The organism is Sphingomonas pruni NBRC 15498, assembly GCF_001598455.1.
Taxonomy (GTDB): Bacteria; Pseudomonadota; Alphaproteobacteria; order Sphingomonadales; family Sphingomonadaceae; genus Sphingomonas; species Sphingomonas pruni.
In genome coordinates this window covers 1-113435 of the sequence record NZ_BCYZ01000002.1, presented here as the reverse complement: position 1 = coordinate 113435, position 113435 = coordinate 1, and the positions used below count along the sequence as shown (strand labels likewise).

Genomic DNA, 113435 nt, shown 5'->3' with positions numbered 1-113435 from the left:
AGCCTTCCGAATAGACCTACTGGTCGATGATCGACTGATCGTGGAGGTCAAGTCGGTCGATAAGCTCGCACCGGTTCACGCCAAGCAGCTTCTGACCTATTTGCGATTGACCAAGCAGCCCGTTGGGCTGCTTATAAATTTTGGTGGCGAGACGCTGAAAGAGGGAGTGCGTCGCCTCGTCAACAACTACAACCCCTCTGCGCCCTCCGCGCCTCTGCGCGAATAAATTCTTGGAGAAAAAAATGTTCGACCTCACAGGCATGACCGCATTGGTCACCGGAGCGTCCGGCGGGATCGGGTCGGCGATCGCGCGGGCTCTGGCCGGGCAGGGGGCTCGGCTCGCGGTGTCGGGATCGAATGCCGACAAGCTGGAGGCGTTTCGCGCTTCGCTCGGCGACGATCATGTCGCGCTGCAATGCGATCTGTCGGACGGCGCCGCGGTCGACGCCTTGGTCCCACAGGCGGTCGAGGCGCTGGGCGGCAAGCTCGATATCCTGGTCAACAATGCCGGCGTCACGCGCGATAACCTCGCCATGCGGATGAAGGACGAAGAGTGGGAACAGGTCATCAAGGTCAACCTTGAGGCCGCGTTCCGTCTCGTCCGCGCCGCCGCCAGGCCGATGATGAAGGCGCGTTATGGCCGCGTCATCTCGATCACCTCGGTGGTCGGCGCGACCGGCAATCCCGGCCAGGCCAATTACGCCGCGTCCAAGGCCGGGCTGGTCGGCATGTCCAAAGCGCTGGCGCAGGAACTGGCCAGCCGCAACATTACCGTTAACTGCGTCGCACCGGGCTTCATCCGCTCGGCGATGACCGACGTCCTGCCCGAAGCACAGAAGACTGCGTTGCTCGGCCGAATTCCGGCGGGCGATCTCGGCACGGGCGAGGATATCGGCGCAGCCGTCGTCTATCTCGCATCGAAGGAAGCCGGCTATGTCACCGGCCAGACGCTCCACGTTAATGGCGGGATGGCGATGCTGTGAGGACCATCCTGATCGCCGCCGCCCTCTTCGCTCCCGGCACCGCTTGGGCGGCTCCGGGCGATATCGGCTGTATCGAGGCGAAATTGGGCGCGGCCGCGATGCAGCGGATCGGTGACGGCGTCGTCGCCGCGGCCGACAAGGGCGGCAATCCGGCAAGCGCGCTCGATGCCGACCGCGACGCGTTGATCGCGGCGCGGGCCGCCTGCCGCACAGCGGGAAATTGGTCGCCTACTGCCGTCCAGGCTGCCGTTTCCTACACCCAAGGCAGGGCGACGAAATTGGGCGCCGAAGCCGCCCTGAGAAACGACGGCCTCGACGCTGCGAAACTCGCGGCAACCTATGCCGCCTTGCCGATCCAGGACCGCAAGAGCCTGATCGAAAAGGCGTCTCCCGGCGCGCTGACGGCCATAACGGCGGTAACGAGCAACGCGCGGATGCGACGGCACCTCCTGTTGTTCTACTCGGCCCTTGCAGCGATCGAATTTTATCCGGCAGAGTTTGCCGGCCTATGATCGGATGGACGGGGCAGCTAAGATGGAGCGGTAATGCTGATTTTACTTGCACTCGCGTTTCAGGCCGCAGGGCCCATTGCGGCCGGTAAAGAGATCAACTGCCCGGCCGTCGAATATGACCTGGCGCCTGAGAAACTGTCCGCGCTCAACGACGAATCGAGTAGCCAGGCCGACAAGGATCTGGCGAAGACCTCTTTAAGGGACGCGCTGGTGAAATGTGCGGCCAACCATAAATGGTCGGAAAACCGAACCAACGCCGCGGTCATGCATGTCATCACGGACGTCCAGGTCCTCGACGCCAGAAGGAAATATTCGTCGTTAGGGTCGCGCGCCATCTCCTACGACAAACTGTACGGATATTTTCGGTCGCTGGGGTTTGAGGAGCGTGTCGCAACGGCGAAGGGTGAATCGCCGGCCGCCGAAAAGCTCAAGGCGTTCCTGGAGAGTAACGGGTTCCGTTTCGACGGGAATGGGACTGAGGACGATGGCGTTATGAGCGGAACGACCGGAGACGTGTTCGCCGGTTGGATCCTGCGGGATGAAGCCGAGGCGGCCTTTGCCGAGGATCGTCCAATGCGAGAGCTGGACCTTGGCGAGCGGTAGAGCCTCTTGCGCGGGCACCCCTCGCGTTCTACGTGCGTTCAGGAAACTCCCCGGGGTGGACTCCGGAAACAATAGAGGGAAGCTGACGAATGAGCGATACTGCCGACCGGGTGAAGAAGATCGTGGTCGAGCACCTGGGCGTCGAAGCCGGTTCGGTGACGCCTGAGGCTAGCTTCATCGACGATCTCGGTGCCGACAGCCTCGACATCGTCGAGCTAGTCATGGCGTTCGAGGAAGAGTTCGGGGTCGAAATCCCGGACGATGCCGCCGAGAAGATCACGACTGTCAACGACGCGATCACCTATATCGACGCACATCAGGGCTGAGCCCTCTTTTCCGTGGCTGACGGTCGCGGGCGTATAGAGTAACGAGCGGCTCCCCGTCCCAGGGTTACCCAGGGCCGGGGGGCCGTTTCGCTGTAAGAGACTTGGATTGGAGAAGACCATGCGGCGCGTAGTCGTGACCGGCCTGGGCCTGGTAACCCCCTTGGGGGCGGACGTCGAAACGGCCTGGAAGAACATCATCGCGGCCAAATCGGGTGCGGGGACGATCACCAAGTTCGATGCAACCGACTTTCACAGCAATTATGCCTGCGAAGTGAAGCCGGCTGATCACGAATATGGCTTCGATCCTGACAAGCGTGTCGACCACAAGGTCCAGCGTCAGGTCGATCCGTTCATCGTCTATGGCATCGATGCCGCCGGCCAGGCGCTCGAGGATGCCGGGCTGACCGAAATGAGCGAAGAAGAGCGCTTTCGCGCCGGCTGCTCGATCGGATCGGGCATCGGCGGCCTGCCGGGCATCGAAAGCGAATCGCTGGTGCTCGCCGCAAAGGGACCCAAGCGCGTTTCGCCGCACTTCGTCCATGGCCGCCTGATCAACCTGATCACCGGCCAGGTGCAGATCAAATACGGGCTGATGGGCCCCAACCATGCCGTCGTCACGGCGTGTTCGACCGGCGCGCATTCGATCGGCGACGCCGCGCGGATGATCGCGATGGACGATGCGGACGTGATGCTCGCCGGCGGCTCGGAAGGCGCGATCTGCCCGATCGGCATCGCCGGTTTCGGCCAGGCGCGCGCTTTGTCGACCGGTTTCCGCGACGAGCCGTGGCGCGCCAGCCGTCCATACGACAAGGATCGCGACGGCTTCGTCATGGGCGAAGGCGCCGGTGTCGTGTGTCTCGAGGAATATGAGCACGCCAAGAAGCGCGGTGCCAAAATCTATGCCGAAGTGATCGGCTATGGCCTGTCGGGCGATGCCTATCACGTCACCGCGCCGCATCCGGAAGGGTCGGGCGCATTCCGCTCTATGGAAATGGCGATGCGCAAGTCCGGCCTGGAGTTGGGCGATATCGACTATATCAATGCCCACGGCACTTCGACCCCGCTTGGCGACGAGCTCGAGCTCAACGCGGTGCGTAGGCTGTTCGGTAACAGCATCGCCAACCTGTCGATGTCGTCGACCAAGTCGGCGATCGGCCATCTGCTTGGCGGTGCCGGCGCGGTCGAATCGATCTTCTGCATCCTGGCGCTGCGCGATCAGATCGTGCCGCCGACGCTCAACCTCGACAATCCGAGCGACAATTGCGCCGGCGTCGACCTCGTCCCGCACGTCGCCAAGGAACGCCAGGTCAAGGCGGTGCTCAACAACTCGTTCGGTTTCGGCGGCACCAATGCCAGCCTGGTGATGAAGGCGATCTGATCCGGTCATGGCCAGGAAGAAGCGTGGCGGCAGCCGGTTCGGATGCCTTGGTCTTGTTGCCGCCTTGCTACTCGTCCTGGGCGGCGTCTGGCTGGTCCATAGCTGGGGCGGCCGCGGCCCGCTGGAAAAGAACGTCACCGTCTCGATCGCGCCCGGCACCAGCCTCAACAAGGCTGCCGAGCAGTTGGAGCAGGCCGGTGCGATCTCTTCCGCCAGCCGCTTCACCCTGCTCGCCAAGGTCTTGGGCGGTGGCGCCGGGATCAAGGCGGGCGAGTATCGCATCCCCGCGCATCTCAGCCAGTCCGACATCCTGAAGCTGTTGCAAGGCGGCAAGACGCTCCAGCGCTTCATCACCATTCCGGAGGGCTGGCCGTCGATCATGGCGCAAGAGCGGCTGATGGCGATGTCCGAGCTGACCGGGAAGATCGACGTACCAGCCGAGGGCTCGTTGATGCCCGACAGCTATAGTTTCGAACGCGGTGACAGCCGCGCGGTGATCGTCGGGCGGATGCAGCGCGCGATGTCGGCCTATCTCGACCAGGCCTGGGCGAAGCGCTCGCCGACGACCGTCGCCAAAACGCCGCGCGAGGCGCTGATTCTCGCCTCGATCGTCGAGAAGGAAACCGGCAAGCCGTCGGAACGGCGAATGGTGGCGGCGGTGTACTCGAACCGGTTGAAGCGCGGCATGCCGCTGCAGGCTGATCCGACGGTGATTTATCCGGTTACGAAGGGCAAACCGCTTGGCCGCCGCATCCTGCGGTCTGAGCTCGAGGCCAATAACGGCTACAACACCTATGCGATGACCGGCTTGCCCAAGGGCCCGATCGCCAATCCTGGCCGGGCTTCGATCGATGCAGTGCTCAACCCGGCGGATTCGCAGGCGCTGTATTTTGTCGCCGACGGAACCGGCGGGCACGTGTTCGCCGATACGCTCGAACAGCATAACGCTAACGTGCAGAAATGGTACGCGATCCGGAGAGCGCGCGGGGAGATGTAAATTCCCTCTCCCATCGGGAGAGGGAAGGGGCCCGCGCCGAAGGCGTGGGAAGGGTGAGGGCAGCTTGCGCCAACTAACCCGAGCTGCCCTCACCCTTCCGCCGCTTCGCGGCTCCCTCCCTCTCCCAAGGGGAGAGGGATTTCAGCGCAACGCCGCCGCCGCTCGCGCCTTCGTCTCGACCTCTTCGGGGGTGCCGGAACACACCCAGCTTCCCCCAACGCACAGCACTGGCTCGAACGCCAGCCATTCGCTCGCATTCGCCTCGGTAATCCCGCCGGTCGGGCAGAATTTGCACTGATAGAACGGTGCCGCCAGGCTCTTGAGGGCCTTCAGCCCGCCATTGGCCTCAGCCGGGAAGAACTTGAAATGCGTCAGCCCGAGGTCGAGCCCGCGCATCAGATCTGCCGAATTGGCGATGCCGGGCAGATAGGGGACGCCGCTGGCGATGATCGGCTCGGCCAGGCGCTCGGTCAGGCCGGGCGACACGATGAACTCGGCCCCCGCGTCCACCGCCTGTGCGAACTGCTGCGCGTTGATCACGGTACCCGCGCCGACGATCGCGCCCGGGACCTTCTTCATCTCGCGGATTGCATCGAGCGCTACGGGCGTGCGCATCGTCACTTCGAGCGCGGGCAGTCCGCCTTTGACCAAGGCTTCGGCCAGCGGCCGCGCCGTCGCCAGGTCCTCGATCACGATCACCGGGATGACCGGCGCCGCGAGCATGATGCGTTCGATAGGGTTGGCGAAAGGGTTGGCGGCGTCGCTCATTTGGCATGCTCCTGGGCAAAGGCGGCCGCGGCGCCGTAGAGGCCGGGCTGGGGATGGGTGATCAGCTTGACCGGCGTGCCGGCCATCATCTGCTGGAAACGGCCTTTGGCGGTGAAGCGTTCGGAAAATCCGGAGCGCGCGAAATGCTCCTTGAGCTTAAGCCCCAGCCCCCCGGCGATGACGACATCCTTCGCGCCCTGCATCAGCGCGAGGTCGCCGGCGAACGCGCCGAGCGCGAGCACGAAGCGGTCGAGCGCGGCGATCGCCAGGCTGTCCGATCCTTCGAACGCCATCGTCCAGATCGTCTTGTCGTCGAGATGACGGATCGCCTTGCCCTCGATCTCGGCCAGCGTCTCGTAGATCGCGACGATCGCCGGTCCGGCGCAGATTCGCTCTGCCGAGACGCGAGTGAACGTCTTGCGCAGCCGCTTGAGAATCGCGTCCTCGAATCCATCGAGCGGCGCGAAATCGACATGGCCGCCTTCAGTCGACAGGACGTGATAGGTGCCGCCGGCGTGCAGTACCCCCGCGACGCCCAGACCCGTGCCCGGCCCGCAGATCGAGGTCACGCCGGCACGCGCCAATGGCCGCTTGGGCCCGCAGATATGCTGGAAATCTTCCTCTGGAAGCTGCGCCACTGCATGCGCGATCGCGCCGAAATCGTTGACGATGACATAGGTGTCGGCGCCGAGCCGCTCGGGGATCAGCGCGGGGCGGATGATCCAGGGGTTGTTCGTCAGCTTGATGACGTCGCCGCCGACCGGCGATGCGACCGCGATCGCCGCCGCCTTGGGTAGATCGCGGCCGAGCTGGCGGCCGAAATCCTGCCACGCTGTCTGGAGCGAGGCGTGCTCGGCGGTCTTTTGCGTCACTTCCGGCCCGAGCGAGACGACCTTGCCCTCCGCGACTTCGGCAATGGCGAAGCGGGCATGAGTGCCCCCGATATCGACTGCGACGACTTCCATTACCTAAACTCCCTCTCCCCATTGGGGAGAGGGCAGGGGAGAGGGGCCGTCACAAATACTGCCGCCTCGATCCTGCCCCTCTCCCAACCCTCTCCCCGATGGGGGAGAGGGCGAGTATTCATAACCCAGCGCCCGCGAAAATCGCCGAGGCACCCAATTCCGCTTCGTCAGCCGCGCCGCGGAACAGCCCGAACAACTCGCGACCCATACCTTCGGCAGCCGGCGGGCATTCCGCCAGATCGCGCGCATCCCATTCGACCGCGTCGACCAGTGCGTCGAGCGTGCCGTTCACCGCGTCGAGCCGAATGACATCGCCATCGCGCACGCGGCCGAGCGGACCGCCGCCCAGGGCCTCGGGCGAGCAATGGATCGCCGCGGGTACCTTGCCTGACGCGCCCGACATGCGGCCGTCGGTGACGAGCGCCACGCGATAGCCTTTGTTCTGGAGCACGCCCAAAGGCGGCGTCAGCTTGTGCAACTCGGGCATGCCGTTCGCACGCGGCCCCTGGAAGCGCATCACGACGACGACGTCGCGGTCGAGTTCGCCGGCCTTGAACGCCGCCTGCACATCGGCCTGGTCGTGGAACACGCGGGCAGGCGCCTCGACGACCCAGCGATCCTCGTCGACCGCCGATACCTTGATGCAGGCGCGGCCGAGATTGCCGGTCAGGATCCGGAAGCCGCCCTCGGCGGAGAAGGGATTGGCGGCAGGGCGCAGGATCGTCTCGTCGCTGCTCGCGCCGGGATCTTCCCAGCGCAGGCCATCGCCTTCGACTACCGGGCGCTTGCCGTAATCGGCAAAATCGCCTGCCACGGTCAGGATATCGCCGTGTAGCAAACCGGCGCCGAGCAATTCGCGGATCACGAACGGCATACCCCCGGCATCCTCGAACCCGTTCACGTCGGCCGATCCGTTGGGATAGACGCGCGCGACCAGGGGAACGGCGCGGCTCAACTGATCGAAATCTTCCCAATCGATCACGATTCCCGCCGCGCGTGCGATCGCGGGCAAGTGGATCAGATGGTTGGTCGATCCGCCCGTCGCGAGCAGCCCGACCGCCGCGTTGACGATCGCGCGTTCATCGAGGCAATGGCCGAGCGGACGATAATCGTCGCCGTCCCAGCCAATCTCGGCCAGACGATGCACCGCCGCGCGGCTCAATTCCTGGCGTAACTTGGTGCCGGGATTGGCGAAAGCGGCGCCGGGCATGTGGAGGCCCATCACCTCCATCATCATCTGGTTGGTATTGGCGGTGCCGTAAAAGGTGCAGGTGCCTTTCGAATGATAGGCGCCGATCTCCGCTTCGAGCAGTTCCTCGCGGCCGACCTTTCCTTCGGCGAATTGCTCGCGCACCGCCGCCTTGGCCTTGTTGGGAATGCCGGTGCGCATCGGTCCGCCGGGGATCAAAATCGTCGGCAAATGGCCGAAACGCAGTGAACCCATCAGCAAGCCGGGCACGATCTTGTCGCAAATGCCGAGCAGAGCGGCGCCCTCGAACAGCCCGTGGGTCAGCGCGATCGCGGTCGACAGCGCGATCGTGTCGCGGCTGAACAGCGACAATTCCATCCCTGGATAACCCTGCGTCACGCCGTCGCACATCGCCGGCACACCGCCGGCGACCTGCGCGGTCGCGCCGACTTCGCGCGCCCAGACCTTCATCTGCTCAGGATAGCGATAATAGACCGCATGCGCCGACAGCATGTCGTTATACGATGTGACGATGCCGATGTTCATCGCGGCATTGGTCTTCATGGCGTCGCGATCTTCCTCGGTCCCGGCATAGCCGTGCGCGAGGTTCGCGCAGCCGAGCGTCGCGCGCGAACGGGACCCGCGGTCGCGCTCACGTTCGATCAGATCGAGATAGGCCCGGCGGGTCGGACGCGAGCGTTCGATGATGCGAGCCGTGACGGCGGAAATTGCCGGGTTCATGAGCGGTGTCCGTTTGCCGGTAGCCGGCCGAGCCGGCTCCTTCTCGCCTCCGTCCTAGACCTGCCCGACGTTCGAGCAACCCCGCGCACCTCGCGCAAGGGTGTAAATTCGTATGCGCTGGGGGTGCGTTACTCGTCCTAGGCTCAGGGTGCCCAATGGATGTCGACCGGCAATTCCGTGTCAGCGAGCACGCGTCCGATCGGATAGGACGAGCTCGGTCCTTGGCTGATTGCGTCTTCCAGCACCTTCTTCTTGTCGGCACCGGTGATCGCGATGATCACGGCCGCGGACGAGACGATCGCCGCGCGGCTGAGCGTCACGCGCGCGACTGGCGCTTCCGGGGGCAGCGGATCGGGCATGACGCCTAGCATCCGACGTTCCTTGGGGCCGTTCAGGGCTTCGTCGAAATCCGGGCCCGGGAAAATGGATGCCGTGTGGCCGTCGGCACCGATGCCGAGCAGGCAGAGGTCGAGTGGCCAGTGCAGGTCCTGCATCAGCGCATCGGCCGAACGGCCCGCGGCCTTATAGTCGTCGGTCGCCTGCGGGACGATCGGCATGACGCGCGCGCCGAGCGGCAGGAACGTCTTGGCGATCATCGTCACGTTGGACAGCGGATCGCCCAGCGGAACGATACGCTCGTCGCCGGGGATGATCGTCACGCGCTTCCATTCAAGCTTGGCCTTGGCGAGCTTGGCATAGATGGGCACCGGCGTCTTGCCGCCGGCCAGCGCGATGACCGCGCCGCCGCGCGCTTCGATCGCGCTTTCGATGATGAAGGCAATATCGCCGGCGACGGCGTCCGCCATCTCGTCGGTATCGTCATATTCCCACCATTCGATTTCTTCGTTCGCTGCCATGTCGCTCTCTTTTTTTGCGCTAGCCCTCCGCCGCTTGCGGGAGGGTAATTAGAAACTCAATCGTCCTGCCAAGTCACGCCATCGCGCTCGGTCAGCGCGATCGAGGTCGACGGGCCCCAGCTGCCCGAGGCGTAGCTCTTGGGCTTCATGTCGTTGGCGGTCCAGCCGGCGCGGATCGCATCGGTCCAGGTCCATTGCGCTTCGACCTCGTCACGGCGGACGAACAAGGTCTGGTCGCCTTCGATCAGGTCGAGCAGCAGCCGCTCATAAGCGATGCGGCGGCGCGCGCCGGCAAATTCGGCGTCGAGGCTGAGGTTGAGCGGCACCTCGCGCAGATGGATGCCTTCGCGGTCGAGCCCCGGCTCCTTGGCCATGACAAGCATCTGGATATATTCTTCCGGCTGCAGGCGAATGATCAGCTTGTTGGGCTGTAGCAGCCCTCCGCGGCCGGCGAACATCGAGTGCGGCACGGGCTTGAACTGGATCGCGATCTCGCTGCGGCGGACCGCCATGCGCTTGCCGGTGCGGAGATAGAACGGCACGCCCTGCCAACGCCAATTGTCGATCCGCGTCTTGATCGCGACGAACGTCTCGGTGGTCGACGGTTTGCCGAGCTCGTCGAGATAGCCCTTGACGATTTCCCCGCCGACCGCGCCCGGACCGTACTGGCCGGTCACCGTGTTCTGCGGGACTTCCTCGGGCGTCATGACATGCAGGCTGCGGAACACCTTGGCCTTTTCGTCGCGGATCGAATCCTTGTCGTAGCGGGCAGGGGGCTCCATCGCGATCAATGCGACGAGCTGGAGGATATGGTTGGTAACCATATCGCGGAGCGCGCCCGCGCCGTCATAATAGCCGGCGCGCTCCTCGAGCCCGACGGTCTCGGCGACGGTAATCTGGACGTTGTCGATCCCTTGTGCGTTCCAAACCGGCTCGAAGAACGAATTGCCGAAGCGCAGCGCCAGGATGTTCTGGACGGTTTCCTTGCCGAGATAATGGTCGATCCGGAAAATCCGATCCTCGGGAAAGACCGCGGCGACCGCGTCGTTGATCTCCCGGCTCGAGGCGAGGTCGTAACCGAGCGGCTTTTCGAGTCCGATGCGGACGTTGCCATGCGCAAGGCCGGCGCCGTGGAGCCCTTTGATCGTCGGCTCGAACAGGCTCGGCGCGGTCGACAGGAAGATCGCCAGGCCTTTTGACGTGTCGCCCAGCTCGTCGGACAGATCCTTGAAATGATCGGCTTCGGTCGCGTCGAGCGCCTGATAGTTCAATCGCTTGAGGAAGGAGTTGATCTTGTCCTTGTCCTTGCGATCGTCCGGCAGATACTTTTCGAGCGCTTCCTTGGCGAATTTGCGGAAGGCGCCATCCTCGAACACGGTACGCGCCGTGCCGGTGATCGTCATGCCGGCCGGCAGCAACCCGTCTTCGTCGAGGCCATAGAGCGACGGCAGCAGCATGCGCTGCGACAGATCCCCGGTCGCGCCGAACAGCAGCAATTTGTCGAGCGGCTGGCGCGTTCCGGGCATCTGGTTTTCCTCGTTTAGACCGTTGGTCCTGCGCAACTCGCAGGGGGTATGTGGAGACGGCGGGAATTTAGGGGCAGGCGCTCATAATGTCAGGCCCGCGACCGGATCGAACCCGGCCATAATGTTGAGATTCTGTACCGCGGCCCCCGCCGCGCCCTTGCCGAGATTGTCGAGCGTCGCGATCAACCGCGCCTGTCCAGTCTCGGCATTGCCGCAGACGCGAACGGTCAGGCGATCGCTGCCGGCATCGTCCTCGATCGTCACGAATTGCGCGTCGGCGGCGCCGATCCGGATCAGCGGACTGTCCTTATACGCCTCTGCCAAGGTCGCTTCGAGCTGTGCCAACGACGGTTTGCGGGGCAGCGCATGGAGGGGTACCGGGACCTCGACGATCATGCCGCGATAGGTGTCGGCTACCGCCGGCGCGAAGATCGGGGGATGCGCGATGCGGGCATGCTTCTGCATTTCGGCGACATGCTTGTGCGCGAGGCCCAGAGCGTAGAGGCGAGCGCGGGTTTTCGCCTTTCCCTCTTCGAATTCGGCGATCATCGATTTGCCGCCGCCCGAATAGCCGGAAATCGCGTTGATGCTGAGCGGCCAATCGTGCGGTATCAGGCCGGCGCGGACCAGCGGCCGGACCAACGCCAGAAATCCGGTCGGGTAGCAACCGGGATTGCTGACGAAGCGCGCCTCGGCGATCGCCGCCTGCTGGGCCGGCTCGAGCTCGGCGAAACCATAGGCCCAGCCCTCGGCGACGCGATGCGCGGTGGAGGCGTCGATCACCCGCGTCTTTTCAGAGGTGATCATCTCCACGGCTTCGCGCGCGGCGTCGTCGGGCAGGCACAGGATGACGAAATCGGCATCGTTCAGCGCTTGCTTGCGCGCCGTCGAATTCTTGCGCACCGCGTCGTCCAGCGTGACCAGCGTCACATCGCTCCGCCCGCTCAGCCGCTCGCGGATTTCGAGCCCGGTGGTACCGGCGGCTCCATCGATGAAGACGTTGACGTTCATGCTCCGAGATCCAGCGCCGTGCGGTCGACATAGCCGGCGAGGCGGCGTTCGGGCGAAACGCCCCAGGCGACGTCGCGCAATACTTCCAGCACTTCGAAGCTCTCACCGGCGGCGAGCTCGGCGAGCGGTTCGGACTTGGGAGATGATTCGGCGTGCAAGGTCACGGCGCGGGTTACTACACAGGGCAGGGGCGCGGCGTAATGCGGCGCGAATACGTATTCCGCGAGCCGGACGTCGGCGAGATCCCGACGAATCGCATTGTGGCGCGGATCGATGGGTACCGACGGACCGGTCAGCGCAAATGTTCTACGCGGTGGCTCTGCGGGCGCGGGGCGGGTCGCTTTCTCCCACAAATTGTCCGAATTCTTCAAGAAAACCTGCCCCCTCGGTGGTGCGCGCGATGAAGATGTTGCGCTTGTCGGTATCGTCGCGCTGGCGGCGCAGATAGCCGAGCGCCCCCAACCTATTCAAGGCGCGTGTCACGACCGGCTTGGAAACGTTCAACGCGCGGGCCAGCCCGCGTACCGTGTGCGGGCCCGGGCTGAGGTAGACGACGAGCAGCAAGGCCATCTGGCGGTTGGTCAGGTCTGGCTCGCCGGATCGCACATAGTCGACCAGCGTGTTCATCCATCGCGTTAGCGGGGAGCTGTCGAAAGTGCTGGCAATGTTCATGTCGGTGCTCACTGATTGTCCACACGGCTTAAGAGGCGGTCGCTATCGCAGGCGTAACAACGTGCGCCGGGGCGATTGGGTTTCAGTGCGGACACGAAATGTCATGGAAACGCCACGTGTCGTCCGGCCGATGAGCGGTTGATCGTGAGGATGCGGTCGCCTATGTGCCCGCTTTCTCCAGTTTCGCGGGTCACAGTCGTTCGATGCTCTTTACCTTCGTCCTTGTCGTTCAGTTGCTCGTCGGCGCTGCGCTCGTCACCATTATCCTGATGCAGCGTTCGGAAGGCGGCGGCCTGACCGGTGGCGGTAGCCCGGCGGGATTGATGTCGGCGCGCGGCGCGGCCGATTTCCTGACGCGGTCGACCGCGATCCTGGCCACGGTCTTCGTCTCGCTGACCATCCTTCTGGCAGTGATGGCGGCGACCCGCCACGCGACCACGATCGACACGTCGCTCAACCGCGCGGCGCCCATCAACGCGCCGGCGGGCAGCGCTCCGCAGCCGGCGGGCGGCGCCTTTGGCGGCGCTGCGGCAAATGCGGCGGCCGGTGCGGGTGGCAATCTGACTTTCCCGGGTGCGCTGGCGCCCGGCGAAAACAAGGTAGCTCCGGCCAGCAACGGCGCGGTCCCCGTCCGCTAAATCCACTTCGTTCTGATCGCCCGCGCGGACTTTTTGTTCGCGCGGGCGGAGTCGCGTGCTTGCGGCACGCCCCCATTCCAAGCTAGGCGGTGATTCCCATGGCGCGGTTTATTTTCATTACCGGCGGCGTGGTCTCCTCGCTCGGCAAAGGTTTGATGGCGGCTTCCCTGGCTGCCCTCCTCCAGGCACGCGGTTATCGCGTCCGCATCCGCAAGTTCGATCCCTATCTCAACGTCGATCCGGGCACGATGAGCCCGTATCAGCACGGCGAGGTCTATGTGACCGACGACGGGGCCGAAACCGACCTCGACCTCGGCCATTACGAACGCTTCACTGGCGTCGCGGCCCGGCAGTCGGACAACGTCACCTCGGGCCGCATCTATCAGCAGATCATCCAGCGCGAACGCCGCGGCGATTATCTCGGCGCCACGGTCCAGGTCATCCCGCACGTCACCGACGCAATCAAGGCATTCGCCTTGGCCGAAACCGACGATCTCGACTTCGTGCTGTGCGAGATCGGCGGCACTGTCGGCGATATCGAGTCCTTGCCATTCATCGAAGCGATCCGCCAGCTCCGTAACGATCTGGGGCGGGGCAATTCGGTCAGCATCCACGTCACGTTGGTGCCCTATATCGCCGCAGCTGGTGAGCTTAAGACCAAGCCAACCCAGCATTCGGTGCGCGAGCTGGCTGCGTTGGGCGTGCAGCCCGACGTGTTGGTGTGCCGCTGCGAGCAGCCGCTGCCGGCGAGCGAGCGCGCGAAGATCGCGTTGTTCTGCAACGTGCCCAAGGAAGCGGTCATTCCGGCACTCGACGCCAAGAGCATCTACGCCGTGCCGGTCCAATATCATGAAGAGGGGCTCGACGAGGCGGTCCTGAATGCGTTCGGGATCGAGCCCGCGGGCGAACCGAACCTCGCGCGCTGGACCGATATCATGGACCGGCTGACCAACCCGGAAGGCGAAGTGACGGTCGGCGTGGTCGGCAAATATGTCGGCCTGCAGGATGCGTACAAGTCGCTGAACGAAGCGCTCGTCCATGGCGGCATCGCCAACAAGGTGAAGGTCAACATCCGCTGGATCGATGCCGAAGTGTTCGAGCATGGCGATAGCGACATCGCCGCCAGCCTGGAGCCGTGCCACGCAATCCTGGTGCCTGGTGCGTTCGGCGAGCGCGGCGCGGAAGGTAAGATCGCCTCGGTCAAGTTCGCGCGCGAACGCAACGTGCCCTATTTCGGTATCTGTTTCGGGATGCAGATGGCCTGTGTCGAGGGCGCGCGTAACCTGGCCGGAATCGAAAAGGCCTCGTCGACCGAATTCGGGCCGACCGACGAGCCGATCGTCGGCATCATCACCGAATGGATGTCGGCCGAAGGCGTGCAGAAGCGCGAGGCGGGCGGCGACCTTGGCGGCACGATGCGCCTGGGCGCGTATCCGGCGAAGCTCGACGGGAATAGCGTTGTCTCGTCAATCTATGGCGCCACCGAGATCAGCGAACGCCACCGTCATCGCTACGAGGTCAATACCGGCTATCGCGAATCGCTCGAAAAGGGCGGGCTGGTGTTCAGCGGCATGTCGCCCGACGGCATGCTCCCCGAAATCGTCGAGCGCCCCGATCACCCATGGTTCGTCGGCGTGCAGTTCCACCCGGAACTGAAATCCAAGCCGTTCGACCCGCATCCGTTGTTCGCGAGCTTCATCGCCGCGGCGGTTCGGCAGAGCCGGCTGGTCTGAGTAACTCCCCGCTGTTGAAAAGTTGACCGGCGTCAAGGTTGGCGACGCTGGACTGCTCCATTCTGCGCCGGCAATATCGTGCGCTGAAGGAGAGGCACCATGGCAAATGCGATCGCGGCCGAGGTCGGCGTGGCGCCGGCGGAGCATGTCGATGTCCTGATCGTCGGCGCGGGTATTTCGGGGATCGGGTCGGCCTGGCATCTGCAGCACCAATGCCCCGACAAGAGCTACCTGATCCTGGAGATGAAGGACACGTTCGGGGGCACTTGGGAAACGCACAAATATCCCGGCGTACGATCGGATTCCGACCTCTACACGTTCGGCTATCGCTTCAAGCCGTGGGTCGGCGCTCCCGTCGCGAGCGGCGAGGAGATCCTGCGTTATGTCGGCGAGGTGATCGAGGAAAACGGTATCGGTCCGCATATCCGGTACGGCCACCGCATCACCGCCTGCAGCTGGTCGAGCGCAGACAATCGTTGGACGGTGGAAGCGGTTCGCGCCTCGGACGGCGACACGGTGCGCGTGACCTGTGAATTCCTGTGGATGTGCCAGGGCTATTACGACCACGAGCGCCCCTATGTCCCCGCCTGGCCTGGGCTGGACGATTATAAGGGGCAGTTCATTCATGCCCAATTGTGGGACCCGGCGACCGATTATGCGGGCAAGCGGATCCTGGTGATCGGCTCGGGCGCGACCGCCGCTACGGTCATTCCGGCTTTCGCCGAAAAGGCGGCGCACGTCACGATGCTGCAGCGCTCGCCGACCTATTTCTTCTGTAGCCCCAATCGCAACGAGCTGGCCGATCGGCTGCGCCAGATCGGCATCGACGAGCCGACCATCCATCGCGTGGTGCGCGCACAGATCATGTTCGATCAGGACCAGCTGACCAAGCGCAGCCAGGCCGAGCCCGAAGCGGTGTTCGAGGAGCTCAAGGCGCTGATTCGCACTTATGCCGGCGAGGACTTCCAGTTCGAACCCGATTTCACCCCGCATTACCGGGTCTGGCAGCAACGGCTCGCTTTCTGTCCCGACGGCGACATCTTCCAGGCGGTCAAGGCGGGCAAGGTCGATGTCGTCACCGACGAGATCGACCGGTTCGTCGAAGGCGGCGTCCGGACCAAGTCGGGCAAGGTCATCGAAGCCGACATCATCGTCGCCGCGACCGGTTTCCGTTTATCGGTGATGGGCGACATTCCGTTCTTCGTCGACAGGCGCGCGGTCGATTGGGCCCAGACGGTCAACTATCGCGGGATGATGTTCACCGGTGTCCCCAACATGGCGTGGGTAATGGGGTATTTCCGCGCGAGTTGGACGTTGCGGGTCGACATGCTCGGTGATTTCGTCTGCCGGCTGCTCAAGCATATGGAGCGCAAGGGTGCGCACCGGGTGGAGGTTGCGCTGCGTCCGGAAGACGAAGGTATGAAACTGCTACCCTGGATCGACCGTGACAATTTCAATCCGGGCTATCTGATGCGCGGCCTCGATGAATTGCCCCGGCGCGGCGACAAGCCCGAATGGGCGCACAACCAGGATTACTGGCGGGAGAAGGAAGAGATTCCGCGGATCGACCTCGATGGCGCCGAATTCGTCTATTCGGGGCGCAAGGATCGCTCGTCCGAGACGAAGGCGCCGGCGGCGGAGGCGGCTTGACCCTTATGGTTGTGGCGCCTTGCCGGGCGTGATCACGGTCAAGGCGCCCGCACGGATGCGGAATTCGAGCGGGGAGTCCATGCGCCGGAGCTCTCCGTCGAGCGCGATTTCGATCGATCCGCCGCTCGATGTGACGGTCAGCGTCTCGCATTCGCCGAGCGTCTCGAAATCGAGCGAGCGTTCGGCGCGTCCGACCAGCGCGCGCATGGCAAACCAGATCAGCGCCGCACGCCGCCGACGCGCGACCGCATAGACCGACAATTTGCCGTCAGTCAGGGTGGCGCGTTTGCCGACTTCGCCGCGGTCGAGCGAATAGACGTTGTTGCCGACGAACAGCAGCGGGGTGACGATGGCGCGTTCGCCCTTTCCCCAGTCTAGCCGCAAGCGGTGATGCGGTAACCGTTCGAGCACTGCGAATGCCGCCGGCACCGTCGACAGCCATTTGGGCCAGCCCTTCGCGCGGCGCAGACCTTCGCGTTTGCGCACCATCAATGGGTAAAGCCCGATCGACGCGTTGTTGACGAAGACCTGTCCGTTGACCTCGCCGACGTCGATCGCGACAGCCTGGCCGTTCACCGCGACCCTGGCGGCCTCGCCCAGATCGGCTGGGATGCCGAGATCGCGCGCCAGATGGTTGAGCGTGCCGAGCGGCAGCAGGCCGAGTTCGGTATCACTGCCTGCTAGGATCTGCGCGGCGCCGGCGGCCGTGCCGTCACCGCCGGCGACGGTCACCCGTCCCGATGCCGCTGCCACCTCGATTGAGTCGGGGATTTGCTTGCCGTCGAGCGCTGCGACCTGGGCGGTCGCTCCCGCCTCGGCGAACGATTTTTCCAGCTCTCCGATCAGGGCATCGCCCATCTTGGCGGCAGTCCCGCCATTCTTGTTCACGATCACGTGCAGCGTCTTCATCGCCGACAGCTACCAGCGCGATCGGAATCGCCGAAACGAAAAAGGCGCCCGGACAATTGCCCGGGCGCCCGATGGCGCTTTCGAGGGAGCGAGAAAGCGCCGGTTCGTCAGGCCGCCTTGGTTTCGTCGGCCGGGCTCGTCTCGATCGCGGCGAGCGGCGCGCCCGTCTTGATCGCGATCGTCTGCGGCTTCAGCGCCTCGGGCACTTCGCGCACCAGGTCGACAGTCAGCAGGCCGTCATTGAGCCGCGCATCGTCGACTCGAATGAAATCGGCGAGCTCGAAGCGGCGCTCGAAGCTGCGCGTTGCGATGCCGAGGTGAAGATAGGCCGACTGATCGCCGTCCTTGTCCTTCTTGCCCTTGACGGTCAGCAAGTTCTGCTGCGCGACGATCTCGATCTCGTCGCGGCGGAAGCCGGCGACCGCGATCGTGATGCGGTAATGATCCTCGGCGATCCGCTCGAGGTTGAAGGGCGGGTAATTGTCCCCGCCATTTTGCCGCGCCGAGGCTTCGAGCATGTCGAACAGGCGATCGAAGCCGATCGTCGAGCGGCGGTAGGGAGTCAGGTCGAACTGTCGCATTTAATCATCCTCCATCGAGCGATGTCACACACCGACGCGACCCCGGATGGGCATCGCATCGTCGTATATCTGGGGCGTTCCGGCGCCGGTTCAAGAGCGCTAGCACGACAAAATATCGTTATCTTTCAACGGCGATAAAGTTTGGCTTGCGGCGCCGGCCAGACGATCTTGCTTTTAATCCTATCAAATCAATGGGGATTAAGGCGTTAGTCGATCGTCTAGGGGATTACCGAATCATGCTCGCAGCGTTCCCGCTCCTGCTCGCCGCCGTATCGCCGCAAAGTATCGCGATCGCCGACACCGCCGCTCGTCCGGCAACGCCGGTCGTCGCGCCCGATGATGGAGCCGCCAACCCTGCCGTACCGGCGCCCGAGCCCCAGGCCGATCCGCAAGCCGCCTCAACGCCGGGGGGCGATATCGTCGTCACCGCGCGGCGGCGGTCGGAGCGCTTGCAGACCGTGCCGCTCGCGGTGGCGGTGCTGAGCGGCGAGACACTGGCCAATGCCGGGGCATTCAACGTCAACCGGCTCCAGCAATTCCAGCCCGCGCTGCAATTCTATTCGAGCAACCCGCGCAATTCGGCGATCAACATCCGCGGCCTGGGCGCGCCGTTCGGGCTGACCAATGACGGCATCGAGCAGGGCGTCGGCCTCTATATCGACCAGGTCTATATCGGCCGCGTCGGCGCCTCGACCTTCGATTTCGTCGACATCGATCGCGTCGAGGTGCTGCGTGGGCCGCAAGGGACGCTGTACGGCAAGAACACTACGGCGGGCGCGGTCAACATCACGACCAAGAAGCCCAACCTTTCGTCGCCCGAAGCCACCTTCGAGGTCAGCACGGGCAATTACGGACTGGTCCAACTGAAGGGCTCGGCGTCGGCACCGATCGCCGACGGCAAACTGGGCGTGCGCCTGTCGACCTCGGTAACCAAGCGTGGCGGGTCGATCTACGACACTGCGATCGATAAGAATTTGCAGAAGCAGGACAATTTCAGCGTACGCGGGCAATTGCTGTGGCAGGCGACGCCCAATCTGGATCTCAATTTCTCGGCCGATTTCAGCCTGCAGAATCCCTATTGCTGCGTGCAATATTACGCGCGGCTCGGGGCGACGCAGCGTCCGCTCAACCGTCAATATGCGGCGCTGGCTGCCGCCGCTGGATATAAGCCGCCGAGCTTCGATCCGTTCGACCGCGTCACCGATCTGGATTCTTCGATCAACTCCCGTCAGGAAGTCGGCGGCCTGTCGCTGGTGGGCAATTGGGATGTCGGCGGCGCGACCATCACCTCCGTCACTGCCTGGCGCTATTGGGACTGGCAGCCGGCCAATGACCGCGATTTCGTCGGCCTGCCGATCACCACCGTCTCGCAAAATCCGTCGCAGCAGAAGCAATGGTCGCAGGAATTGCGCATCGTCTCGAACGGCGACCGCAAGCTCAACTACACGCTGGGGGCTTTCTTCTTCGATCAGACGATCGATACGCAGGGGTCGCAGGTCCAAGGTCCCGCCGCCAGTGCCTGGCTGCTCAACCCAACCAGCGCGAACGGCAAGAATCCGTTGGTGCTCGACGGGCTGACCTCGACCAACTCCATTCATTTCAGCAATCAAAGCTTTGCCATCTTCGGCAAGCTCAATTGGGAGGCGGCGCCCCGCTTTCACATCCAGCCCGGCCTGCGCGTCAATTACGACAAGAAATCGGGTTTCTACGAGTCGGTCGTCAGCATCCACAACGCGCAGTACAATTTCGTCGCGACGGCGGATAACGTCGCGGCCTTGCTGAAGAACGGCGCCGCGCTCGCCGATCAGCTCAATACATTGGCGCCGCAACGGTACAGCCCCAGGTTCAGCGCCTGGAACCTGTCCGGCGACCTGACCCTATCCTATGATTTCTCCAGGGACATCCACGGCTATGCGACGTACGCGCGCAGCTTTAAATCTGGCGGGATCAATCTCTCCGGGCTGCCGCTCAATTCGACCAATACCGGCGTCGATCTGTCGACGCAGACTGTGAAGCCGGAAAAGGAAAATCACTTCGAACTCGGTTTGAAGACGCAGTTCCTTGACCGTCGAGTAACCTTCAACCTCGCGGCGTTCTGGACCGACATCAAGGATTACCAGGCGACGGTGAATAACGGGCAGACGACCGTCATTCGTGGATATCTGGCGAACGCAGCCCGGGTCCGCGTGCGCGGCGTCGAGTTCGACTCATCGTTCCGGCCGAGCCAGCGGTTGAGCCTGTATGCCAACGGCGCCTTCACTGATGCGAAGTACGTCCGTTTCCGCAACGCGCCGTGCCCTCCCGAGCTGTCCGGCGGTACCGCGGCGCTGCCTGGCCAAACGCCGGCGGCACCCGGGACGCCGGGCCTCAGTCCCTTGGTCTGCGATATCTCGGGATCGATCCTACCGGGCATTTCGAAATGGTCGTTCTCGTTCGGCGGCGAAGTGAACGCGCCGGTCGGCGGAGGGCAGGTCTATCTGGGTTATGACGGCAGCTATCGTTCGAAATTCTCGTCCAACCCGTCGCGCTCGTTCTACACCGATATCAACGGCTATTCGCTGTCCAACTTCCGGCTCGGCTTCCGCAAGGACAAGTGGAATTTGTATGGCTGGGTGCGCAACGCGTTCGACCAGCATTATTTCGAGTTGCTGAGCACGCAATCGGGCAGCACCGGGCTGATCGTCGGCCAGCCGGGCGATCCGCGGACATATGGCGGCACGTTCCGGATTAGCTTTTGAGCACCGGGCCGTCCCGCAGGAACAGCTGTCTGGCGAGCGTGCTGGACCCATTTATCGTCATGCCGGGATTGTCCCGGCATCCAGCGCGCAACAACGGCTGTATTCCGTTTAGGAGGGTTGGACTCCGGGACAAGCCCGGGGTGACGTGTTGGGGAGGGTGGGCTTCTTCTAGCAGCGCGCCGGTCGGCGAAGCCGCCGTCGCTCGGGCCGCGGAGCGGCCCGGCGGCCGTTTGGGGCGATTTGCTGCGCAAAGCGGCACGCAGCTTTGCTGCTTGCCTTCGCCCCAAATGACAAACGCCCGGGCCGTTTCCGACCCGGGCGCCTGCGTGACGATTGCTCGTCAGCCCCCTTGTAACTTCCGCCCGCGCGCCTCTTTTAAGGCGGAGCTGGAAGCGATCCCCGAACCACGGCCATTGACCTGCGTTTCGCGAAGCAAACTGCTAAGCGGCTACCGGTGACTTGTCATTGCCAAACAACGGGTCGCCGCACGATTGCGGCAGGCATGTGTCGAATCCGCCACAGCACCGCCTTGGTTGCCTGCAATCGCGATACGCCCTAGGCACCCGACATTCCGGGGGCGGATCGCGAGGCCTGATTGATTCTCCTGTCGAGCTACGAACGCCTGATCGCCAGCCGCTATCTGTTGCCGGGCAAGGGTGAGCGCTTCATCGTCCTCGTCGCCGGATTCAGTCTTGGCGCCGTTATGCTCGGGGTCGCGGCCCTGGTCATCGTGATGAGTGTGATGAACGGCTTTCGTGCCGAATTGTTCGACAAGATTGTCGGGCTGAACGGCCATGCCGTCATCCAGGGCTATGGCGGGCGGCCGCTCAACGACTGGCGGCAATTGCTCGCGCGCGCCAAGGCGACGCCGGGCGTCACCAGCGCCGTGCCGATGATCGAACAGCCGCTGATGATGACCAATAATGGCCGCGCGGAAGCGATCATCCTGCGTGGGCTGACGGTGCCCGACATTCGCGGCAATTCGACCATCGCAGGGCATGTCGTCGCCGGCGACCTCAATTCGGTAACAGCGGGCAGCAACCGGATCGCGATCGGGTCACGCCTGGCCGAGACGCTCGGCGCCGATATCGGCAGCCAGGTAACGATCTGGAATCCGGCCGGCCAGTCGACCCCGTTCGGCACGGTGCCGCGCATGGTGTCGTACACGGTCGGCGCGATCTTCGAAATCGGCGTCTACGACTATGACAAGGCTTATGTCGTCATGCCGATGGAGGATGCGCAGACGCTGCTGCTGCTCGACCCCGACACGGTGGGGATGATCGAGGTCAACACCAGGGACGCCGATCAGGTCGGCCCGATCCTGGCGCCGCTCAGGGCGTCGCTGGGCCAGACCGCCGCGGTCAGCGACTGGCGCCAGATGAACGCGCAATTGTTCGAGGCGCTGGGAATCGAGCAGGTGTCGATGTTCGTGATCCTGTGCATCATCATCCTGGTCGCCGCGTTCAACATCGCATCGTCGCTGATCATGCTGGTCCGTGCCAAGACGCGCGACATCGCGATCCTGCGCACCATGGGGGCGCCACGCGCCGCGATGGTCAGGATCTTCATCACCGTCGGCACGACGATCGGCATCCTGGGGACGATCGCGGGGCTGATCCTGGGGTTCGTCCTCCTCTATTTCCGCCAGCCGATCGTCGACTTGGTGCAAAAGATATCGGGCCAGAATTTGTGGGATCCCTCGATCCGCTTCCTGACGGAGTTGCCGTCCAAGCCCAATCCGGTCGAGATCGCGATGGTCGTGGCGATCACCTTGCTGCTGACGTTCCTCGCCACGCTGTATCCGGCCTCGCGTGCTGCCAGTACCGATCCGGTCCAGGTGCTGCGCTATGAGTGAGCCAGTCCTCGCCACGACCGGCCTGACCCGCAGCTTCGAACAGGGCGGGGAGACGATCCACGTGCTGCGCGGCGCCGACCTGTCGATCGCGCCGGGAGAGATCGTCGCCCTGCTCGGGCCGTCGGGATCGGGCAAGTCGACCTTGCTTCAAGCGGTCGGCCTGCTCGAGGGCGGGTTCGGCGGATCGATCCGTATTACCGGCATCGAAGCGGCGCAGATGAGCAGTTCGGAGCGTACCGCGACGCGCCGCGACAAGCTCGGCTTCATCTATCAATTCCATCACTTGCTGCCCGATTTCAACGCGGTCGAGAATGTCGTCCTGCCGCAATTGGTAAAGGGAGCCTCGCGCGCCGATGCCGATGCGCGCGCGGCCGAGCTGTTGACGACGCTCGGCCTCGGGCACCGCCTGACGCACCGGCCGAGCCAATTGTCGGGCGGCGAACAGCAACGCGTCGCGGTCGCCCGCGCGCTCGCCAACCGGCCGGCCTTGATCCTTGCCGACGAACCCACCGGCAATCTCGACGAGGCGACCGCGGAGATCGTGTTCGATGAGTTCCTGCGTCTGGTGCGGCAGGAGGGATCGGCGGCTTTGGTCGCCACGCACAACGAGCGATTGGCGGCGCGGATGGACCGCGTCCTGCGCCTGCAGGAAGGGCATTTGAGTTCAGGGACGATCTCCGCCAGCAAATGAGCGAACAAGCGAATTCCGGCGACGCCTGGCGCACCCTACCGACCCTGACTGGCAGGCACGTTACGCTGTCGCCGACCATACGCGCCGACCGGGACGGCATCCTGGCCGCCTTTGCGACGGGGCTCGAAGGCGCGTTCCATACGACCGTGCCCAATCCCGAGACGATCGAGGCCTGGTACGATCGGATCGAGCGCGAGCAGGCGGCTGGGCGTTCAATGCCCTTCACCGTTCGCGATGCCGACGGGGAGGTTGCCGGCGTCACACGCTTCCTCCGTATGGCTCAGGCGCATCGCCGTCTGGAGATCGGCGGCACCGTTTATGCCACGCGCGTACAGCGCACCGGGCTCAATACCGAAGCCAAGATGCTGCTGCTGACCCATGCGTTCGAAGTGCTGGGTTGTTACTGCGTTCAGATCCGCACCGATTTCCTCAACCGCCGGTCGCGCGCAGCGATCGAGCGGCTGGGCGCGCGGATGGACGGGGTGATCCGCGGCCATGTCATCCTGAACGATGGTCATTATCGCGACAGCGTGCTCTATTCGATCCTCGAACACGAATGGCCCGGGGTGAAGCGCAACATCGCCGCCTTGATGGCTCGATATGAGGGGAAGGGCGCATGACCGCGATCACCGATTTCCACGTCAAGGCGGCTGATGGCAGCGACGCCGACCTCTCGGCTTACGCCGGCAAGGTCCTGCTGGTCGTCAACGTAGCCTCGAAATGCGGCTTCACCCCGCAATATGAAGTGCTGGAAGCGATCCATCGCAAATATGCCGATCGCGGGTTCGAGGTGCTGGGCTTCCCGTGCAACCAGTTCGGCGCGCAAGAGCCTGGGGACGCCGAGGAGATCGCGAAATTCTGCTCGCTGACTTATGACGTGACGTTCCCGGTGTTCGCCAAGATCGACGTCAATGGATCGGGCGCCGACCCGCTGTACGGCGAGCTCAAGAAACAGGCGCCCGGGTTCCTGGGCACCGAGGGCATCAAGTGGAACTTCACCAAGTTCCTGGTCGGCCGCGATGGCCAGGTGGTCGAACGCTATGCGCCGACGACCAAGCCCGAAGAGATCGCGGCGGATATCGAAAAGCTGCTCTAACCGGTCGGCCCGCCCACGAAAGTTGTGGGTAAGCGGATGGTGCAGGGTGGTCATTCGCGCGCCCGCGCCTTAGGTTTGCGGCCATGCCCCATTCCGGCTTCGTGCCCCTTCGGATCTTTTCGTCCTACACGATGCTCGACGGCGCGATCGAGCCCAAGGCGATTGCCAAGCGCGCGCGCGAATTGGGCTTCCCGGCCGCCGCGGTGACCGACCGCAACGGCTTGTTCGCGGCAATGTCGTTTTCTGGGGCGGCTGCCGATGCCGGGGTGCAGCCGATCATCGGCACGATGTTGGGCCTGGCACGGCCCGATCTGCCCGATGGCCAAGCGGTGCAGACGGACTGGATCGCGCTCTATGCCCAGGACGAGGCGGGCTATCTCAACCTCTGTCGCCTCGTCAGCGAGGCGCATCTCGGCCGACCGCTCGACCTCGATCCCCATGTCGATTTCGCGACGCTCGAAGCCAATTCGGAGGGACTGATCGCGCTGACGGCGGGCGGGGAGGGCGGTATCGCCCGCTTGTTCGCGGAGGATCAGCCCGAGGGCGCCAATGCCTATGTCGACCGGCTGCAGGCGATATTCGGCGACCGGCTCTATATCGAGATCGCCCGGCGCTTCGATCCGGTCGAGGCCAAGGCCGAAGCCGAATTGCTCGAGCTGGCTTATGCCCGCAATTTGCCGATCGTCGCGACCAATCCCTGCTGTTTCGCCGAGGAGGAATTCCGCGAGGCACATGACGCGATGCTGTGCATCGCCAATTCCTCTTATGTCGCGAGTGACGACCGGCCCAAGAGCTCGCCCGACGCGTGGATGAAGCCCGCCAAGGACATGCGCGCGCTGTTCACCGATCTGCCCGAAGCGATCGCCAATACCCTGGTCGTGGCGCAGCGTTGCGCGGTCGCGGCCCCCAAGCGCAAACCGATCCTGCCCAGTCTGGCGGGCGACCGCGACGGCGAATCCGCGATGTTGCGCGAGCGCGCGCGCGAAGGCTTGCAGAAGCGGCTCGATCGCATCGTCGAGCTCGGCAATGCGGGCGAAGGCGATTGGCAGCAGCCCTATCGCGACCGCCTCGACTTCGAACTCGACGTCATCATCCAGATGGGGTTTCCAGGCTATTTCCTGATCGTTGCCGACTTCATCCAATGGGCGAAGGCGCACGATATCCCGGTCGGCCCGGGCCGTGGTTCGGGTGCGGGCTCGGTGGTCGCCTGGGCATTGACCATTACCGACCTCGACCCGATCAAGCTCGGGCTGCTGTTCGAACGCTTCCTAAACCCGGAACGCGTGTCGATGCCCGACTTCGACATCGACTTCTGCGAAACGCGGCGTGGCGAAGTGATCCGCTACGTCCAGGCGAAATATGGCCGCGACCAGGTCGCGCAGATCATCACGTTCGGGACGATGAAGGCGCGCGCGGTGCTCAAGGACACCGGCCGCGTGCTGCAGATGAGTTACGGCCAGGTCGACCGCCTGGCCAAGCTCGTCCCGAACCTGCCGACCGATCCCTGGACGCTCGACCGTGCGCTCAACGGTGTCAGCGAGCTCGCCGCCGAATATCGCGGCGACAAGGACGTCCGCCATCTGTTCGATCTGGCGATGAAGCTCGAAGGGCTGCCGCGCCACAGCTCGACCCATGCCGCCGGCGTGGTGATCGGCGACCGCCCGCTCGCCGACCTCGTCCCGCTCTATCGCGATCCGCGATCGGACATGCCGGTTACCCAGTTCGACATGAAATATGTCGAGGGCGCGGGGCTGGTGAAGTTCGACTTCCTGGGCTTGAAGACGCTGTCGGTGCTTAAGAAGGCCGTCCAGCTGCTCGCCAAGCGCGGGATTGCCTGCGATCTCGACGCGCTGACCTGGGACGACGAGGGCGTCTACAAACTCCTCCAGAAGGGCGACACGGTCGGCGTGTTCCAGCTCGAATCGGAAGGCATGCGCCGCACGCTATCGGCGGTGCGACCGTCCAATTTCGGCGACATCATCGCACTCGTCTCGCTCTATCGCCCGGGCCCGATGGACAACATTCCGTCCTTCGGCCGACGCAAGAACGGGCAGGAGCCGATCACCTATCCGCATCCGCTGCTCGAGCCGATCCTGGCCGAAACCTACGGCATCTTCGTCTATCAGGAACAGGTGATGCAAGCCGCGCAGGTGCTGGCCGGCTATTCGCTCGGCGGCGCCGACCTGTTGCGCCGCGCGATGGGCAAGAAGAACCAGGCCGAGATGGACGCGCAGCGTGCGACCTTCGTCGAGGGCTGCGCGACACACAACAAGATCGACGCCGCCAAGGCCAACGAGCTGTTCGATTTGATCGACAAGTTCGCCGGCTATGGTTTCAACAAGTCGCACGCCGCGGCTTATGCTTTGCTCGCCTATCAGACCGCTTGGCTGAAGGCGCATCATCCGCACGAATTCTACGCAGCGTCGATGTGCTACGACATCCATCTGACCGACAAGCTGGCGATCTTCGTCGACGACATGCGGCGGCTCGACGTGGCCATCCTGCCGCCGGACGTGAACCGCAGCCTAGCGGAGTTCGACGTAGAGGTGGTCGCCTCTCCATCCGAGGGGGACAAGGAGCAACTGGCCGTCCGCTACGCGCTCGCCGGGCTCAAGTCGGTCGGCGAAGGCGCGATGGAGAAATTGGTCGAGGAACGCGATGGGTCCGGGCCGTTCGACAGCCTCGATGCATTTGCCCATCGCGTCGACCCGCGCCTGCTCAACAAGCGCCAGCTCGAAACATTGGCGGCGGCGGGAGCGTTCGACGCGATCGATCCCAATCGCGCCGGTATCCATGCCTGCGCCGAAACGATTCTGGCCACCGCGGCGCGGGTACACGACCAGAAGAATAGCGGGCAGGGCGGCCTGTTCGGCGAGAGCGAGGCGTCGGGCACCCACATCAAGCTCCCGCTTTCGGCGCGCTGGAGTCTGGCCGAGCGGATGGAGCAGGAAAAGGAAGCATTCGGCTTCTATTTCTCGGCGCATCCGGTCGACCGCTTCACCCAGCTCGCGCGGATGCATGGCGCGCGGCGCTACGCCGATCTGGGCGAGATGCAGATCCCGGAAAGCGGCCGCGCCGGCGCGGTGATGGCGGCGATGGTCGAGGATACGCGCTGGCGGACCTCGGCCAAGGGCCGGCGCTACCTGATGGCGACCTTGTCCGATCCATCGGGCCAGTTCGTCGCGACCTGTTTCGACGATGCAGTCGCTACCGACCTGGAGGAAGCGGCGCGCAACGGCGGTTGCGGGCTGATCACGGTCGAACTCGACCGGCGGCCGGGCGAGGAACAGCCGCGCGTTACGGTCAAGCGAATCCAGCCGTTCGACGAACTGGCCAGCGCGACGCGGATGAATCTGGATATCGTGGTGGACGATGGCGTCGCGATCCCGGGAATCGGTGCCTTGCTGTCCGAGGCTCGCGGCGCGCGCGGCGAAGCACGATTGGTCGTTCCGTTGCCGGCGGGCGGGACGGCAACCATCCTGATCGGCCGCGATTTCCTGCTCGACCCCGAACTTGCCGACCGTATCGCGACGCTTCCTGGGGTGCGATCCGCCGAGGTCGCAATCGCGCCGCCGCAACGGCTTGCATTGGTTGGCTAGACTCGACCGCTGCTGACGGAATAACACTCTTTCAAACATCGAGTATGGAGAGTGCGATGCAGATGGGTGCGATGCAGGATTTCGAGTTGCGCGTGATGCGGCTGCTCGACCATGTTGCTCGCGAGCATCCGGGCCGAGAGGTCGTGACGCATTGGGTCGACGGTCGCGAAACTCGCAACGATTGGGCCGGCATCCACCGCAATGCGCGCAAGCTCGCCCAGCGGCTGGAGAAATGGGGCATCGAGCCCGGCGATCGCGTCGCCACGCTGGCGATGAACCACGAACATCATTTGACTTCATGGTACGGCGCAATGGGGATGGGCGGAGTGATCCATACGATCAACCCGCGCCTGTTCGACGAGCAATTGGTCTACATTGCCAACCATGCCGAAGATCGCGTGCTGTTCTACGACAAGCAGTTCCAGCCGCTGGTCGATCGATTGAAGCCGCATTGGACGTCGATCGAGCATTATGTCGTGTTCGATGACCTCGGCCCTGAGGGCTTCCAGGCTCTGCTCGACGCCGAGGACGGCGATTATGTCTGGCATGAAGGGTCGGAGCGCGAGCCGTGCATGATCTGCTACACCAGCGGCACGACCGGCAATCCCAAGGGCGTGCTGTACGAGCACCGTTCGACCGTGCTCCATGCGATGCATGCGGCCGAGCCCTGGGTGATGGGTTTGTCGGCGTCCGACGTGATCATGCCGATCGTTCCGATGTTTCATGCCGCGGCCTGGGGGCTGCCGTTCGCCGGCGCTCTGGCGGGGACGAAGTTCGTCTATTCGCAGACCAATGATGCCGCCGTGCTGTGCTCGCTGATGAATAGCGAAAAGGTGACGATCGGCAGCGGGGTTCCGACCGTGTGGCTGGCGATGTTCCAGCATATGGACGCGACCGGTGAGGAGCCGCGCTTTCTGCGCCAGATTACGGTTGGCGGATCGGCCGCCCCGCGCGCGATGCTGGCGCGGTTCATGGATATGGGGATCAAGCCGCTTCACCTCTGGGGCATGACCGAGACGTCGCCGATCGCGACCGCGCTGGCACCGGGACCAGATTGGCACGATATGTCTCGAGACGAGCAGCTCGACGTGGTCTGCAAGCAAGGAGCAATCCCGTTCGGCGTCGAACTGCGGATCGTCGATGACGAGGGGACCGAACTGCCACGCGACGGCGAGACGTCGGGCCGGCTGCAGATCCGCGGTCCGTGGGTGGTGAAACGCTATTTCAAGGCCGAACAGGACGCGGTGGAGACTGGCGGTTGGTTCGACACGGGCGACGTCGCGGTGCTTCATCCGAACGGGACGATGCAAATCACCGACCGGTCCAAGGACGTGATCAAGTCGGGCGGCGAATGGATCAGCTCGGTCGACCTGGAAAATGCGGCGATCGGCTGTCCCGGCGTCGGCGAAGCGGCGGCGATCGGTGTCTATCACCCGAAATGGGACGAGCGCCCGATTCTGCTGGTCGTGCGCAAGCCCGGCAGTGCTGTAACCCCCCAGGAGATCAATCAGCATCTGACCCAGCATGTCGCCAAATGGTGGTTGCCGGACGAGATCCTCTTCGTCGATGAGCTGCCGCACACCGCGACCGGCAAATTGCTCAAGACCGTGCTGCGCGAGCAATATAAGGATTATAAGCTGGCCAGCGCCGCCTGAGACCCAGGGTCCGTAAACTTGCCTTTCGCCACGCGTGGCGGCAGGTTGCGCCAAATGGACATGGTGACGACCGGCTCCGCCGGCGAGAATGGCGTGACGCTGGCGGCCCGCCCCGAGGCGCTCCGGCTCGCGCCGCACGAGACCGCCGTCGTCGTGATCGACATGCAGAACGCTTATGCGAGCGAGGGCGGCTATGTCGATCTCGCCGGGTTCGACATTTCGGGCGTCGCCGGCGTGATCGACAAGATCGCGACCGTGCTCGATACCGCGCGCAAGGCGGGCGTCCAGGTCGTGTTTCTGCAGAACGGCTGGGACGCCGAGTACAAGGAGGCGGGCGGGCCGGGCTCGCCCAATTGGCACAAGTCGAACGCGCTCAAGACCATGCGTGCGCGACCCGAACTGTCGGGGCAGCTTCTTGCCCGGGGAGGCTGGGATTACGAACTGGTCGATGCGCTCAAGCCCCAGCCCGGCGACATTTCGCTCCACAAGACGCGCTATTCGGCGTTCTTCAACTCGCAGCTCGATTCAACGTTGCGAGCGCGCAGCATCCGCAACATCGTATTCGTCGGCATCGCGACCAATGTCTGCGTCGAAAGCACGCTGCGCGACGGCTTCCATCTCGAATATTTCGGCGTGATGCTGGAGGACGCAACGCACCATCTCGGCCCGCCGATGATGCAGGAAGCGACGGTCTACAATGTCGAAAAATTCTTCGGCTGGGTTTCAACTGTGGCCGATTTCTGCGGCAGCTTCGGCCAGCTTCCCCAATCAGATAGCAAGGATTGACGTCATGCCGTTCGAGCCCATCAACCCGCCACAATTCCCGACCCCGATCGCGCCCTATTCAGCCGGCACCAAAGCGGGAAACACCGTCTACGTTTCGGGCGTGCTGGCTTTGGGGGAGGGTGGCACGGTGCTCCATGTCGGCGACGCCGCCGCACAGACTCGGCACGTTCTCGACGTGATCAAGGTGACGCTCGAGGCGGCCGGCGCGACCATGGCCGACATCGCGATGAACCATATCTTCCTCAACGACCTGGGCGATTATGCCGCGTTCAATCAGGTCTATGCCGAGTATTTCCCGGGCAACAAACCTGCGCGCTATTGTATCAAGGCCGAGTTGGTGAAGCCCGATTGCCTGGTCGAGATCGCCAGCGTGGCGCATATCGGCTGATGGCGCGCCACGATCCGTCATCCCGTCGTCTTCCGTCATCCCGGCGAAAGCTGGGATCCCCAACGGCGGCGCGACCGCTTCGTGACCGCAAGACCCCAGCTTTCGCTGGAGTGACGGAGTGGCGTTTCGCGCAAGTGACCGGGAAGCTCTGATGCCCGAAGCAGCAGGCCTTTATTACGAGGAACATGGCGCACCCCACGCGCCGCCGGTGATCCTGTCCGCGGGCCTGGGCGGATCGGCGAGCTATTGGGCGTCCAATATCCCGGCGCTGGCCGAGCATTTCCGCGTGATCGCCTATGACCATCGCGGGACGGGGCGCAGCGAACGTGCCTTGCCGGCGCGGATATCGGTCGACGATTTCGCCGACGATATCCTGATGCTGATGGACGCGCTGGGTGTCGATCGCACCCATTTGATCGGCCATGCCGCGGGCGGTGTCGCCGGACTCGCCCTCGCGCTCAAGGCACCCGAACGGCTCGATCGCCTGGTCGTGGTCAATGGCTGGGCGAGCCCGGATCCGCATTTCCTGCGCTGTTTCGAAATCCGGCTCGCCTTGCTCCGGCTGGCAGGTCCCAAGGCATATCTGCGCGCGCAGCCCGTGTTTCTCTACCCGCCGAACTGGGTTTCCGGACATGGCGACGATCTCGACGCCGAATTGACGCATCAGCTCGAACGCTTTCCCGGCGCGGACACGATGGAAAAGCGCATCAAGGCGCTCGCCGCCTTCGATATCGCCCATCGGTTGGGTGAGATCACCGCCCGCACTTTGGTGATCGCCAGTCGGGACGACATGCTGGTCCCGCCGATCGCCGGTCAGTTGCTCGCGGCAGGAATCCCCAAGGCCGGGTTCGGACGGCCCGAATATGGCGGGCATGCGGTCAACGTCACCGATGCGGACAATTTCAACGGTTTCCTGGTCGACTGGATGACGGGCGTGATGCCGCAATAGGAGAATAAGGCGATGCAGGTCGGCGTTTTCGTTCCCATCAACAACAATGGCTGGCTGATCAGCGAGAATGCGCCGCAATACATGCCGTCGTTCGACCTCAACAAGACGATCGCGCAATCGGCCGAACGGCACGGTCTCGATTTCCTGCTGTCGATGATCAAGCTGCGCGGGTTCGGCGGCAAGACCGAATTCTGGGAATACGGACTGGAGAGCTTCACGCTGATGGCGGGGCTCGCCGCCGTCACCGAGAAGATCAAGATCTACGCCACTTGCCCGACGCTCGTGATCCCGCCGGCCTTTGCCGCGCGGATGTGCAACACCATCGATTCGATCAGCCATGGGAGGTTCGGCCTCAACCTGATCACCGGCTGGCAGCGGCCCGAATACAGCCAGATGGGATTGTGGCCGGGTGACGAGCATTTTCGCAATCGATACAAGATGCTCGGGGAATATGCTTATATCCTGCGCGAGCTGTGGGAGACTGGCCGGAGCGACTTCAAGGGCGACTATTACCGGATGGACGATTGCCTGGTTCGGCCAACGCCCAGCGGGGACATGAAGATCATTTGCGCCGGCTCGTCGGACGACGGCCTCGCTTTCTCCGCTCAATATGCCGATTACGCCTTTTGCCTGGGCAAGGGCGTCAACACGCCGACCGCCTTCGCCTTCAACAACGACCGCCTCGCCGCCGCGACCGCCAAGACGGGACGCGACGTGTCCGTGTTCGTGCTCGTCATGATCATCGCGGCCGATACCGACGAGGAAGCGATGGCGAAGTGGAAGAGCTATAATGACGGGCTCGACATCGATGCGGTGCGCTGGCTGATAGATCAGGGCGCGGCCGACAAGCACAACCCGACCACCAATGTCCGCCAGCTCGCTGCGCCGGAAGGGGCGGTCAACATCAACATGGGGACATTGGTCGGCGGCCATGCCAGCATCGCGCGGATGCTCGACGAGATGGCGGAGGTGCCCAATACCGGCGGTGTGCTGCTGACGTTCGACGATTTCGTCCAGGGGGTCGAGGATTTCGGGACCAAGATCCAGCCGCTGATGAAGAGCCGGTAGAAATGAGCGGCCGGGCACTTCTGTGTCTGGGGCGGACGACCAGGATCGCCGGTACCGCCCGGGACGGCGGATGCGGCGGCGCGAAGGAGTATCCCTGATCCCAAACGCCGCGCCATCGGCCCGCTCCAGCATCCCGCGCACGGTCTTCGCGCTGGGATTCGTCAGTTTGTTCATGGATACCTCGTCCGAGATCATCCACGCCCTGCTGCCGTTGTTCCTGACGACGACCCTTGGGGTAAGCGTCGCCATGGTCGGCCTCATCGACGGCATCGCCGAAGCCACCGCGGCGATCTCGAAGATCTTCTCCGGCTACGTGTCCGACCGGATCGGGCGGCGCAAGCCGCTCATCGTCCTCGGATACGGCATGGCCGCGCTGACCAAACCGCTATTCGCGATCGCCCAGGGAGCAGGACTCGTGCTCGGTGCCCGCTTCGCCGACCGGATCGGCAAGGGCCTGCGCGGCGCGCCACGCGATGCGTTGGTCGCGGATATCACACCGGAGGCGGTCCGCGGCCGCGCCTTTGGCCTGCGCCAGTCAATGGATACGGTCGGCGCGTTCGTCGGCCCGTTGCTCGCCATCGGCCTGATGATGGCGCTGGCGAACAACATGCGCACGGTCTTCTGGATCGCAGTGATTCCGGCGCTGCTTTCGGCGGCGATCGCCATTGTCTGGGTCAGGGAACCACCTGCTCGCCCGCGGGCAACTCCGGGCGCGCCGATCCAATTGCGCGGGATCGGTGGGCTCGGTTCCGGTTTCTGGAAAGTCGTCATCGTCGGCTTCGTCTTCACCCTGGCCCGGTTCAGCGAAGCATTTCTGGTGCTGATCGCCAGCCGAAGAGGATTGCCATTGGCGCTCGCGCCGCTCGTTCTGGTGACGATGAACGCGGTCTATGCGCTGGGTGCGTATCCGGCCGGCATTTTGGCGGATCGGGTTCCGGCGAGAACCCTGCTGCGATGGGGATTGGTGAGCTTGACTCTCGCCGATGCATTGCTGGCGCTCGCTTCGCAATTGCCGCTCGTCTTCGTCGGGATCGCTCTATGGGGTGCCCATATGGCGCTGACCCAGGGGCTGTTGAGCAAGCTCGTCGCGGACCATTCCCCCGTCACGCTGCGCGGCACCGCGTTCGGCCTGTTCAATCTGGTGACGGGCGTCGCGATGCTCGCCGCCAGCGTCCTGGCGGGCGTATTGTGGGATATCGCAGGACCGGTCGCGACCTTCGCGACCGGCGGCGCGTTGGCCTTGCTGGCGCTCGGGCTCGCGCTTCCCTTACTGGGCAGCGCGCCTCCGCGCGTCCGACCCGCAAAGCCCACCCCTTGAAGCAGCTTCCGCCTCCGCCCGCCGGAGCCGAGACGCCATTTTGTTGCGCGCGATCAAGGTAACGATCGCGCAATTCCATCAGTATCGGGTGCAGTCCGCTGGAGATCGGTTATGCAGAGACTGCTGATGTTTGGCCTCCATTTTATGATCAGCACGACGATCATGGGAATATTCGTGACCGCCACGCTGAGCTCGGGCCATGGCACCGCGCGGCCAATCCTGATCGCCGCCTTGGCCGGGTTCGTCCTGTCCTTGCCGGTTAGCTGGTTCGTGACGCGCAAGATCACGCATCTCGTCAAGGCGTGAACAAGCACGGATAGCGTTCCCCGGGGCACCAATTACCGGGTGCCGATCGGCCCTAGAACAACTCTCCCTGCGGCCCGCGTGGGGCGTGGAACAGATCGGTACGAACGCTCAGCCGCTCGCGGTTCAGGCCGTGCTTCTTCATCGCGATCTGAAAGCGCGTTCGGAGCAGCTCGGCCCAAGGCCCGGAGCCGCGCATCCTCGTGAAGAAATTGGGATCGTTGTCGCGGCCGTCGCGGATCGAATTGATGATCGCCATGACCTTGCCGGCGCGGTCGGGGAAATGCGCGTCGAGCCAGGCACGGAACAACGGCGCGACCTCGAATGGCAGGCGCACCGGCAGATAGTTGATCGTCCGCGCGCCGCTTTCGGCTGCGCGTTCGACGATATGCTCGATTTCGTGGTCGGTGATCGCCGGTATGACCGGCGCGATCGACACGATCGTCGGAATGCCGGCATCGGCGAGCCGTCGCACGGCGGTCAGCCGGCGTTCGGGATGCGGCGCGCGCGGCTCGACCGTCCTCGCGACCTTCGCATCGAGCGACGTCACCGACAGCGCGACCGCCGCGAGTCCCTTCGCCGCCATTGGAGCGAGCAGGTCGATATCCCGAACGACGCGATCGGACTTGGTGGTGATGGTGAGCGGATGATCGGTCTCTGCCAGTACCTCGATACAGCCGCGGGTGATCCGCCACTCCGCCTCGATCGGCTGATAGGGATCGGTGTTGGTGCCGAACGCGATCGGCCGGCAGGCATAACCGGGCTTCATCAGCTCCGCGCGGAGCAGTTCGGGCGCGGTCGGCTTGGCGAACAGCCTGGATTCGAAATCGAGCCCCGGCGAGAGATCGTGATAGGCATGGGTCGGCCGCGCGAAACAATAGATGCAGCCATGCTCGCACCCGCGATACGGGTTGATGGAGCGGTCGAAGCCGATGTCCGGCGACTGGTTACGGGTGATGATGGTGCGCGGAGCCTCGACCGTGACGCTCGTCCTAAGCGGGGGTAGGGCGCCGTCCACATCCTCAAGCGCGTCCAGCCAATCGCCATCGGCGAGACGCTCCGGCAGGCTGAAGCGGGTGCTTTCGCGATTGACCGTCGCGCCGCGGACGGGACGAGCTTTTGCCATTGCCCGATCCTACGCCCCACTTTAGAACATATCAAGAACAATGGAGAGATGAGATGGCGAAGCTGAATTATGTCGAATTGCCGGTACAGGACGTTGCGAGCAGCAAGGCGTTCTTCGCCGCGGCGTTCGGCTGGGATTTCACCGATTTCGGCCCGACCTATGCGGCGACGATGAACGGCGAGACCGACCTGGGACTGCAGGGCGATCGCGCCGACTGGACGGCAGCGCCGCTCGCCGTGATCCAGGTCGACGATCTCGAAGCGACTGAAGGAGCCGTGAAAGCTGCCGGCGGAACGATCACGCAGCCGATCTTCGCCTTTCCGGGCGGACGCCGGTTCCATTTCCGCGATCCTAACGGCAACGAACTGGCGGCGATGCAAGCGGCACACGATTGACGGTGAGCGGCACCTACCGCTCCAGCAATCGCGGCATGAGTTCGACGAAATTGCAGGGGCGGAAGCGGCTGTCGAGTTGGTCCCGGAGGATCAGATCCCAGCCGTCCTTCACCGCGCCCGTCGATCCCGGCAACGCGAAGATGTACGTGCCGCCTGCGACGCAGGCGCACGCGCGCGACTGGATCGTCGAGGTGCTGATCGTCTGATAGCTCAACCAGCGGAACAGTTCGCCGAAGCCGGGGATCATCTTTTCGGCGACGGCTTCGACCGCTTCCGGCGTGACGTCGCGGCCGGTCACGCCGGTGCCACCGGTGGTGAGGATGACGTCGATCTCCGGATGCTCGATCCACGCCGCGAGCCGTTCTATGATCGTGTCGAGCTCGTCGCGCTCGATCGCGCGATCGGCGAGGACATGGCCGGCACCGGTCAGCCGTTCGACCAGTGTGTCGCCCGACCGGTCCTCGGCTAGCCCACGCGTATCGGAGACGGTCAGAACCGCGATCCTGACCGGTACGAAGGCCCGGCTTTCGTCAATCGGCATTCACCGCTCCCGTTCCGTGTTGATTCGGTGATGTCTAACCGCAAACCGTCATCCCAGCGAAAGCTGGAATTTCATGCGACTGCACGATCGCTTCGTAACCACGAGACCCCAGCTTTCGCTGGGGTGACGGGGAGGATTTATACCCGAAGCTCAAGATTGCCATGGCCGACGCGCGGTACTCCTTCGCCAAGGAGCGGCCCTGACCGATCCCGCAGCGCTTGGAACGAGGCAATTACCGGCTGGGCGTCAGCCTGACCGCGCTCGGCCCGGGCAGGCCCGGAAATTTCGGCCACATGCCCTGCGCCAGCGCAGCGCGGCTCGGCGACTTCAACCGGCCGTCCTTGCCTTCGTACATCCAGTAATTGCGCAGCACCGTGGTGACGTAGCCCCGCGTTTCCCAATAGGGGATCGACTCGATGTAGAGCAGCGGATCGCCACCGTCCTTGACGATGCCGTTCCACTCCATGACCGGCACCGGCCCGGCATTATAGGCGGCGATCACCTTGGGCAGGTAACCGCCGGTAAAGCCCTGGCTGCTCAGCCGCTCGAGCGTGCGCTGTCCGACCGCCATGTTGACCGACGGCAGCGACAGCGCGCCGCGATCGACGGTGATGCCGCGTTCGCGGGCATAATCGACCGCCGCGGCGGGCATGATCTGCATCAGGCCATAGGCGCCCGCCGGGCTGATCACGTCCTTGCGGAAGCGCGATTCCTGGAGCGCGTGGGCGTAGACCAAAGCCTTGTCGACCGTCCACCCGCCGGCCGGCGCCCATTTCGGCGCGGGGAAACGGGCGATCGTCGGCGCCTTGGTGCCTTCCGGACAATTGTTGCCCAGCCACATCACCGTCTCGGGCAGGTTGAGTGTCTCGGTCAGCCGAACCAGCGATGCATATTCGGTCTTGGGACCGATCTTCGCCTGCTGCTTGAGCACGTCGTCGGCCAGATCGGTCTCGCCGATCTCGACCAGCGCGGCGGCGACACGGACATTCGGCCGATTCTGGAGCTTGTCCCAATCGGCGAGCATCAGCTCGTCGGGAACAGGGGGCTTGTCCTTGATGCCCAGCTGCTGGCGGGCGAGCATGCCATAAAAGGTTTCGTCGAGTTGGGCCGCGTTCTTGAGCCGCGCTTCGACCAATTGCGGCCGGCCGCATTTCATGTCGGCGCGCGCCGCCCAATAAAGGCCCGCCGCGCGCAATTCGATGTCGCTGGCGCGCGCCGCGACGTTGACGAAGGCGCGCGCCGCCTCGGTGCAATCGCCCTGGCGCCAGGCGGCAAGGCCGCCGACCCACTCGCCCTGCACAGCCCAGTCGGTCGAACCGACCCGGGCCTTGGCGGCCATCAGGCGCGCATTGGCGTCGTCACCCTGCAGATAATAGATCCACGCCACCCGCTGCTGCCATTCGATCTGGGCCTCGGGAGTCAGGTTTGTGGTGCCTTCGAGCAGCGCCTGGGCGGCAGGCCCGTCATCGTTCTTGATGAACGGCTGCATCTTGAGCGCCAGTTCGGCGGCGGCGAGGTCGTATTTGGTCGCCTTGGCGCGCCCGCGGGTCGAGGCGCCGTTATTCCAGACCAGCCGCTGCTGGTAGGGGAGCGGCGGCGCGGTCACGCCGCGCGAGGCCAGGATTCGCGCGATGCTCGGCGCCTCGGGCAGTTCGGGCGCGGCGGTGACGACCGCGAGCAACGGGTCGTTCTCGACCTTGGGCGAGCCCTTGGCGGTATAGAGTTCGGCGAGTGCGATCGAGTGGAGCGGGCCCGGCTTCATCGCTGTCAGCTGCAACTGGGCGTCATTCCAGCGCTTTTCATGGATCGCCTTGAACACCGCAGCGTAACCGGTGCGCTGATCCGAATCGAGCTGGGCGGGAATGCCGCGCGCCATCACCGCGGATGGGGGTGGGTCGCCGGCGGCAAAGGCTGGAAGAGCAGGGGCAAATACCAGCGCCGAGGCGACGAGAAAACGCGCGACTTTCACTCAATTCCCCCCATCAACACTCTGAGGTCTTTCCAGGCATCGGCTTTGGCGACGGGCTTCTCCAGCAGGAAACGAGGATGGAAGCTTGCCACCACCTCACTTGTCCCGCCGTCATGGTTAACCTGACGTAAACTTCCACGGGCATGGGCGACATCCGGCCCCGTGATGGCACGGCTCGCCGCATTTCCCAGCGCGAGCACCCGTTTCGGCCGCGCGAGCGAGAGATGGTGGCGGAGCAGCGCCTCAAGCTTTTGACCCACGTCTTCGCCCACTCGGCCGGCCGGGGGACGCTTCACAGCCAGCGCCACGAGATAGATCGACTGCCGGTCGCGGCCGATCGCGGCGAGCATGCGGTCGAACAGGGCGCCGGCACTTCCCGACAGCAATTGGCCGGCGGGGTCGTCCTCGCGGTCGGGCATGTCGACGACGATCATCAACCCGCTCGCGACCTCGCCTTGCGTCCCGAGCGCTTGGCCCGGCCAGCCCGCTTCGGGTGCCGCTGGGCCAAGCCGCCATGCGGCGAACTCCTCCAACGTCGCCGGCAGCGACGGCGCCGCGACGGGGGCCTCGGCAACTTGCGCGGGCAGCCGCTCGGCGACGGACGGCGCGGCGGCGCGCGCAAGCCAGTCGCGCGGCAAATCGTCGATCTCGCAATCGACTCCCGCGTCGCGCCACCATTCGAGCGCACTGGCGATACTTGCCCGCCAATCGTGATTCTGGTCAGCCCCCATAGCTGTCGACATAGAGTCCCAGCTTGACCGCGGGGTCAATTCATTGGCACCGCATTCGCCGACAGACCGTTGTCGTCTTACGATGACTGGTCCGAAAAAGGTCCCAAGGGAGGAAAAGGGATGAGCGAACGCGAGTCGATGCCGTACGACGTGGTGATCGTCGGTGCCGGGCCGGCAGGCCTGTCGGCGGCGATCCGCCTGAAACAGCTCGCGGCTGAAAAGGGCGCCGAGATTTCGGTCTGCGTACTCGAAAAGGGCTCGGAGGTCGGCGCGCACATTCTGTCGGGTGCTGTGGTCGACCCGCGCAGCCTGGATGAGCTGATCCCCGATTGGCGGGACAAGGGCTGTCCGATGGCCGAGACCCCGGTCACCGACAACCAGCATTGGATCCTGACCAAGAAAAAGCGGTTCGGGATGCCGCATCTGTTCACGCCCGGCTTCATGCACAACAAGGGCACCTATACCGGCAGCTTGGGCAATTTGTGCCGCTGGCTGGCGGGGCAGGCCGAAGAGCTGGGAGTCGAAATCTTCCCCGGCTTCGCCGCGGCCGAGATTCTCTATGGCGACGACGGCAAGGTTAAGGGCGTCGCAACCGGCGACATGGGCGTCGCCCGCGACGGATCACACAAGCCCGATTATCAGCCCGGACTGGAGCTCCACGCCAAATACACCTTCTTCTCCGAAGGCGCGCGCGGACATCTGACGCGCCAATTGGTCGACCGGTTCGATTTGCGCGCCGATTGCGAGCCGCAGGTCTATGGTCTCGGCATCAAGGAATTGTGGGACATCAATCCCGAACTGCATCAGCCGGGCCGCGTCATCCACACCCAGGGATGGCCGCTAAGCGAAACCGGCTCGGACGGAGGCGGGTTCCTCTATCACCAGGCGAACGGCCAGGTCGCGCTCGGTTTCGTCACCTGGCTTAACTACTCCAATCCTTATCTGTCGCCGTTCCAGGAAATGCAGCGCTGGAAGACGCATCCTGCGATTGCCGAGATCCTGAAGGGCGCGAAGCGGGTCTCTTATGGCGCGCGGGCGATTTCGGATGGCGGCTATCAGGCAGTGCCGAAGCTGGTGATGCCCGGCGCGGCGCTGATCGGCGACAGCGCGGGATTTCTCAACGTGCCGCGGATCAAGGGTACGCACACCGCGATGAAATCGGGGATGATGGCCGCCGAGGCTGCCTTCGACGCGGTCCAGGCGGGACGCGAAGGTGACGAGCTATCCGCCTATCCGGACGCTTATGACGCGAGCTGGGTGAAGAAGGAGCTGTCGGTCGTCCGCAACGTTCTGCCACTTGTCGAAAAATACGGCCAATTCCTCGGCACGATCCTGTCGGGCATCAACATGTGGCTCGAAAGCTGGGGCATCCGCATGCCCTATACGATGAAGCACCACCCCGATCATACCACCCTGTGGCGCAAGGACCTCGTCACGCCGATCGACTATCCCAAGCCCGACGGCGTGCTGACCTTCGATCGCTTGTCTTCGGTGTTCATCTCGAACACCAATCACGAGGAGGACCAGCCGGTCCACCTGACGCTGAAGGACCCCAACATCCCGGTCGAATACGACCTGCCGATGTATGACGAGCCGGCGCAGCGTTATTGCCCGGCGGGCGTTTACGAGATCGTCGGCCAGGAAGAAGGCAATCCGCGCTTCGTGATCAACGCGCAGAATTGCGTCCACTGCAAGACGTGCGACATCAAGGACCCGACCCAGAATATCGTCTGGGTGGTGCCGGAGGGCGGCGGAGGACCGAACTATCCCAATATGTAAGCCCGCCTTAGTCGCCTGCGCCGCGCTGGCGTCCGCGTTCCTTTCGACGAGCGCGCAGGCTGACGATTATGGCGCGTTCGGCCGCGCCCGGATCGCGGCGGCGAACGGCAATGTTGGCGTCGCCGCCCAGCAATATGGCATCGCGCTGACCGCTTCTCCCCGCGATCCCACCGTCGCCAACCGCGCGTTTCGCCAGGCAATGGCGGCGGGCGATCTGGCGCTCGCGCGTCGTGCCGTGGCGGCCCTGGGCAGCGACGCACCGAATGATGCCAAGCTGCTGCTTCTCGCCGATGCGGTGAAGAACGGCAGCCCGGTTACCGTCGACAAGGCATTGGCATCGCTCGACAAGACGCCGTTCGACTTCTTCGTGCCCGCAGTCCGTGCCTGGCAGGAATTCGGCCGCGGCGGCGATCCCACCGCAGGGCTCGCGGCGACCGCGCGCACCGGCGCGATCCAGCACATCCTGCTCGAACAGCGCGCGCTGATCCTTATCGCACGGAACGACATTCCTGGTGCTGCCAAGGCGCTGTCGGCGGAACTGCGCGGCAGCAGCGGAGGCCTGGATCTGCGTTATTCGGCCGCGGAATTGCTGATGGGACAGGGCAATGAAGCTCTCGCGCTCGACTTGCTGAGCGGCCCTGATCCCGAAGTGGCCACGGTGCGGAGCCGTCTTCGTGCCGTCAAGGCGACACCGATGATCGGCATCGCGCGGCTCTACACGCGCCTTGCCGCCGACCTGACCGATTCCGGTACGACTCCGATCGCGATCACGCTGGCGCGCTCGGCGCTGATCCTCGACCCCGAGGACGGCCGTGCCCGCTTGTTGCTTGCCGCGGCGCTCGAGCGCCAGGGCGCGCACGACCGCGCGCTGACAGTATTGGGGGAGATCGCGTCGGGTACGGCGTATCACACGCTTGCCCAGTCGATCCGCGTCGAGGTGCTGCGCGCCAAGGGCGATGTGCCGGCGGCGATCGCCACCGCCAAGGCGCTTGCCGACGCGCCCGACGGTGATGCCGACAGCGCCGAGCATTACGGCAATATGCTGCTGATCGCGGACCGGCCGCTCGAGGCGGCGGTAGCGTATGAAAAGGCGCGCGACCGCCTCGGCGACGATGCCGGCTGGGCGGTCTGGCTGCAGATCGGATCTGCCTATGACAAGGCCGGACGTTGGGAACTGGCGCGTGCCGCGCTCGAACGAGCGGTCGCGTTAGGTCCCGACCAGGCGGTCGCGCTCAATTATTACGGCTATTCGCTGCTCGAGCATGGCGGCGACGCGGCGCGGGCGGTGGCGATGCTCGAAAAGGCGAATGCGCTGGCACCGAACCAGCCCGCCATCGCCGACTCGCTCGGCTGGGCCTATTTCCGGCGCGGCGATGCCGAGCGCGCGCTGCCGCTACTGGAATCGGCCGGCGCCGCGGCCCCCGCCGATGCCGAAATCGCCGAGCATCTCGGCGACGTCTATTGGGCGGTCGGGCGTCGGTACGAAGCGCGTTACGCCTGGAAGGCGGCGCGGGTGGTGGCAAAGCCGGACGCGACCACTCGGCTCGACGCCAAGATCATCAACGGCCTGGCGATGACGCGCTCGTGACAATCGTCGAAGCGGCGCCAGCCAAGATCAACCTCGCGCTCCACGTCCGCGCCCGGCGCGCCGACGGCTATCATGAGATCGAGACGTTGTTCGCGTTCCTGCGCGACGGCGACACCGTGACTATCGAGGAAAGCGACCGGGATCAGTTCGCGCTGACGGGTCCGTTCGCTGGGGCGTTGAGCGGCGAGGGCAATAATCTCGTCCTGGCGGCGCGCGATGCCTTCGCCGCGGCGCATGGGCCGTTGCCGCCCCTTTCGATCACGCTCGACAAGCATCTGCCGGTTGCATCGGGAATCGGCGGCGGGTCGGCCGACGCCGCTGCGACGTTGCGCGCGCTGGCGCGATTGAAGGGGATCGATCCGGCCGGGCTGGCGGATATCGCGTTAGCGCTCGGTTCGGACGTTCCGGCCTGTCTGCTGGGCAAAAGCGCAGTGGGCGGCGGGCGCGGCGAGCGGCTTAGTGCGATCGAGGGGTTGAGCGGGATACCGGTCCTGCTCGTAAATCCTGGCGTCGCCGTTTCCACAGCCGCCGTCTTTCGCGGCTGGGATGGCGCGGATCGCGGCCCCCTATTCCACCGTCACCCCGGCCTTGTGCCGGGGTCCACTGTGCCGCAAACCCCCAATGACGGGGCTGTGTTGCACGGTGGATGCCGGGACGAGCCCGGCATGACGGAGTCCTTGGAGATCGCGATAGGAGGCCGCAACGATCTCGAGGCGCCAGCCCGCGCTATCGCTCCTACGATTGGCGCGGTGATCGACCTGCTCGCCGCCCAGCCTGGCGTCACGCTCGCGCGGATGTCCGGGTCGGGTGCCACCTGCTTCGCATTGTTTGAAAACGAAGAGACGAGAAGCGCCGCGCGCCGTGCGATCGCTGCCGCTCGACCTAGCTGGTGGTGTCTCGAATCGACACTCGCGTGACAGATTGGCGTGCCAGTGCGGGACCGCCCCGAGGGGCTTAACCATCGTCATCCGCACGAGTCCTCAACTGGCCCCCAACTTGCTGGGTGATGGCCACGCAGGTCCGTCTCCACGCCGCGCCCGCGCATGGTCTCCGGCCAAAAACCGGACGTCATCGGTCGTGGGAGCGGCTTCGGCCGCTCCCCGCCACACCAATTTCAGCAATAGTCTTGCGCAAACACGCCTTCTCGCGACATAGGCGGTCGCATCATGACCCACATATTCGACAAATCGAAGCTCCCCAGCCGCCACGTCTCGGTCGGTCCGGAGCGTGCCCCGCACCGCAGCTATTATTACGCCATGGGCCTGACCGAGGAGGAGATCGCGCGCCCGTTCGTCGCGCTCGCCTCGGCCGGTAACGATTCGGCGCCGTGCAACACCACGCTCGACGCGCAGGCCGATGCCGCGCGGCGCGGGGTCGAGCAGGGCGGCGGCATGCCGCGGCGATTCAATACCATCACTGTGACCGACGGCATCGCGATGGGGCATCAGGGGATGAAGGCCTCGCTGGTCAGTCGTGAGGTGATCGCCGATTCGGTCGAACTGTCGGTGCGCGGCCATTGCTATGACGCGCTGGTCGGCTTTGCCGGGTGCGACAAGTCGTTGCCGGGCATGATGATGGCGATGCTCCGCCTCAATATCCCGTCGATCTTCGTTTATGGCGGATCGATCCTGCCCGGCCGCTTCCACGATCGTGACGTCACGGTAAAGGACGTGTTCGAAGTGGTCGGCCGCTATGCCGCCGGCAATTGTCCTCTCTCCGAAGTGCACGAGCTCGAACGCGTGGCCTGTCCGGGGCATGGCGCGTGCGGCGGCCAGTATACCGCCAATACGATGGCATGCGTTGGCGAGGCGATCGGGTTATCCTTGCCAAACAGTAACATGGTTCCAGCTCCTTACACCACGCGTGAGCAGATTGCCGTGTCCGCCGGCGCGCAGGTGATGGAGTTGCTGGCGAAGAATACCCGCCCGCGCGACATCTGCACCCGTCAGGCCTTCGAGAATGCCGCTCGGATCGTCGCGGCAACCGGCGGCTCGACCAACGGTGCGCTCCATTTGCCGGCGATGGCGCACGAAGCGGGGATCGAGTTCGACCTGTTCGACGTCGCCGAGATCTTCAAGACCACCCCTTATTGCGCCGATCTCCAGCCCGGCGGCCAATATGTCGCCCGCGACATGTATGATGCGGGGGGGGTCTATATGCTGATGAAGACCCTGCTTGCCGAAGGGTTTCTGCATGGCGACTGCCTGACCGTCACCGGCAAGACGCTCGGCGAGAATATCGATCAGGTGACGTGGAATCCTGACCAGAAAGTCATTTACGACGCCAAGACGCCGATCACCCCGACCGGCGGCGTCGTCGGCCTGCGAGGCACGTTGGCGCCGGAAGGCGCGATCGTGAAGGTCGCCGGGCTTCACCATCTGCAATTCGCCGGCCCGGCGCGCGTGTTCGATTGCGAGGAAGAATGCTTCGCCGCGGTCGAGGCGCGCCAGATCAACGAAGGCGAGGTGATCGTCATCCGCTACGAGGGGCCGAAGGGCGGCCCGGGCATGCGCGAGATGCTATCGACTACCGCGGCGCTATACGGCCAGGGTATGGGCGAGAAGGTCGCGCTGATCACCGACGGGCGCTTTTCGGGCGCCACGCGCGGCTTCTGCATCGGCCATGTCGGACCGGAAGCCGCCGAGTGCGGCCCGATTGCGTTGGTCGAGGACGGCGACATGATTCGGATCGATGCGGAGGCGGGCACGATCGACTTCGACGTTCCCGAGGACGTCCTGGCCAAGCGCCGCAAGGCGTGGAAAGCGCGGGTGTCCGATTATGGGTCGGGCGCTCTGTGGCGCTATGCGCAGAATGTCGGCCCTGCCTATAAGGGCGCCGTGACCCATCCCGGAGCGGCGGCCGAAAAACATGTCTACGCGGATATCTAGCGCGCTCGCGGCTGTTCTGATTCTCACTGGCTGTTCGGCCGACCCGCGCTCGTCGGCCGGCAGCGGCAATAGCGCATTCGACAACGCGCTCGCGCAAGCGGGTTCGGAGGCCGATGACGATGGCCGCATCGTCTGCGCGCCTGCGGGCAACGCTGCTTTCTCGCGCCAATGCACGCTCGATCGCGTCCAATCGGCCGAGGGGCTGATCCTGACGGTGCACAAGCCCGACGGCGGATTCCATCGCCTGTTGGTGGTCAAGGACGGACGCGGTGTCATCGCCGCCGACGGTGCCGAACCTGCCAAGGTGACGATCGTCGCCGATCATCAGATCGAAGTGGCGCTCGGCGGCGACCGCTTCCGTTTGCCCGCGACGATGAAGGGCAAGGGCGCTAAAGCGGCCAAATGATTTCGAGTGAAGGCTTACCGATCGTCACCGCCGCCGCGATGCGCGCGGCGGAAGAGGCGGTGTTCGCGAGCGGGGTTCCGCAAGCCGAATTGATGGAGCGCGCCGGCGCTGCCGTGGCACGCGAGGCGGCCCGTTTCGCGATGGGGCGGCCGGTGCTGGTGCTCGCCGGTCCGGGCAATAATGGCGGCGATGCGATGGTCGCCGCGCGCCTGCTGGACGAAAGTGGGCATGACGTCATGGTCGCTGCCCTAGGCGAGCCAAAGGAAGGCGCGGCCGCCGCGATGCGCGCGAAATGGACCGGTAGGGTGGTCAACCTTGCCGATGCACCGGCGCGGCCGATCGTTGTCGACGGATTGTTCGGAACCGGCCTCACTCGCCCACTCGCGCCCGATATCGTGGGCCAATTGCAGCGGTTGGTGAGCGCGGCGCACTTCACCCTCGCCATCGATCTACCCTCGGGAATGGACACCGACTTCGGCCGCGATTTGGGGGCGGCCGGCGCCACGGTCACGCTTTCGCTCGGTGCGCTCAAGCCCGCGCATCTGCTAGGCGAAGGTCTCGACCGTTGCGGACATGTCCTGCTCGACGATATCGGCATCCCGATCGCCACGACCTGGCGGACGGTCGCGATGCCGCAGCTGAGCCCTCCCGCCCCGCACAGCCAGAAATATACGCGCGGCCTGGTGGCGGTGCTGCAAGGCGGCATGCCGGGTGCCGCCAGGCTTGCGTCGAATGCGGCGCTTCATGGCGGCGCCGGCTATGTCGTGCGCGTCGGCGGCGATGACGGCCACGGACCGAACGCGATCGTCCATCGGCCACTCGCGGAGTTCGACACTCTGCTCGACGACGAACGCACCGGCGCGGTCGTGGTCGGCCCCGGACTGGGACGTGACGAAAGCATGGGCGCAAGTCTCGACGCGGCGATTGGCTCGGCACGACCGCTGATACTCGACGGCGATGCGCTGAGCCTGATCGGGCGCGATGTCGCCCGGCTGCGCGGCCGCGCCACGCCGACCTGCCTGACCCCGCATAGCGGCGAGTTCGACCGCATGTTCGGTGAGGGGCAGGGGAGCAAGATCGATCGCACCCTGGCGGCGGCGGCGGAAACCGGGGCGGTGATCGTGCACAAGGGCGCCGACACGGTCATTGCGACGCCTCAGGGCGATGTGCGGGTCTATTCCGGCGGATCACCGTGGTTATCGACCGCCGGTACCGGCGATGTGCTCGCCGGCCTGCTCGGCGCGCGGCTGGCCGGAGGCGCCGCGCCGCTCGCGGCGGCCGTGACGGCCGTTTGGCTTCACGGTCGCGCCGCGCAGCTCGCGGGTTCGGCTTTCGCTGCCGACGATCTGATCCCGTGCCTGCCGCGTGCGATCGCGGAGTGCCTGCGATGACCGCCGATACGATCATCCGCGTCGCCGCGCGGGGCGAGGGTGTCACGGCGGATGGACGCCATGCAGCGCTGACGGCGCCCGGTGATGTACTCAACGCCGATGGAACGGTCACGCCCGGCCCGCATCACCAGCTACCGCCTTGCCGTCACTTCCCGACCTGCGGCGGGTGCCAGCTCCAGCATCTCGACGACGCGAGCTACGCGGCGTTCATCACGGACCGTATGGCGGGCGCACTCGCCGCGCACGATTTGGAAACCGATATCCGCGCACCGATCGTGTCGCCGCCTCATGCACGGCGCCGGGCCTCGCTCCATGCCGAGGCCAAGGGTGGGCGGATAAGATTGGGGTTCGCCGAGGCGGGCAGTCATGCGATCGTCGATATCCAGGAATGTCATATACTTGCGCCGGAATTACTTGCTTTGGTGGCACCGTTGCGCAAACTGTTGGCGCGCCTTGGGCTGAAACGCCGCCGGGCTGATATCCAGATGACGTCATGCGATCAGGGTGTGGAACTGCTGATCGGCGCGAGCTTCGACGGGCTCGAAGCGGCGGAGGCGATCATCGCGTTTTGCCAGCAGTACAAGGTTGCGCGCTTCGCGACCGATGACGGCATGGGACCCGAGACGCGGTGGGAGCCCGATCCGGTCACCATCACTTTAGGCGACGTGGCAGTACCGTTTCCGCCAGGCAGTTTCCTCCAAGCGACGCGCGACGGCGAGGCGGCGCTGATCGCCGCGGTGCGCGAGGCGGTGGGGCAGGCAGGCACGATCGCCGACCTGTTCGCCGGGCTCGGCACGTTCGCGCTCTCGCTGGCGCCGGCGCGCGTCTATGCGGCCGAGGCGGGGCGTGACGCCATCATGTCGTTGAAGAGCGCCGCAGCGCGCGCGGGACGCCAAGTGTTCGCAGACCATCGCGATCTCTATCGCCGCCCGCTGACGGTGGAGGAGCTAGGTCGTTTCGGCGCGGTCGTGCTCGACCCGCCGCGCGCGGGGGCACGAGACCAAGCGGCCGGCCTGGCGCGAGCGACGACACCGGTTATCGCCTATGTATCATGCAACCCCAGCAGCTTTGCGCGCGATGCTCAGATCATCTGTGAGGGTGGCTATCGCCTCGATTGGATACAGCCGGTCGGCCAGTTTCGCTGGTCGACCCATGTCGAGCTCGCGGCGCGGTTCAGTCGCTGATCTCCGGTCTAGGCATTACACGTTTACGCTTCCCCGGCGAAGGCCGGGGCCCAGTTTCGTGCCATGGAAAAAGCATCCCGCCGCCGCGGATGCGTCGCGACTGGGCCCCGGCCTTCGCCGGGGAGGCGTTGGAACTGAACGGTCAGGCTTCCGGATAGTCGGCGCGCAGGAAATAGAGGCCGTCGGGAGGGGCGTTGAACCCCAGGGCCGCGCGATCGGCGGCCTGTAGCGCCGCCTTCAGGTCGCCTATCGACCATTTGCCCTGGCCGACCAGTTCCAGACACCCGACCATCGAGCGCACCTGGTGATGGAGGAACGAGCGCGCCGAGGCGAACACACTGATTCGCGCCCCGTCGCGGACGACGTCGAGGCGGTCGAGCGTCTTGACCGGGCTGTCCGACTGGCAATGCGCGGATCGGAAGGTGGTGAAGTCATGCCGCCCGACCAGTATCTGTGCGGCATCATGCATCGCGTCGGCATCGAGTTCCTGCGGCACGCGCCACGCCAGCCCCTTTTCCCAGGTCAGCGGCGCACGGCGACAGATGATGCGATATTCGTAATGCCGGGCGAGGCACGAGAAGCGCGCGTGCCAGTCGTCCGGCACGATCTCGCAATCGAGGATCGCCACCGGATCGGGCCGCAACCGCGCGTTGAGCGCTTCCATCAGCCGAAACGGCGTGATCGCCCGCGTGACGTCAAGGTGCGCGCGCATGCCCAGCGCGTGGACGCCGGCATCGGTACGCCCGGCGGCGTGCACGGTGACATCGTCCTGCACGATCTCCTTGGCGGCACGCTCGATCGCAGCCTGCACGCTCGGTCCGTGGTCCTGCCGCTGCCAGCCCATGAACGGACGCCCGTCATATTCGACCGTCAGCGCGAAGCGCGTCACAGGCGCGCGCCTATGTCGATGGAAAAGCCGCGCAAAAGCTCGTTTGACGTCATGACGCCACGTCCCGCGCGCTGCACCGCAAGCGGACGGATCGCGCCTTTGCCGCAGGCTATGGTGAGTTGGCCGTCGAGAACCTCACCCGGCCCGCCCGACAGCTCCATTACGGCGGCGCTGAGTACTTTGATGCGCTCTCCCGCATATTCGAAATACGCGCCCGGCGCCGGGTTAAACGCTCGTATCTGACGTTCGACTTCGGCGGCGGAGCGGGCGAAGTCGATCCGCGCCTCGGCCTTGTCGATCTTCGACGCGTAGGTGACGCCATTTTCCGGCTGGACCCGGGGCGGGAACATGGCGGGATCCTCGAGCACGCGCACCATCAGCCGCGCGCCTATTGCGGCCAGTTCAGCCGACAGAATTCCCGAAGTCTTTCCGTCGATTGGCGTGCTTTCCTCAAGCAGAACGGGACCTGTATCCAGTCCAGCCTCCATCTGCATGATGCCAACGCCGGTTTCGGCATCGCCGGCCAGGATCGCCCGCTGGATCGGGGCGGCGCCACGCCATCTTGGCAGCAAGGAGCCATGCACATTGAGGCAGCCCAGTCGCGGCGCATCCAGCACCGCCTGCGGCAAGATCAGCCCATAAGCCGCCACCACCGCCACATCGGCCTCCAGCGCCGCGAACGCATCGACCGCGCCCGCCTCCTTTCGGAACGACAGGGGCGTGCGCACCTCGATCCCAAGTGTTTCGGCGCGCGCCTGGACCGGAGAGGGAGTTAGCGCCTTGCCGCGACGCCCGCCGGCGCGCGGCGGCTGGCTGTATGCCGCCACGACGTCGTGACCGGCGCCGATCAAGGCGTCGAGCACCGGAACGGCGAAATCGGGGGTTCCCATGAAGACGATCCGCATGGGGTTCGCCTTTCGCCCCTTGGCAGGGGGGCACGCAACCCCCTATTTGTTCCCGATGGCATCGCAGGAAATCGAAGCGCTCGCCCAAGCGCTGGCCCGGCTCCCCGGACTCGGGCCCCGTTCGGCGCGGCGCGCGGTGCTGCATCTGCTCAAGAAGCGCGAGGCGGCACTGGGGCCGTTGCTCTCCGCCCTCCAAGCGGTCGAGCAGAGACTGGCGACCTGTTCGGTCTGCGGCAATGTCGACACCAGCGACCCCTGCGCGGTCTGCGCCGATCCGCGCCGCGATCAGCGGTCGTTATGCGTGGTCGAGGACGTCGCCGATCTCTGGGCGCTCGAACGCTCGCGGCTGTTTCCGGGGCGCTACCATGTGCTCGGCGGGCGGCTGTCGGCGCTCGACGGTGTGCGGCCCGAGGATCTGGCGATCGCCAAACTGGTCGGCCGGGTCGAAGCAGGCGGCATCGACGAAGTGGTGCTGGCGATGAACGCCACGCTCGAAGGGCAGACCACCGCGCACTACATCGCCGAGCGGATCGAACGGTTTCCGGTGCGGCTTACGCAATTGGCGCACGGCCTGCCCGTTGGGGGCGAGCTCGATTATCTCGATGAGGGCACGCTCGCCCAGGCGATGCGCGCGCGGCGGCCCGTTGGTTGAGCGCGATCTAGGAGCTAACGCACCCGCTTGACGTAGATGCGGCCGCCGTCGCGGCGCTCCGTCTGGAAATTGGGCACCGCCTCGATAAGGTCAGAGAGACGCTTATAGCCATAGTTCCGCGCGTCGAAGCTCGAGCGGTTGCCCGCGCGCTCGCCGAGTTCGGATAGGTTGACGAACCCACGCTCGTCGCGCTTCACCGCGTCATAGGCGTCGACCAGCAACTTGAGCAGTTCGGGATCCATGGCGGTCTTGCCCGCGGCGGTGGCACTCGTGCTGCCGTTGACGGTGTCCGGGGCCGGAGCGGGGCGGAGCGCGGTGACGTCGATGAACCGCGTGCACGCCTGGCGAAACGCCTCGGACGTCTTCGACGTGCCGAACCCGTAAACGGGCAGGCCATCCTGCCGGATCCGCATCGCCAGCGGCATGAAGTCCGAATCCGACGACATGATGCCGAAGCCGTGGACGCGGCCGCGATAGAGCAGGTCCATAGCGTCGATCGTCATCTTCATGTCGGTCGCGTTCTTGCCCTTGATGAGGTCGAACTGCTGTTGCGGCTCGATGCCGTAGCGGACCGTCTGGTCGCGCCATCCCTTGAGCGCGGGCTTCGACCAATTCCCGTAGACGCGACGGATGTTGACCGTGCCGAGTTCGGCAAGGATCGTCAGCACCGGATCGAGGGTTTGAGACGAGGCATTGTCCGCGTCGATCAGTAACGCGATGTTGCGGCCATGAGACTCGTCGGTCATGCTGCCGGTGATAGCCGGCCTGACGCGGCTTGCGCAATCGCGCCCGGGCAGGGCGCTACCGAGCGGCCGACCGACTGCGCAGCGCGTCGATGCTCCACGCTCCGGCGCCCGCCGCGGCGAAGAACAGGAAGATGAAAGCATAGAGCATCGCCGGCTCGCCGCCATTGACGGCCGGGAAGAAGCTCTTCGGCGCGTGCGCCATGAAATAGGCGATCGCCATCATCCCCGACAGGACGAACGCCACCGGTCGGGTGAACAACCCAAGCAGGAACAGGCTGCCGCCGACCAGTTCGAGCGTGCCCGCAGTATAGAGGAGAGGATTAAGCGGCATGGGGAAGGGCGGGATGCCGAAGAACTTCGACACGCCATGTTGCATGAAGCCGAGCGCGGTCACGATGCGCAGCAAGGACTGAAGCTGCGACGACCAGCGGGCGGGAATGGGCACGGCAATCTCCTCTTCGTTACGACCCCGACCTAGAGCGCAACGCCAGCGGCGACCAGCCAAGTGAAGGAAACGCTCCGTTACGCTTTGGGCTCGTCGAGCGACGGATAGGCGATTTTCATTACCTCATATTCCTTCTCGCCCGCCGGCAGCGTGACCCGGCGCAAATCGCCGATCGCAGCGCCGCGAAGCGCGCGGGCGAGGGGGGCGTTCCACCCGACCAGGCCTTTGCCGGCATCGGCCTCGTCGTCGCCGACCAGGGTCAAGGTGCGGTGATTGTCGTCCTCATCGGCGATCGTGATCGTACAGCCGAACCATGCACGGTCCCGGTCGGGCTGTTGCGCCGGGTCGACCACCTTCGCCGCCTTCATCCGCTTAGACAGCCAGCCGAGCCGGCGATCGATCTCGCGCAGCCGTTTGCGGCCGTAGATATAATCGCCATTCTCCGAGCGGTCGCCATTGCCCGCCGCCCAGGCGATCGTGTCGACCAATTTCGGGCGCTCCTCGGCGAACAGCTGTTCGTATTCGGCACGAAGCGCAGCGAAGCCTGCAGGGGTGATGTAATTGGGGCGGTCGTTCACCCCTTCTCGATAGCCCCAACCGTCATCCCAGCGAAAGCTGGGATCTCATGAGATGAAGCGATACCGCCTGAGATGCCAGCTTTCGCTGGCATGACGGCGGGGGGCTTCGCCGAGACTATGGCTCAGCCCGGCCGCTTGTTGCCCAAATACCAACTCAGCCGTGCATTGCCGGTCGACAGTGCGCGCTGCGGGTTGATCAGGTCATAGACCACCGCGTTTTCGAGCACGTGCTGGACGTAGCGCTTGGTCTCGTCGAACGGAATCGCCTCGATCCAGTCGACCCAGTCGACCGTGCCGGTGCGCGGATCGCCGTTCGCGGCGAGCCATTTGTTCACGTTGCCGCCGCCGGCATTGTACGCTGCGATCGCTAGCGGGTAGCTGCCATATTGATTGTAGAGCCGCTGGAAATAGGCGGTGCCGAGCTCGATATTATAGTCCGTGCTGCTGAGCAGCATGCCCTGATCCCAGGCAAGGCCGAGCTTGCCCGCCTGCTCGCGCGCTGTGCCGTTCATCAGCTGCATCATCCCGCGCGCGCCGGCGCGGCTGATCAGCGAGCGGTCGAACTGGCTCTCCTGGCGCATGATCGCATGCGCCATCGTCCAGCTCGATGCAGAGGATGCCGGGATGTTGACCGTCGGGAATCCCGAGCGGCTATAATCGGTGACGCCGTTCAACAGCGCGCTGCGTCCGACCATCACCGAAAGATCGGGCCGGCCGAGCGTCCTTGCCAGTTCGTCTGCCAGCACATGGTCGTCGACGGTGCTCGCGAGATTGGCGATCTGACGCAGGAAAAGGCTTTGATCCTCATGCGCGCCGACCGTGCCGAGAAACTGCGCCGCGCGGACCACTTCGTTATTGTAGAAGGCGGAGCGCTCGGCAGGCGGGATCGGCGGGGGTGTCGGCTCGGCTGGAGCCAATAGCGGCTGGCCGAGGCGCTCGGCCGCCAACTGGCCATAGAATTGGTCGCCATAGCGCGCCGCCGCGGTGAGGTTGCGAGTCGCATCGTCATTCTGTCGTGCGGCCTGGGCGGCGCGCCCCGCCCAATAGAAGCCCTTCGACTTGAGCGCAGTCGACCGCGAACCGCCGGTATAGCGGACGAACATGCCGATCGCGTCGGCCGGACGCCCCAACCGCTTGAGCGCGGTCTGTCCGGCGAGCCAGACCAGGTCGGTATAGGGATCGCGCTCGGCAAGCGGACGCAACTCGATGTCGGTGCCAGTGGGATAGGCGTCGTCGACCTGGCTCGCGATATTGTACGCCGTCGTATAGTCGCCCGCGTCGACAGCGGCGCGGGCATTGCGCAGCAACAGGTCGAACCAGCGGTCGACATCGAGCGGCCGGCTGGTGAAATTGTGCGGGCGAGCAAGCAGCGCACGCGCCGATGCGGCCGCGCCGGTATTGGTCAGCCAGATCGCCTTGTCCGCCAGATAGCCGGGATCGCCAGCGCCGATCGCGTCAGCATTGCCTGCATCGGGGGCATTGGTGCGCAGCGCCAGTCGCGCGGCGAACAGCGGGCGCCGTGCCGCGCTGGTTAGCGCGAGCTGGCGCGCCGCGGCAGTGGTCTGGCCCTGCCACAGCAACTGGTCCATCCGCACATCCTGGTCCTTGGGCAACAGCGCGTCCGGCCAGGTCGTCAGCACCTTGCTCTCGTCGGTCGGCGTCAGGCTGCCTTGGGCCCAGGCATTGCGTGCGGCCGTCCGCGCGTCATCCATCGAACCGGTCGCGGTCAGCGCCTCGGCGAAGCGGACCCAGGACGTGCCGGTTTGCGGCGGATAGCGACGGAAGAAAGCGACCGCGGTCGACGGCGACCATCCGGGCTGGGAAAGCGAGCTTTCGGCGGCGCGGCGCATCGCGACATCGCCTGGCCAGCCGGGATGCTCGAGCAGGAAACGGGCATAGCTTTCGAACGGGGCGCTATTGGTCTGCCTGAGCGACCGCCATTCGGTGATCGCCGCCGACAAGGCGCTGACCGATCTGGGGTCGGCGCTGGGCGCGCCCATCAATTTGGACTTGGCCCATTCGAGCTGGTCCTGGAACGCCATACCCGTCGCCGCCATCCCCGAAAGGGCGGCGGCGGCGATCCCGCTTTTGAACAACGCAAGCATGTGGACAGGATATGCCCTCGCGGCCTATCTGTCAGGATATAAAACAACGAAAAAACGGCGGATCGCCGCCACGCGGGAGCGTTTAAGCATGTTTTCGGGATCGATCCCCGCACTGGTCACGCCGTTCGCGGCGGATGGCGCTTTCGCCGAGGACGCGTATCGCGAACTCGTCGAGTGGCAAATCACCGAGGGATCGGCCGGGTTGGTGCCGGTCGGGACCACCGGCGAAGCGGCGACGCTGACGGCCGACGAGCATTTCTATGCTGTGCGCGTCTGCGTCGAACAGACCAATCGCCGCGTGCCGGTGCTGGCTGGTGCCGGGTCGAACGACACGCGCGTCGCGATCGCCAATGTCCATGCCGCCAAGGCCGCCGGCGCCGATGCGGCGCTAATGGTGCCGCCTTATTACAACCGCCCGAGCCAGGAGGGCATCTTCCGTCATTTCGAGGCGATCGCGCGCGAAACACCGTTGCCCATCGTGCTTTACAACGTGCCGGGAAGAACCGTCACCGATATCCAGCCGACGACGATGGCGCGGATCGTCAAGGCGTTTCCCGAGGTGTTTATCGGCGTGAAGGACGCGACCGGCAGTCTCGGCAGGGTGACCGAGCAACGGCTGGGCTGCGGCACGGATTTCGTCCAATTGTCGGGCAATGACGAGACCGCGCTGGCGTTCAACGCGATGGGCGGAGTCGGCTGTATCTCGGTCACCGCGAATGTCGCGCCGCGCCTTTGCGCCGAATTCCAGGCGGCTTGGGCGGCGGATGACCATGCCGCCGCGCTGGCGCTCCACGATCGTCTTTATCCATTGCATGTCGCGATGTTCACCGACGCCTCGCCCGGCCCGGTCAAATATGCGTTGGGCAAGGTCAAGCCGGACTGGCCTCTGCATCTCCGCCTCCCGATGACGGAGCCGAGCGATGCCAGCCGTGCCGCGGTCGACGCGGCGATGGCAACGGCCGGGCTCTGACGGCGCCAGCACTTCCCTCGGCCGATATCGGGAGCTAGGTTCCTTCATAACGCGAGGGGAAAGCGCCATGAATCTGCTGGGCCGTCATTTGACCGGACTCCTGGATTTGCAGGGTAGGGAAAATCGTCAGCCCTTCTGGCTGTGGATTCTCATCGTCTACATCGTCCAGTTCGTCGCCATGGCGATCGCGATGATCCCGCTCATGACGTCCTGGTTCGACCAGATGATGCCGATGATGCAAAGCGATCCGCGCCGGTTCGACAACGATCCGCAGGCCATGATCCGGCTGATGATGCCGATGATGCAGAACATGATCGTGATGACCCTGGTGGTCGCCTTGCTGTTCTTCATTCTGACGGCGGCCGCGGTCGTGCGCCGGCTGCACGACAGCGACCGCTCCGGTTGGTGGTCAGCGCCTTATTACGTGATGCAGATCGTCTCGCCGGTTATCATGGCGTCGTTCTTTCCCCGCTATTTCACGATAATGGCATCGATGACGGCAGCGAAGCCCGGCAGCCCGCCCAATATGACTAACCCCGCATTCCAGCAGGCGATGCAATCGATGTCGATGATATCACTCGTCAACCTGCTCGGCTTCGCGATCCTGGTGATGATGATCGTCTTTCTCGTCCTGCCGGGTACGGTCGGGCCAAACCGGTTCGGCGACGACCCGCTGCAGCCGCCCTTTCACTAAAGCTTCCCTTTGGCGGCCGGCGCGCCTACATCGCCCGGCCCATGGCCCGTCCCAAACCCGCCACGTTCGACAAGCAGAAGATCGTTGCCGAGAACCGGCGCGCGCGGTTCGACTATGCCATCGAGCAGACGTTCGAGGCGGGGATCGCGCTGACCGGGACCGAAGTGAAGAGCCTGCGCTCGGGCGAAGGGTCGATCGCCGAGAGTTACGCCGAAGTGACCGCAGATGGCGGCGTATGGCTGGTCAATTCGAACATTCCCGAATTCAGCCATGGCAATCGCTTCAACCACGAGCCCAAGCGGCCGCGCAAATTGCTGCTCAATGCGCGCGAGATCAACAAGCTGCACGGCGCGGTGGCGCGCGACGGCATGACGCTGGTGCCGCTCACGGTCTATTTCAACGCGCGCGGTCGCGCCAAGGTCGAGCTGGCCCTGGCCAAGGGGCGCAAGGCGCACGACAAGCGCGAGCATATCAAGGAGCGCGAGTGGAAGCGCGACGCCGGCCGCATCATGCGGGATCACGGCTGACGCGATTGACCCTCGATTGACTGGGCGTGTCGCCGGGGTAGAACACACGCCATCAATAAGGGGGATCATGACGGCTGCGGCTTGCCTCGCGAGCGTCCGCTCCTCCACTTCGGAAAGGACCCTCCCAACATGAAACCCTTCGCGTTCGCACTTCTTGCGGCGACGGCGCTCGGCGCCGCGGCATTCGCACAGCAGACCGTGGCCGCGTCGTCGGCCAAGCCGACCTTCGGCACGTTCGGCATGGACGAAGCCGGCATGGACAAGTCGGTGGCGCCGGGGGACAGCTTCTACAATTACGCCAACGGCACTTGGGCGAAGACCACACCGATCCCGTCGGACAAATCGAATTACGGCGCGTTCAACCTGCTCGCCGATTTGTCCGAATCGCGGACCAAGGGCATCCTGGAAAAGGCCGCGGCGGACCCGAATTCGAAGATCGGCACTGCCTACGCGACCTATCTCGACACCGGCTCGATCGAGGCCAAGGGGCTGACGCCGATCAAGCCCTGGCTCGATCATATCAAGTCGACCGACAAGGCAGGCTATGCGGCGCTGCTGGCCGAAGCGTCGATGGGCGGCATCGGGGGGCCGTTCGGGGCCGGGGTAGGTCAGGACGACAAGGCGCCCGAGACCTATATCCTCGGCTTGCGCCAGGCCGGACTCGGGCTGCCTGACCGCGATTATTATAGCGACCCCAAGTTCGCCGACGCCAAGGCGGGGTATCAGACGCACATCGCCAAGATGCTGACCCTGGCGGGCGAAGCGAATGCCGATGCCCGCGCCAAGGCGATCGTCGATCTCGAGACGCAGATCGCCGCGGTCAGCTGGTCGCGGATCGATAGCCGCGACGCCAACAAGCGCTACAACAAGATGTCGGTCGCCGACCTTCAGGCGAAGGCGCCGGGCTTCGACTTCCCGACCTATTTCAAGGGGATCGGGGCGCCCGTCGATACATTGCTGGTCGCCCAGCCATCGGCGATCACCGGGATCGTCAAGCTGGTCGCCGAGGCGCCGATGACGGTGCTGCAGGATCAGCTGGTCGTGCGCAGCCTCGACAATTATGCCGACGTGCTGCCCAAGGCGTTCGACGAGGAGAATTTCAACTTCTACGGCAAGACGCTGTCGGGAACGCCCGAGCAGCAAGCACGCTGGAAGCGCGGGGTGGAGTTTACCACCAACGCACTCGAGGACGACGTCTCGAAATTGTACGTGCAGCAATATTTTCCGCCGGCGACCAAGGCGGCGGCCGATCAACTGGTCAAGAACGTCATCGCCGCGATGAACGCGCGGATCGACAAGCTCGACTGGATGTCGGCCGAGACCAAGGTCAAGGCGCACGCCAAGCTGGCGGCGTTCCGGCCCAAGATCGGCTATCCGTCGCAATGGCACGATTATGCGACGCTCAAGGTCGAAAAGGGCGACGCCTTCGGCAACGAATGGCGCGCCAACGAATGGGCCCGCCGGGACAATATCGCCCATCTCGGCAAGCCGCTACAGCGCTGGGAATGGGGCATGACCCCAATGGAAGTGAACGCTTATGCCAATTTCGGCATGGTCGAGATCGTCTTCCCGGCCGCGATCCTGCAGCCGCCCTTCTTCGATCCCAATGCCGACCCGGCGGTCAATTATGGCGGCATCGGCGCGGTGATCGGGCACGAGATGAGCCACCATTTCGACGATCAGGGCGCCAAGTACGACAAGAGCGGGCAGCTGACCGATTGGTGGACGCCCGCCGACGTCGCCGCGTTCAAGACGCGGACCGATGCATTGGTCGCGCAATATGACAAATACGAGCCGCTTCCGGGCCAGCACGTCCAGGGCAAGCTGACGCTGGGCGAGAATGTCGCCGACCTCGCCGGCCTCACTGTCGCGCACGACGCCTACATCAAATCGCTCGGCGGCAAGGCGCCGCCGGTGATCGACGGCTACACGGCCGATCAGCGGTTCTATCTCGGCTGGGCTCAAGTGTGGCGGCGCAGCTATCGCGAACCCGAATTGCTCAAGCGCCTGCGTACCGATCCGCATGCGCCGTCGGAAGCGCGCGCCAGTATCGTTCGCAACATGGACCCGTGGTACGCCGCGTTCAAAGTCCAGCCTGGGCAAAAACTGTATCTCGCTCCGGCCGATCGCGTGCGCATCTGGTAAGGTTTGAAGGTAGACGACTGAAGGCGCCGTCGGTGGACATCCACCGGCGGCGTTCGTTCATCAGCGGCGGTTCATCGTCAGGAGTACAACGATACTTTTTTGGCGCGGTTCGGCGCTTTCAACCCGCGAAACCTTGTTGTAGGCAAAATTCATGGCTCATCGGCGTACCACATTCATTCTTCTCGCTTGCGCAGCGACCTTGCTCGGCGCGCGCGTCTCGGCATTCCAGGCGGGCGGGAACGAGACGCTGAGCGTTGATGCCGACCATATCGAGATCCAGGACAAGACTCAGCGCGCCTTGTTCCAGGGCAAGGTGCGCGCGCGCCAGGGTACGATGACGGTGACGTCCGACCGCGCCGAAGTGCTCTATACGTCGAGCATCGTCGATTCGGGCGGTGCTCCCCCGGAAATTTCGCAGATCCGGGCATCGGGCAATGTCGTCGTGACACGCCCCGATGAGAATGCGTCGGGCTCGTACGCAATTTACGACCTCAACAAGCGCACGATCACGATGATCGGCAACGTCGTCCTCCATCGCGGCGCCAACGTGGTGCGCGGCGGCCGGTTGCTCATCAACCTCAACAACAACGCCGCGTCGCTCGATGCCGGCGGCAAGGTCGGCACGAGCAAATCGGGCGGCCGGGTGACCGGCGTCTTCTCGGTCCCCAAGCGGAATACCGACGCTACGACGACCACGACCACGACGACGCCGAGCACTCCTGATAAAAAATAATATCGGCTGATGCGGTGGAGAGGCGCCGGCGCAGGTCGGAGATTTCCGACGATGCTTGACCTGCCTCGTGACCGCGCCACAAGGGACTGATGGCTTCCCGACCCCTTCCGAACGACGTACGCGCGCCTGGCCAGCGCCAGGCGCTGATCGTCGCGACCGCATGCGGCGTGGGGGCAGCGCTGATCGTGCTGATGGTCCTCCACAATTTCGTCATCGCGGGAGGATTCGCCGCCGCCATGCTATTGCTGGTCGGCGCCGTCGTCGTCTGGTCGCGGTTCGCGCCCGCGGCATCGGATGCGCCCGGCGAAACCGACTGGAGCGTGGCCCGCGCGCTGGCCGCGGCGAGCGACGATGCTATCGCGGTGACCGACCGGGCAGGGCGGCTGATCTGCGCCAATGAGCGTTATCGCGCCCGCTTTGCCGGCTATCCCACGCCGCCAGGGCTGCCGCTCGACGACAATGGCGCGGGCGAACTGGCGGCGGCGGGACGCATTGCCTGGCGCGACGGATCGGCCGAACTCGATCGCGTCACGACGCGCGGCGCGCCGCTTGCGGTGGCGATCGAGCGCGCCGGAGAGAGCGAGGACATGCTGGTCTGGCGCTTCCACGAGGCGCAGGGGCTCGACCTCGCCACCAACGTTCAGTCGATCATCGCCGGGCCGACCGGCGACCGGCTGGCCGCGGCCGGTATCATGGCCGCGCTGATCGCGCCCGAAGGCCGCCTGCTCGCCGCCAATCGCGTACTGCGTGAACGGTCGATGGGGCATGAGGAAAGCGTCGTCGTCGGCCGTGACTTCGCGCGCTTCCTGATCGCCGACGACAAGGGTCAGGTACGGTTCGAGCGGGAGGGCCCGCGCGGCACGCCGCTTCGCATCCTGCAGATTCCCTTCCTGGACGGGGAGGACGCGCCGATCCTGGTCGTCCTTCTCGACGAGGAAGAACATGGCCAACCTGCGATCGGGGGATCGGCCGCCGCGCATGTCAAAAGCCTGATCTCGCTGCTCCCGGTCGGGCTCGCCTTGGTCGATCGCGATGGGCGCTTCGTCCAGATGAACGATCCGTTCGTCCGCGCGGCACAGGTCGACCAGGCGCAGCCGCCGCTTTATCCGGGCGATCTGGTGGTGCGCGAGGACAAGGCGGCAGTGGCCGACGCCATCCGCCGCTTCGCCAATGGCGCGACGCATTCGATGGACATGGCGATCCGTCTCAAGGACCATCCCGACGAACCGGTGGCGTTGACCATCGCGGGCGCGCGGGGCTTGGGCGATGCCGCGGTACTGCTGAGCCTCAAGGACAATGGCGAGGAGACTCGCCTCAAGCGCGAAGTCGCCCAGGCGACCAAGATGCAGGCGGTCGGCCAGCTCGCCGGTGGCGTCGCCCACGATTTCAACAATATCCTGACCGCGATCATCGGCCATTGCGACCTGATGCTGATGCGCCATTCACCCGGAGACAGCGATTACGACGACATCCAGCAGATCAAGGCGAACTCGAACCGCGCCGCCAGCCTGACCCGGCAGTTGCTCGCCTTTTCGCGCCAGCAGACGTTGCGGCCGCAGATCCTGCAATTGCCCGACGTGATCTCTGAAGTATCGCAATTGCTCAAGCGCCTGATGGGCGAGACGGTGAAGCTGGAAGTGCGGCACGGCCGCAACCTTGGCGCGGTGCGCGCTGATCCCGGCCAGCTCGAACAGGTGGTGGTCAATCTGGCGGTCAATGCCCGCGACGCGATGCTGGCCAAGGACCCTGCTGGCGGCGGCACGCTGACAATCACCTCCCGCGCCGTCAGCGCGGCGGAGGTGCGCAAGATGGGATCCGACATCCTGCCGGTCGCCGATTATTCGGCGCTGGAAATCAGCGACACCGGCACCGGCATCCCGCCAGAGATACTGGGCAAGATCTTCGAGCCGTTCTTCACCACCAAGGAAGTCGGCAAGGGGACGGGGCTCGGCCTGTCGACCGTCTATGGCATCGTCAAGCAATCGGGCGGCTATATCTTCGCCGATTCCAAGCCGGGGCAGGGCTCGACCTTCTCCATCTATTTCCCCGTCCACGCCGCCGAGGCGCCGAAGATCGCCAAGGTCGCCACCAAGGAAAAGCCGATCGATCTATGGGGAACCGGCCTCATCCTGCTGGTCGAGGACGAGGATATGGTCCGCGCAGTCGCCGAGCGCGCGCTGACGCGACAGGGCTATAAGGTACTGACCGCCGAAAATGGCGAAGCGGCGCTCGAATTGCTGGCGCAGGGGGAAAAGCCCGATCTGCTGATTTCGGACGTCGTGATGCCGTCGATGGACGGCCCGACCATGGTGCGCCATGCGCGCGAACGCTATCCCGACCTGCCGATCCTGTTCATGTCGGGATATGCGGAGGAACAACTGAGGAAGTCGATCGACCTCGACAATGTCGCTTTCCTGCCCAAGCCGTTTTCGGTGCAGCAGCTCGCCGAAGCTGCGCGCGACCTGCTGACCTCGGTCGTGGTCGAACGATGACACGACGACGCCTGGAGAGACAGGATTGCCGAGCGATCTCTATATCTAAGTTATTTCATCGCGCACCGGGCATGGCGTCCGGCGGCGTCGGAAGCTAAGGCAAGTCATGGCATCGCTGCAGCGCATCCTGATCGTCGAGGACGAACCCCTGATCGCCATGATGCTCGAGGATTTCCTCGAGGCGTTGAACAAGACGCACGTCGCGACATGCGACAGCGTGATGGCGGCGCTTGCGGTAATCGACGCCGAAATTCCCGATGCGGCGATCCTGGACGTCAACCTGTCGGGTGGCGAGAAGAGCTGGCCGGTCGCCGATGCGTTGGCGGCGCGCAGCATCCCCTTCATTCTGTCGACCGGCGGTGGCGAAGACACCCCGGCCCATGCCGACCGCCCGCGGCTGGTGAAACCCTATACGATGGAGAACGTCGCCAAGGCGCTCGCCGAGCTCTGACGGCAACGCTGTCGATTCGCGTCGATCACGCGATCCGGTCGGGCACTTCCGCCGCGTCGGCGTCGAGCGAGGTTTGCGGGGCGACCGCTTCCCAGGGAAACACGAACCAGTCCTTGCGCTCGTCGCGGTCGATCACTTCGGCGCGATAGTCGACCTGTTCGCGCGACCGCTTGTTATCGAGCAGGGTCGCGAAGCGGACATGGTCGCGCGCGGCGCCAGCCGTGGCCAATGCGGCGCGGAGCTTGCCGATCGTCGCTCCCGAATCGTTGATATCGTCGACGAACAGCAGCCGCTCGCCGTCGCGCGTGCGCGCCGCCAGTTTGATCAGCGGCGCGTCGGAGAAGTCCTCGACGCGCGACGAATGGTCGACCGACAGCATCGGCAGTCCGGTCGCGTGACTGAGATAGACTGCCGGGGCCAGCCCGCCACGGCCGATCCCGATGATGAAACTGGGCAGCCAGCCGCTCTCGATGATTTCAGCGGCGAGCATCTTCACTTGCGCCTCGAACGTGTCATGCGGGATCGGGGTGAAGACCGGCATCAGCGTTGCTCCGCTACATAGGCGTCGAGCGCGGCGGTGTGGCGCGCCACCTCATCGTCCGTGAGGAAAGATCCCAGGAACGAATTGCGCGCGAGTGTCGCCAACGCGTCCTTGTCCAGCCCGCGCGCGGCCGCTGCCTGTCGGTAATTTTCCCCGATATAGCCGCCGAAATAAGCGGGATCGTCCGAATTGATCGTCGCGCGCAACCCGAGATCGAGCATCCGATCGATCGGGTGGTCCTGCATCGAGGTCACGTTGCACAATTTGACGTTCGATAGCGGGCAGACCGTCAGGGTCATCGCGGTTCGCGCCAGCCGCGCCGTCAGCACCGGATCCTCCAGGCTGCGATTGCCATGATCGAGCCGGTCGATCGAGAGCAGGTCGAGCGCCTGATAGACATAGTCAGGCGGCCCTTCCTCGCCGGCATGGGCAACCAGCCGCAACCCCTTTTCGCGCGCCGCCGCAAACACGCGCGCGAACTTTTCCGGCGGGTGGCCGACTTCGGACGAATCGAGGCCGATACCGGCGATGCAATCGAGCCAGGGCTCGGCCTGGGCAAGCGTTTCGAACGCTGCTTCCTCGCTCAAATGCCGTAGGAAGCAGAGGATCAGCTTCGACGTCAGGCCATGTTTGGCCTCCGCTTCCGCCATCCCGGCGAGCAGCCCTTCGATCACGGTTCCGAAGGGAATGCCGCGATCGGTATGCGTCTGGGGATCGAAGAAGATCTCGGCATGCACCACGCCGTCCGCCGCGGCGCGATCGAAATAGGCGAGGGCGAGATCGCGAAAATCCGCCTCGTTGCGGAGTACGCTCGCGCCCGCATAATAGATGTCGAGGAAATCCTGCAGGTTGGAAAAGCTGTAGGCTGCACGCACGTCCTCGACCGACTTGAACGGTATTTCGACCTGGTTGCGCTCGGCCAGCGCGAACATCAGCTCGGGTTCCAGGCTGCCCTCAATGTGAAGGTGGAGCTCGGCTTTGGGCAGGCCGGTGATAAAGGCGTCGAGATCGCTCCGCATGAGCAGAGCATGAAGCGGGGCAGGGTCCCGGGCAAGAAATATCGGGAAAGCGCCGTTTCGGTGCGAAAAAAGTTCATGTTCCACTATTGTTCCATGAGAACAAATACGATACATGCCTTCCAACATGATTGAACGCCGGGGCTAACCCGGCTAGCGCGGAGGCCTTCTCAATGGCAGCTTCTCTGAAAGTTATCGACGGCATGGCATCGCAAAATTCCGACCGGCAAAAGGCGCTCGACGCCGCTCTGGCCCAGATCGACCGTGCCTTCGGCAAGGGCTCGGCGATGCGGCTGGGATCCAAGGAGGCGATGCAGGTCGAGGCGATCTCGACCGGCAGCCTTGGCCTCGACATCGCGCTTGGCGTCGGCGGCCTGCCGCGCGGTCGCGTGATCGAGGTTTATGGTCCGGAAAGCTCTGGCAAGACGACCCTCGCTCTCCACGTCATCGCCGAAGCGCAGCGCGGCGGCGGAACGGCGGCATTCGTTGATGCCGAGCATGCGCTCGACCCGGTTTATGCCAAGAAATTGGGCGTCAATATCGACGAACTGATCGTCTCGCAGCCCGATACCGGTGAGCAGGCGCTCGAGATAACCGATACCCTGGTTCGCTCGAACGCGATCGACGTGCTGGTAGTCGATTCGGTCGCCGCCCTGGTGCCGCGCGCCGAAATCGAGGGTGAGATGGGCGACAGCCATGTCGGCCTCCAGGCCCGCCTGATGTCGCAGTCGCTCCGCAAGCTGACCGGATCGATCAGCCGCTCGCGCTGCATGGTGATCTTCATCAACCAGCTGCGCATGAAGATCGGCGTGATGTACGGCAATCCGGAGACGACGACGGGCGGCAACGCGCTCAAATTCTACGCCTCGGTTCGCCTCGACATCCGCCGCACGGGCCAGATCAAGGATCGCGACGATATCGTCGGCAACACCACTCGGGTGAAGGTCGTCAAGAACAAGGTCGCGCCGCCGTTCAAGCAGGTCGAATTCGACATCATGTACGGTGAGGGCATTTCCAAGATCGGCGAGATCCTCGATCTCGGCGTCAAGGCCGGGCTGGTCGAAAAATCGGGTGCCTGGTTCAGCTATGACTCGATCCGCATCGGGCAGGGCCGAGAGAACGCCAAGAATTATCTTAAGGACAATCCCGACGTCGCCGAACGGCTTGAGCGCGCCATCCGCAATCGTACCGCCGAGGTCGCCGAAGAGATGATGGTTGGCGGCTTGGACGACGGCGGCGACGACGAACTCTGAGATCTTTATTCGGGGCAGCGCGGACAATTTGCTGCGATGCAACCAATCCGCGCTTGTTTCGTTACCGACACAACCCCCAGCGGCGATCCCCCTCCGCCGCAACTCCCGGAAAGGCCCGCCCGCGTCGGCGGGCCTTTCATATTTCGGGGATCCGTTTGTCGATACTGTTGGGCTCCCGGTAGCGGAGGTGCATAGAACGGAGTGGATGATCCACCGCGGCACTATGCGGGATCGAAACGGGGAGGGCCGAATGACCTTGGCATATGATTGGGCAGGGCGTGTTGGCGATACCTGGGCGGACGAATGGCGCCGTACCGATTTGAGTTTTGCCAATTTATCGCCCCATCTCAATGCAGCGATCCTCAACGCCGCGCCGGAGACCGGCATTGCCGTCGATATCGGCTGCGGCGCGGGCGGCACGGCGATCGCGCTGGCGGCCGCTCGTCCCGCTCTAACGGTGCTGGGAATCGACCTTTCCAAAAATCTGGTCGAGGCCGCGCGAAAGAGAGGCGCCGCTTATCCCAACCTCCGCTTCGAGGTCGGTGACGCAAGCGAGCTAGGCGGCATCACCGCCGGCCTTCTATTCTCCCGGCATGGCGTCATGTTCTTCGACGATCCCGTCGCTGCCTTCTCCCGGCTTCGGCAGGCGGCAACGGCCGACGCGCACCTCGTCTTCTCCTGCTTTCGCGACGTGACGCTCAACCCATGGGTGATCGAGACCGGCGCCGCGGTGACCGGTGCGACGCCGCAAAAGCCCGGAACGTCACCAGGCCCGTTTGCCTTCGCCGACGCGGAGCATGTCCGGTCCATTTTGCAGGCGAGCGGCTGGACGGGCCAGGCACAGCCGGTCGATTATACCTATCGGGCTGGGGAGGGAGAGCATGCGCTCGACGAAGCGCTTGCCTTGTTCAGCCGGATCGGGCCCGCGGCAGCACGGCTTCGCGAGCTCGATGATGCGGCTCGGGAAGTCGGTCGCCAGCGGTTGCGCGACGTTCTGGCGGCGCGCCTCTCCAACGATGCGGTGGATTTTCCGGCCTCGGCATGGATATGGTCGTGTCGGCCCGCTTGATAATCTCATAGCCTGGTCTGGGGAGGAACACCGTGACGCTGATCGTCCATCACCTCAACAATTCGAGGTCGCAGCGCATCCTGTGGATGCTCGAAGAGCTCGGCCTGCCGTACGAGATCAAATATTATCAGCGCGACCCGAAGACCATGCTGGCGCCGCCGGCGCTGCGCAAGGTGCACCCGCTCGGCAAGTCGCCGGTGCTCGAGGATGACGGTCCGATAATCGTCGAGACTGGGGCGATCTGCGAATATCTGGTCGAAAAAGGTGACGGCCGGCTGGGGCCGCCCGCGCATCGCGACGACGTGCTGCGCTATCGCCAGTTCCTGCATTATGCCGAAGGCTCGCTGATGCCGCCCTTGCTGGTGCTGCTCGTGGTCAACCGCATTCCGCTGATGGGCAAGGCCGCGGCGAAGCGCATCCAGCCGATGATCGACGTCCATCTAGATTATGTCGAAGGCGAATTGGCGCAGCGTCCCTGGTTCGCCGGCGGAGAGATGACCGCCGCCGACATCATGATGAGCTTCCCGCTCGAAGCGGCGCGAAGCCGCGCGGGACTCGGGCCATCACGCCCGGCGACGATCGCCTGGCTGGACAAGATTCATGCCCGCCCGGCCTATCAGACCGCGCTCGAAAAGGGCGGCCCTTACGCCTACGCCTGACGGCTCAATGCTTGCCGCCCAGCCCGTGGCTGGGCGCGTGCGGCGGCTCGATCTCGGGCGGCGCTTCGGCATCGAGCGTTCCTTCCCAGCGCGCGACGACGCTCGCCGCGATCGCGTTGCCGACGACGTTGGTCGCCGATCGCCCCATGTCGAGGAAGTGATCGACCGCGAGCACCAATAGCAGTCCCGCCTCGGGCAGCTTGAACTGGCTCAAAGTCGCCGCGATCACCACCAGGCTCGCGCGCGGCACGCCGGCAATGCCTTTCGACGTGATCATCAAGGTCAGCAGCATCGCGATCTGGGTGCCCAGGTCGAGATGAATGCCATAGGCTTGGGCGATGAACAGGGAGGCGAAAGTCATGTACATCATCGAGCCATCGAGATTGAACGAATAGCCCAGCGGCAGCACGAAACTGGAAATGCGCGAGGGCACCCCGAACCGGTCGAGCGCTTCCAGCGTGCGCGGAAAGGCGGCTTCGGACGATGCCGCCGAGAAGGCGACCAATACCGGTTCCCGGATATAGCGGAACAGCGACAGCGAGCGGCGCCCGACGAACAGCCAGGCGAGCAGGCCCAGCATGAGCCAGAGCAACGCCAGGCCGATATAGACGCACAGCATGAAATAGCCGAGCTTGCCGATCACTTCGGGGCCGCGTTCGACCAGCGCGTTGGCGACAGCGGCGAACACCGCGACCGGCGCGAACCGCATCACATAGTCAGTGACCTGCAGCATGACCTTGGTCAGCGCTTCCGCCGCCGTCACCAGCGGCGCGGCACGCTCGCCCACGGCGGTGATGGCGACGCCGAAGAATACCGAGAAGATCACGATCTGAAGGATGTCGTTCTGCGCCATCGAATCGATGATCGAGGTCGGGAAGATGTGACCGATGATCTGGATCGCGTCGAACTTGCTCTTGTCGATATCGGCGGCGGCGTTGACCGCCGGCAGAGGCATGTTGAGGCCGACGCCTGGCTGCAGAATATGGACGAGGATCAGGCCCAGCGTGAGCGACAACAGACTGGCGCAGACGAACCAGCCGAGCGATTTTAACCCGACGCGACCGAGCGCTCCGGTATCGCCCATATGTGCGATCCCCACCACCAGGGTACCGAACACCAAAGGTGCGATGATCATCTTGATCAGCTTCAGGAAGATCGTGGTGATCAACCCCAGCCATTTGGCGATGGTCGCCAGCGTGGCGGCCTGGTCGGGCGTCGGATGACTGCCCCCAAAGGCGGCATTCGTGACCCAGCCAACGATCAGGCCCAGCACCAAGGCGATCAGAATGTAGGTCGTCAGGCGCTTGGCCAAAATCACTCTCCCCATTTTGGTGATGCAGGGAAAGGGGATTGCGACGCCGCGGTCAAGAACCCTATCGTGACGGTCATGCCCAATTCCCGCTTTTTGCCCGGCCGCCGCGCAATACTCGCCGCGGCTGCCGCCGCTCCCTTGCTCGCCTCCGGCGCGGCCCGTGCCGCCGAACCCGATCTGGCCGATTTGCACGACATGACCACCGGCGCGGTGCCGATCGGCGCCGACGAGCGCCGCCGCCGACTCGATCGCGCGCAGGCGCTGATGAAGCAGCACGGCATCGGCGCGGTATTGATCGAGCCGGGATCGTCCTTGCTCTATTTCACCGGCATTCGCTGGGGGCGCAGCGAGCGAGCCCTGCTTGCAGTGCTGCCGGTCGAGGGCGAGCCCTGCATCGTCTCGCCCTATTTCGAGGAGCCCCGGATGCGCGAGACGCTCGCCATCCCGGCGGAGGTGCGGGTGTGGCAGGAGGACGAAGACCCTCTGGCGGTCGTCGCCGGTTTCCTCAAGGACCGCAAGCTCGCGACACGACCCGTGGGGATCGAGGAGACCGTCCGCTTCTTCATTCCGGACATGCTCGCGCATGCCATGCCCGGCGCGAAGATCGTCTCGGCCAATCCGGTCGTGCGCGGCTGCCGCATGATCAAGACGCCGGCCGAACTCGCGCTGATGCAAGTCGCCACCGACGTGACGATCGCCGCCTATCGCTGGACCTATAAGCGCGTCGAGAAGGGCATGACGGGCCGCGACATCGGCGCGATCATGGACGCCGCCACGCGCAAGCTGGGCGGCAGCCCCGAGTTCAGCCTGGTGCTGATCGGCGAGGCGGCGGCTTACCCCCATGGCACGCAAGCCGTGCACAAGGTCGATGACGGCCAGATCGTGCTGATGGATTGCGGCTGCACCGTACAGGGCTATCAGTCCGACGTCTCCCGCACCTTCGTCTACGGCGCGGCCGGTAAGGAACAGCGCATGGTCTGGGACCAGGTCCATCGGGGCCAGCAGACCGCGTTTGCTGCGGCGCGGATCGGCATGCCGGCGGGCAGCGTCGATGAGGCGATCCGCAAACTCTATGAGAACTTCGGCTACGGCCCCGGCTACAAGCTCCCCGGCTGTTCGCACCGCACCGGACACGGCATCGGGCTCGACGGGCACGAACCGGTCAATCTGGTGCGCGGCGAAACGACCAGATTGGCGCCGGGGATGTGCTTTTCGAACGAGCCCGGCATCTACATCCCGGGCAAGTTCGGCGTGCGCCTGGAGGATTGCTTCCATATGACCGACGCCGGGCCGAAATGGTTCAGCGAGCCGCCTGTCTCGATCGACATGCCGTTTCGGTAATCACGCCGGCGGCCGCTACCTCTCAGGAGATCCCTCCCCCGCGCGCGGGAGAGGGCTTTCTCAACCGCAGGTGAACCTCTTCACCCGGTTGTTCTCGTCGACATTCACGTTGATGCGGCCGTTCAGATATTCCATCGTCACGATTTGGCCCGGTCGCAGCACCCGCGCGACCGATGCGCCCGATTGCCGCTTGGCACGGTCGATCAGCGACGGCGTGGCGATCCGCCCGATCATATTGTCCAGGCCCCTGGCCGAACATTGACCAGTGGGCGCGTCCGGCAGCGGCGCGACCGGCGCACAGGCAGCGACGGAAAACATCGTGAGGCCGAGGGTGACGATCAGGACCTTCGTCATTGCGCTTCCTCCGTCCGGGTCATGCGCAGCTTGCCGTTCTTGACCGCGAAGGCCATCCGTCCCTCGACCAGGTCAAGGGCGTCGCGACCGAATTGCTCGAAGCGCCAGCCCGTCAGAATCGACAGCCCGTCGCGCTGCCCCGCGGCGAGCGCCTCGAGATCCTCCGACCGCGCCAGCAGGCGCGACGCCACGTCGATATCGCGCGAACGGATCTTGAGCAGCAATTTGAGCAGATCGGCGACCAGCGCGCCGTCCTTGCCGAGTCCGGGCTTGCGGTCGTCGCGCGCCGGCATTTCGGCGTTGCTCATCGGCTTGGCGTCTTCAAGCGCGCTCATCAGGCGCGATCCGATATCGTTTCCGGCCCAGGTCGCCGACAGACCGCGCACGCGCGCCAGGTCTGCCTGTTTGCGCGGCGGGTGGCTGGCAATGTCGGCCAGCGTCTCATCCTTGACGATGCGGCCGCGCGGCAGGTTCTTGCCTCGCGCTTCCATCTCCCGCCACCGCGCCAATGCCTTCAACCTGCCGAGCACTTCGGGCTTGCGGCCGGCGATGCGCACGCGCTTCCAGGCGAGGTCGGGATCGTTGGCATAATTGGCCGGATCGGCCAGTCGCTCCATTTCCTGGTCGAGCCAGGCGCCGCGGCCAGTCTTGCGCAATTTGTCGAGCATCCGCGGGAAAATCTCCGCGAGGTGAGTCACGTCGGCGATCGCATACACGATCTGGCGCTCCTCGAGCGGGCGGCGCGCCCAGTCGGTGAAGCGCGCGCCCTTGTCGACCTGAATGCCAAGCCAGCTGTCGACCAGGTTCGAATAGCCGATCTGTTCGCCTTGCCCGAGCGCCATTGCCGCGACCTGCGTGTCGAACAGGGGATACGGGGTCTTGGCGGTGAGATTGTAGATGATCTCGATATCCTGCCCGCCGGCATGGAACACCTTCAGCACGTCCTCATTGTCGACCAACAGATCGAGCAGGGGCTTGAGGTCGATGCCCGGCGTCATCGGATCGATCGCGGCGGCCTCGTTGTTGTCGGCGATCTGGATCAGGCAAAGCTCCGGCCAGAACGTGCTTTCGCGCATGAACTCTGTGTCGACGCAGACGAAGTTCGATTGGGAGAGCCGCGCGCAGAGATTGGCGAGGGCGGCGTTGTCCTCGATCAGGCCATGGATATGCATCTTGACCCCATAGCGAGGCGCGCGCGCTTGACAAAGGCCTGTGTGAAGGGAATGCGCGCGGCTTTCCATCAACCGTCATCCCAGCGAAAGCTGGGATCTCGTGCCGCGAGCTATTCGCCAGTGGCCTGAGACCCCAGCTTTCACTGGGGCGACGAAGTCAGAGATTACGCCATGCACGCCTATCGTACGCACACCTGCGCCGCACTGACCGCCGCCAATGTCGGCGAGGACGTCCGCCTGTCGGGCTGGGTGCACCGCAAGCGCGACCATGGCGGCGTGCTGTTCGTCGACCTGCGCGACCATTACGGCATTACCCAGGTGGTCGCCGACAGCGATTCTCCGGCACTGCCGATCCTGGAAGGACTGCGAGCCGAGTCGGTCGTGACGATCGATGGCGTGGTCAAGGCGCGCGCCGAGGGCACCGCCAACCCGAACCTGGCAACCGGGGAGATCGAGGTGTTCGCGCGATCCGTGACCGTGCAGTCCGCGGCCGCCGAACTGCCTATGCCGGTCGCCGGCGAGGCCGATTATCCCGAGGACATCCGCCTGCGCTACCGCTTCCTCGACCTGCGCCGCGAGCGGCTGCACAACAATATCGTGCTGCGCTCGAACGTGATTTCGAGCCTGCGCAAGCGGATGATCGACCAGGGCTTCACCGAGTTCCAGACGCCGATCCTGACCGCATCGAGCCCTGAGGGCGCGCGCGACTATCTGGTCCCGAGCCGCGTCCATCCGGGCAAGTTCTACGCGCTTCCGCAGGCGCCGCAGATGTTCAAGCAGTTGCTGATGGTCGCCGGCTTCGACCGCTATTTCCAGATCGCGCCGTGCTTCCGCGACGAGGATGCGCGCGCCGACCGCTCGCCGGGCGAATTCTACCAGCTCGATTTCGAGATGAGCTATGTGACGCAGGACGACGTGTTCGCCGCGATCGAGCCGGTGCTGCACGGCGTTTTCGAGGAATTCGCCGATTGGCAGGGCAAGGGCCGTACCGTCAGCCCGTTGCCGTTCAAGCGCATTCCATACAAGGAATCGATGCTGAAATACGGCAACGACAAGCCCGACCTGCGCAACCCGCTGATCATCACCGACGTGTCGTCGCATTTCGTCGGCTCGGGCTTTGGCCGCTTCGCATCGATCGTCGAGGCGGGCGACGTGGTCCGCGCGATTCCGGCGCCGGCGACCGCCGAGAAGAGCCGCAAATTCTTCGACGACATGAACGCCTGGGCGCAGAGCGAGGGCTTTGCCGGCCTCGGCTACGCTACCCGCAAAAACGGCGAATGGGGCGGCCCGATCGCCAAGAACCATGGCGAGGACAAGATGTCCGCGCTCGCCGACAGCCTGGGCCTCGGCCCGGACGACGGCCTGTTCTTCGCCGCCGGCAAGGAAGCGCAGGCGGCCAAGCTCGCCGGCCTGGCGCGCACCCGCGTCGCCGAACAGCTCGAGCTGATCGACGACAAGCGCTTCGAGTTCTGCTGGATCGTCGATTTCCCGATGTTCGAATATGACGAGGACGCGAAGAAGGTCGATTTCAGCCACAACCCGTTCTCGATGCCGCAGGGCGAGCTCGAGGCGCTGGAGACCAAGGACCCGCTCGATATCCTGGCATTCCAGTACGACATCGTCTGCAACGGCGTGGAGCTGTCGTCGGGCGCGATCCGCAACCACCGGCCGGAGATCATGTACAAGGCGTTCGAGATCGCCGGCTACAGCCAGCAGGATGTCGACACCAATTTCGCCGGCATGATCAACGCCTTCAAGTTCGGCGCGCCGCCGCACGGGGGCTCGGCGCCGGGCGTCGATCGCATCGTCATGCTGCTCGCCGACGAGCCGAACATCCGTGAGGTCATCGTCTTCCCGATGACGCAGAAGGCCGAGGACCTGATGATGGGCGCGCCGAATTTCGCCACCGCGAAGCAGCTGCGCGAGCTCAACATCCGTCTGGTCGACCAGCCCAGCGCGACCAAGGCCGCGGCGGTCACCGAGGCGGTGGATCCGGCCGCCGGCTGATGGACGCACGACCCGCTAGCGCAACGCCGCTTCGGGTCGCGGCCGGGTTTCTGCTGATGTTCGTCGTCTATCAGGCGGCGGAGGGGCTTCAGACGGTCATTGCGCCGCGCAGCCCGCTGGGGCCGCTGCTGATGGTCGCTTCGCTGCTCCTGGCCTGGCCGATCGGTCGCTGGCTCGGCTGGCGAGGCTATGATGCCTATCTGCTCGACCTGCGTCCGCGGTGGCTAGCCTTGCTGGCCGGTGGCTTGGTGCTGGCGCTCGGTGCCAAGCTGGCCACCGTGGAGATCGGGCTGCGCAGCGGCGGATATGTGTTCGACGGAACTCCATCGACCGACCTGGCCGTCCCGCTGGCCATCGGATTGCTGACGACGTTCATCCCCTCGCTCGCCGAGGATATCCTGACGAGGGGATTCCCGTTGCGGACATGGGGCGTGCGCTGGTCGGGGCCTGCCTTCGTCGCGGCAAGCGCATTGCTCTATACGCTCAATCATCTCTGGCGGTTCGACTGGGGCTGGACCGAGCAGTTACGGTTGTTCTGCCTCGGGCTTGCCTATGCGGCGGCGGCGTGGCGCTGGCGCACGCTTTGGGCTGCCGTGGCGCTCCATTGGGGCTGGAATTTCGCGAGCATCGTCGCGGACCTGATCGAACCGGTAAGGCCGGCCGACATCGACCAGACGCGGCTGCTCGGCGCAGCGGCGCATCTTGTTTTGCTCGCGATCGTGCTGGCCGTACCCGTTCCCCGCGTGAGAGCAAGAGACCAGGCTGAATGACAACTCAGCGTTTCCAGCAGGCGCCTTACGCTCTGTCATTCGCATCCTAGAATGGCGTTCTGGCAGAATGCGGAGATCAGGCGATGAAGATCGCGATACTGGGAGCGACGGGCAGGGCAGGGTCGGAGATCGTCGCGGAACTCGCACGACGTGGCCATGACGTACTGGCGATCTCCCGAAAGCCTGGCCCGTCCGCTGGCCACGTCACGCCCTTGGCGCTCGATGCCCGCGATACTGCTGCCTTGACCACGGCTTTGCGAGGCCACGATGCGGTCGTCAGTGCGATGCGTTTCGCTGATACCGATGCGCCGGCGCTGACCGCTGCCGTCAGGGCGTCGGGCGTTCCGCGTTTCCTCGTCGTCGGTGGCGCGGCCAGTCTGAAAACAGGCGACGGCAAGCGCCTGTTCGACTCACCCCATTTTCCGGACGCGTATCGTGCCGAGGCGGGTGCGGGGATCGCATTCCTCGATGCGCTCACTGCCAGCGAGGGTCTCGATTGGACGTTCCTCTCGCCCGCAATGGTGTTCGACACCGGCCCGCGGACGGGAGCGTACCGCACCGGCAAGGATGATCTGTTGACCGACAAGGACGGTAACAGCTTCATCAGTTTCGCCGATTATGCCATCGCCATGGCGGACGAAATCGAGACGCCGCGACATCATCGCGAGCGCTTCACCATCGCTTCCTGAACGCCGCTCGACGTCGGCGGTCCGGCAAGGCTAGAACGGCCGCATGACGATCGACCTCAAGGATTACGAGAAAGGCGAGAAGTATCCCGGCGACTATGCCGGAGATCTCGCCAAGGTGCAGAAGCGGCTGGCACATGTCCAGGTCGCGCACATCCTGCACAAACGGCGCGCGCTCGTGTTGTTCGAAGGCTGGGATGCGGCGGGGAAGGGCGGGATTATCCAGCGCCTGACGGCGGAATGGGACCCGCGCAATTTCCAGGTGTGGCCGATCAAGGCGCCAAGCCCGCAAGAGCTGGCCCGGCATTTCCTGTGGCGGTTCTGGAACAAGCTTCCGGCCAACGGCAACATCGCGGTGTTCGACCGTAGCTGGTATGGGCGCGTTCTGGTCGAACGCGTCGAGAATTTCGCCAGCGAGGCCGAATGGCGTCGCGGCTATGACGAGATCAACGAGTTCGAGGCGCAGCAGAGCGATTCGGGTACCACGATCGTCAAACTGTTCATCCATGTCACCCAGGAGGAACAGGACGAACGCTTGAAAGGGCGGCTCGAACATCCCTGGAAACGCTGGAAGACCGGCTTCGAGGATTACCGCAATCGCGAACGGCGCAGCGATTATCTCGACGCGATGGCGGAAATGTTTCGACGCACCGATACCCGCTGGGGACCGTGGATGGTGATCGACGGCAACAATAAGGAATCCGCACGCATCGCCGCGCTCAACGCGATCGCCGATCGGCTGGAAGCGCATGTTCCGATGGACCCGCCGCCGCTCGATCCGAAACTGGAGAAGCTCGCACGCAAGGCGCTGGGGATCTGAAATCAGCCGGTTCACGCGGCATCGCACTGGCGCTACGATGGCATCATGCTCGACCGCATCTTCCTGAGCCACCCGCGCAGCATCGGCGAATCCTATGCCGAGCACGCCGCCACCGCCTTCGGCTTCGGGATGCGCATGATCGGGGGCGGCTGCGCCTGCCTCGTCCATGGCATCGTGCCGGCGCTGTTCACCCGCACCGCGAGCAACACCGTCAAGGCGCTTTACGGCCGCATGAAGTCGCGCCAGCCCGCCTATCAACAACGGCGGCCGGCCTTCACCGAGCCCGATTGGCAGCTCGAATACGAGATCTGACATGATCCGCCACGTCGCCATTGTCGGCGCGGGCTTTTCGGGCACGTTGCAGGCGATCAACCTGCTCCGCCACGACGGTCCCAGCGCAACGCTGATCGAACGCGCGCCGGTGCCGGGCGAGGGGCTTGCCTATGGCGCGGCCTATCCCGGCCATGTGCTCAACGTCCGCGCCGCCAATATGAGCGCGCTGCCCGACGATCCCGATCATTTCGTCCGCTGGCTCGCCGAGCATGGCGAGGGCGATGCGGGCGCGACCTTCGTCCAGCGCGTCACCTACGGCGCCTATCTGCGCGACCTGCTGGCAAAGGCGCTGGCGAGTTGCGGCGGCCGGCTGAAGGTCGTGCATGGCGATGTCACCGACGTGGTGCGATCGGGCGACGGTGCGCGCGTTTCGCTGGCCGATGGCGCGACGATCGAGGCCGACACCGCAGTGCTCGCCGTCGGCAACCTGCCGCCGCACGACCCGCCGGGCTTTGCCGATGCCGGCCTGTCCGACGAGCGCTACAAGAGCGATCCGTGGGACCGCAGCGTTCCGCTCGGGCTCGGCGACGACGACACTGTACTGTTGATCGGTACCGGGCTGACGATGGTCGACATCGCTCTGCTGCTCGATTCTAGCGGGTTCAAGGGGCGGGTCGTCGCGCTCTCACGGCGCGGGCTGGTGCCCCATCGTCACGATTCGCCCGGCCCGATGGTTCCCAAGCTCGCCGAGCGTCCGATTGCGCCACCGTCCGAACTGGTCCGCATGGTTCGGCAGCGCGGCGAAACGATCGGATGGCGCAACGCGGTCGACGAGTTGCGTCCTTATACGCAGGCGATGTGGGCGAATGGCAGCGATGCCGACCGCGCGCGTTTCCTCCGCCATCTTCGCCCCTGGTGGGACGTGCATCGCCACCGCCTGGCGCCGAGCGTCGCCGATCGCCTCGCCGCGATGCAGGCGCGCGGGCAGCTGGAGATCGTCGCGGGCAAGACGATCTCGGCGGGCGAGGATAAAAGCGGCATCACCGTGACCTGGCGACGGCGCGGCAGCGACTCGCCCGAAGCGCTGTCCGCACAGCGCATCATCAACTGCACCGGTCCGCAAGGCGACCTGACGCGCACCACCGAGCCGTTGCTCGCCGCATTGTACCAGCGCGGCGTGATCCGGCCCGATCCGGCGCATCTCGGCCTCGACGTCGATTCGCGCGCGCAAACGATCGCCGCCGACGGCACCAGCAACGACTGGCTCTACGCGCTCGGTCCGATGACTCGCGGCGCTTTCTGGGAAATCGTCGCGGTGCCCGACATCAGGCAGCAAACCTGGAACCTCGCGCGACGCCTGTCCAATGCGCAATGGGTCGGTTGGGAAGGGCTTTAGGAACTACGCCGGCGCGAAATTGCCGTCGTCGTCCATGACGTGGAGCACGCCGTCGGCGATCGCGAAATAGGCTCCGCGCAGTTTGAGCGTGCCCGCTGCCTCGCGCTCGGGAATGCACGGGAACGTCCGCAGGTTGCGCAGCGATACTCGCACTGTTTCGAGTTCGAGCGCGCGGACCGCCTCCGGGCCCGTACCATATTCAGAAACGATGCGGTCGCGCGCTTCGTCGAGCATGTCGACCCAATGATCGATGAACCCGCCCTCGCCCGGAGGGGCGCCATGGAACCGCTTCGACAGCGACGCCGCAACGCCGCCGCATGAGCCATGGCCGAGCACAACCACCTCGGGCACCTCGAGCTGCGTCACCGCGAATTCCAGCGCCGCCGACACGCCGTGCCTGCCGCCGCCAAGTTCGAACGGCGGAACGAGATTGGCGATGTTGCGCACGGCGAATATCTCGCCCGGCACGGTGTCGAAAATCTGCGCCGGATCGACTCGGCTGTCCGAGCAGGCGATGACCATGACCCGCGGGCTCTGGCCTTCACTCAATTCCTCCCAGCGGTCGCGATGACGGCGATATTCGCTGGTGCGGAAGCGGCGATAGCCGTCGATCAAGTCATTGAAGTCGGTCATGCCGTCGCCTCTGCCAATCCTGCGCGATCGACGCAACTGTCAGGGGTGGCAAGCACGCCCCGGCATCGCTATCTGCGCGGTTATGAACGAGATCACCTCCGTCGCGCGCGAGCCGCGCCAGCGCAAGCCCGATTGGATCCGCGTCAAGGCGCCGACTTCGGCCGGTTTCGCCGAGACTCGTGCGCTGATGCGCGCGAAGAGCCTGACGACGGTGTGCGAGGAAGCGGCCTGTCCGAATATCGGCGAATGCTGGTCGAAGAAGCACGCCACGGTGATGATCCTGGGCGATACCTGCACGCGCGCCTGCGCCTTTTGCAACGTCAAGACCGGTATGCCGCGCGCGGTCGATCCGATGGAGCCGCAGAATGTCGCCGATGCGGCGGCGCAGATGGGGTTGCAGCATATCGTGGTGACCTCGGTCGACCGCGACGATCTTCCTGATGGCGGCGCCAGGCAGTTCGTCCGGGTGATCGAGGCGATCCGCAAGGCCAATCCGACCACCACGATCGAAATCCTGACTCCCGATTTCCGCAACAAGCACGAGGCGGCGGTCGAGGCGATCGTCGCAGCCCGTCCCGACGTCTACAACCACAATCTGGAAACCGTCCCGCGGCTCTACCCGACGATCCGTCCCGGCGCGCGTTACTATGCGTCGCTGCGGTTGCTCGAGTCGGTCAAGAAGCTCGATCCGTCGATCTTTACCAAATCGGGCGTCATGCTCGGTCTGGGCGAAGAAAGGCTCGAGGTTCATCAGGTGATGGACGACATGCGTTCGGCCGATGTCGATTTCCTGACCATGGGCCAATATCTCCAGCCGACCCCGCGTCACACCAAGGTGATGGATTTCGTCACGCCCCAGGCGTTCGACGCCTATGCCGCGATCGCGCGCGCCAAGGGGTTTCTGTTGGTCGCCTCGTCGCCACTGACGCGGTCGAGCTATCACGCCGGCGACGATTTCGCGAAGATGAAGGCGGCCCGAGACTTGAGGCTTTCCAGGGGCGCCCAATGACAATCCTCCCCATCGCAGATGGGGAGGGGGACCATTTGCGTAAGCAAATGGTGGTGGGGAATATTCCCGTCCTCGCCGCTGCGCGGCTGCGGCCCCTCCACCGCCCGCTCCGCGGTCGGTCCCCCTCCCCACGCTTCGCGTAGGGAGGATTTGATATGCCTCGCCATACCGAGACCCGCTTTCTTCCCTATACGGGCGAACAGATGTTCGACCTGGTGGCCGATGTCGGGCGCTATGCGGAATTCCTGCCCTGGGTCAGCGCGGTCAGGTTGCGTAGCGACACGCCGACCGAGATGGTCGCGGACTTGATCGTCGGGTTCAAAGGGCTGCGCGAGACCTTCACCTCCAAGGTGAAGAAGGAGCGTCCAACCATGATTCATGTCGATTATATCGACGGGCCGCTCAAATATCTCAGCAACGACTGGCATTTCCGCCCCGCTCCGGGCGGGTGTGAGGTCGATTTCGCGGTCGACTTCGCATTTCGCAATCGGGTGTTCGAAATGCTCGCAGGCCAAGTCTTCTCGACGGCGCTGACCCGAATGACCGGCGCGTTCGAGACGCGCGCGGCCCAGCTTTACGGCGCCGGGACGTCCGATCCGCGCGGCAGCAGCAATTCGAGCGCGACCAGCGCCGCCTGAAGCCTGACGCCACCGCGACCCAGATCGCCGAAATCCTTGCGGTCTGCGACGACATCCGACGGATCGGCATCGCGCTCGGCGCGTGCGAACACCACGGTTCCGACCGGCTTCTTTTCGCTTCCGCCGCCCGGGCCGGCAATTCCCGTGATCGCCACCGCTAGGTCGGCGTTGGTCGCTTCCAATGCGCCTTGCGCCATCGACCAGGCGGTCGCGATCGACACAGCGCCGAACGTGTCGAGCACATCGTGGCTGACACGCAGCAGGTCGACCTTCGACTCGTTCGAATAAGTCACGAATCCGCCGAGCAGAACTTCCGATGACCCGGGAATCTCGGTGATCGCCGCAGCGACGAGACCGCCGGTACAGCTTTCCGCCAGCGCGAATTTTCGGCCGATCGCCTTGTTGGCCTCGACGACCTTGCGCGCGAGGGTAACGAGCTCGGCGGGCAGGACGGTGTCGATGCTCACGGGCGCGCCGTTGCCGAGGCCGTAGCAGTTGGGCTCGGACAGATCTCGAACGGGCTGTCCTTCTTGTCCTTGCCTCCGGCGACCGACGCCAACAGCACGATCAAACCGGCGGTATTTGAAGGCGGCAGCGGCGACATCAGGCTGATCGCGCGGTCGATCGTCGCGCAATCCCGCGGTTTGATGTCCTGGGCGATCGCGCCGGCGATCATCGGCCCCATCATCGGACGCAGCAATCTGGGGTCGACCCCCGCCATGTCCTTGCCGCCGATCTTGCCGAACGCCGCCATCGCCTGCGGCCAGGCGAGATCAGCCGGCGCCTGGTAGCGCGCCACCAGCGGCGGCAGGCCGCCACGCAAAGTCGCGTTCTCGGGTAGGGCGTTGCTGCAGGTCCGGCCGACCTGCTGGAATACATCCGGCAGCACCGCGGTGATCAGCGACTGCGCCTCCGCCTCGGTCAGGCACGGTTGCGCCTCGGCCGCCGCCTGCGCAGTCGTCGCCGCCATACCCATCCACAGCGCGATAGCCGCGCCCGCCAACGTCTTCATTGCCTGTCCCTTAAATCCTGATGGTCACCACCGCCTGAGCGGCAATCCCCTCACCACGACCGGTAAATCCAAGCCGCTCCGTCGTCGTCGCCTTGACGCTAATCTGGTCGCGCGACACCCGCAACAGCGCCGCGACGCGATCGCGGATCGCGTCTCGATATGGGCCGATCTTGGGCGCCTCGCAAATAATCGTCAGATCGACGAAATCGATCATGCCGCCCTTAGCCACGACCAGCGAGGCGGCGTGTTCGAGAAATTGCCCCGACTCGGCGCCTTTCCATCGCGGATCGCTCGGCGGGAAATGCTGGCCGATATCGCCGGCGGCGATCGTGCCCAGCACGGCATCGGTGATCGCATGGAGCGCGACATCGGCGTCGCTATGTCCCGACAATCCCTTGTCATGCGGGATCAGCACGCCGCCCAGCCACAATTGCTCGCCGGCCACGAGGCGGTGGACATCGTATCCGGTTGCTGTCCTGACACGCATATTCGCTCCCAGCCGGGCTTCGGCGAGCGCGATGTCGCCGGGATAAGTGATCTTTTCGAGCAGAGGGTCGCCATCGACCCTCGCGACGTCATGGCCCGCGCGGCGCAGTATCTGCGCGTCGTCGGTCGCTTCTTCGCCGACTGGCCAGGCGCGATGCGCGGCCAAGATGGCGGCATAATCGAACGCTTGTGGCGTCTGCACGCGCACCAGCGCTGAACGATCGACCGTGTTACCGAGACTATCGCCCTTGCCGGCGCCCTTGCCGGCGAGCGTATCGGCGACGGGGAGGGTAGGAACTGCGCCCTTGGCGCTATCCAGTGCCGTCAGCAACCGGTCGATCACCGCCGCCGGCACGATCGGACGTGCGGCATCATGGATCAAGACGCGCCGTGCCCCGCCGATCGCCTCGAGCCCGTTCAGCACCGACTCGCGCCGCGTCGCGCCGCCGATTGCCGTCTCCCCTTGGACAAATCGCTCATTGCCGGCCGCAACCACGGTGACGACACGATCGATCCCCGGATGCGCGGCCAGCGCGCGCCGGCTATGCTCGACCAGCGATAGGCCGGCGAGGGGCAGGAATTGCTTGGGCGTATCGCCGCCGACCCGCTCGCCTTTTCCTGCGGCAACGATAAGGGCAATGGTTTCGGCGGACATGGCCGCGCGCCTAGCGCAGCGCGCCCGGCCTTGCCAGCATCATCGCGTCCGGCTATGCGCTGCCTGATTTTTAAGCACATGACCAAGCTCGCGCCCATCCAGGTCGGTCCGGTCCGGATCGAGACCCCGGTGATCCTCGCGCCCATGACGGGTGTGAGCGACCTGCCGTTTCGTCGCCTCGTGCGGCGTTTCGGCTCGGGCCTCAACGTGACCGAGATGATCGCCAGCCAGGCGGCGATCCGCGAGACGCGCCAGTCGATCCAGAAGGCGATGTGGGACCCGAGCGAGGACCCGGTGTCGATGCAGCTGGTCGGCTGTACACCCTATGAGATGGGGGAGGCCGCCAAGCTCGCCGAGGACAAGGGTGCGGCAATCATCGACATCAACATGGGCTGCCCGGTCCGCAAAGTGACCAATGGCGACGCCGGATCGGCGCTGATGCGCGACCTCAAGCTCGCCAGTGCGATCGTCGAAGCCTGCGTCAAGGCGGTAAAGGCACCGGTCACGCTCAAGATGCGGATGGGCTGGGATCATGCCAGTCTCAATGCCCCCGAGCTGGCGCGGATCGCCGAGGATCTCGGGGTGCGGATGGTCACCGTTCACGGGCGGACGCGGAACCAGATGTACAGGGGCGAGGCCGATTGGGCATTCGTCCGTTCGGTCAAAGAGGCCGTGACGGTGCCGGTCATCGTCAATGGCGACATCTGCTCGGCCGAGGACGCGGTGACGGCGCTCGACCAATCGGGCGCTGACGGCGTGATGATCGGGCGCGGTTCGTACGGCAAGCCTTGGCTTCTCGCCCAGGTGATGGCGTATCTGCAGCAAGGCCGGACCGTCGCCGACCCTTCGATCGACGAACAATACGAGGTAATCGCAGGGCATTATGAGGAAATGCTCAGCCATTATGGAGCCGAGACCGGGGTCAACATGATGCGCAAGCATGTCGGCTGGTACACCAAGGGTCTGCCAGGCTCGGCCGAGTTCCGCAACAAGGTGAACCAGGAGCCTGACGCCAATCGCGTCAAGGCGATGCTGGCCGATTTCTATGCGCCCTGGCGAGCCCGCGCAGCTGCCTGAGGCACCCAATTTCGCCGAGCTTTTCGCCGGACTGCCGATCGCCATTCTCGTGGTTGATCCGGAAGGGCTGGTGCGCAATGCCAATGGCGAATGCGAATTGCTGCTCAACCTGTCGGAGCGCGCGATGCGCGGCTTGCCGCTCGCCGACGTGCTGGCGCCGCCGCCAGGGGCAGGAGATGGACGCGCGGTGTCGGCATTCGATTTCGATATTGGTACCGAACGTACCGGCCGGCTGCGCGTCGACTATTACGAGACGCCGGTCGCCGACCATGATGGATGGCGAGCGATCGCGCTCCACGCGATCAGCGGCACGCGTAAGGTCGGCCAGTCCGCCGAACGTGGCGGCGCGCGCGCGGTGATCGGCGCGGCAGCGATGCTCGGTCACGAGATCAAGAACCCGCTTTCGGGCATACGCGGCGCGGCGCAATTGCTCGCGGCGGAAGGCGCCGGCGCCGAACTCACCACGCTGATCACCACGGAAGTCGACCGCATCGCCGCGCTGATCGACAAGATGCAGGATTTCACCGGGCGCCAGGTCAATCCGCAGCCGACCAATATCTACCCGCTGCTCGATCATGCGCGCCGCGTCGCCCAGACCGGCTTCGCGCGCGACATCACGATCGAGGAGAGTTTCGATCCGTCGCTGCCCCCGGTTCTCGCCGATAATGACGCGCTGCTGCAGATCATCATCAACTTGTTGAAAAACGCCGCCGAAGCGCTCGATGACGTCAAGAAGCCCCGCATCCTGATCTCGACCGCTTACCGCCACGGCCTGGCGGTCGATGCCGGACCCGGCCAGCCGCGACGCGGCCTGCCGATCGAGTTGTGCGTGATCGACAACGGCCCCGGAGCGCCCGCCGACATCGCCGACCACCTGTTCAGCCCGTTCGTGTCGAGCAAACCCGAAGGGCAGGGGCTTGGCCTCGCTCTGGTCGACAAATTGGTGCGCGATATGGGCGGCGTCGTGCAATATTCGCGCGAGGGAGCGCCAGAGATGACCATCTTCCGTATCCTGCTGGCGCGCGCGCAATGAGCCGATCGGGCAACATCCTGGTCCTCGACGACGATGCAGCGATCCGCACGGTGGTCGCGCACGCTTTGCGCCGCGCCGGGCATCGCGTCACGACCGCCGCCAGCCTGGCCGAGTTCAACCGCGAATTGCGTACCGCGATGCCCGACGTGGTGGTGAGCGATGTCGTCCTGCCCGACGGCAACGGCCTGGATATGGTAGCCGGCCTGGTCCAGACCTATCCGCAGCTTCCCGTGATTGTGCTGTCGGCGCAGAATACGCTGACGACCGCGGTGCGCGCGACCGAGGTCGGCGCCTATGATTACCTGCCCAAGCCGTTCGATCTCGATGATTTGACCCGCGCGGTGGACGGTGCCTTGGGGCGCCAGGGCGGGGGCGCCGCGGAAAAGCTCGAAGACGCCGATCGCGCCTTACCGCTGATCGGCCGGTCGCCGGCGATGCAGGACGTCTATCGCGTCATCGCGCGGGTGATCTCGAACGACCTCACCGTGCTGATCTCGGGCGAGTCGGGGACCGGCAAGGAACTGGTCGCCCGCGCCATCCACGATCTCGGTCGTCGCGCGCACGCGCCGTTCCTCGCGATCAATATGGCGGCGATCCCGCGCGAGCTGATCGAGGCGGAATTGTTCGGCCATGAACGCGGCGCCTTTACCGGCGCGCAGGCGCGATCGGCTGGCCGGTTCGAGCAGGCCGCCGGAGGCACGTTGTTCCTGGACGAAATCGGCGACATGCCGCTCGAGGCGCAGACGCGGCTGTTGCGCGTGCTGCAATCGGGCGAGTTCACCACGGTCGGCGGCGCCCGCACGATCAAGGCCGACGTGCGCATCGTCGCGGCCACCAACCGCGATCTCAGCGCGCTGGTCCAGTCTGGGCAGTTTCGCGAAGATCTATTCTATCGTCTCAACGTTGTACCGGTCACTCTTCCAGCATTACGCGAACGGCGTCAGGACATTGCCTTGCTCGCGCGTCACTTCCTCGACCGCGCCGCCGAGAACGGCCTGCCGCGCAAGCGTCTCGATGAGGCGGCGGTGGTCGCGCTCGAGGCGCATGACTGGCCGGGCAATGTCCGCGAGCTCGAAAACATCATGCGTCGGCTGGCCGTGCTGAGCCGCGACGAGGTGATCGGGGCGGGCGAATTGGGCAGCGTGCTCGGCATGCCGTCGGCCACGCAGCCGACCAATGCTCCGGATCTCGATTCAGCGGTGCGCGCGCGGCTCGACCGCATCGCGCGCGAAGATCCGCGCGCGCTCGACGATGGCACGCTCTACGAGCGGATCATCGCCGAGGTCGAACGGCCGCTGATCGAGGCAATGCTGGCGCGCCATGGCGGCAACCAATTGCGCGCCGCGCGTGCGATGGGGATCAACCGCAATACGCTGCGCAAACGCCTCGACACTTTGGGTATAGAACCGGGCGGCACGGCGGACGGGGGCTGATCCACGACGGTTTGACGTCAAATATGTGTTTTCCTTGCCACGTAGTCGTTGTATTCCTGCAACGATGAGTGGCGAGAGCATGTTGGCCGCGCCCCGGCGTTTCTGGGACGGGCGTCCCCGAATTACCCCAGCCTTCGAGCTGACCGTGCTCGTGCTGGCGATCGCGGTCGGCGTCGCTACCTATTTCGTCGTGCGCGCCGGCGCCGCGCCGCAGCGCTTGCTGACGCCGCCGCTCGTCGCGTTGTTGCTGGTGGTCAATCTCGGCCCCTGCGTCGCGCTGATCATGCTGCTCGGCCGCCGCCTGGCGAAGAGCCGCGTCGCTAAATCCGGAACGGGCGGGGAAGGGCGGCTCCACGTTCGGCTGGTGGCGCTGTTTTCGACCATCGCGACAGTACCCACGGTGCTCGCGGTGATCTTCGCCTCGGTCATGTTCCAATATGGCGTCGAGTTCTGGCTGTCCGACCGCGTCAGCAATGTGCTCAAGAACGCCACTACGCTGGCGCAGGAATCATACGAACAATCGCTCGCTAATTGGAATGCCAATACGGTGCAGGCGGCCGATGACATCGCGGCGCACTGGACCCCCGACTGGCTACGCAGCGCAACTCCGCAGACGATACTGAGCAAGCGCGATGCGTACGGTTATACGCTGACCAACTATCTGACGTTGCAGCTCTATAACCGCCAATTGTCTGAAGGCGCGCTCTTCCGGGTGGAGGCGAACAACCAGATCCAGTTCCTGACCAGGGTCGACGAATATGGCAGCGTCGAAAAGCAGATCGATCCCGTCGCGGTGGCATCGGTCCAGCGCGACAAGCGCAGTGTCGTCACCGTCCAGGGCGATCGTATTCGCGTGGTGGCGCCTGTGCCGGGCGTTGACGGTCTTTTGCTCTACGCTGGACGGGTGACTGAAGGAGGCGGTGCCAACCGGCAGTTGCAGCGCTTTGGTGATGTCGTCGCCGATTTCCGGGCATTGCAAGCGCGCGCCCGCGCCCTCCAGCTCCAATTCAACGCCGCCTTGTTCATCGTCGCCTTGTTGATCGTCGGGATCGCGGTGTGGATCGCGCTGGTCGTCGCAGATCGCCTAGTCCGCCCAGTCGGCGAAATGGTGTCAGCCGCACGGCGCATCGCCGATGGCGACCTCACTGTCCGCGTGCCCGACCCGCGGACGGATGACGAGGTCGGCACGCTGGCCAACGCGTTCAACCGCATGACCTTCAGGCTGCAGGAGCAGACCGGGGCGCTCGAAAGCCGGCGCGCGTTGATCGAGGCGGTGATGTCGGGAGTCTCCGCCGGTGTGATCTCGGTCGATGGCAAGGGCGCGATCCGATTGATCAACGCCTCGGCGGTCGCGCAGCTCAAGCTCGACGAAACGCAAGCGGTTGGCGCACAGCTCGCCGATGTCGCGCCCGAGCTCGCCGAGTTGCTCGAGGGCGATACCCGCGAATCGATCGTGCAATTGACGACGGGCGGCGAGCCGCGGACGCTGGCAGTGCGCATCACCGCCGATGAGGACGGCCGCGTCCTGACGTTCGACGACATCACTCAGCAATTGCTCGATCAGCGCCGCGCCGCCTGGTCGGACGTCGCGCGCCGTATTGCGCACGAAATCAAGAATCCGCTGACCCCGATCCAGCTCGCCGCCGAGCGCCTGCAGCGCCGCTATGGCAAGACGATCGACGAGAAGGATGGGGTCTTCGCCCAGTTGACCGACACGATCGTGCGCCAGGTCGGCGACCTGCGCCGGATGGTCGACGAATTCTCGTCCTTCGCACGCATGCCCAAGCCGGTTTTCCAGCCCGAATCGCTGATCGACCTCACCCGGCAAGCGGTGTTCCTGCACGAAGTGGCGCATTCCGACATCACCTTCCGGCTCGATACGCCGGAGACTGCGCCTTTGGTCTGCGATCGCCGCCAGATCGGCCAGGCGCTGACCAACATCATCAAGAACGCGGTCGAGGCGATCGAGGCGCGCGGCGAGGGTGCGCCGCCCGGCGAGATCAAGGTCACGCTCGATCATGGCGACCGTTTGATGACCGCGACGATCGCCGATAACGGCATCGGGCTGCCGCTCGAACGCGACCGGATCGTCGAACCGTATATGACGACGCGCGCCCGCGGCACCGGCCTGGGCCTGGCTATCGTCAAGAAGATCATCGAGGAACATTGCGGCACGATCGCCTTTGCCGACCGCCCGGGCGGCGGAACGGTCGTGACCATCGTATTCGACACCCTGCAACTCGACGCCCTGCTCGACGACAATCGTGACCCCGCGGAAACCAGCAAGGGCGAAGGCGCGCTGGCGATGCTTACCCGTACCGGACAAAAATCATGAGCCTGGACATCCTCGTCGTCGACGACGAGCAAGACATTCGCGAACTGGTAGCCGGCGTCCTGCAGGACGAAGGTTACGAGACGCGCGCCGCCGCCGACAGCGATTCCGCGCTGGAAGCGATCGCGACGCGCCGGCCGAGCCTCGTCCTGCTCGACGTCTGGCTGCAGGGATCGCGGCTCGACGGACTGGAATTGCTCGAGGAGATCAAGCGGCGCGACGCCTCGATCCCGGTTCTGGTCATTTCCGGCCATGGCAATATCGACACCGCCGTCGCCGCAATCCGGCGCGGCGCGGTCGATTTCATCGAGAAGCCGTTCAACGCCGATCGCCTGTTGCTGATGGTCGGCCGCGCGACCGAAACAGAGCAATTGCGTCAGGAAGTCGCGTCCTTGCGCGCCGCAACCGGGCGCGATACCGATCTGACCGGTACCTCGACCGCGATCAACGCGGTCCGCGCGACGCTCAAGCGCGTTGCGGGCACCGGCAGCCGTGTGCTGATCATGGGATCGGCGGGCGTTGGCAAGGAAGTCGCCGCGCGCTTGCTCCATAGCTGGAGCCAGCGGACCCAGGGACCGTTCATCGTCGTCAGCGCGGCGCGGATGACCCCCGAGCGGGTCGAAGAAGAATTGTTCGGGGTTGAGGAAGCGGGCGACCTGGTGCGCACCGGCTTGCTCGAACAGGCGCACGGTGGAACCTTGTTCCTGGACGAGATCGCCGACATGCCGATGGCGACGCAGGGCCGGATCCTGCGCGTGCTGACCGACCAGAGCTTCACCCGGGTCGGCGGCACCCGCACCGTCAAGGTCGACGTCCGCGTCGTTTCGGCGACCGCGCGCGACCTCCAGGCCGAAATCGGCGAAGGACGGTTCCGCGAGGATCTCTATTACCGGCTCAACGTCGTCCCGGTCGCGATCCCGCCTTTGGCCGACCGCCGGGAGGACATTCCCGCCCTCGTCGACCATTTCATCGCGCATTATGCCGCCGAACGCCGCGTCCCCACGCCCGAAGTCGCCGAAGACGCCATGGTGGCGCTGCAAAGCTACGAATGGCCGGGCAACGTTCGCCAGCTGAGGAACGTCGTCGAGCGGACGATCATCCTGGCGCCCGGCGACCGCATCGGCCGGATCGACGTCGACCTGTTACCTGCCGAAGTGCTGGGCGGAGCAGGCGAGGGGGCCGGCGCCTCGGCGATGATGGGAGCGCCGTTGCGTGAAGCGCGAGAGACGTTCGAACGCGAATATCTCAAGGTCCAGATCCGGCGTTTTTCGGGCAATATCTCGCGCACCGCGACGTTCATCGGGATGGAGCGGTCGGCGCTGCACCGCAAACTCAAGCTGCTGGGGATCACCGACAGCCGCGACGAGTAAAAGTCGGTGCCGTGACCTGTCCCACATGCGCATTGCGAGCGCGCTGGACGCAGGGGCAGGGGGTCACCTATATAACACATCGCGCGCGCCGCGTGGGCATGCGCTTCAGACGCCAGAGAACGGCGCCATGCGGGTCAAGGCCCGCCAAGACCAAGGATCGCCATATGGCCGACAAACAAACCTCGCTTCAGGACCTGTTCCTGAACGCTCTCCGCAAATCGAAGACGCCGGTGACCATGTTCCTGGTCAAGGGCGTCAAGCTCCAGGGCATCGTGACCTGGTTTGACAATTTCTCGGTGCTGTTGCGCCGCGACGGCCAGTCGCAGCTGATCTACAAGCACGCCATCTCGACGATCATGCCGTCCAACCCGATCGACATCGCGGCGATCACCGATGCGATCAGCACGGATCCGAAAAAGTCGCCGCTGCTGCAGGAGATTTTCCTGAATGCGGTGCGCAAGTCGGAAGACAGCGTGACCATGTTCCTGGTCAATGGCGTCATGCTCCAGGGCCATATCGCCGCGTTCGACTTGTTCTGCATGCTGCTTGAGCGCGAAGGCATGGCGCAATTGGTCTACAAGCATGCCGTATCGACGATTCAGCCGGCGCGACCGCTGAATCTTGCAGAAGAATCAAACGGTTCTGACGAAGATTGACCACAGGATTTGAACGCGATCGCGACGAATTCGCCCGTGGAGCACGGGCGATCGTCGTGTTGCCCGACCAGGGCAATGCCAGCCGCGATGCCGATGCCCGGCTCGCGGAGACGGCAGGGCTTGCCGCGGCCATCGGCGTCGAGGTCGCTGAAAAGATCGCCTATCGCGTCCGCCAGCCCAAACCCGCGACGCTGATCGGGTCGGGGCAGGTCGAACAGCTCGCTGCGCAAGTCCGGATGGAGGATGCTCAGCTCGTCGTGTTCGACGCGAGTCTGACCCCGGTGCAGCAGCGCAATCTGGAAACCGCGCTCGAGTGCAAGGTGATCGATCGCACCGGCCTGATCCTCGAAATCTTCGGCGAGCGGGCGGCGACCGCAGAAGGGCGATTGCAAGTCGAACTGGCGCATCTCGATTACCAGGCCGGCCGGCTGGTGCGCAGCTGGACACACCTCGAACGCCAGCGCGGTGGCTTCGGCTTCCTCGGCGGTCCGGGCGAAACCCAGATCGAGGCCGACCGCCGCCTGATCCGCGACCGCATGGCGCGGCTGCGCAAGGAGCTCGACCAGGTCAGCCGCACGCGCGGACTGCACCGCGAACGCCGCCAACGCGCACCTTGGCCGGTGATCGCGCTGGTCGGCTATACAAACGCCGGAAAATCTACACTTTTCAATCGCATGACCGGCGCTGACGTCATGGCGGAAAACCTGCTGTTCGCAACGCTGGACCCCACTTTACGCCAGATCCAATTGCCGGGAATCGACAAGGCGATCCTGTCGGACACGGTGGGCTTCGTCTCGGAGCTACCGACCCAGCTGGTCGCGGCGTTCAAGGCGACGTTGGAGGAAGTGGTTTCGGCCGACCTGCTTATCCATGTCCGCGACATCGCGCATCCCGATACCGAAGCGCAGCGCGCCGATGTCGAGGAAGTGCTCCGCGAAATCGGCGTCGCCGACACCACGCCGCGGTTCGAGGCGTGGAACAAGATCGACCTGCTCGAAGGCGACGAGCGCGAAGATGCCCTAGCCGAGGCCGCGCGCCGCGACGATGTGGTGGCGATCTCGGCGATGAGCGGGGAAGGGGTCGAAGAGCTGAAGCGCGAGGTGGCGGCAATGCTGACCGCCGGACATCGCCGCTATTCGATCACGCTCGATGCCGCCGATGGCGCCGGCGCGGCCTGGCTGCACCAGCATGGCGAAGTGCTGGGGCAGGCGGTCGAGGGCGATCGCGCGACCTATGACGTGCGCATGGCGCCGCGCGACTACGAGCGTTTCCAGCAGCGTTGAGCGCTGAGCGCCGAACCTTGATGCGATGCAACCGAGCCAACGCCTCCCCGGCGAAGGCCGGGGCCCAGTCACTATGAGATCTCAATGGCGGAATGCCGTCTCCACGTCGTCGATACTGGGCCCCGGCCTTCGCCGGGGAAGCGTAAAAGTGCCGGGGAAGCGCGGGGTTGAGAACGCTCAGGCGCGCTCGCGGGCCTTTGCTGCCAGCCACAGCGCTTCCTGTTCATCGAGGTCGCGTTCGGAGAATTTCTCGTCCGCGGCTTCCATCGCCTTGAAACGCCGCTCGAATTTTGCGTTCGCGCTACGCAATGCCGCTTCCGGGTCGACGCCGAGCTTGCGCGCCCAGTTGACCACGGCGAACAACAGGTCGCCGACTTCCTCTTCGCGCTCGGCGTCGCTGACCGCGGTTTCGACTTCGGCCAGTTCCTCGTCGATCTTGGCACGTGGCCCGCTGGCATCGGGCCAGTCGAAGCCGGTGCGCGCGGCGCGCTTCTGCAGCTTCTCGGCCCGGAGCAGGGCGGGGAGACCAGCAGCGACGCCGTCCAGCGCGCTCTCGTGCCCTTTGGCCCCCCGCTCCGCGGCCTTGATTTGTTCCCAGAGGTAATGGCCGCCTTCGGCCGCGTCCCCGAAGATATGCGGGTGCCGGCGTTCCATCTTGTCGCAGATCGCCGTGATAACGTCGTTCAGCGCGAAATCGCCGGCTTCCTCGGCCATACGCGCGTGGAACACGACCTGGAGCAGCAAATCGCCAAGCTCGTCCTTGAGGTCGGCCATGTCGGCGCGCTCGATCGCATCGGCGACTTCATAGGCTTCTTCGATCGTGTACGGCGCGATCGTCGCGAACGTCTGGACCGTGTCCCATTCGCAGCCACTGACCGGATCGCGCAGGCGCGCCATGATCGCAACCAGACGCTCGATATCGACACTGCTCATGCGAGAGGAGAGCCCCCCGCTCGGCCATCTGCAAGATTGATAATATACATTATGTAAAACTCATTTGGAATTTGGAGTGAGGATCAGCGTCCTGTCCTCCACTCGCCAGGATTTCAGTCGCGACAGGAAATTCATGCCCAGCACGTCCTGGTCGCCAAATTCGGGCGCGACGATCGTCGGCAAATCGGTTGCGGTGATCCCGCCGACCTTGAGCGTTCCGATCGTTGCCGACTTGCCGGTCACCGTACCATTGGCGGTCGACACGACTGCCGGCCGCGCCATGCCGTCGAGATCGACCTTGGCGTTCGCTGCGGTCGCCGTGGACAGCGCGGTCACGGTCGCGCCGCTGTCCACCAGCATCACGCGCTCGACGCCGTTGATCTTCGCGCGCGCCCAGAAATGGCCGTCATCGGCCATCGGGATGCGAACCTCGCTGCCGACCACCGACTGATCGGGCCCGTAGAACAAGGCGCGCGTGCCGGAGACCAGCCATTGGTTCTGGTTGACGATCCCCACCACGACCAGACCAGTGGCGAAGATGCCGATCCAGGCCAGCGCCATGACGGCAACGCGGCCCAGCGGCAGCCGGCGCGCGAACAGCGCCGACAGCGGCAGCACGAGCAGCAACACGTAGAAGATCACGTTTCCGGTCGTATCGCTCATCGCGTCACCTCGAATTCGAACCCGTCATAGGCCGGTTCGACTCCTTTCGGGAGTTCGGCAAGCAAGGTCGCATAATCCATCGACTGGTCGAGATGCGTCAGCGCGCTGCGTCGCGGGCGAAGCTCATCGATCCAGGCCAGCGCCTCGACGAGATGCGGATGGCTGGGGTGCGGATTGCGCCGCAGGACGTCCACGATCCATAGGTCCAGGCCTTGATACAGGCTCCGCATTTCATCCGTCATGATATTGAAATCGGTGGCATATCCGATCGCACCGCCATCGGCCTCGAAGCGCAGGCCGGCAGAATGGATCGTGCCATGCGGTTGGTCGGTGACGGTGATCGCCAAATCGCCGATCGTCAGGCGGTCGGGCAACGGCTCGAGCGATACGGTCGAGGGATAGCCATCGCGGCCAGCAAAGACATAGCCGAAACGCTCGGTCAGCACCGCACCCGTCGCTGGCCGCGCGAGACCGCGCACCGGCCGCCCGGCGGCATGGAACAGCTGACGCAGATCGTCGATGCCATGCGTGTGGTCGGCATGATCGTGAGTCCAGATCACCGCATCGACGCGATCGACCCCGGCCGAGAGCAATTGTTCGCGCAGATCGGGCCCGGTGTCGACCAGGATGCGCGTGGTAGCGGTCTCCACCAGGATCGACACGCGGCGGCGGCGGTTCCTGGGCTCTGTCGGATCGCACGCCCCCCAGTCATTGCCGATCCGCGGCACCCCCGACGACGTTCCGGAGCCGAGGATGCGGACTTTCATGCCAGCGTCTTGGCAAACAGACGGTGGAAATTCGCGCGCGTCGCGTCGGCCAGCTCGTCCGCATCCTCGCCGCGCAATTGCGCCAGAAACCGGCACGTATCGGCGACGAAGGCGGGCTCACCGGTCTTGCCGCGATGCGGCACGGGGGCGAGGAAGGGTGCGTCGGTTTCGATCAGCAAGCGTTCGCGCGGCAATCGCGCAGCCGTTTCCTGCAGATCCTTGGCGTTCTTGAACGTCACGATCCCCGAAATGGAGATATAAAAGCCGAGTTCCAAGGCCTTGTCGGCAAAATCGCCACTCGCGGTGAAGCAGTGGATGACGCCGGGATAGGCCCCCTGCTCCATTTCCTCGCGCAGGATCCGGGCGGTATCGTCCTCGGCGTCGCGAGTATGGACCACCAGCGGCAATTGGGTTTCTCGGCACGCGGCGATGTGTGATCGAAAGCTCGCACGCTGCCGCTCGCGATCCGAATGGTCGTAATAATAATCGAGCCCACTCTCGCCGATCCCGACGACGCGCGGATGCGCCGCGCGCTCGATCAGCTTGGCGGTATCGATGTCGGGATGCTGGTCGGCCTCGTGCGGATGGACGCCGATCGTTGCCCAGACGTCCGGTTCGCGTTCGGCGACAGCAATGACGTCATCCCATTCGCGCTCGCGAGTCGAAATGTTGAGCATGGCGACGACACCACTGTCGCGCGCGCGCCGCAGCACGTCGCCTTGCTGCTCGGCCAAACCCTTATAGTTGAGATGGCAATGGCTGTCGGCAAGCTTCATGCTGCGTCCGCCATTTCGAGCCGCGGGAACACGCCGCTCGGCGCCGGCAGCACAATGCCGGCCTCGATCGGCCGGTTGAGCGCGTCGAAATTGCGCACGTCCGCCCCCTGCCCCAGCAGATCGAGCAATTTGTCGGCGCTTGCCGGGATCGCCCAGCGCGCCATGATCGCGATCCGCCGCACGGCCTCGGCGGCGTAATAGAGGATCGTGTCGGCGCGCGCGGGATCGGTCTTGCGCACGCTCCACGGCGCCTGGTCGGCAAAATATTGGTTGGCATCTCGCGCGGCCGACCAGATCGCCTCCAGCGCGGTATGGATCGCTAGCTCACCCATTGCGGCGTGCATGCCGGCCTCGGCCGTTTTCACGCTCTCGACCAGCGCTTCCTCGACCGCGGTCGCCGTTCCGGCCTCGGGCACGCGTCCGTCGCAATTCTTGGCGATGATCGACAGACAGCGCTGGGCGAGATTGCCGAGATTGTTGGCGAGGTCGGCATTGCAGCGCGTGACGATCGCCTCTTCCGAATAGCTGCCATCCTGCCCGAAGCTGACCTCGCGCAACAGGAAATAGCGCAGCGGATCGACCCCGAATCGGTCGGCGAGTTCGATCGGGTCGGTCACATTGCCGACGCTCTTCGACATCTTCTCCCCGCGATTGAGCAGGAAGCCGTGGCCGAACACCTGCTTGGGCAGCGCGATGTTGGCGCTCATCAGGAAAGCCGGCCAGTAAATCGTATGGAATCGAACGATATCCTTGCCGATCAGGTGGAGATCGGCGGGCCAGTATTTGCCCAGCGGTCCGTCCAGATCGGGATAGCCGATGCCGGTCAGGTAATTGGTCAGCGCGTCGACCCAGACGTACATGACATGGCCGTCGCTGCCCGGCACCTTGACGCCCCAGTCGAAGCTGGTGCGCGAGACCGACAGGTCGGACAGCCCGCCCGACACGAACGCGATCATTTCGTTGCGCCGGGCATCGGGCTGGATGAAGTCGGGATTGGCGGCGTAATGATCGAGCAGAGGTTGCTGATATTTGCTCAGCCGGAAAAACCAGGTTTCCTCCGCGGTCCACTCGACCGGAGTCCCTTGGGGCGACAGCTTGCCCCCTTCCCCGTCGACCAGTTCCTTCTCGTCGTAGAAGGCCTCGTCGCGGACCGAATACCAGCCCTCATAGCGATCGAGATACAAATCGCCGGCCGCGGCCATGGCTTCCCAGATCGCCTGGCTGGCAGTGTGGTGGTCGGCTTCGACGGTGCGGATGAAGCGATCATAGGAGATATTAAGGCGATCATCCATCGCCTTGAAATATCCGGACATCTCATCGGCGAGCGCGCGCGTTTCGACGCCGCGGTCACGCGCGGTCTGGACCATCTTCAGCCCGTGTTCGTCGGTGCCGGTCTGGAAACGGACGTCGCGCCCGGCCTGACGATGATAGCGCGCGATCGCATCGGCGGCGATCGCTTCATAGGCATGGCCGATGTGCGGACGGCCATTGGGATAGCTGATTGCGGTCGTGATATAATAAGTGTCGGCCATGCCCTGCCCTCTAGTGCAGGTGCCGCGCCGATGGAACCTCCTCGCCACAAACCTTCTCCCCTTGGGGGAGAAGGATACCGCAGCTTAGCGGCAATAGCCGCCTAGCGAAGGTTGGATGAGGGGAAAGCGGCGCTTAAGCGCAGCGCGACCGCTGTGCGGTCGCTTCCCTCACCCTCCCATTGCTGACGCAATGGGGCCCACCCTCTCCCCCGAGGGGAGAGGGGTTTGTACGTTCAGCGCACTGCCAGCCGCGCCACCAGCCCGGCCATCTCGAACACCGTCCCCTGCGCGTCGAGCGACAGGCCCAACGCGCTGGCCGCCAGATTGCGCGCGGCGTCGTGCGCGTCGAGCGCAGTCCTCAGCGCCTCGCCCGATCGCGTTCGGGCAGCCGCGGCGATGAAGCTCGGCGCGCGTTCCAGGAACGCCTCATAGCGCTCCTGCGCCGCCTTGAGCGACAGCGCGCGAGCAAGTTCGGCGCGGACGGCATTGCTGGCATCACCCTGAGCCAGTGCCGCCAGAGCCTTGTCCAACCCGGGAATATCGAGCCCGGCCATCGCCAACGCGCGTGCCGGGGATCCTTGCCCGACGCGAATCAGCTCGTCGATCTCGTTCGTCGCGACGCCGGCATCGACCAGTGCAGTGCGCATTTCCGTATCGTCGAGCGGCTCGAAGCGCAGCATCCGGCAGCGCGAACGGATCGTCGGCAGCAAGCGGCCAGGCGCGTGGCTTACCAGCAGGAACACCGTGCCCGCGGGCGGTTCCTCGAGATTCTTGAGCAAGGCGTTCGACGCGCCCGGCCGTTCGAGATCGTCGGCGGTATCGATCACCACCACGCGGCGGTCGGAATAGGTCGCCTTCACGCCGAGGAAATGGTCGAGTTCGCGGACCTGGTCGACGCGGATCGACCGCGCCAGGCCCTGTTCCGGCTTCTTCTCGTCGCGGGGCAGCCGCTGCAGCACCTTGAGATCGGGATGCGATCCGGCCTCGATCAATTGCTGCGTGCGGTCGCCCGGCGGGATCGTGAAATCGTCCGGTTGCCCCGGCCCCGCGAGCAGGCGCCGGGCCGCGAGCATCGCGAACCGGGCCTTGCCCACGCCTTCCGGCCCGGCGAAAATCCAGGCGTGATGGAGCGATCCGCTGTCGATCGCGGCAGAAAAAGCCTGCCGCGCCGCGAGGTTACCATAGAGTGACGTCATGGCAGCAGGTCGGCGACCGCCTCGAACACGCCGACCGCGACCGTTTCGACATCCCCCGCGGCATCGATCAACCGTACCCGGTCCGGTTCGGCCGCCGCGAACCGCCGGAACGCCGCCGCGACGTCGTCGTGAAAAGCCCGCTCGCGCGCGGCGAAGCGATCGGCCGCCGCGCCGTCGCGTGCCGCGGCGCGCTCCGCGCCGATCTCCGGCGGAACTTCGAGCACCAGGGTGCGGTCGGGCAGCAGCCCGCGTGATCCGAAGGCGTGCAGCGCGAGCACGGCCGCATCGTCGATGCCGCCCGCTACGCCCTGATAGGCGCGCGACGAATCGATGAAGCGGTCGCTGATCACCCAGGTGCCGATGCCGAGCGCCGGCTGGATCACCTTTTCGACATGGTCGGCGCGCGCCGCGGCGAACAGCAATGCCTCGGTATGCGAGCTCCAGCGCTTGATGTCGCCCTGCATCAACAGGTTGCGGATCGCCTCCCCGCCTTCACTGCCGCCCGGCTCGCGCGTGACGATGACGTCGATTCCGCGCGCGCGCAGTTCGTCGGCGAGGCGGCGGACCTGGGTCGACTTGCCCGCGCCCTCGCCGCCCTCGACCGAGAGGAACTTGCCGCGCGCCACCTGTGCGTCAGCCGCCGAACAATTGCATCAGCCCGGTCCAGGCGCGACCGAAGAACCCTGCCTGGCCGACATCCTTGTCGGCGACCAGCGGGAAGCGCTGGTCGGGCATGCCGGGTGATGTCACGATCAGGTCGGCGACATGGTCGCCCGCCTTGATCGGCGCCTTGAGCGGGCCGTCATAGACGACCTTGGCATTGGTGTTGGGCGTGGTGCCCGACGGCACGGTCATCGCCAGATTGTCCGCTGCGACCAGCCCCACGCTGCTCGACGATCCCAGCTGGACCTCGGCGGTGGCGACCTGCTTGCCCTTGGCGACGATCGGATGCGTCTGCCAGGCGCGGAAGCCCCAGTTCATGAACTTGATCGATTCGTCCTTGCGCTGGTTGTAGCTGGTGAACCCGGCCGCAACCATGACGAGCCGCCGGCCGTTCTGGATCGCCGAGCCAACGAAGCTGTACCCGGATTCGTCGGTATGACCGGTCTTCAGCCCGTCCGCGCCTGCCACTACGCCCAGCAGCGGGTCACGGTTGGCCTGATCGATCGCGGTGCCGTTCATCTGGGTTCCCCAGGTGAAGTTGGGCAGCGAATAATAACGCTTATAGAGATCGGGGAAGTCGCGGATCGTCGCCTCGGCCAGCTTGGCGAGATCTCGCGCGGAGACGTAGGTAACGCCGTTGTCTGGCCAGCCGTTCGCCGTCCCAAAATGACTGTTGGTCAGGCCAAGCTTCTTCGCTTCCTCATTCATCCGGTCGGTGAACGCCTGCTCGGTCCCCGACACGCCTTCCGCCAGCACGACGCAGGCGTCGTTGCCCGACAGCGTGACGATGCCCTTCAGCAGATTGTCGATGCTGACGCTCTCGTTCGCCTTGAGGAACATGGTCGACCCCTGGCTGTGCCATTTGCGCCAGGTTTCGGGGCTCATCGTGAATTGCTGATCGGGCTTGAGCTGCCCCTTCTTGATCATGTCGAATACGACATAGACGGTCATCATCTTCGCCGTGGATGCCGGCGGCATGCGACGATCGGCGTCCTTCGAATACAGCACAGCGTTCGACGACATGTCGACCATATAGGCAACCGGCGCCGGCGTATCGAAGGTGGGCGCGGCGGCGGTGGCCGGCATCGCGGCCAGGACCAGAGCCGACGCAGCGCTCAGGTGGATCATCTTGGGCATATATTTCATGGTGACAACAGTCCGTACGCTAAGGCGGGGTAAGATCAGTCCTGGCGGACCACACGAGCATCGCCATAGCCGCGTGCCGCTGCCGCGTCACGTGCCTGGCTGGCTTGATTTTTCGTCGAATAGGGGCCCATCCGCACGCGCCATACTGAGCCGGCGGGTACAGCCTGTCCGCCCAGGCTCCTGGCGAGCGCAACGGCGCGCGGCTGGCTCGAAAAAGCGGCGACCTGGACGTAGAATCCATTGGCGACCAAAGCTGGCGTCGGCTTCCTGATCGGTACCTTGGCCGCCTGCGGTTCGGGTGGGATACGATCGAGCGGCAGACGCAGCTGGATCTTGGGCGGCCCAGCGACGGGCCTGGGAGTATTGGTCAGCCGCTGACGGAGGCCGGCGAGGAGCGCCGGCGGTGTATCCAGCCGCGGCACCCCCGGCTCCCCGGCGCGCAGCGCCGCGAGATCGGACGGGCTGGCAGTGACCGCGCGGATGCGCACTGCCTCGCGTCCGGTTATGCCGAGCGTCCGCGCCGCGCCTTGCGACAGGTCGATCAGCAAATTGCTCTGGTGCGGCCCGCGATCGTTGATCTGGACCAGGATCGTGCGGCCGGTGTCGAGCGCGGTCACTTCGGCATAGGAGCCGAGCGGCAGCGTGCGATGCGCCGCGGTGAAGCCCTTGGGGTCGAACGGAACGCCCGATGCCGTACGCCCGCCCGCCAGCTCGGCGCCGTACCAAGTGGCATAGCCGACTTCATCGTAGCGCGACTCGCCGCGCCCCGACGTGGCACTCGGGCCATCCGCCGACGGCGGCCCGGCATCCGCTTCATCGGCGGAGAGCGGCGCTGGCCGAGCCTTTGGCTGCGGCGACTCTTGTGGAACAGATGGTGAATAGGTCTGTGGATAACCGCCTTGCAGCGCGCCTCCAGACACCTGCGCTGGCGGACGCAGCCCACCGTCTGATCCCCCGCCTCCAACGCACCCCAACAGGACCACGCACGGTCCCAGACCGAATGCGAGGCCCCCCTTATTCCACCGCATCCGCCAGCAACCCCACGCTCAACGCATAAAAATTGGAACAATTATAATCGAGAATGACCCGGTAATTGCCGGTCAGCAGATAGGCGGTCTTGCCGGGTCCATCGGGCTCGATCAGCGTGGCCTGCACGTTGCCCGCCGGCCATGGCTTGGATTGCGGCACGATTCCCAATGCGCGCCATTCGGCTATTGACCGCCAGCCACTTTGCCGGGCGAACACCTTGGGACAACGCGGCGAGATCAACCTGTTGGTCACGCCCGAGCGATCGAAGGTCGACGGTACCGAGACGGCAAGGCCCCAGGGCTGCCCGCGCCGCCACCCGGCATTGTAGAAATAATTGCCGATCGAGGCGAGCGTGTCGGCGTCGCTGTTCCAGATGTCGGCGCGGCCATCGCCGTCGCCATCGCGCGCCATGCGCAGATAGACCGACGGCAGGAATTGCGGCCCGCCCATCGCGCCCGCCCAACTGCCGACCAGCTGGCTGCGCGGCACGCCACGATCGACCATCTTCATGACCGCGATCAATTCGCCTTCGAACAGCGAGCGGCGGCGGCCATCATAGGCGAGCGTTGCCAGCGCGCGAGGCAAGTCGAAATTGCCCATGATCCGGCCGTAATTGGTCTCATGCCCCCAGATCGCGACCATGATCGATTCGGGCACGCCGGTTTCGGCCTCGATGCGGCTGAGATGCGCGCGCTCGGCCAGATATTTCTGCCTGCCCTGCGAAATCCGAGCGGCATCGACATGGCGCCGCAAATAGGGTGCAAAGGGCGGCGCTGCGCTGTCGGTCGGGTTCGCCGGATTGCCCCCCGGCTGGGCATGGTCGAGATCGATCACGCGCTGGTTGAACGTGAGCCCACCCAGCACCGAATTCACGCTGGACGGCTTCACGCCTTGCGCTAGGGCGCGATCGCGCACGCCCTGAAGGTATGACTGAAAACCGGCTTCGTCCTGGGCATTCGCCGAACTCGCCGTAAGCCACAACCCGGCGGTCAGCGCGATCGCTGCCGCCATTCTCCCGATAAAACCCCGTCCGCGCATCGGCAGACCGTGCCACAGCGAGCGGCAAAGGTGAAACCCCATCGTCGCGCGACTTGCACAAATCGCCGTCCTTGCGCAAAGCGCAGCTCGCGCGGAGAGGTGGCCGAGTGGTTTAAGGCAGCGGTCTTGAAAACCGCCGTGGGTGGAAGCCCACCGTGGGTTCGAATCCCACCCTCTCCGCCAGCGCTGTTCTTCAATCGCAACGGGGCTGCTCTCCGCGAGCAACCCCGTCGATCGTCTTCAAGAGTATTTCAGGCCGTCGCTGTCGAGGCGGCGAGTGCCGAGGCGAAGTCGCGATAGGAACGGAGCGGGCGGCCCAGCAACCGGGTGACGCGCTCGACGTCGCCGGCCTCAGGGATCATGCCATCGCTGACAAAGCGCTCGGCCATCAGGCGCATGTCATAGGCCGTCCATTTCGGCATGAAACTCGCCAGGTTCCGCTCGAACGCGCTGGGATCGTCGCCACCATAGACGATCGGGCGGCCGAGAACATCCGACCAGATCGCCGCCACATCCGAACCCGTCAGCGTGTCGGGGCCGACCAGGTTCAGCGTCTCGACCGGCAGCATGCCCGGTGCCTGTGCGCGACGGATGAGCTCGATCGCCGCGACCTCGGCGATGTCGCGCGCATCGACCATGGCGAGACCCTTGCCACCGATCGGCATCGGATAGACGCCGTGGTCGACAATGACGTCCTTGCTCATGTGCTCATTGTCGATGAAGTAGGACGGACGCAGGATCGTGGCGCTGAACCCCATCTGTTCGATCATCCGCTCGGCACCGAACTTCACCGCGAAGTGCGGTACGTTCACGAACCTGTCGGCATGGATCACCGACAGATAGACGAGGCGATCGACGCCCATCTCGCGCGCGATGTTGAGCGTGACGAGCGCTTGGGTGAATTCATCGCCGGTTACCGCATTGAGCAGGAAAAATGCGTCGACGCCGGTGAACGCGGCGCGCAGTGCGTCGATGTCGAGCAGGTCCCCCTGGGCGACGTCAACTTCGGTGGGAAAATCGGCTTTCGAGGGATCGCGAGTAAGCACGCGCACGGTGGCGCCACGGTTCACGAGTTGGTCGACGACATGGCGCCCGACGCGGCCGGTCGCGCCGATAACGAGAATGGTCATGATGTGTCTCCTGAGGTGTCTTGATTGACGCCTCCGAATTTAGTGATCCACAGATGCACCAATAGACGCTATGTTTGGACATTGCGTCTCGCTGGTGGAACATATGGATCTTCTTGCCCTCGCCGATTTCAACCTCGTCGCCAGGCATGGCGGGTTCGGACGCGCCGCACGGGCCGCCACACGTCCCAAGGCAACTCTGTCCCGGCGTGTGGCGGATTTGGAGGCCGGGCTCGGCGTGCGCTTGTTCGAGCGCGGCGGCCGCGATCTAAAGCTCACCGAAGAAGGGCGCGCACTCCATGAACGGACCGGGCGACTGCTTAGCGAACTCAACGAGACGGCAGCGGCAATAGCCGCGGGTGGCGATGCTCTGCGCGGCCGGCTGCGGATCAGCGCCCCTTCGCTCTTTTCGCAGATCGCGATGGGCAGGCTCGCCGCCGGCTTTGCGCTCGAATATCCCGAGGTGCGGCTGGAAGTCACGACCGACGATCGCAACGTCGACATGATCGAGGAGGGCTATGATCTGGTCATTCGGGTCAACCCACGACCTGACGAGAGCCTGATCGGGCGGGCCTTCCTGCGTGACCGGCTGGTGGTCGCGGCGGCACCGGCGCTCATTCGGCCGATTGACGGTTCGGCGGTGCGAGCGGTCGTCCGCGGATCGCCCGATCTGTCGGGCGACTGGAACGTGATTACAACGAGCGGACGGTCCACTATCGCGATCAATCCGGTCCTGTCCCTTTCTTCCATGGTGATGGTCCGCGACGCGGTCCGGCAAGGCATCGGTGCTGGCCGCCTGCCGCTTTCGCTGGTCAGCCATGACCTGGCGGCCGGCCGGCTGGTGGCATGGGCCGATGTCGATGAACCAGATACCAATTTATGGGCGCTCTATCCGTCGGCCCGGCTTCTCAGCGGGCGCGTGTCTGCGTTCCTGACCTATCTGAAAAAGGCGTTCCCAACCGGCTCACCGAACGAGCTGGCTGCTTTTATCGATTAGCGCGCGTCGAACGCGGCTCGCCAGCACCGCGATCGCATTGCGGCGTCGGCCCACAACGATCGGTTGACTGCCGCCTATCGCACCGCTTTGCCTCGTCGGATCGACGCGGCTGGGCACAGCTTTTATCGGTGGTCGACGTGACGGCGGCGACTTGGCCGACCGGTATCTGGGTGAGACCAAGCCCCACCACCGCACCGACCAGCAATCCGATCCCGGCGAGCGCGCCATAGCGCCGCATCACCGTCGGTTTGCGGGCTGGCGGATGATAGAGCGAGATGCCTGGTTTGCGACGCATGGATAGGAGCGCCTTATTACCAGTATCCGGCGGTTTTTTATACGTAAGAGCGCGTAGCAGGGTTTCGGGCGTTCATTCGTCCGCTCACAGCGCGCCTACGTCGACCAGCGCCTCGTACAAATGATCCGGCAAAGGCCGATGGAACAGGCAGCCGGCCTGGAAATCGTCAGCCCAGCGGACCGTCGCCGCGATCTGCCCCGCGCCGGGCAGGGTCAGCCAGATCACGCTGTCCTTCTTGAGCGCCGAGTAGGTCGAGATCCGCGCGCCTTCGGGCGACAAATCGGTCACTCGACATAACGTCCGGTCGAGCCCGCTTCTGCCCAGCTTGGCGTCGAGCGACACGGGCGCGCGCGGCGACCGCCGGCGGTTCATCACCGCAGGTTCGAATTCCGCCGAAATGTTGATCTGCCTGGCTTCCATGACGCAAAGCCTAGCCATGCGATGCCTAAGACAGCGTTAAGGACCGCCGGGCTCGCGGATAAGCGAACGCCGCGCCCCCTCCCGGGAACGCGGCGTCGAACGTCACGCAACCGCCGAAGCGGCGCGGCTTACTTCTTGGTGAGCGACAGCCCGCCGAAACGCTTGTTGAAGCGCGCCACCTGACCGCCCGCATCGAGCATCTGGCCGCGGCCGCCGGTCCAGGCCGGATGCGACAAGGGATCGATTTCCAGGGTCATCGTGTCGCCTTCCTTGCCCCAGGTGGAGCGCGTTTCGTACACGGTGCCGTCGGTCATCTGGACCTTGATCATGTGGTAATCGGGGTGAGTGTCTTTCTTCACGTCGCGAAATCCTTTTGAAAGCCGCCGGTTTCCGACCGGGAGCGAAGCCGCGGCGCCTAGCAGAGGGTATCCGCCAGCGCAACTCTCTCGAAAAATGTCCTCAACAATGCGCGGCGCGCGGGCTCCGCCGCGTCAGGCTGCCGGCGGGTCGGCGATCATCGCCGTGAAGTTCGCCTGCGCGGCCAATTGGCCATCGATCAGCGCTCGGCCCGCGAATTTGCACACCGACGAGCGCTTCTGGACGAATTCGACTTCGAGGCGGAGCAGCACGCCCGGTTCGACCGGCTTGCGAAACTTCGCTTCGTCGATCGCCATGAAATAAACCAGCTTGCCCGATCCCGCGAGCCCCAGGCTCTCGACCGCCAGCACGCCGGCGGCTTGCGCCAACGCCTCGACGATCAGCACGCCGGGCATGATCGGACGTCCAGGAAAATGCCCCTGGAAGAAGCTTTCGTTGATCGTCACCGCCTTGATCGCCGCGATCGACCGGTCGAGGATCAATTCCTCGACACGGTCGACCAGCAGCATCGGATAGCGGTGCGGCAGCGCCGCCATCACCCGCCCGATATCGAGCGGACCGATGGAAGCGGCTGCCGTCGCCTCGTCGCTCACCGTCCGGACGGCTTCTTGCCGGTCGAAGGCGCCGGCGCCGGAGGCAGCGCGCCGCCCGGGACGCCCGCCGGCGGATTGCCGCGCGGCGCCGCCGGGGCGCCGGCAGCGTTGCCGCCCGGCTGCCAATTGGCCGGCGGAGTGATGCTGACGGTCGTCACCAGCTTGTTGAGCTCGGCGGTGATGTCGTCGGTGATGTCGGCATTGGCGTCGAAGTCCAGCGCCGCTTCCGGACGGATCACCAGGCTGACGCGCTTGGTCGTCTTGACCGTGGCATAAGCCTGCTGGAACTTCGCCGAGATCTGCTCGATCGCGTAAGCGCGGGCGCGCAGGGCCGGCATTTCCGCCGTCGAAGCCTGCTGCTCCTTCTGCTGGATCGAAGCGAAATTGGGCGACGCGCGCAGCTTGGCGAGCTCGGACTCGTCGAGCTGGCCATCCTTGTTCGCGTCGAACGCCTGCTCCAGCGGCGCGAGCTCCTTGCGGATGGCTTCGGCCTGATCGAGACCGGTCTTGTAGGTGGTCTTGATCTGGTTGATCGCGTTGGTGAATGCGGTCGTCTTCAGGATCGCGGTCTGCGGGTCGGCGACGGCGACGGACTGCGCCGAGGCGACAGGCGCCAGCGCCAGACCGGTCGTCAGCGCGACTGCGCTGATGCCGAGATATTTGATCATGCTATTCATCAGAATTGGGTCCCTACGTTGAATGTTACGAGTTTGGTATCGTCGCCGGGCGAGTGTAGCAGCGCCTTGGCGATGTCGATGCGGAGCGGCCCGAAGGGCGAATTCCAGTTGACCCCGAAGCCGATCGAGACGCGCGGCCGCGGCGTATCTCCGAGGAACTGCTCGAGGAACGGACCGGCCGACGTGGTCAGCGCGTTGTTGGCGGTGCCGCCAACGCAATTGCCGCTCGCATCGGGAATACCGGTCGCACAGGTCGTCGACACGACCGAGCCGCTTGAATCGGTATAGCTATAGAGCAATTGGCCCGAGCCGTTGCGGACCGGGGTCACGATCGGGTCGTAGATCGTCTTTCCATTGGCATCGATATGAGACGGGAATGTCGTCAGCTGCGGCTTGGTCACGCCCCAGACGGCGCCGACATCGAGGAAGATCGACGGACGTAGCCCCAGCTCGCGCGCACCGCCCGAAAGCGGCGGCTGCAGCTCGAACCGCACGAGATAATAGGCCCGGCCGCCCAAGGCGTCGTCGATATAATTCTTCTTGTCGGGATCGAGCGTCTGCGCGGTGACGACACCGTTCGAGTCGGTGGTGTTGATGTAATTGATACGCCGCACGCGCGGGCCGACGCCGCGAATGTCGAATCCGCGAATCTGCGGCTCGCCAAGATAGAAGCGATCGGTGATGCGGACCTTGTCGATGCCGGCGCCCCGGCTCTTTTCCAGGCTGGCGATGTAGCCGGCCTCGCCATTGACCGAGAAAATCCAGTTATGGCCGAGGTTGACGTATTTCGACGCTTCGATCCGCGACCGGACATAGCGCACGTCGCCGCCTAGCCCGGCAAAGTCCTGGCTCAGCACAAGGCGCTTGCCCGCGGTCGGCCTCAGACGGCTGTTGAGGCTGTCATAGACCAACGAATAGCCGAGCACGGACGACAGGCGGTTGCCGATCGCGTCGCACAGATAGCGCCCTGCCTTGAGCGGATCGCAGGTATCCAAGATGCCGTCGGCGTTGGTGTCGGAATAATAGGTGGCCTTATCCAGGCCGACTTCGTCGTAAGTCAGCCCATAGCGCGCCGACAGCGACCAATATTCGGTGATCGGCACGCCGGTGCGGACCTGGAACCCGGTCGAGACCTGCGAATAGGTCGTCTGGCGCTGGTCGCCGAGATAGTTGAACGAGTTATAGTCGCGGCGGAAGATGTCGACGCCGACGGCGACGTTCTTGTTGAACAGATACGGTTCGGTGAAGCCGAGCGAGACCGACTTCGAATAGACCGAATAGTCGACGTTCGCGCGCAGCTCCTGGCCCTTGCCGCGGAAGTTGCGCTGCGTGATGCCGGCCTGAATGATGAACCGTTCGAGGCTCGAATAGCCGGCCGACAGCGACAATTCGCCGGTCGCCTTTTCCTCGACATTCGCATTGAGCACGACGCGGTCGGGAGCGGAGCCTTGCTCCTGCTTGATCTCGAACTTGTCCTGGAAGAAGCCCAGGCTGTTGATGCGATCCTGCGAGCGCTTCACCTGGAAGCTGTTGAACGCGTCTCCTTCCGCCAGGCGGATTTCGCGACGCACCACCTTGTCCTGGGTGTTGCGGTTGCCGGTGATGTCGATCTTCTCGATATACGAGCGCTTGGCTTCCGCGATGTGGAAGTTGATCGACATCGTCAGCTTATCGGGGTCGCGATTGAATTCCGGGTTCACGTCGGTGAACGCATAGCCGAACAAACCGGCGGTTTCGTTCAGGCGGTCGACCGAATCCTCGACGCGCTTGGCGTTGTACCAGTCGCCCTTGTTGATCCCCAGGCCGGCGGCGAGTTTGGTATTGTCGAAATCGCGGATGTCGCTGTCGACAGTGACGTTGCCGAACTTATAGCGCGGACCTTCTTCCACCACATAAGTGATGATGAAGTTCTTCTTGTCCGGGGTCAGCTCGGCTACCGCCGAGGTCACGCGGAAATCGGCGTAACCCTGGGTCAAGTAGAATTGCCGCAGCTTCTGCTGGTCATAGGCCAGACGATCCTGGTCGTAGGACGTGTTGGACGACATGAAGCGAGTCAGTCGCGCCTGCTTGGTGACCATCTGCTCGCGCAGCTTGCCGTCGGAGAACACGTTGTTGCCGATGATGTTGATCGCGCGGACCTTGCTCTTGGGCCCCTCATCGATCTCGAACACGACGTCGACGCGATTCTGGTCCAGGCTGACCATCTTGGGCTCGATCCGCGCGGCGAAACGGCCCTGGCGGCGATAGAGCTCGATGATCCGCGCGACGTCCTGGCGCACCGCGGTGCGGGTGAAGATCTGACGCGGAGCGAGCTTGATTTCCTTGGTAATTTTGTCGGACTTGAGGGTCTTGTTACCCTCCAGGATCACGCGGTTGATGATCGGATTCTCGCGGATGCGGATCGCGATCTCACCGGTTTCAACGCCAGCGATCGTTACGTCAGCAAACAAGTCACTGTTCAGCAGGTCGCGCAGCGCCTGATCGAGCGTTTCGTTGGTATAGGCCTGGCCGACGCGCAGCTTGGTGTAGGACAGCACCGTTTCCGGCTCGATGCGCTGCGACCCTTCGACCCGCAGCGAGCGGATCACGCGCTGCGGCGCCACAGCCGGCGAGGTCGGCGCGGCGGGCGCGGTCTGGGGGGTGCCAGGCGCAGCCTGCGGTGCCGTGGCGGCAGGCGCGGGCGCGGCGGGCGTAGCGGCTGCGGTCTGAGCGGCGGCGGCCACCGGCACCCCCGAGAGCATTGTTCCCGCGAGCAACACCGTAACGGCGCGCGTTCCGAACTTCGACGTATTGATAACTTTCACCATTCCACCCCAGCCGGAGACATTGCCGTCGCGTGATTTACGGGCGCGCCCGCCCTGCCCTAACCGCTTCAGCCGATCAACCCGGCGAGATGCTGCCACAAGCCCACCTTGCCCAGATCGTTGAACGTCACGATCAGGAACAAGCACAGGATCGCCGCCAGCCCGCCGCGAAAGGCCCATTCCTGGATCGCCGGCGTCACCGGACGCCGCCGCACAGCCTCTATCGCGTAGAACAGCAAATGCCCTCCGTCGAGCATGGGGACTGGCAAGAGGTTGATGAACCCCAAATTAATCGAGATGATCGCGACCAACCAGATGAAGTCGGGCCAGCCCATGCTGAGCTGTTCGCCGGAGAATTTCACCATGCCGACAACACCCGACATGTCCTTTATCGGACGGCGGCCGGTAATCAATTGGCCAAGCCCCTGGCCGGTTTGCCGAACCAGCGCCCAAAGCTCCCTGGAAGCGACAGCCGGTGCCTCTAGAACGCCGATTCGCACGAAGACCGGCCGGGCGGCGTGGACCCCCAGCATTCCGATATCGCCTTCGTTGCCGAACTTGTCCTTGACGTGCCGCTTGCCGATCACCGCGTCGCTCGCCATCGCGACGCCGCTGCGATCGAAATCGATCCTGACCCGCTCGCCGGCGCGCAGCTGGACGTAATAGGCCAAATCCTCGAACGTCTCGACCGGGCGTCCACCCAGCGCGGTGATCCTGTCCCCGGTCTTCAGGCCTGCCGCAGCAGCGGCGCTGCCCCTCTCCACCCCGGCCACGGTCGTAGGCGTGCGATTGTCGCCATAGGCCAGGGCGAATCCCATCAGGATCAGCAGAGCGAGGAGGAAATTGGTCACGGGACCGGCCAGCACGACGATCGCGCGTTGCCACAATGGTTTGGCCTGGAAGGTGCGGGCGCGCTCCGCCGGCGGCAGCGCCAGCCAGGCAGGGTCGGGCTGGCTGGCCGGGTTCATGTCGCCAGCGAAGCGGACATAGCCGCCAAGCGGGATCCAGCTCAGTTTCCAGCGCGTGCCGCGTTTGTCGGTCCAGCCGGTGATTTCCGGGCCAAACCCGATCGAAAAAACTTCCGACTTGATGCCGAACAGCCGCGCGGCGAGATAATGGCCGAGCTCGTGGAAGAACACGAGCGGCCCCAGCAACAGCGCGAAGCCGACAATGTACAGGATCAGACCGGGACTCTGCATCAGGTAACGCAATCCTCTACACGCTCGCCCGCGATGGTACGCGCTTCGTCATCTATAGCCAGTACGTCGTCCAGTGTCTCGGGCGCGGGCGGGTCGTAGCCGTCGAGCGTATCGGCGACGATTGCGGCAATTTCGAGGAAACCGATTTTGCCCGCCAGAAAGGCCGCCACCGCGACCTCGTTGGCGGCGTTGAGAATCGCCGGGCGCCCGCCTCCCGCGGTCAGCGCGCGGCGCGCCAATGCCAGTGCGGGAAAACGTTGCTCATCAGGAGCTTCGAAATCGAGCCTGCCGGCGGCGATCAGGTCGAGCGGCGCCATCGGCGTCGCCATCCGTTCCGGCCAGGCGAGGCAATAAGCGATCGGCGTCCTCATGTCGGCCGGCCCCAACTGCGCGAGCACCGATCCATCGGCATATTCCACCAGCGAATGGACCAGCGACTGCCGATGCACGATGATCTCGATATTGTCGGCCTCGACCGGGAACAGCCGTGCGGCCTCGATCAATTCGAGGCCCTTGTTCATCATCGTCGCCGAATCGACAGATATCTTGGCGCCCATCGTCCAATTGGGATGCGCCACCGCCTGTTGCGGCGTGACGTCGCGCATGCGCTCTAGGCTCCAGTCGCGAAACGGTCCGCCGCTCGCGGTCAGGATGATACGGCGGACGTGCTTCGCCTGGGCAGGATCGAAACATTGAAAGATCGCATTGTGCTCGGAATCGGCGGGCAGCAGCGTCGCGCCGAATCGCCGCGCCGCGTCGACCACCAATTCCCCCGCCGAAACCAGCGGTTCCTTGTTGGCGATCACCACGGTGCCGCCCTGCTCCACCGCCGCCATCACTGGACGCAGCCCCGCGCACCCCACGATCGCCCCAACGGTGAGATCGGCTCCCGATCGCGCGGCGTCGCATATCGCTTGCACGCCGCCCGCGACATCGATGCCGGTACCGGCCAGCGCCTCGCGCAGCGCGGGTAGGCAGCTCTCGTCGGCGACCACCGCCAATTCGGCGCGCGTTCGCCGCGCCGCCGCCGCAAGGCGCTCGACGTCGCAATTGGCGGTCAACGCCCGCACCTTGAAGCGATCGGGCTCGCGCTCGATCAGGTCGAGCGTGGATGTGCCGACCGATCCGGTCGCGCCCAGAATGGTGACGGTCTTCATGGGCGCCAGACGTACAGGAGGGGAACGATGACGACCAGGAACGCGGCAACCGGAGCCACCGGCACCAGCCCGTCGAGCCGGTCGAGCGCCCCGCCGTGGCCGGGGAACAGAGTCCCGCTATCCTTGGTGCCGGCGCGGCGTTTGAGCCAGCTTTCGAACAGGTCGCCGCCTTGGGCGAGCAACGCCAGGATGGGAGTCGCCAGTGTCAGCCGCATCGCCAAACCATATTGCCAATGGAGGACCCAGCCGAAGGCGCTCGCCGCCGCGATGCCGCCGATCAGCCCGGCCCAGGTCTTGTTGGGGCTGATCATCGGCGCGAGTTTCGGGCCGCCGATAAATTTTCCGGCGAAATAGGCGCCGATGTCGCACATCCAGACCAGCGCCAGCGTCCAGAGTGTGTAGATCAGCCCGAATTCGCGGTTTTCGCGGATGACCAGCAGCGCCAGGACCGGCGCGCCGACATAGACCATGCCCAGTCCCAGCGCGCGGGGCTTGAACACCGCTGCGACGAACACCGCCGCCGCGCCAACGATTCCCAAAGCGAACCAGCCCGGCCCCCAGGCGGCGGGCGACATCACGGTCAACGGCACAACGAGAGCCAGCATCGCGCCACGTTTGTCGCGGGCCGCGGTGCCGACCAGGTCTGCCCATTCCGCGATCATGACCATCGCCATCGCCGCGACGAGCAGCCAGAATATCCATCCGCCAAGCACAACCGCGGCCAACGCCAAGGCCATCAGGCCAAGGCCCACCGTGGCGCGGACCAACAATTCGGGCGGGCGCTTCGGCGGGCGCGCGGAACGGTCGCTCACAGGCCTCCAAAACGGCGTTGCCGTCGCCCGAAGGCGGCGATCGCCTCGCTCAATGTTTCGGCATTGAAATCAGGCCACAACGTATCGACGAACAGCAATTCGGCATAGGCCGCCTGCCACAGCAGGAAGTTCGACAGCCGCTGTTCGCCCGAGGTGCGGATCAACAAATCAAGCGGCGGCAAGTCATGCGTGTCGAGCAGGTTTTCGATCGCCTGAGTATCGATATCCTCGATCGCCATGCCCTCGTCGCGCACCCGGCGCGCCAGTTCTCGAGCCACGCCGGCCAATTCGGCCTGCGACCCGTAATTGAGCGCGATCGCCAGCAACGGACCCGTGTTGGCCGACGTGCGCCCGGTCGCGTCGTCGATCATCGCGACCAGATCGGGGGAGAAGCGGCGGTAATCGCCGATCACCCGCAGCCGCACATTCTCGCGGACCAGCTCGTCGAGGTCACTGCGGATGAAATGGCGCAGCAGACCCATCAGGTCGCCAACTTCCTCCTCGGGACGCCGCCAATTCTCGGACGAAAAAGCGTAGAGCGTCATCGCCTCGATCCCCATCGCGCGACCCGCGCGGGTGACCTTGCGGACCGCCTCGACGCCCTGGCGATGCCCGGCGAGCCGCGGCAAATGACGCTTCTTCGCCCAACGGCCATTACCGTCCATGATGATGGCGACATGGCGCGGCAGCACCGCGCTTGAAGCGGCCGGCGCCATATCGGTGGCGGCGACGGGCTTCACTGGCCCAGGATTTCCTTTTCCTTGGCCGTTGCCGCGGCGTCGATATCGGCGATCGTGCTGTCGGTCACCTTCTGCACTTCGGTCTCATGGCGCTTGCGCTCATCCTCGGAGTACACGCCCTTCTTCTCGTCGGTCTTGAGCGAATCCATCCCGTCGCGACGCACGTTGCGCGCCGCGATCCGCGCCTTCTCAGCATATTGGCCCGCGAGTTTCGCGAGTTCCTTGCGGCGTTCCTCGGTCAGATCGGGGATCGGCAGCCGCAACGTATTGCCGTCGTTGATCGGGTTGAGGCCGAGACCGGCCGAGCGGATCGCCTTTTCGACCGGGCCGACATTCGACTTGTCCCACACCTGGACCGACAACATGCGCGGCTCGGGCGCAGACACCGTCGCGACCTGGTTGAGCGGCATGTGCGATCCGTACACCTCGACCGTCACCGGATCGAGCAACGCGGTCGACGCGCGACCGGTGCGCAGCCCGCCGAGATCGTGCTTCAGCGCTTCGACCGCGCCGGCCATGCGGCGCTCGAGATCGGCCTTGTCATAAGCGGCCATGTGTCATCCTTCCTTTTGCACTACCGTCGAGACGCCCTCTCCGCGCAGCACCGAGGCAAGATTGCCCGGCTCGCGGATGTTGAACACCACGATCGGAATATTGTTGTCGCGGCACAAGGCTATGGCGCTTGCATCCATCACCTTGAGATTATCTGCGAGCACCGTGTCGTAACTCACGGTCTCATAACGCTTTGCCGCAGAGTCCTTCTTGGGGTCGGCATTGTAGACGCCGTCGACCGAGGTACCCTTGAACAGCGCGTCGCAATTCATTTCGGCGGCGCGCAGCGCAGCGCCGCTGTCGGTCGTGAAGAAAGGCGAGCCGACGCCGGCGGCGAAGATCACCACGCGTCCCTTTTCGAGGTGGCGCATCGCGCGGCGTCGAATGAAAGGTTCGCATACCGACTGCATCGGAATCGCGGACTGCACCCGGGTGTCGACCCCGACCTGCTCGAGCGCGTTCTGCACCGCCAGCGCATTCATCACCGTCGCCAGCATGCCCATATAGTCGGCGGTCGCCCGCTCGATGCCCTTCGCCGCTGCCGACAGTCCGCGGAAAATGTTGCCGCCGCCGACCACGACACACAATTCGTGCCCGGCGTCCCTGGCATCCTTGATCTCGCCCGCGACGCGCGCGGTGACCGTCGGATCGATCGCCAAGCCCCCCTCACCCATCAGGACCTCGCCCGAGAGTTTCAGGAGGATGCGTTTATAAGCGGGGCTGGACATCTACACCTTCGGGTCGTGAAGTGGCGCGGACCTTAGGGGCGTCATGCCCCGAAGCCAAGCGGATAGAGTTTGTTTTGAAACGCGCCGAGGGCGCGTTTCGCGGCACCGGCCC

Annotated in this window: 111 protein-coding genes and 1 tRNA gene (1 of these 112 running past the window's edge); 60 read left to right on the top strand and 52 right to left on the bottom strand. The window is 64.8% G+C overall.

What is annotated here, in order from left to right:
• From SPR01S_RS00775 to mltG, 7 genes are all read left to right on the top strand, one after another.
• On the top strand, positions 1-226 hold the 3' portion of the coding sequence (locus SPR01S_RS00775) for a GxxExxY protein (protein ID WP_066583507.1). It extends 188 nt beyond the left edge of the window; the window shows 226 of its 414 coding nt (coding positions 189-414); the start codon falls outside the window, past its left edge; the stop codon is at positions 224-226.
• A gap of 16 nt (positions 227-242) precedes the next feature.
• Positions 243-983, top strand: coding sequence for a 3-oxoacyl-[acyl-carrier-protein] reductase (fabG, locus tag SPR01S_RS00770; RefSeq protein WP_066583505.1), 741 nt, complete (start codon positions 243-245; stop codon positions 981-983).
• The gene (locus SPR01S_RS00765; RefSeq protein ID WP_066583503.1) at positions 980-1495 is read left to right on the top strand and encodes a hypothetical protein; all 516 of its coding nucleotides are present in this window, start codon (positions 980-982) and stop codon (positions 1493-1495) included. Before fabG ends, SPR01S_RS00765 begins: the two co-directional genes overlap by 4 nt.
• A gap of 33 nt (positions 1496-1528) precedes the next feature.
• Positions 1529-2098: a hypothetical protein gene (locus SPR01S_RS00760; RefSeq protein WP_066583501.1), complete on the top strand. Its 570-nt coding sequence runs from the start codon at positions 1529-1531 to the stop codon at positions 2096-2098.
• Between the two features lie 89 nt (positions 2099-2187).
• Positions 2188-2424 carry an acyl carrier protein gene (locus SPR01S_RS00755; protein ID WP_066583498.1) on the top strand — a complete coding sequence of 79 codons (237 nt, stop codon included), beginning with the start codon at positions 2188-2190 and terminating at the stop codon, positions 2422-2424.
• 118 nt (positions 2425-2542) lie between these two features.
• Positions 2543-3802 carry a beta-ketoacyl-ACP synthase II gene (fabF, locus tag SPR01S_RS00750; RefSeq protein WP_066583496.1) on the top strand — a complete coding sequence of 420 codons (1260 nt, stop codon included), beginning with the start codon at positions 2543-2545 and terminating at the stop codon, positions 3800-3802.
• 7 nt (positions 3803-3809) lie between these two features.
• Positions 3810-4799: an endolytic transglycosylase MltG gene (gene mltG / locus SPR01S_RS00745; RefSeq protein ID WP_066583495.1), complete on the top strand. Its 990-nt coding sequence runs from the start codon at positions 3810-3812 to the stop codon at positions 4797-4799.
• 141 nt (positions 4800-4940) lie between these two features.
• Here mltG and eda read toward each other — a convergent pair whose 3' ends face one another.
• The 8 genes from eda to SPR01S_RS00705 form a co-directional block, all read right to left on the bottom strand.
• A complete protein-coding gene (gene eda, locus SPR01S_RS00740) occupies positions 4941-5567 on the bottom strand; it encodes a bifunctional 4-hydroxy-2-oxoglutarate aldolase/2-dehydro-3-deoxy-phosphogluconate aldolase (RefSeq protein WP_066583493.1) in 627 nt (208 codons plus the stop codon).
• Positions 5564-6532: a glucokinase gene (gene glk, locus SPR01S_RS00735; RefSeq protein WP_066583491.1), complete on the bottom strand. Its 969-nt coding sequence runs from the start codon at positions 6530-6532 to the stop codon at positions 5564-5566. Before glk ends, eda begins: the two co-directional genes overlap by 4 nt.
• 118 nt (positions 6533-6650) lie before the next feature.
• Positions 6651-8462: a phosphogluconate dehydratase gene (edd, locus tag SPR01S_RS00730; protein WP_066583488.1), complete on the bottom strand. Its 1812-nt coding sequence runs from the start codon at positions 8460-8462 to the stop codon at positions 6651-6653.
• A gap of 143 nt (positions 8463-8605) precedes the next feature.
• A complete protein-coding gene (pgl, locus tag SPR01S_RS00725; protein ID WP_066583486.1) occupies positions 8606-9319 on the bottom strand; it encodes a 6-phosphogluconolactonase in 714 nt (237 codons plus the stop codon).
• Between the two features lie 56 nt (positions 9320-9375).
• Positions 9376-10845 (bottom strand): glucose-6-phosphate dehydrogenase, encoded by a 1470-nt coding sequence (zwf, locus tag SPR01S_RS00720; RefSeq protein ID WP_066583485.1) that lies wholly within the window; start codon positions 10843-10845, stop codon positions 9376-9378.
• Positions 10846-10926: 81 nt separating this feature from the next.
• On the bottom strand, positions 10927-11856 hold the full coding sequence (argC, locus tag SPR01S_RS00715; RefSeq protein WP_066583481.1) for an N-acetyl-gamma-glutamyl-phosphate reductase: 930 nt from the start codon (positions 11854-11856) through the stop codon (positions 10927-10929).
• On the bottom strand, positions 11853-12020 hold the full coding sequence (locus SPR01S_RS00710; protein WP_245661815.1) for a hypothetical protein: 168 nt from the start codon (positions 12018-12020) through the stop codon (positions 11853-11855). Before SPR01S_RS00710 ends, argC begins: the two co-directional genes overlap by 4 nt.
• 142 nt (positions 12021-12162) lie before the next feature.
• On the bottom strand, positions 12163-12483 hold the full coding sequence (locus tag SPR01S_RS00705; RefSeq protein ID WP_066583478.1) for a MarR family transcriptional regulator: 321 nt from the start codon (positions 12481-12483) through the stop codon (positions 12163-12165).
• A 248-nt stretch (positions 12484-12731) separates the two neighbouring features.
• Here SPR01S_RS00705 and secG point away from each other — a divergent pair, with 248 nt between their 5' ends.
• The 3 genes from secG to SPR01S_RS00690 all read left to right on the top strand — a co-directional run bounded on the left by secG (position 12732) and on the right by SPR01S_RS00690 (position 16549).
• Positions 12732-13166, top strand: a complete 435-nt coding sequence (gene secG, locus SPR01S_RS00700) for a preprotein translocase subunit SecG (RefSeq protein WP_066583475.1) — start codon at positions 12732-12734, stop codon at positions 13164-13166.
• Between the two features lie 98 nt (positions 13167-13264).
• Positions 13265-14899, top strand: a complete 1635-nt coding sequence (gene pyrG, locus SPR01S_RS00695; protein ID WP_066583472.1) for a CTP synthase — start codon at positions 13265-13267, stop codon at positions 14897-14899.
• A gap of 99 nt (positions 14900-14998) precedes the next feature.
• Entirely contained in the window at positions 14999-16549 is a 1551-nt protein-coding gene (locus tag SPR01S_RS00690) for a flavin-containing monooxygenase (protein ID WP_066583470.1), read from the top strand.
• Between the two features lie 3 nt (positions 16550-16552).
• On the opposite strand, the gene SPR01S_RS00685 is transcribed toward SPR01S_RS00690, so the two are convergent.
• Positions 16553-17458 (bottom strand): diacylglycerol/lipid kinase family protein, encoded by a 906-nt coding sequence (locus tag SPR01S_RS00685; protein ID WP_066583468.1) that lies wholly within the window; start codon positions 17456-17458, stop codon positions 16553-16555.
• Between the two features lie 107 nt (positions 17459-17565).
• Positions 17566-18039 carry an Hsp20 family protein gene (locus SPR01S_RS00680; RefSeq protein ID WP_066583467.1) on the bottom strand — a complete coding sequence of 158 codons (474 nt, stop codon included), beginning with the start codon at positions 18037-18039 and terminating at the stop codon, positions 17566-17568.
• A gap of 236 nt (positions 18040-18275) precedes the next feature.
• Here SPR01S_RS00680 and SPR01S_RS00675 point away from each other — a divergent pair, with 236 nt between their 5' ends.
• The 13 genes from SPR01S_RS00675 to SPR01S_RS00615 all read left to right on the top strand — a co-directional run bounded on the left by SPR01S_RS00675 (position 18276) and on the right by SPR01S_RS00615 (position 34488).
• Positions 18276-20777, top strand: a complete 2502-nt coding sequence (locus SPR01S_RS00675; protein ID WP_066583464.1) for a TonB-dependent receptor — start codon at positions 18276-18278, stop codon at positions 20775-20777.
• A 598-nt stretch (positions 20778-21375) separates the two neighbouring features.
• Positions 21376-22632, top strand: coding sequence for a lipoprotein-releasing ABC transporter permease subunit (locus SPR01S_RS00670; RefSeq protein ID WP_066583729.1), 1257 nt, complete (start codon positions 21376-21378; stop codon positions 22630-22632).
• The gene (locus SPR01S_RS00665; RefSeq protein WP_066583460.1) at positions 22625-23323 is read left to right on the top strand and encodes an ABC transporter ATP-binding protein; all 699 of its coding nucleotides are present in this window, start codon (positions 22625-22627) and stop codon (positions 23321-23323) included. The genes SPR01S_RS00670 and SPR01S_RS00665 overlap by 8 nt, the downstream gene beginning before the upstream one ends.
• On the top strand, positions 23320-23943 hold the full coding sequence (locus SPR01S_RS00660; RefSeq protein WP_066583457.1) for a GNAT family N-acetyltransferase: 624 nt from the start codon (positions 23320-23322) through the stop codon (positions 23941-23943). Before SPR01S_RS00665 ends, SPR01S_RS00660 begins: the two co-directional genes overlap by 4 nt.
• Positions 23940-24419, top strand: coding sequence for a glutathione peroxidase (locus tag SPR01S_RS00655; protein WP_066583455.1), 480 nt, complete (start codon positions 23940-23942; stop codon positions 24417-24419). The genes SPR01S_RS00660 and SPR01S_RS00655 overlap by 4 nt, the downstream gene beginning before the upstream one ends.
• Before the next feature lie 83 nt (positions 24420-24502).
• Positions 24503-28018: a DNA polymerase III subunit alpha gene (gene dnaE, locus SPR01S_RS00650; protein WP_066583444.1), complete on the top strand. Its 3516-nt coding sequence runs from the start codon at positions 24503-24505 to the stop codon at positions 28016-28018.
• Positions 28019-28074: 56 nt separating this feature from the next.
• Positions 28075-29673, top strand: a complete 1599-nt coding sequence (locus SPR01S_RS00645; protein WP_439646715.1) for a long-chain fatty acid--CoA ligase — start codon at positions 28075-28077, stop codon at positions 29671-29673.
• 54 nt (positions 29674-29727) lie between these two features.
• Entirely contained in the window at positions 29728-30459 is a 732-nt protein-coding gene (gene rutB, locus SPR01S_RS00640) for a pyrimidine utilization protein B (protein WP_066583441.1), read from the top strand.
• A gap of 4 nt (positions 30460-30463) precedes the next feature.
• The gene (rutC, locus tag SPR01S_RS00635; RefSeq protein ID WP_066583438.1) at positions 30464-30847 is read left to right on the top strand and encodes a pyrimidine utilization protein C; all 384 of its coding nucleotides are present in this window, start codon (positions 30464-30466) and stop codon (positions 30845-30847) included.
• A 151-nt stretch (positions 30848-30998) separates the two neighbouring features.
• Positions 30999-31796, top strand: a complete 798-nt coding sequence (gene rutD / locus SPR01S_RS00630) for a pyrimidine utilization protein D (protein ID WP_066583435.1) — start codon at positions 30999-31001, stop codon at positions 31794-31796.
• A gap of 12 nt (positions 31797-31808) precedes the next feature.
• A complete protein-coding gene (gene rutA / locus SPR01S_RS00625) occupies positions 31809-32864 on the top strand; it encodes a pyrimidine utilization protein A (RefSeq protein ID WP_066583432.1) in 1056 nt (351 codons plus the stop codon).
• A 70-nt stretch (positions 32865-32934) separates the two neighbouring features.
• Positions 32935-34182: an MFS transporter gene (locus SPR01S_RS00620; protein ID WP_066583430.1), complete on the top strand. Its 1248-nt coding sequence runs from the start codon at positions 32935-32937 to the stop codon at positions 34180-34182.
• Positions 34183-34293: 111 nt separating this feature from the next.
• A complete protein-coding gene (locus tag SPR01S_RS00615) occupies positions 34294-34488 on the top strand; it encodes a hypothetical protein (RefSeq protein ID WP_066583427.1) in 195 nt (64 codons plus the stop codon).
• A gap of 52 nt (positions 34489-34540) precedes the next feature.
• On the opposite strand, the gene SPR01S_RS00610 is transcribed toward SPR01S_RS00615, so the two are convergent.
• Positions 34541-35611, bottom strand: coding sequence for a PA0069 family radical SAM protein (locus SPR01S_RS00610; protein ID WP_066583425.1), 1071 nt, complete (start codon positions 35609-35611; stop codon positions 34541-34543).
• A 53-nt stretch (positions 35612-35664) separates the two neighbouring features.
• On the opposite strand from SPR01S_RS00610, the gene SPR01S_RS00605 reads away from it, so the two are divergent.
• Positions 35665-36006 carry a VOC family protein gene (locus SPR01S_RS00605; protein WP_066583424.1) on the top strand — a complete coding sequence of 114 codons (342 nt, stop codon included), beginning with the start codon at positions 35665-35667 and terminating at the stop codon, positions 36004-36006.
• A 13-nt stretch (positions 36007-36019) separates the two neighbouring features.
• Here SPR01S_RS00605 and moaB read toward each other — a convergent pair whose 3' ends face one another.
• From moaB to SPR01S_RS00590, 3 genes are all read right to left on the bottom strand, one after another.
• Positions 36020-36547 (bottom strand): molybdenum cofactor biosynthesis protein B, encoded by a 528-nt coding sequence (gene moaB, locus SPR01S_RS00600; RefSeq protein WP_066583422.1) that lies wholly within the window; start codon positions 36545-36547, stop codon positions 36020-36022.
• Positions 36548-36779: 232 nt separating this feature from the next.
• On the bottom strand, positions 36780-38516 hold the full coding sequence (locus tag SPR01S_RS00595) for a lytic transglycosylase domain-containing protein (protein WP_066583419.1): 1737 nt from the start codon (positions 38514-38516) through the stop codon (positions 36780-36782).
• Positions 38513-39247 (bottom strand): uracil-DNA glycosylase, encoded by a 735-nt coding sequence (locus SPR01S_RS00590; RefSeq protein ID WP_066583727.1) that lies wholly within the window; start codon positions 39245-39247, stop codon positions 38513-38515. The genes SPR01S_RS00595 and SPR01S_RS00590 overlap by 4 nt, the downstream gene beginning before the upstream one ends.
• A gap of 120 nt (positions 39248-39367) precedes the next feature.
• Here SPR01S_RS00590 and SPR01S_RS00585 point away from each other — a divergent pair, with 120 nt between their 5' ends.
• The 7 genes from SPR01S_RS00585 to SPR01S_RS00555 all read left to right on the top strand — a co-directional run bounded on the left by SPR01S_RS00585 (position 39368) and on the right by SPR01S_RS00555 (position 48483).
• Positions 39368-41026, top strand: a complete 1659-nt coding sequence (locus SPR01S_RS00585; protein WP_066583416.1) for an electron transfer flavoprotein-ubiquinone oxidoreductase — start codon at positions 39368-39370, stop codon at positions 41024-41026.
• Positions 41027-41225: 199 nt separating this feature from the next.
• Positions 41226-42614, top strand: a complete 1389-nt coding sequence (locus tag SPR01S_RS00580; protein WP_066583415.1) for a tetratricopeptide repeat protein — start codon at positions 41226-41228, stop codon at positions 42612-42614.
• A complete protein-coding gene (locus SPR01S_RS00575; protein ID WP_174531856.1) occupies positions 42611-43531 on the top strand; it encodes a 4-(cytidine 5'-diphospho)-2-C-methyl-D-erythritol kinase in 921 nt (306 codons plus the stop codon). Before SPR01S_RS00580 ends, SPR01S_RS00575 begins: the two co-directional genes overlap by 4 nt.
• Before the next feature lie 249 nt (positions 43532-43780).
• A complete protein-coding gene (gene ilvD, locus SPR01S_RS00570; RefSeq protein WP_066583411.1) occupies positions 43781-45502 on the top strand; it encodes a dihydroxy-acid dehydratase in 1722 nt (573 codons plus the stop codon).
• Entirely contained in the window at positions 45483-45908 is a 426-nt protein-coding gene (locus SPR01S_RS00565) for a hypothetical protein (RefSeq protein ID WP_084250826.1), read from the top strand. Before ilvD ends, SPR01S_RS00565 begins: the two co-directional genes overlap by 20 nt.
• Positions 45905-47299: a bifunctional ADP-dependent NAD(P)H-hydrate dehydratase/NAD(P)H-hydrate epimerase gene (locus SPR01S_RS00560; RefSeq protein ID WP_066583404.1), complete on the top strand. Its 1395-nt coding sequence runs from the start codon at positions 45905-45907 to the stop codon at positions 47297-47299. The genes SPR01S_RS00565 and SPR01S_RS00560 overlap by 4 nt, the downstream gene beginning before the upstream one ends.
• Complete coding sequence (locus SPR01S_RS00555; RefSeq protein ID WP_066583401.1) at positions 47296-48483, top strand: class I SAM-dependent RNA methyltransferase; 1188 nt, start codon at positions 47296-47298, stop codon at positions 48481-48483. Before SPR01S_RS00560 ends, SPR01S_RS00555 begins: the two co-directional genes overlap by 4 nt.
• Positions 48484-48625: 142 nt before the next feature.
• Here SPR01S_RS00555 and truA read toward each other — a convergent pair whose 3' ends face one another.
• Together truA and fmt are read right to left on the bottom strand one after the other, a co-directional pair.
• Positions 48626-49372, bottom strand: coding sequence for a tRNA pseudouridine(38-40) synthase TruA (gene truA / locus SPR01S_RS00550; protein WP_066583399.1), 747 nt, complete (start codon positions 49370-49372; stop codon positions 48626-48628).
• A complete protein-coding gene (gene fmt, locus SPR01S_RS00545; protein ID WP_066583397.1) occupies positions 49369-50277 on the bottom strand; it encodes a methionyl-tRNA formyltransferase in 909 nt (302 codons plus the stop codon). Before fmt ends, truA begins: the two co-directional genes overlap by 4 nt.
• A 55-nt stretch (positions 50278-50332) precedes the next feature.
• Between fmt and recR the strand changes: the two genes are divergently transcribed.
• Positions 50333-50929 carry a recombination mediator RecR gene (recR, locus tag SPR01S_RS00540; RefSeq protein WP_066583395.1) on the top strand — a complete coding sequence of 199 codons (597 nt, stop codon included), beginning with the start codon at positions 50333-50335 and terminating at the stop codon, positions 50927-50929.
• Between the two features lie 14 nt (positions 50930-50943).
• Here the strand turns inward: recR and SPR01S_RS00535 are convergent, their stop codons facing one another.
• The 4 genes from SPR01S_RS00535 to SPR01S_RS00520 all read right to left on the bottom strand — a co-directional run bounded on the left by SPR01S_RS00535 (position 50944) and on the right by SPR01S_RS00520 (position 54803).
• Positions 50944-51675 carry an NYN domain-containing protein gene (locus tag SPR01S_RS00535; RefSeq protein ID WP_066583393.1) on the bottom strand — a complete coding sequence of 244 codons (732 nt, stop codon included), beginning with the start codon at positions 51673-51675 and terminating at the stop codon, positions 50944-50946.
• A gap of 55 nt (positions 51676-51730) precedes the next feature.
• Positions 51731-52120 (bottom strand): DoxX family protein, encoded by a 390-nt coding sequence (locus SPR01S_RS00530; protein WP_066583388.1) that lies wholly within the window; start codon positions 52118-52120, stop codon positions 51731-51733.
• Positions 52121-52197: 77 nt separating this feature from the next.
• Positions 52198-52698, bottom strand: coding sequence for a transcription elongation factor GreB (greB, locus tag SPR01S_RS00525; RefSeq protein WP_066583387.1), 501 nt, complete (start codon positions 52696-52698; stop codon positions 52198-52200).
• Positions 52699-52820: 122 nt separating this feature from the next.
• On the bottom strand, positions 52821-54803 hold the full coding sequence (locus SPR01S_RS00520; protein WP_066583385.1) for a lytic transglycosylase domain-containing protein: 1983 nt from the start codon (positions 54801-54803) through the stop codon (positions 52821-52823).
• A gap of 88 nt (positions 54804-54891) precedes the next feature.
• Here SPR01S_RS00520 and dapA point away from each other — a divergent pair, with 88 nt between their 5' ends.
• The 7 genes from dapA (at position 54892) to SPR01S_RS00485 (ending at position 62815) form a co-directional block, all read left to right on the top strand.
• Positions 54892-55773, top strand: a complete 882-nt coding sequence (gene dapA / locus SPR01S_RS00515; protein ID WP_066583382.1) for a 4-hydroxy-tetrahydrodipicolinate synthase — start codon at positions 54892-54894, stop codon at positions 55771-55773.
• A gap of 67 nt (positions 55774-55840) precedes the next feature.
• Positions 55841-56467 carry a DUF805 domain-containing protein gene (locus SPR01S_RS00510; RefSeq protein WP_066583381.1) on the top strand — a complete coding sequence of 209 codons (627 nt, stop codon included), beginning with the start codon at positions 55841-55843 and terminating at the stop codon, positions 56465-56467.
• Positions 56468-56508: 41 nt separating this feature from the next.
• Entirely contained in the window at positions 56509-56994 is a 486-nt protein-coding gene (smpB, locus tag SPR01S_RS00505) for an SsrA-binding protein SmpB (protein ID WP_066583372.1), read from the top strand.
• Positions 56995-57123: 129 nt separating this feature from the next.
• Entirely contained in the window at positions 57124-59139 is a 2016-nt protein-coding gene (locus tag SPR01S_RS00500) for a M13 family metallopeptidase (protein WP_066583370.1), read from the top strand.
• Positions 59140-59290: 151 nt separating this feature from the next.
• Entirely contained in the window at positions 59291-59872 is a 582-nt protein-coding gene (locus tag SPR01S_RS00495; protein ID WP_066583368.1) for an LptA/OstA family protein, read from the top strand.
• Between the two features lie 89 nt (positions 59873-59961).
• A complete protein-coding gene (locus tag SPR01S_RS00490) occupies positions 59962-62364 on the top strand; it encodes a hybrid sensor histidine kinase/response regulator (RefSeq protein WP_066583361.1) in 2403 nt (800 codons plus the stop codon).
• A 106-nt stretch (positions 62365-62470) separates the two neighbouring features.
• Positions 62471-62815, top strand: a complete 345-nt coding sequence (locus SPR01S_RS00485; protein ID WP_066583359.1) for a response regulator — start codon at positions 62471-62473, stop codon at positions 62813-62815.
• 25 nt (positions 62816-62840) lie between these two features.
• Here the strand turns inward: SPR01S_RS00485 and SPR01S_RS00480 are convergent, their stop codons facing one another.
• Together SPR01S_RS00480 and SPR01S_RS00475 are read right to left on the bottom strand one after the other, a co-directional pair.
• Positions 62841-63356 carry a phosphoribosyltransferase gene (locus SPR01S_RS00480; RefSeq protein WP_066583356.1) on the bottom strand — a complete coding sequence of 172 codons (516 nt, stop codon included), beginning with the start codon at positions 63354-63356 and terminating at the stop codon, positions 62841-62843.
• Complete coding sequence (locus SPR01S_RS00475) at positions 63356-64375, bottom strand: adenosine deaminase (protein WP_066583353.1); 1020 nt, start codon at positions 64373-64375, stop codon at positions 63356-63358. Before SPR01S_RS00475 ends, SPR01S_RS00480 begins: the two co-directional genes overlap by 1 nt.
• Before the next feature lie 170 nt (positions 64376-64545).
• Between SPR01S_RS00475 and recA the strand changes: the two genes are divergently transcribed.
• The 3 genes from recA (at position 64546) to SPR01S_RS00460 (ending at position 67353) form a co-directional block, all read left to right on the top strand.
• Positions 64546-65625 carry a recombinase RecA gene (gene recA / locus SPR01S_RS00470; RefSeq protein WP_066583350.1) on the top strand — a complete coding sequence of 360 codons (1080 nt, stop codon included), beginning with the start codon at positions 64546-64548 and terminating at the stop codon, positions 65623-65625.
• A 250-nt stretch (positions 65626-65875) separates the two neighbouring features.
• Positions 65876-66694, top strand: coding sequence for a class I SAM-dependent methyltransferase (locus SPR01S_RS00465; RefSeq protein ID WP_066583341.1), 819 nt, complete (start codon positions 65876-65878; stop codon positions 66692-66694).
• A 32-nt stretch (positions 66695-66726) separates the two neighbouring features.
• Entirely contained in the window at positions 66727-67353 is a 627-nt protein-coding gene (locus SPR01S_RS00460) for a glutathione S-transferase family protein (RefSeq protein WP_066583340.1), read from the top strand.
• A gap of 4 nt (positions 67354-67357) precedes the next feature.
• On the opposite strand, the gene SPR01S_RS00455 is transcribed toward SPR01S_RS00460, so the two are convergent.
• Positions 67358-68665, bottom strand: coding sequence for a dicarboxylate/amino acid:cation symporter (locus tag SPR01S_RS00455; RefSeq protein WP_066583721.1), 1308 nt, complete (start codon positions 68663-68665; stop codon positions 67358-67360).
• Between the two features lie 75 nt (positions 68666-68740).
• Between SPR01S_RS00455 and SPR01S_RS00450 the strand changes: the two genes are divergently transcribed.
• On the top strand, positions 68741-70006 hold the full coding sequence (locus SPR01S_RS00450) for a M24 family metallopeptidase (protein WP_066583339.1): 1266 nt from the start codon (positions 68741-68743) through the stop codon (positions 70004-70006).
• 60 nt (positions 70007-70066) lie between these two features.
• Here the strand turns inward: SPR01S_RS00450 and SPR01S_RS00445 are convergent, their stop codons facing one another.
• A complete protein-coding gene (locus tag SPR01S_RS00445; RefSeq protein ID WP_066583338.1) occupies positions 70067-70360 on the bottom strand; it encodes an I78 family peptidase inhibitor in 294 nt (97 codons plus the stop codon).
• Positions 70357-71532, bottom strand: a complete 1176-nt coding sequence (rnd, locus tag SPR01S_RS00440) for a ribonuclease D (RefSeq protein WP_066583329.1) — start codon at positions 71530-71532, stop codon at positions 70357-70359. Before rnd ends, SPR01S_RS00445 begins: the two co-directional genes overlap by 4 nt.
• Before the next feature lie 171 nt (positions 71533-71703).
• Between rnd and aspS the strand changes: the two genes are divergently transcribed.
• The 6 genes from aspS to SPR01S_RS00410 all read left to right on the top strand — a co-directional run bounded on the left by aspS (position 71704) and on the right by SPR01S_RS00410 (position 77484).
• Positions 71704-73539 (top strand): aspartate--tRNA ligase, encoded by a 1836-nt coding sequence (gene aspS / locus SPR01S_RS00435; protein ID WP_066583321.1) that lies wholly within the window; start codon positions 71704-71706, stop codon positions 73537-73539.
• Entirely contained in the window at positions 73539-74309 is a 771-nt protein-coding gene (locus SPR01S_RS00430) for a CPBP family intramembrane glutamic endopeptidase (protein ID WP_066583319.1), read from the top strand. Before aspS ends, SPR01S_RS00430 begins: the two co-directional genes overlap by 1 nt.
• An 83-nt stretch (positions 74310-74392) precedes the next feature.
• Positions 74393-74998 (top strand): NAD(P)-dependent oxidoreductase, encoded by a 606-nt coding sequence (locus SPR01S_RS00425; protein WP_066583318.1) that lies wholly within the window; start codon positions 74393-74395, stop codon positions 74996-74998.
• A gap of 43 nt (positions 74999-75041) precedes the next feature.
• Positions 75042-75815 (top strand): polyphosphate kinase 2 family protein, encoded by a 774-nt coding sequence (locus SPR01S_RS00420; RefSeq protein ID WP_066583316.1) that lies wholly within the window; start codon positions 75042-75044, stop codon positions 75813-75815.
• Between the two features lie 45 nt (positions 75816-75860).
• Positions 75861-76127 (top strand): DUF6356 family protein, encoded by a 267-nt coding sequence (locus tag SPR01S_RS00415; protein WP_066583306.1) that lies wholly within the window; start codon positions 75861-75863, stop codon positions 76125-76127.
• Between the two features lies 1 nt (position 76128).
• Positions 76129-77484 (top strand): FAD/NAD(P)-binding protein, encoded by a 1356-nt coding sequence (locus tag SPR01S_RS00410; RefSeq protein WP_066583304.1) that lies wholly within the window; start codon positions 76129-76131, stop codon positions 77482-77484.
• A 3-nt stretch (positions 77485-77487) separates the two neighbouring features.
• Here SPR01S_RS00410 and SPR01S_RS00405 read toward each other — a convergent pair whose 3' ends face one another.
• Complete coding sequence (locus SPR01S_RS00405; RefSeq protein WP_066583301.1) at positions 77488-78117, bottom strand: carbonic anhydrase; 630 nt, start codon at positions 78115-78117, stop codon at positions 77488-77490.
• 82 nt (positions 78118-78199) lie between these two features.
• Here SPR01S_RS00405 and lipA point away from each other — a divergent pair, with 82 nt between their 5' ends.
• Together lipA and SPR01S_RS00395 are read left to right on the top strand one after the other, a co-directional pair.
• Positions 78200-79126 carry a lipoyl synthase gene (gene lipA, locus SPR01S_RS00400; protein ID WP_066583298.1) on the top strand — a complete coding sequence of 309 codons (927 nt, stop codon included), beginning with the start codon at positions 78200-78202 and terminating at the stop codon, positions 79124-79126.
• A gap of 155 nt (positions 79127-79281) precedes the next feature.
• The gene (locus SPR01S_RS00395) at positions 79282-79764 is read left to right on the top strand and encodes a type II toxin-antitoxin system RatA family toxin (RefSeq protein ID WP_066583297.1); all 483 of its coding nucleotides are present in this window, start codon (positions 79282-79284) and stop codon (positions 79762-79764) included.
• On the opposite strand, the gene SPR01S_RS00390 is transcribed toward SPR01S_RS00395, so the two are convergent.
• From SPR01S_RS00390 to SPR01S_RS00380, 3 genes are read right to left on the bottom strand one after another with little or no spacing between them, the layout of a single operon-like run.
• Entirely contained in the window at positions 79701-80231 is a 531-nt protein-coding gene (locus SPR01S_RS00390; protein ID WP_066583296.1) for a CinA family protein, read from the bottom strand. The genes SPR01S_RS00395 and SPR01S_RS00390 overlap by 64 nt on opposite strands.
• Positions 80228-80776: a hypothetical protein gene (locus SPR01S_RS00385; protein WP_066583295.1), complete on the bottom strand. Its 549-nt coding sequence runs from the start codon at positions 80774-80776 to the stop codon at positions 80228-80230. The genes SPR01S_RS00390 and SPR01S_RS00385 overlap by 4 nt, the downstream gene beginning before the upstream one ends.
• 10 nt (positions 80777-80786) lie before the next feature.
• A complete protein-coding gene (locus tag SPR01S_RS00380) occupies positions 80787-81917 on the bottom strand; it encodes a bifunctional 2-C-methyl-D-erythritol 4-phosphate cytidylyltransferase/2-C-methyl-D-erythritol 2,4-cyclodiphosphate synthase (protein ID WP_066583292.1) in 1131 nt (376 codons plus the stop codon).
• A gap of 78 nt (positions 81918-81995) precedes the next feature.
• Here SPR01S_RS00380 and dusB point away from each other — a divergent pair, with 78 nt between their 5' ends.
• The 7 genes from dusB (at position 81996) to hflX (ending at position 91101) form a co-directional block, all read left to right on the top strand.
• A complete protein-coding gene (dusB, locus tag SPR01S_RS00375) occupies positions 81996-82994 on the top strand; it encodes a tRNA dihydrouridine synthase DusB (protein WP_066583289.1) in 999 nt (332 codons plus the stop codon).
• On the top strand, positions 82963-84027 hold the full coding sequence (locus SPR01S_RS00370; protein ID WP_066583287.1) for a two-component system sensor histidine kinase NtrB: 1065 nt from the start codon (positions 82963-82965) through the stop codon (positions 84025-84027). The genes dusB and SPR01S_RS00370 overlap by 32 nt, the downstream gene beginning before the upstream one ends.
• Complete coding sequence (gene ntrC, locus SPR01S_RS00365) at positions 84024-85460, top strand: nitrogen regulation protein NR(I) (protein WP_066583284.1); 1437 nt, start codon at positions 84024-84026, stop codon at positions 85458-85460. The genes SPR01S_RS00370 and ntrC overlap by 4 nt, the downstream gene beginning before the upstream one ends.
• Positions 85461-85539: 79 nt before the next feature.
• Positions 85540-87795, top strand: a complete 2256-nt coding sequence (locus SPR01S_RS00360) for a sensor histidine kinase NtrY-like (protein WP_066583719.1) — start codon at positions 85540-85542, stop codon at positions 87793-87795.
• Positions 87792-89162, top strand: coding sequence for a nitrogen assimilation response regulator NtrX (gene ntrX, locus SPR01S_RS00355; protein ID WP_066583279.1), 1371 nt, complete (start codon positions 87792-87794; stop codon positions 89160-89162). The genes SPR01S_RS00360 and ntrX overlap by 4 nt, the downstream gene beginning before the upstream one ends.
• Before the next feature lie 98 nt (positions 89163-89260).
• Positions 89261-89818 (top strand): RNA chaperone Hfq, encoded by a 558-nt coding sequence (hfq, locus tag SPR01S_RS00350; protein ID WP_084250823.1) that lies wholly within the window; start codon positions 89261-89263, stop codon positions 89816-89818.
• On the top strand, positions 89815-91101 hold the full coding sequence (gene hflX / locus SPR01S_RS00345) for a GTPase HflX (protein WP_066583274.1): 1287 nt from the start codon (positions 89815-89817) through the stop codon (positions 91099-91101). Before hfq ends, hflX begins: the two co-directional genes overlap by 4 nt.
• Before the next feature lie 177 nt (positions 91102-91278).
• Here the strand turns inward: hflX and mazG are convergent, their stop codons facing one another.
• The 10 genes from mazG to SPR01S_RS00295 form a co-directional block, all read right to left on the bottom strand.
• The gene (gene mazG / locus SPR01S_RS00340) at positions 91279-92034 is read right to left on the bottom strand and encodes a nucleoside triphosphate pyrophosphohydrolase (protein ID WP_066583271.1); all 756 of its coding nucleotides are present in this window, start codon (positions 92032-92034) and stop codon (positions 91279-91281) included.
• 60 nt (positions 92035-92094) lie between these two features.
• Positions 92095-92697, bottom strand: coding sequence for a retropepsin-like aspartic protease family protein (locus tag SPR01S_RS00335; RefSeq protein ID WP_066583269.1), 603 nt, complete (start codon positions 92695-92697; stop codon positions 92095-92097).
• Positions 92694-93464, bottom strand: a complete 771-nt coding sequence (locus tag SPR01S_RS00330; protein WP_066583267.1) for an MBL fold metallo-hydrolase — start codon at positions 93462-93464, stop codon at positions 92694-92696. The genes SPR01S_RS00335 and SPR01S_RS00330 overlap by 4 nt, the downstream gene beginning before the upstream one ends.
• Positions 93461-94240: a TatD family hydrolase gene (locus SPR01S_RS00325; protein ID WP_066583265.1), complete on the bottom strand. Its 780-nt coding sequence runs from the start codon at positions 94238-94240 to the stop codon at positions 93461-93463. Before SPR01S_RS00325 ends, SPR01S_RS00330 begins: the two co-directional genes overlap by 4 nt.
• On the bottom strand, positions 94237-95772 hold the full coding sequence (gene metG, locus SPR01S_RS00320; protein WP_066583263.1) for a methionine--tRNA ligase: 1536 nt from the start codon (positions 95770-95772) through the stop codon (positions 94237-94239). The genes SPR01S_RS00325 and metG overlap by 4 nt, the downstream gene beginning before the upstream one ends.
• Positions 95773-96005: 233 nt before the next feature.
• Positions 96006-96968: a DNA polymerase III delta subunit-related protein gene (locus SPR01S_RS00315; RefSeq protein WP_066583261.1), complete on the bottom strand. Its 963-nt coding sequence runs from the start codon at positions 96966-96968 to the stop codon at positions 96006-96008.
• Positions 96965-97594 carry a dTMP kinase gene (gene tmk / locus SPR01S_RS00310; protein WP_066583259.1) on the bottom strand — a complete coding sequence of 210 codons (630 nt, stop codon included), beginning with the start codon at positions 97592-97594 and terminating at the stop codon, positions 96965-96967. The genes SPR01S_RS00315 and tmk overlap by 4 nt, the downstream gene beginning before the upstream one ends.
• 7 nt (positions 97595-97601) lie before the next feature.
• On the bottom strand, positions 97602-98759 hold the full coding sequence (locus tag SPR01S_RS00305; RefSeq protein WP_439646718.1) for a D-alanyl-D-alanine carboxypeptidase family protein: 1158 nt from the start codon (positions 98757-98759) through the stop codon (positions 97602-97604).
• Between the two features lie 53 nt (positions 98760-98812).
• A complete protein-coding gene (locus SPR01S_RS00300) occupies positions 98813-99697 on the bottom strand; it encodes a septal ring lytic transglycosylase RlpA family protein (RefSeq protein WP_066583256.1) in 885 nt (294 codons plus the stop codon).
• Positions 99698-99791: 94 nt separating this feature from the next.
• Entirely contained in the window at positions 99792-100817 is a 1026-nt protein-coding gene (locus tag SPR01S_RS00295; protein ID WP_066583253.1) for a lytic murein transglycosylase, read from the bottom strand.
• Between the two features lie 120 nt (positions 100818-100937).
• Between SPR01S_RS00295 and SPR01S_RS00290 the strand changes: the two genes are divergently transcribed.
• Positions 100938-101027: transfer RNA gene (locus tag SPR01S_RS00290), tRNA-Ser, on the top strand.
• 68 nt (positions 101028-101095) lie between these two features.
• On the opposite strand, the gene SPR01S_RS00285 is transcribed toward SPR01S_RS00290, so the two are convergent.
• Complete coding sequence (locus SPR01S_RS00285) at positions 101096-101974, bottom strand: SDR family oxidoreductase (protein WP_066583251.1); 879 nt, start codon at positions 101972-101974, stop codon at positions 101096-101098.
• A gap of 70 nt (positions 101975-102044) precedes the next feature.
• On the opposite strand from SPR01S_RS00285, the gene SPR01S_RS00280 reads away from it, so the two are divergent.
• On the top strand, positions 102045-102968 hold the full coding sequence (locus tag SPR01S_RS00280) for a LysR family transcriptional regulator (RefSeq protein ID WP_369405251.1): 924 nt from the start codon (positions 102045-102047) through the stop codon (positions 102966-102968).
• Here the strand turns inward: SPR01S_RS00280 and SPR01S_RS21380 are convergent.
• The 12 genes from SPR01S_RS21380 to pyrH all read right to left on the bottom strand — a co-directional run bounded on the left by SPR01S_RS21380 (position 102958) and on the right by pyrH (position 113323).
• Positions 102958-103263, bottom strand: a complete 306-nt coding sequence (locus SPR01S_RS21380; protein WP_157081816.1) for a hypothetical protein — start codon at positions 103261-103263, stop codon at positions 102958-102960. The genes SPR01S_RS00280 and SPR01S_RS21380 overlap by 11 nt on opposite strands.
• A gap of 84 nt (positions 103264-103347) precedes the next feature.
• Positions 103348-103683, bottom strand: coding sequence for a PilZ domain-containing protein (locus SPR01S_RS00275; protein ID WP_066583246.1), 336 nt, complete (start codon positions 103681-103683; stop codon positions 103348-103350).
• Between the two features lie 128 nt (positions 103684-103811).
• Positions 103812-104042, bottom strand: a complete 231-nt coding sequence (gene rpmE / locus SPR01S_RS00270) for a 50S ribosomal protein L31 (protein WP_066583243.1) — start codon at positions 104040-104042, stop codon at positions 103812-103814.
• A 132-nt stretch (positions 104043-104174) separates the two neighbouring features.
• Entirely contained in the window at positions 104175-104654 is a 480-nt protein-coding gene (gene fabZ / locus SPR01S_RS00265) for a 3-hydroxyacyl-ACP dehydratase FabZ (RefSeq protein ID WP_281178756.1), read from the bottom strand.
• Positions 104651-105331 (bottom strand): OmpH/Skp family outer membrane protein, encoded by a 681-nt coding sequence (locus tag SPR01S_RS00260; RefSeq protein ID WP_066583238.1) that lies wholly within the window; start codon positions 105329-105331, stop codon positions 104651-104653. The genes fabZ and SPR01S_RS00260 overlap by 4 nt, the downstream gene beginning before the upstream one ends.
• Positions 105331-108138: an outer membrane protein assembly factor BamA gene (gene bamA, locus SPR01S_RS00255; protein WP_084250821.1), complete on the bottom strand. Its 2808-nt coding sequence runs from the start codon at positions 108136-108138 to the stop codon at positions 105331-105333. Before bamA ends, SPR01S_RS00260 begins: the two co-directional genes overlap by 1 nt.
• A gap of 65 nt (positions 108139-108203) precedes the next feature.
• On the bottom strand, positions 108204-109337 hold the full coding sequence (locus tag SPR01S_RS00250) for a M50 family metallopeptidase (RefSeq protein ID WP_066583702.1): 1134 nt from the start codon (positions 109335-109337) through the stop codon (positions 108204-108206).
• Positions 109334-110491: a 1-deoxy-D-xylulose-5-phosphate reductoisomerase gene (locus SPR01S_RS00245; RefSeq protein WP_066583236.1), complete on the bottom strand. Its 1158-nt coding sequence runs from the start codon at positions 110489-110491 to the stop codon at positions 109334-109336. The genes SPR01S_RS00250 and SPR01S_RS00245 overlap by 4 nt, the downstream gene beginning before the upstream one ends.
• Positions 110488-111303 (bottom strand): phosphatidate cytidylyltransferase, encoded by an 816-nt coding sequence (locus SPR01S_RS00240; RefSeq protein WP_066583234.1) that lies wholly within the window; start codon positions 111301-111303, stop codon positions 110488-110490. Before SPR01S_RS00240 ends, SPR01S_RS00245 begins: the two co-directional genes overlap by 4 nt.
• Positions 111300-112019, bottom strand: a complete 720-nt coding sequence (locus SPR01S_RS00235; protein WP_066583699.1) for an isoprenyl transferase — start codon at positions 112017-112019, stop codon at positions 111300-111302. Before SPR01S_RS00235 ends, SPR01S_RS00240 begins: the two co-directional genes overlap by 4 nt.
• A 20-nt stretch (positions 112020-112039) precedes the next feature.
• A complete protein-coding gene (frr, locus tag SPR01S_RS00230) occupies positions 112040-112597 on the bottom strand; it encodes a ribosome recycling factor (protein WP_066583232.1) in 558 nt (185 codons plus the stop codon).
• A gap of 3 nt (positions 112598-112600) precedes the next feature.
• Positions 112601-113323: a UMP kinase gene (gene pyrH, locus SPR01S_RS00225; protein ID WP_066583230.1), complete on the bottom strand. Its 723-nt coding sequence runs from the start codon at positions 113321-113323 to the stop codon at positions 112601-112603.
• Positions 113324-113435: the final 112 nt, after the last annotated feature.

Coding starts and splice junctions, on each gene's coding strand:
- fabG (WP_066583505.1), top strand. CDS start 243: ATGTTCGACCTCACAGGCATGACCGCATTGGTCACCGGAGCGTCCGGC.
- SPR01S_RS00760 (WP_066583501.1), top strand. CDS start 1,529: ATGCTGATTTTACTTGCACTCGCGTTTCAGGCCGCAGGGCCCATTGCG.
- SPR01S_RS00755 (WP_066583498.1), top strand. CDS start 2,188: ATGAGCGATACTGCCGACCGGGTGAAGAAGATCGTGGTCGAGCACCTG.
- fabF (WP_066583496.1), top strand. CDS start 2,543: ATGCGGCGCGTAGTCGTGACCGGCCTGGGCCTGGTAACCCCCTTGGGG.
- mltG (WP_066583495.1), top strand. CDS start 3,810: ATGGCCAGGAAGAAGCGTGGCGGCAGCCGGTTCGGATGCCTTGGTCTT.
- eda (WP_066583493.1), bottom strand. CDS start 5,567: ATGAGCGACGCCGCCAACCCTTTCGCCAACCCTATCGAACGCATCATG.
- glk (WP_066583491.1), bottom strand. CDS start 6,532: ATGGAAGTCGTCGCAGTCGATATCGGGGGCACTCATGCCCGCTTCGCC.
- edd (WP_066583488.1), bottom strand. CDS start 8,462: ATGAACCCGGCAATTTCCGCCGTCACGGCTCGCATCATCGAACGCTCG.
- pgl (WP_066583486.1), bottom strand. CDS start 9,319: ATGGCAGCGAACGAAGAAATCGAATGGTGGGAATATGACGATACCGAC.
- zwf (WP_066583485.1), bottom strand. CDS start 10,845: ATGCCCGGAACGCGCCAGCCGCTCGACAAATTGCTGCTGTTCGGCGCG.
- argC (WP_066583481.1), bottom strand. CDS start 11,856: ATGAACGTCAACGTCTTCATCGATGGAGCCGCCGGTACCACCGGGCTC.
- SPR01S_RS00705 (WP_066583478.1), bottom strand. CDS start 12,483: ATGAACACGCTGGTCGACTATGTGCGATCCGGCGAGCCAGACCTGACC.
- secG (WP_066583475.1), top strand. CDS start 12,732: ATGCTCTTTACCTTCGTCCTTGTCGTTCAGTTGCTCGTCGGCGCTGCG.
- pyrG (WP_066583472.1), top strand. CDS start 13,265: ATGGCGCGGTTTATTTTCATTACCGGCGGCGTGGTCTCCTCGCTCGGC.
- SPR01S_RS00690 (WP_066583470.1), top strand. CDS start 14,999: ATGGCAAATGCGATCGCGGCCGAGGTCGGCGTGGCGCCGGCGGAGCAT.
- SPR01S_RS00685 (WP_066583468.1), bottom strand. CDS start 17,458: ATGAAGACGCTGCACGTGATCGTGAACAAGAATGGCGGGACTGCCGCC.
- SPR01S_RS00680 (WP_066583467.1), bottom strand. CDS start 18,039: ATGCGACAGTTCGACCTGACTCCCTACCGCCGCTCGACGATCGGCTTC.
- SPR01S_RS00675 (WP_066583464.1), top strand. CDS start 18,276: ATGCTCGCAGCGTTCCCGCTCCTGCTCGCCGCCGTATCGCCGCAAAGT.
- SPR01S_RS00665 (WP_066583460.1), top strand. CDS start 22,625: ATGAGTGAGCCAGTCCTCGCCACGACCGGCCTGACCCGCAGCTTCGAA.
- SPR01S_RS00660 (WP_066583457.1), top strand. CDS start 23,320: ATGAGCGAACAAGCGAATTCCGGCGACGCCTGGCGCACCCTACCGACC.
- SPR01S_RS00655 (WP_066583455.1), top strand. CDS start 23,940: ATGACCGCGATCACCGATTTCCACGTCAAGGCGGCTGATGGCAGCGAC.
- dnaE (WP_066583444.1), top strand. CDS start 24,503: ATGCCCCATTCCGGCTTCGTGCCCCTTCGGATCTTTTCGTCCTACACG.
- SPR01S_RS00645 (WP_439646715.1), top strand. CDS start 28,075: ATGCAGATGGGTGCGATGCAGGATTTCGAGTTGCGCGTGATGCGGCTG.
- rutB (WP_066583441.1), top strand. CDS start 29,728: ATGGACATGGTGACGACCGGCTCCGCCGGCGAGAATGGCGTGACGCTG.
- rutC (WP_066583438.1), top strand. CDS start 30,464: ATGCCGTTCGAGCCCATCAACCCGCCACAATTCCCGACCCCGATCGCG.
- rutD (WP_066583435.1), top strand. CDS start 30,999: ATGCCCGAAGCAGCAGGCCTTTATTACGAGGAACATGGCGCACCCCAC.
- rutA (WP_066583432.1), top strand. CDS start 31,809: ATGCAGGTCGGCGTTTTCGTTCCCATCAACAACAATGGCTGGCTGATC.
- SPR01S_RS00620 (WP_066583430.1), top strand. CDS start 32,935: ATGCGGCGGCGCGAAGGAGTATCCCTGATCCCAAACGCCGCGCCATCG.
- SPR01S_RS00615 (WP_066583427.1), top strand. CDS start 34,294: ATGCAGAGACTGCTGATGTTTGGCCTCCATTTTATGATCAGCACGACG.
- SPR01S_RS00610 (WP_066583425.1), bottom strand. CDS start 35,611: ATGGCAAAAGCTCGTCCCGTCCGCGGCGCGACGGTCAATCGCGAAAGC.
- SPR01S_RS00605 (WP_066583424.1), top strand. CDS start 35,665: ATGGCGAAGCTGAATTATGTCGAATTGCCGGTACAGGACGTTGCGAGC.
- moaB (WP_066583422.1), bottom strand. CDS start 36,547: ATGCCGATTGACGAAAGCCGGGCCTTCGTACCGGTCAGGATCGCGGTT.
- SPR01S_RS00590 (WP_066583727.1), bottom strand. CDS start 39,247: ATGGGGGCTGACCAGAATCACGATTGGCGGGCAAGTATCGCCAGTGCG.
- SPR01S_RS00585 (WP_066583416.1), top strand. CDS start 39,368: ATGAGCGAACGCGAGTCGATGCCGTACGACGTGGTGATCGTCGGTGCC.
- SPR01S_RS00580 (WP_066583415.1), top strand. CDS start 41,226: ATGGCGGCGGGCGATCTGGCGCTCGCGCGTCGTGCCGTGGCGGCCCTG.
- ilvD (WP_066583411.1), top strand. CDS start 43,781: ATGACCCACATATTCGACAAATCGAAGCTCCCCAGCCGCCACGTCTCG.
- SPR01S_RS00565 (WP_084250826.1), top strand. CDS start 45,483: ATGTCTACGCGGATATCTAGCGCGCTCGCGGCTGTTCTGATTCTCACT.
- SPR01S_RS00560 (WP_066583404.1), top strand. CDS start 45,905: ATGATTTCGAGTGAAGGCTTACCGATCGTCACCGCCGCCGCGATGCGC.
- SPR01S_RS00555 (WP_066583401.1), top strand. CDS start 47,296: ATGACCGCCGATACGATCATCCGCGTCGCCGCGCGGGGCGAGGGTGTC.
- fmt (WP_066583397.1), bottom strand. CDS start 50,277: ATGCGGATCGTCTTCATGGGAACCCCCGATTTCGCCGTTCCGGTGCTC.
- recR (WP_066583395.1), top strand. CDS start 50,333: ATGGCATCGCAGGAAATCGAAGCGCTCGCCCAAGCGCTGGCCCGGCTC.
- SPR01S_RS00535 (WP_066583393.1), bottom strand. CDS start 51,675: ATGACCGACGAGTCTCATGGCCGCAACATCGCGTTACTGATCGACGCG.
- SPR01S_RS00520 (WP_066583385.1), bottom strand. CDS start 54,803: ATGCTTGCGTTGTTCAAAAGCGGGATCGCCGCCGCCGCCCTTTCGGGG.
- dapA (WP_066583382.1), top strand. CDS start 54,892: ATGTTTTCGGGATCGATCCCCGCACTGGTCACGCCGTTCGCGGCGGAT.
- SPR01S_RS00510 (WP_066583381.1), top strand. CDS start 55,841: ATGAATCTGCTGGGCCGTCATTTGACCGGACTCCTGGATTTGCAGGGT.
- smpB (WP_066583372.1), top strand. CDS start 56,509: ATGGCCCGTCCCAAACCCGCCACGTTCGACAAGCAGAAGATCGTTGCC.
- SPR01S_RS00500 (WP_066583370.1), top strand. CDS start 57,124: ATGAAACCCTTCGCGTTCGCACTTCTTGCGGCGACGGCGCTCGGCGCC.
- SPR01S_RS00495 (WP_066583368.1), top strand. CDS start 59,291: ATGGCTCATCGGCGTACCACATTCATTCTTCTCGCTTGCGCAGCGACC.
- SPR01S_RS00490 (WP_066583361.1), top strand. CDS start 59,962: ATGGCTTCCCGACCCCTTCCGAACGACGTACGCGCGCCTGGCCAGCGC.
- SPR01S_RS00485 (WP_066583359.1), top strand. CDS start 62,471: ATGGCATCGCTGCAGCGCATCCTGATCGTCGAGGACGAACCCCTGATC.
- SPR01S_RS00480 (WP_066583356.1), bottom strand. CDS start 63,356: ATGCCGGTCTTCACCCCGATCCCGCATGACACGTTCGAGGCGCAAGTG.
- SPR01S_RS00475 (WP_066583353.1), bottom strand. CDS start 64,375: ATGCGGAGCGATCTCGACGCCTTTATCACCGGCCTGCCCAAAGCCGAG.
- recA (WP_066583350.1), top strand. CDS start 64,546: ATGGCAGCTTCTCTGAAAGTTATCGACGGCATGGCATCGCAAAATTCC.
- SPR01S_RS00465 (WP_066583341.1), top strand. CDS start 65,876: ATGACCTTGGCATATGATTGGGCAGGGCGTGTTGGCGATACCTGGGCG.
- SPR01S_RS00450 (WP_066583339.1), top strand. CDS start 68,741: ATGCCCAATTCCCGCTTTTTGCCCGGCCGCCGCGCAATACTCGCCGCG.
- SPR01S_RS00445 (WP_066583338.1), bottom strand. CDS start 70,360: ATGACGAAGGTCCTGATCGTCACCCTCGGCCTCACGATGTTTTCCGTC.
- rnd (WP_066583329.1), bottom strand. CDS start 71,532: ATGCATATCCATGGCCTGATCGAGGACAACGCCGCCCTCGCCAATCTC.
- aspS (WP_066583321.1), top strand. CDS start 71,704: ATGCACGCCTATCGTACGCACACCTGCGCCGCACTGACCGCCGCCAAT.
- SPR01S_RS00430 (WP_066583319.1), top strand. CDS start 73,539: ATGGACGCACGACCCGCTAGCGCAACGCCGCTTCGGGTCGCGGCCGGG.
- SPR01S_RS00425 (WP_066583318.1), top strand. CDS start 74,393: ATGAAGATCGCGATACTGGGAGCGACGGGCAGGGCAGGGTCGGAGATC.
- SPR01S_RS00420 (WP_066583316.1), top strand. CDS start 75,042: ATGACGATCGACCTCAAGGATTACGAGAAAGGCGAGAAGTATCCCGGC.
- SPR01S_RS00415 (WP_066583306.1), top strand. CDS start 75,861: ATGCTCGACCGCATCTTCCTGAGCCACCCGCGCAGCATCGGCGAATCC.
- SPR01S_RS00410 (WP_066583304.1), top strand. CDS start 76,129: ATGATCCGCCACGTCGCCATTGTCGGCGCGGGCTTTTCGGGCACGTTG.
- SPR01S_RS00405 (WP_066583301.1), bottom strand. CDS start 78,117: ATGACCGACTTCAATGACTTGATCGACGGCTATCGCCGCTTCCGCACC.
- lipA (WP_066583298.1), top strand. CDS start 78,200: ATGAACGAGATCACCTCCGTCGCGCGCGAGCCGCGCCAGCGCAAGCCC.
- SPR01S_RS00395 (WP_066583297.1), top strand. CDS start 79,282: ATGCCTCGCCATACCGAGACCCGCTTTCTTCCCTATACGGGCGAACAG.
- SPR01S_RS00385 (WP_066583295.1), bottom strand. CDS start 80,776: ATGAAGACGTTGGCGGGCGCGGCTATCGCGCTGTGGATGGGTATGGCG.
- SPR01S_RS00380 (WP_066583292.1), bottom strand. CDS start 81,917: ATGTCCGCCGAAACCATTGCCCTTATCGTTGCCGCAGGAAAAGGCGAG.
- dusB (WP_066583289.1), top strand. CDS start 81,996: ATGACCAAGCTCGCGCCCATCCAGGTCGGTCCGGTCCGGATCGAGACC.
- SPR01S_RS00370 (WP_066583287.1), top strand. CDS start 82,963: ATGCGCCCTGGCGAGCCCGCGCAGCTGCCTGAGGCACCCAATTTCGCC.
- ntrC (WP_066583284.1), top strand. CDS start 84,024: ATGAGCCGATCGGGCAACATCCTGGTCCTCGACGACGATGCAGCGATC.
- SPR01S_RS00360 (WP_066583719.1), top strand. CDS start 85,540: ATGTTGGCCGCGCCCCGGCGTTTCTGGGACGGGCGTCCCCGAATTACC.
- ntrX (WP_066583279.1), top strand. CDS start 87,792: ATGAGCCTGGACATCCTCGTCGTCGACGACGAGCAAGACATTCGCGAA.
- hfq (WP_084250823.1), top strand. CDS start 89,261: ATGCGCTTCAGACGCCAGAGAACGGCGCCATGCGGGTCAAGGCCCGCC.
- mazG (WP_066583271.1), bottom strand. CDS start 92,034: ATGAGCAGTGTCGATATCGAGCGTCTGGTTGCGATCATGGCGCGCCTG.
- SPR01S_RS00335 (WP_066583269.1), bottom strand. CDS start 92,697: ATGAGCGATACGACCGGAAACGTGATCTTCTACGTGTTGCTGCTCGTG.
- SPR01S_RS00330 (WP_066583267.1), bottom strand. CDS start 93,464: ATGAAAGTCCGCATCCTCGGCTCCGGAACGTCGTCGGGGGTGCCGCGG.
- SPR01S_RS00325 (WP_066583265.1), bottom strand. CDS start 94,240: ATGAAGCTTGCCGACAGCCATTGCCATCTCAACTATAAGGGTTTGGCC.
- metG (WP_066583263.1), bottom strand. CDS start 95,772: ATGGCCGACACTTATTATATCACGACCGCAATCAGCTATCCCAATGGC.
- SPR01S_RS00315 (WP_066583261.1), bottom strand. CDS start 96,968: ATGACGTCACTCTATGGTAACCTCGCGGCGCGGCAGGCTTTTTCTGCC.
- SPR01S_RS00305 (WP_439646718.1), bottom strand. CDS start 98,759: ATGATCCACCTGAGCGCTGCGTCGGCTCTGGTCCTGGCCGCGATGCCG.
- SPR01S_RS00295 (WP_066583253.1), bottom strand. CDS start 100,817: ATGGCGGCAGCGATCGCGCTGACCGCCGGGTTGTGGCTTACGGCGAGT.
- SPR01S_RS00285 (WP_066583251.1), bottom strand. CDS start 101,974: ATGACCATTCTCGTTATCGGCGCGACCGGCCGCGTCGGGCGCCATGTC.
- SPR01S_RS00280 (WP_369405251.1), top strand. CDS start 102,045: ATGTTTGGACATTGCGTCTCGCTGGTGGAACATATGGATCTTCTTGCC.
- SPR01S_RS21380 (WP_157081816.1), bottom strand. CDS start 103,263: ATGCGTCGCAAACCAGGCATCTCGCTCTATCATCCGCCAGCCCGCAAA.
- SPR01S_RS00275 (WP_066583246.1), bottom strand. CDS start 103,683: ATGGAAGCCAGGCAGATCAACATTTCGGCGGAATTCGAACCTGCGGTG.
- SPR01S_RS00260 (WP_066583238.1), bottom strand. CDS start 105,331: ATGAATAGCATGATCAAATATCTCGGCATCAGCGCAGTCGCGCTGACG.
- bamA (WP_084250821.1), bottom strand. CDS start 108,138: ATGGTGAAAGTTATCAATACGTCGAAGTTCGGAACGCGCGCCGTTACG.
- SPR01S_RS00245 (WP_066583236.1), bottom strand. CDS start 110,491: ATGAAGACCGTCACCATTCTGGGCGCGACCGGATCGGTCGGCACATCC.
- SPR01S_RS00235 (WP_066583699.1), bottom strand. CDS start 112,019: ATGGCGCCGGCCGCTTCAAGCGCGGTGCTGCCGCGCCATGTCGCCATC.
- frr (WP_066583232.1), bottom strand. CDS start 112,597: ATGGCCGCTTATGACAAGGCCGATCTCGAGCGCCGCATGGCCGGCGCG.
- pyrH (WP_066583230.1), bottom strand. CDS start 113,323: ATGTCCAGCCCCGCTTATAAACGCATCCTCCTGAAACTCTCGGGCGAG.